Raw genomic sequence first — 113821 nt, 5'->3', positions numbered from 1 at the left:
CGGGCATGGTGGCTCTCCTTCGGGTGCTGGCCCCGTCCCGGTGCCTCGTCCCCCGACCGCCCCGTCCGCGTTGCCTCGCCGAGAAGGGGCCGCGGCGCCGAGACAGGTCGGTCCAACGCCCTGAGTCGGCGCGCGGGTCCTGTCTCGGCGGGGTGGGAGGGCGGCGTGGGAGGGGCGGGGCGGGAGGTCGGGGCGGGAGGGGGCGGGGCGGGGTGGGGCGCGGGTGGTCAGGGCTGGGCGGGGTCGGTGGGGTTGGTGGCGGGCAGGCCCGCGGCCTTCCAGGCCGGGAAGCCCCCGTCGACGTGGGTGACGGTGTAGCCGCGCGCGGCGAGCTGCTCGGCGACGGGTCCGGAACCGGCGGGCGAGCCGCACACGACGACCACCGGGGTGTCGATCGAGATGACCGGGGCGTGCGCGGGGCCGAACAGCGCGTCGAGGTCGGTCCGGTCGGCGAGGGTCGCGCCGGGGATGTCCCCGTGCGCGGCCCGGCCGCCGGCGGACCGGACGTCCACGAGCAGGGCGCCGTGCGCGACGTCGGCGGCCGCGTCCGCGGCGGGCTTCAGGGCGGGTGCGGCGGGGTCGGTGCTGGTCATGGTGGGTCTCCTTCAGCTGACGAGGACGGCGTCGGACGTGCGGGCGGGCGCCGGGGCGCCCCACGCCTCGGCGAGCAGGGCGAACGACCGGCGGGTGTCCGCCGGGTCGTGGGTGGCGGTGGTGAGCAGCAGCTCGTCGGCGCCCGTGACGCGCTGCAGGGTCTCCAGGCGGGCGACGACCGTCGCGGGGTCGCCCACCACCCGGGTGTCGACGCGGTCGGCGACGACGGCCCGCTCGGCGGCGTCGCGCGCCTCCCACGGCACCGCGTCGCCGGGCCGGGGGTAGGCGATCGCGCCGGCGGTCCCCCGCCGGATCGACAGCACCCAGTCGGCGAACGGGGTCGCGAGCTCCCGGGCGCAGTCGACGGTCTCGGCGACCAGGACGTCCGCGGAGACGACCACGTACGGCTCGGCGAGCACCCCCGGCCGGAACGCCGCGCGGTAGGCCGCGACCGTGTCGAGCGTGGTCGCCGGGCTGACGTGGAAGTTCGCCGCGATCGGCAGGCCGAGCTCCCCCGCCACGCGGGCGCTCTCCCCCGGCGACGACGCCAGCACCCACACGTCCAGGGCCGCGCCCTCGACCGGCGGGGCGACGTGCCGGGTGCCGTCCGGCTCCGCGTAGGTGCCGGCGCGCAGCCCGAGCACCAGCTCGAGCTCGTCCCGGAACGCCGCCGGGGTGCGGGAGGCGCCGACGACGCGCTTCTGCGCGAGCAGCCGCTCCCGCAGCACCGAGTCCGCCAGGTCCACCGGCGGCGGGCCGGGGACGTACAGCCCGTCGACGACCCGCGGCCCGACGACCGGGCGGGGCCCGTCGACCGGCCGGGGCGCGGCGTCGGGTCGCGCCGTCGCGGGTCCGGTCGGCGGGGTGAACGCCCGCCCGAGCCCGAGGTCCACCCGCCCGGGGTGCAGCGCGGCGATGGTGCCGAACTGCTCCGCGGCGATCAGCGGGCTCGTGGTGCTGAGCAGCACCGCACCCGACCCCACCCGGATCCGGTCGGTCCGGGCCGCGACGGCGGCGGCCAGCACGGCGGGCGACGCGGAGCCGACGCCGGGCGACAGGTGGTGCTCGGCGTACCAGACCCGGTGGTAGCCGAGCCGGTCCAGGTCGACCGCGAGGTCGACGGCGGACCGCACCGCCCGGGCGCCGGTGCCGCCCTCGGGCACGACCGCGAGGTCGAGCACGGACAGCGGGACCCGGGTGCGGGTGTCGGACATGGTGCCTCCTTCGAGGGGCGGGGACGGGTCGGGCGTGGTCAGGACGTCTTCGGCAGGCCCGGCGGGTTGGTCGCGGGTGCCTCGATGGCCTCGTCCTCCAGGCCCCAGCGCTCCAGGACCTCCTGGTAGCTGCCGTCGTCGAACGCGCCCTGGAGCGCCGCCGTCACGGCCTCGGCGTACCCGCTGCCCTTGAGCGTGGTGACGGCGATCTGCGCGGTGTCGGGCCATCCGCCGTTGAGCGTGCCGACCACGGTGAAGTCCTGCGGGGAGACCTTGGCCTTGTAGGCGGCGGTCGCGTTCGGGCCGAACGACGCGTCGATCCGGCCGGACTGCAGCGCGAGGATGGTGTCGCCGTCGTTCTCGAAGTACTCGACCTGCACCGGGTCCAGCCCGGCGGCCTGGTTCTCCTCGTCCCAGGCGAGCAGGATCTTCTCCTGGTTGGTGCCGGAGCCCACCGCGACCGTCAGGCCGGCGATGTCGGCGGCCTCGTCGATCTCGGTGATGTCGCTGCCGGCCTTGACCAGCCAGCCGAGCTCGTCGTTGCGGTACGACGAGAAGTCGAACGTCTCCTTGCGCTCCTCGGTGACCGTGACGTTCGAGATCACCGCGTCGACGTCCCCGGACTCGACGGCCAGCGGCCAGTCCGCCCACGCCTTGACCTGCAGGTCGAGGTCCTTGCCCAGCGCGTCCGCGACGAGCTGCGCGATGTCGGTCTCGTTCCCGATCGGCGTCTGGTCGTCGTCGGCGAGGAACGCCAGCGGCGCGACGTAGGCGCTGACCGCGACCGTGAACGTGTCCTTCTCGGCGAGCTCCGGCGGGAGCAGCGCGATCGCGGCCGGGTTCTCCGCGGTGTGGATCCGGTCCTGCTCCGGCGAGGTGTTCACCTCGAGCCCCGCGGCCTGCGCGGCGGACTGGAGCTCGCTGCCGGCCTCGGCGGCGTCGGACGTCCCGCCGCACGCGGCCAGCAGGGCCAGGACCGGGAGGGCCGCGACGGCGGCTCGGACGGGTCGGCGCCGCGGGTGCGGTCGCGTCGGGGTGGTGGTCATCGTGGTGCCTTCCGGTCGAGAGGGGGGTGGGAGTACGGGGGGTCAGCGGACCTTGTCGAGGAACGCGCGGGTCCGGGGGTGGCTGGGCGCGCCGAGCACCTGGGCGGCGGGGCCCTGCTCGACGACGACGCCGGCGTCCATGAACACGACGGTGTCGGCGACGTCGCGGGCGAACCCGACCTCGTGGGTGACGATCACGAGCGTCGTGCCGCCGTGCGCGAGCGCCCGGATCACACCGAGCACCTCGCCGACCAGCTCGGGGTCGAGGGCCGAGGTCGGCTCGTCGAACAGCAGCACCGACGGGCGCGTCGCCAGGGCGCGGGCGATCGCGACGCGCTGCTGCTGCCCGCCGGACAGCTGCCGGGGCCGGGCGTCGACCTTGTCGGCGAGGCCGACGCGGGCGAGCAGCTCCCGCGCCTCGGCCTCGACCTCGTCGCGGCGCCGGCCCTGCGCGTGCACGGGCGCCTCGACGACGTTCTCCAGCACGGTGAGGTGCGGGAACAGGTGGAAGTTCTGGAACACGAACCCGATCCGGGTGCGCTGGCGCAGCACGTCCCGCTCGGTCAGCTCCCGCAGCACGGGACCGCGGCGGGTCCGGCGGTGCGCGTAGCCGATCACCTCGCCGTCGAGCGCGACGAACCCGCGGTCGGGCCGCTCGAGGTGGTTCACCAGGCGCAGCAGGGTCGACTTGCCGGAGCCCGACGGGCCGAGGATCACGGTCACCTCGCCCGGACGGACCTCCAGGTCCACGTCGCGCAGCACCTCCAGGGCGCCGTAGGACTTGTGCAGCCCGTGGATCTGCAGGTGCCCGCCCGGGGCCGGGACGGTCAGCGGGACGTCGGCCGCGACCGGGGCGGGCGCGGTCCGGTTCAGCGTGGTGGTCATGCCGGGCCTCCGGTGTCGCGGGCGGGTGCGGTGTCGCGAGGAGTGGTGCGGGGTGTGCGCGCGGTGCGGGTCAGGTGGCCGCGCCGCGGCAGGGCGCGCAGCCGCTGCAGGGGCGTCGGCGGGAGCGTGCGCAGGGCGCCGCGGGCGTAGTACCGCTCGAGGTAGTACTGCGCGACGGTCAGCACCGTGGTGGTCGCGAGGTACCAGATCGCCGCGACCAGCAGCAGCGGGACGACCCGCTGGTTGCGGCCGTAGATCACCCCGACCGTGTAGAAGAGCTCGCCGTACGCCAGCACGTAGACGACGGACGTGCCCTTGAGCAGGCCGATGATCTCGTTGACCGACGTCGGGACGACGGTGCGCATCGCCTGCGGCAGCACGATCCGGCGCTGCTGGCGGCCACGCGGCAGGCCCAGCGCGGCGGCGGCCTCGTGCTGGCCCTGGTCGACGCCGAGGATGCCGGCCCGGACGATCTCCGCGGAGTACGCCGCCTGCGACAGCCCGAGCCCGAGCACCGCGGCGCCGAACTTGTCCACCACGTCGAGGGTGTCGAACGCGAGGAACGACGGCCCGAACGGGATGCCCAGCGACAGCTCCGGGTAGAGGTACGCGAGGTTGTACCAGAGCAGCAGCTGCAGGATCAGCGGCACCGAGCGGAACACCCAGGAGTACGCCCAGGACACCGACCGCAGCAGCGGCGACCGGGACAGCCGCATCAGCGCGAGTACCGTGCCCAGGCCGAACCCGATCACGCCCGCCACCGCGGTCAGGCGCACCGTGGCCCACACGCCCTCGAGCACCGACGGCCAGGTCAGGTACTGCGCGACGACGTCCCACTCCCACTGCGGGTTGGTCAGCAGCGAGCTGAGCACCATCGCGAGCAGCACCGCGACGCCGGCCGTGGCGACCCAGCGACCCGGGTGTCGCGCGGGGACCACGGGCAGGTCGGCGAGCTCGGCGACGGTCGCGGGCGGCACGGCCGCCACGGGCCGGTCGACGACGGCGCTCACGGGGTCACCAGCCACTTCTCGAAGGCGTGCGGGACGACGTCGGCCGGGTACGCCGCCGGGTCGAACAGCGCCGTGTAGCCGGCCGCGAGGTACAGGCCGACGGCCTCCGGCTGCCGCGGACCCGTGGTCAGGTACAGGCGCGGGTAGCCGCGGTCGGCGGCGCGCTGCTCCAGCTCGGTCAGGACGACGCGGGCCAGGCCGCGGCGCCGGTGCTCGGCGTGGGTCCAGATCCGCTTGAGCTCGGCCGTGGGCACCGCCGGGGCGCCCGCCGCGTCGCGGGTGCCGGGCCGGGCCAGCAGGGCCGGGTCCCCGTGCTCGGGCTCGGTCCGGCGCCGGAACGCGCCGCCCGCGACCGGCCGCCCGTCCTCCAGCACGAGCACGAGCTCGCCGTCCGGCGGCGCGAACTCCTGCGCGCCGTAGTGCTCGAGCTCGTCGCGCAGCTGCGCGGGCGTGAGCACGCCGGTGTAGCGGGTGCTGTACTCGTGCGCCAGGCCGTCCAGCAGCGGACCCACCAGCGGGTCGTGCAGACGCACCGCGCGCACCTGGAGTCGCGCGGTGTCGGCGGGACGGTGCAGGTCGGCGGGACGGTGCAGGTCGGTGGTGGTCATCGGGTCACCTCGGGTCGGGCGGAGTCGGCGAGGGCGGGCGTGCGGGACGCACCGGCGGGCGCGGGTGCACCGGCGGGCGCAGGTGCACGGGCGGGTGCGGGTCGGGGGCGCACGAGGCCGGACCCCTGGAGCGCGGGCACCACCCGCTCCACGAGGACGTCGAGGTCGGCCTCGGGCGAGGTCGGGCGCACCACGACCCCGTCGGCGGCACCCGCACGGACCCAGTCGACGACCAGGGCGGCGAGCTGCTCCCCCGTGCCGGCGAGCACCAGGCCCCGCGCGCCCCCGCCCAGGCCGGGGCGCTCCGTCGCGCGCACCAGGTCGAGCCGGGCGACGGCGCTGTCGTGGTCGTCCGCGAGGGCGACGTCGAGGTCGACCAGCACCCGCACGTCGTCGGCGGGTCGCCCGGCCGCGACGGCCGCCGACCGCACCAGCGCCCGGAGGCGGCCCGCCTCGTCGGGGTCCGCGGCGGTGACGCGGGCGACGTCGGCGTGCCGGCCCGCGACCTCCGCGGACGCACCGCCGGACACGGGGACGACCACGACCGGCCGGGTGGTGTCACCGGGGGCGGGCGCCGTCCGGCCGCGGACCGCGAACCGGACGCCCTCGTGGTCGACGTGGAACCGGCCCTCGGGGTCGAGCCGCACCGCGCCCACGTCCTCGGCGCCCTCCCACACGGCGTCGACCTGCCGCACCGCGGCCTCGGCGTGCGCGGCCCACACCTGCTCGTCGAGGTCGGCGCCCGGTGCCGGGGCGGACAGCTGCCACCCCGCCGACGCCCGACCGGCGCGCTGCACCCCCCGGACGGCGGCCGCGAGGTGCGCAGGCTCGACCTCACGGTGCGGCACCCCGGCGACCAGCACCGTCCGCAGCGCGACCGGCGCGACCCGGGCGGCCGCCACCGCGGCGTCCAGTCGGCCCGGGACCTGGCGGCGGCCCGGGTGCAGCAGCAGGGCGTCGCCGAGCACGACGAGGTCCAGCAGCCCGCGGTCGGCGCGGTGCACGAGGCGGGCCAGCCGCTCGCCGTCGAACGGGCGGGCCGCGACCGCACCCTGCGGCCCGTGGCCGCCGGGGCGGGCGCCGACGGCGGTCAGGTCGAGGCCGAGCAGGGCGGTCCGGCGCTCGCTGCCGGGCGGGTCGCGGTGGTCGCGACCGGCGGGTCGCGCGGTGGGGCTGGGCATGACGGCTCCGTTCGAGGGCGTCCGGGGTCGCCGGGGCGCGGCGACGCGCACCGGGGACCGGTGGGACGAGCGGGTGGGCCCGGCGGGCGGGCGGGAGGTCCCCCGAGGGCGGGGAGGGCGGACGCGCGGTGGCGCGGCGCGGGCTACCGGTCGGGGCCGGGCCGGGTCACGGCCGACCGGACGCCGACGGGTGGCGCGGGTCTCGGGTGGAGGTCAGCGACAGCGACAGCGGGCCGCGGGGGGCCCGGGCTGCGCGGCGGCACGCAGGGAGGAGGTGGTGTGCGCCACCGTGCTCCGGCTCATGCTGTCTCCTTCGTGCACCCGCCGCGGCGGGCTCGCGTGTTGCCGGCTGCCGGTCGGCAGCGGGCCTGGTCCTCACCCGGGGCACCCACCCGCGCGGGGGGTTGCCGTCCGACCAGCCGGGGCTACGCGTCGGAGCTCATGACCTGCCGGGCCCCGCAGCCGGCCACCGGGTGGTGGCGACGACGTGATCCGGTGCCGGGGAACATACGAACCCCCGGCGACCGCGTCAACGATCCGGCCGTCCGTCTCGCATTCCGGAGCGTTGTCACGGGACGAAGGTCCCGGGCAGGACGCACGGTCCCGGATCGTGAGAAGTCGGGGTCCGGTGCTCGGTCCCGGCGCCGCGCCCTGCTACAACACCGCCGAGGTCGAGAGTCCCAGCGCCAAGCCCCGGCTGGCTGGGCAGCAACCCCACGTCACGGCGGGGTGCTCCGGGAGATGACCTGGCCGTCGGCCGGGCGCCCGCGACGTGGTGCCCGCTCCGCCGCACGGCAACCGTGATCGACACCCTTGCGAGGCACTCCATGACGTCCCGTCCCCCTGCCGTCGTCGCCGTCTCCGGCAACCCGCGCCCCGGCTCGCGCACCCTGCTCGCCGCGCGCACCGCCGCCGACCGCCTGGCCGCGCTGCTCGGCGCCGACGCGCTCGACGCGATCGACCTCGCGGAGCTCGCGGGCGAGCTGCTGGCCCCCGTCCACCCCGCCGCCGACGCCGCGCTGGCCCGGCTGGCCGTCGCGGACGTCGCGGTGGTCGCCACCCCCGTCTACAAGGCCTCCTACACCGGCCTGCTCAAGGCGTTCCTCGACCTGTACGGCCCGGACGGCCTCGCCGGCGTCGTCGTCGTGCCGCTGGTCGTCTCGGGGAACCCCGCCCACGCGCTCGTCGGCGAGGTGCACCTGCGGCCCGTCCTCGTCGAGCTCGGCGCCGTCGTCCCCACCCGGTCGCTGACCGTCACCGAGGCGCAGCTCGCCGACCTGGACGGCGTCGTGGACGCCTGGCTGCTGCGGGCCGAGCCGGCGCTGCTGCGCGCGGTCGGCGCCGGTGCGGCCCGGGGCACCGTCGGGGCAGGGGCGGTGGCCCGGTGACCGCCGAGCGCGCGGACCTGTCCGCGTTCGAGCGGCTGCTGGCCGAGCAGGACGAGCCGCAGCTCGACGCCCAGCAGTTCAAGTCCGTGTTCCGCCGGCACCCCGCGGGCGTCGCGGTCGTGGCGCTGCGGCACGAGGGCCGGCCGGTCGGGTTCACCGCGACCTCCGTCATCTCCGTGTCCGCGGCGCCGCCGCTGCTCGCGTTCTCGCTCGCGTCGACCTCGTCCTCGTGGGCCGCCGTCTCCGCCGCGCCGACGCTCGCGGTCAGCTTCCTGGCGGACCACCAGGACGACGTGTCCGCGCGGTTCGCCACCAGCGGGATCGACCGGTTCGCCGACGGCGGCTGGACCCCGCTCACCACCGGCGAGCCCGTCATCGACGGCGCCGTGTCCTGGGTGCGCGCGCGGGTCGTGCAGCGCACCCCGGTCGGCGACAGCTACCTGGTCTCCCTGCGCGCGCTCGCCGCGAGCACCGCCGAGGCCGCGACCCCGCTGGTCTACCACGACCGCACCTACCACCGGATCGGCGGCCACTCGGCCCTCTGACGCCGACCGCCGCCCGTCCCACCCGACCTCCGGAGCACCCCCATGACCGTCCCCCCGCTGTTCCTCGGCCTCGACGTCGACGGCGCCGGCCACCACCCCGCGGCCGCCGCGCTGTCCGGCCTGTCCGCCGCCGGGCTCGTGTCCGGCACCCGCCTCGCCCGCACCGTGCGGCACGCGGAGCACGCCGGCCTGACGTTCGCGTCGTTCGCCGACGCCCTGCTGCCCACGATCCCGGGCGACACCACGTCGGCACGGCTCGAGGCCGTGACCCGTGCCGCGTTCGTCTCCCGCACGACGACGGCGATCGGCCTCGTCCCCCAGGTGCCGACCACCTACCCCGAGCCGTTCCACGTCGCCGCGCAGCTCGCGGCGCTCGACCTGGCCGCGTCCGGGCGCGGCGGCTGGCTCGCCGCCGTCACCCCGGGCGACGCCGCACCCGCCGCCTACGGCCGGGCCGCCGTCGCCGACCTGGACCGCGAGGCCCGCGACGTCGTCCAGGTGGTCCGCGACCTCTGGGACTCGTGGGAGGACGACGCCGTGATCCGCGACGTCGCCACGGGCCGCTACGTCGACCGGGACCGGATCCACCGCGTCGACTTCACCGGCGCGACCTTCTCCGTCGTCGGCCCGCTCATCACCCCGCGGCCGCCCCAGGGCCAGCTCGTGGTGCTCGCCCGCGCGGGCGACGTGGACCCGGCCGGGCGCGACGCCGAGGCCCTGGTGGACGTGCGGCTCGTCGGCGGGGCGGACGTCGCCGGCGCCCGCGCCGCCGCGGCCGACGCCCGCACCGGTCCCGGCGCCGCCCCGCTCGCGGCCGTCGAGGTCGAGGTCGTCCTCGACGCGGACGGCCGGACGGCCCGCGACCGCCTGGCCGAGCTCGACGGCGGCAGCCCGTGGGTCGCGGGCGCGCCGCTGCGGCACGTCGGCGACACCGCGGGCCTGGTCGCGCTGCTCACCGGCCTCGCCGCCGACCCCGCCGTCGCCGGCGTCCGCCTGCTGCCCGCGGTGCTCGACGTCGACCTGCCGGTCCTCGCCCACGAGGTGCTGCCCGCCCTGCGCGCCGCCCGGCTGACCGCGGCACCCCGGTCCGGCGCCACGCTGCGCGACCACCTGGGCCTGCGCCGCCCCGCCAACCGCTTCGCGGGCACCGCCCGCCGCACCGCCTGAGGAGCCCCGCGATGTCCGACCGCACCGAGCCTGCCCACAACGAGCACGACCACCCGATCACCCGTCCCGACGCCGAGGTGCACTTCGGCGTCTTCTTCCAGGGCGTCAACCACACCACCGTCTGGTCCGACCCGGAGTCCGGTTCCCAGACCGACTTCGCCTCCTTCGAGCGCGTCGCCCGGACCGCCGAGCGCGGGCGGTTCGACGCGTTCTTCCTCGGCGAGGGGCTGCGGCTGCGCGAGAGCCGGGGGCGGCTGCACGACCTCGACGTCGTCGGCCGCCCCGATGCGATCACCCAGCTCGCCGCCCTGGCCGCGATCACCGAGCACATCGGCCTCGTCGCCACGCAGAACACCACCTACAACGACCCGGCCGACCTCGCGCGGCGCCTCGCCAGCCTCGACGTGCTGTCCGGAGGTCGCGCGGCGTGGAACGTCGTCACGACCGACAACGCCTGGACCGGCGAGAACTTCCGCCGGGGCGGCTACCTCGACCACGCGCGCCGCTACGACCGCGCCGAGCAGGTGCTCGCCGCCGCGCGCGCCGTGTGGGACGCGTGGCCGGACTCCGGTGGCAGTGCGGGCAGCCCGGGCACCTCCGGCGGCCCGGGCACGGTCGGGCACGTCGCGGTCCACCACGAGCTCCTGGACGCCGAGATCGACCCGACGACGCCGCGCAGCCCGCAGGGCCACCCCGTGATCTTCCAGGCCGGCGACTCGCCGCAGGGCCGCGACTTCGCCGCGCGGTCGGCGGACGTGATCTTCTCCCGGCACGGCAGCGTCCTGGCCGACGCGCTCGCCTTCGCCGCCGACATCCGCACCCGGGTCGTCGCCGCGGGTCGGCCCGAGGACGACGTGCTGATCTTCCCCGGTACCGCGATCGTCGTCGGCGACACGCCCGCGGAGGCCGAGGAGCGCGCCCGCTGGGTCCGCCGCGCGCAGGTCACCCCCGCCACGGCGCTGCACGTCGTCGGCACGATCTGGGCCGAGGACCTCAGCGGGTACGACCCCGACGGCCCGCTGCCCGCGCACGACCCCGTCGTCGCCGAGCTCGGCGCCGAGGGCGGCTCGTCCACCACCGGCGCCCGCACCCACGAGGTCGCCGCCCGGTGGCGGGCGCTCGCCGAGGCCGAGCACCTGTCGATCCGGGACCTCGTGGTGAAGGTGTCGAGCGAGGGCGGGTTCGTCGGCACCCCGTCGGCCGTCGCGGACCGGCTCGTGCGGTTCGTGCGGACCGGGGCGGTCGACGGCTTCAACATCAGCCCGTGGCTCGTGCCGTCCGGCCTGGACGACATCGTGGACCGCGTCGTCCCGGAGCTGCAGGAGCGCGGCGCCTACCGCACCGCGTACACCGGCACGACGCTGCGCGAGCACCTCGGGCTGCGGGCGCCGCTGACCCGCCGGGGCGACCCGGCCGTCGACCCGCGCACCGTCGGCGCGCTGGTGGGCGCCTGAGGGCGGACCCGACGCGCGGCCGACGACCCGGCACGGGGCCACCCGGGTGACGCGGCGCGATCGGGTTGCCGGAACCCCGGACACGGCGGACGCCGCTCCCCTACCGTGATCGGCGTCCGTCCCGGGGTCCCGCGCCCCCTGACCTGCGAGGGGTCCGTCGTGATCCGCATGCTGCCCGTCGTCGTCGAGCTCGCGCTGCTCGTCTACTGCCTGGTCGACTGCATCCAGTCCGACGCGTACCGGATCCGGAACCTGTCGAAGGGCGTGTGGATCCTGCTCATCATCATCCTGCCCCTGGTCGGTGGGATCGCGTGGCTGGTCGCCGGCCGCCCGCTCGGGTCGAGCCGGGGCACCGGCGTCCCGTGGCCCAGCACCGCGACGGCCGGGTTCCCGGAGTACGAGCGCCCGCGCCGGACCGCGCCCGACGACGACCCCGAGTTCCTGGCCGGCCTGCGGGACTCGGACGCGAAGCACGAGCAGATGCTCCGCGACTGGGAGGCCGACCTGCGCGCCCGCGAACGCCGCGCGGCCGACCCCGCCGCCCGCCCGGACGACACCCCCACCGGCACCTGACCCGGGCGCGTCCCGGGCACGGAACCGCGGCCCCGACCTGGGCCCGAGGTCCCTCGAACGCCGGCCACGGGCGGCGCTACGGTCCTCGTGACAGCGTTCACAAGGTGGTGGGCGCGCGGCTCGGAGGAGATGCGACGTGCCCGAGATGATGACGGCCGCGGTGGTCCGCGACCTGGGTTCCCCCCTGGTGCTCGAGGAGCGGCCGATCCCCGTCCCCGGGCCGCACCAGGCCCTCGTGCAGGTGGAGTACACCGGGGTCTGCCACACCGACCTGCACGCGGCGCGCGGCGACTGGCCCGTGCGGCCGACGCCCCCGTTCGTCCCCGGGCACGAGGGCGTGGGCCGGGTCGTCGCCGTCGGGCCCGAGGTGCGCGACGTCCGCGTCGGCGACCGCCTCGGCAACGCCTGGCTGGCGACCGCCTGCGGCACCTGCGAGCACTGCCTGAGCGGCTGGGAGACGCTGTGCCCGCGGCAGCAGAACTCCGGGTACTCCGTCGACGGGTCGTTCGCCGAGTACATGCTCGTGGACACCCGGTACGCCCCGCGGGTCCCCCGCGAGCTCGACGGCGACCTCGCCGGCCTCACCGCCGTGCTCTGCGCCGGGGTGACGGTCTACAAGGGCCTCAAGGTCGCGGACGCGAAGCCCGGCGACTGGGTGGTGGTCTCGGGCATCGGCGGGCTCGGCCACATGGCGATCCAGTACGCGGCGGCGATGGGCTACCGGGTGATCGCGGTGACCGGCTCCGAGTCGAAGCGGGCCGCGGCGCACGAGTACGGCGCCGAGCTCGTGGTCAACTACCGCGACGGCGACCCGGGCGAGGCCGTGCACGACCTGGTCGGTGGGGCGCACGCCGCGCTGGTCACCGCGGTCAGCGAGTCCACGTTCCCGCAGGCGCTGTCGATGCTCCGGCGCGGCGGCACGGTGTCGCTGGTGGGCCTGCCGCCGGGTACGTTCCCGCTGTCCATCTTCGACACCGTGCTGCGGGGTCTCACCGTGCGCGGGTCGATCGTCGGCACCCGGATGGACATGATCGAGGCGATCGGCTTCTACGCGCGCGGCGCCGTCAGCACCAAGTACGAGTTCCGCCCGCTCGACGCGGTGAACGACGTGTTCACCCGCATGGAGACGGGCACCATCGACGGCCGCGTGGTCCTCGACCTCGCGCTCTGACGCCCCCGCGCCCCCCGCGCCGCCCGCCGCCCGCGCGGCGGTCGTGCGGCGAGATGGCAGAACGCGCCTGGATCCGGGACCCCGGACTCAGGCGCGTCCTGCCATCTCGACGGCTCAGCGGCGGCGGTCGACCAGGGCGGCCGTGCCGGCGGCGAGGACCGCGGCCGCCAGCAGCACCGCCGGCCAGGGGCCGAGCGCCGGCGCCGCGACGTGCGACGCCGCGAAGCACAGCGCCCCGAGCACCACCACCGCGGCGACCCGCGACCAGCCTGCCGCGGGCAGGGCGCGCCACGCGCACCAGACGACGCCGACCACGAGCACGGCGCCACCGACCCCGCGCACGTGCGTGACCTGGACCGCGGCGAACGCCACGACCAGCGTCACCGCGGCGAGCACGGCCGTCGGCACCCCGGCCAACGGCCCGCGGGCGCGCCGGGCCGGCACCGACCGGTCGGTCTGCGGGCCGGTGCCCAGGCCCGTCGCACCCGTCACTCGGCGTCCTCCCCGACCAGCGCGCCCGCGAACTGCGACTGGTAGAGCCGGTGGTACGCCCCGCCCGCCGTGATGAGCTCGTCGTGCGTGCCCTTCTCGACGATCGCCCCGTGCTCCATGACGAGGATCAGGTCCGCGTCGCGGATCGTCGACAGCCGGTGCGCGATGACGAAGGACGTGCGTCCCTGCCGGAGCGACGCCATCGCCTGCTGCAGCAGCCGCTCGGTGCGGGTGTCGACCGAGGACGTCGCCTCGTCGAGGATCAGCACCGACGGCTGCGCGACGAACGCCCGCGCGATGGTCAGCAGCTGCTTCTCCCCCGCGGACAGGTTGGCGGCGTCCTCCTCCAGCACGGTGTCATACCCGTGCGGGAGCGAGTGCACGAACCGGTCCACGTAGGTGGCCTGCGCCGCGGCGAGGATCTCGTCGTCGGTGGCGGTCTGCCGGCCGTAGCGGATGTTCTCCCGGATGGTGCCGGCGAACAGCCACGGGTCCTGCAGCACCATGCCGGTCCGCGACCGGGCGTCGTGCCGGCTGAGCGTCGCGATGTCCTGGCCGTTGACCAGGATGCGGCCGCCGTCCAGCTCGTAGAACCGCATCAGCAGGTTCACCAGCGTCGTCTTGCCGGCGCCGGTCGGGCCGACGATCGCGACCGTCTGCCCGGGCCGGACCGTGAACGACAGGTCGGTGATGAGCGGGGCGTCCGGGCTGTACGAGAACGCGACGTGCTCGAACTCGATCGTCCCGTCGCCCTCCGCCGGCTTCGGGGCGTGCGGGTCGTCGGCGCGCTGCTCGTCCTCGTCGAGCAGCTGGAACACCCGCTCGGCGGAGGCGGTGCCGGACTGCACGACCGCGGCCATGCCGCCGAGCTCGGAGAGCGGCTGCGTGAACATCTGCGCGTACTGGATGAACGCCTGCACGCTGCCGAGCCGCAGCGACCCGTTGGCGACCATGAGCCCGCCGAGCACCGCGATGCCGACGTACGTGAGGTTGCCGACGAACGACATGCCCGGCCAGATGATCCCGGACAGGAACTGCGCCTTGAACGACGCGCGGTAGAGCTCCTCGTTCTCCGCCTTGAACCGGTCGGCGAAGTCCTGGCGGCGGCCGAACACCTTGACCAGCGCGTGCCCGGAGAACGACTCCTCGACGCGGGCGTTGAGGCGCCCGACCTTGCGCCACTGGGTGCCGAACGCCTTCTGCGACTTCGGCCCGATGACGCCGAAGATCACGCCCATCAGCGGGATCGAGACCAGGGCGACGAGCGCCAGCTGCCAGGAGATCGAGAACATCATGACCATCACGCCGATGACCGTGAGGATCGACGTCAGCGCGGTGGACAGCGACTGCTGCATCGTCTGCGTGATGTTGTCGATGTCGTTGGTGACCCGGGAGATCAGCTCACCGCGCTGCACCTTGTCGAAGTAGGCCAGCGGCAGCCGGTTGATCTTCGCCTCGACCTGCTCGCGCAGCCGCCACATGGCGCGGACCATGATGACGTTGATGATGTAGCCCTGCAGCCAGGTGAGGAACGCCCCGGCGACGTAGAGCGCGAGCACGGTCAGCAGCAGCCGGCCGAGCAGGTCGAAGTCGATGCCGGCACCCGGCACCAGGCCGTCGACCGCCTCGATCATCGCCGCCATCCGGTCCTGGCCGTCGGCGCGCAGCGCGGCGACGGCCTGGTCCTGCGTGACGCCGTCCGGCAGCTGCCGGGACAGGAACCCGGTGAACACCGCGTCGGTGGCCCGCCCGAGGATCCGCGGCGCGAGCACCGTGAGCACCACGCCCGCGGACCCGAGCACCGTGACCAGGATCAGCGCCACCCGGTACGGGCGGAGCAGCCCGATCATCCGGCCGAACGACTCCTTGAAGTTGTCGGCCTTGCCCGGCGCGACCGAGTCCCAGGAGTCCGACGCGATCCGCGCCTGCTCCCCGAGCTCGATCTCGAGCTTCTCGTCCTCGGTGAGCTCCGGCTCCTCGACCTGCGCGCGCTGGCCGCGCCTCGTCGTCTTCTCGGTCATGCGCCGGCCTCCACCGCGAGCTGGGACTCCGCGATCTCGCGGTACGTCTGGTTGGTCTCGAGCAGCTGCTCGTGGGTGCCGAGCCCGGCGACGCGGCCGTCCTCCAGCACGAGGATCGCGTCCGCGGAGGTCACCGTGGACACGCGCTGGGCGACGACGACCTTGGTGACCTCGGGCAGCTCCCGCCAGAGCGCCGCGCGCAGGCGCGCGTCGGTCGCGAGGTCGAGGGCGGAGAACGAGTCGTCGAACACCAGCACGCTGGGCCGGCGCACGATCGCGCGGGCGATGGCGAGCCGCTGACGCTGGCCGCCGGACACGTTCGTGCCGCCCTGGGCGATCCGCGCGTCCAGGCCGCCGTCCATCTGCTGCACGAAGTCGCTCGCCTGGGCGATCTCGAGCGCGCGCCACAGGTCGGCCTCGCTCGCGTCCTCCTGACCGAGGCGCAGGTTCGACGCCACCGTCCCGGCGAACAGGAACGGACGCTGCGGCACGAGGCCGATCTGCGTCCAGAGGGTCTCGAGCTCCAGGTCCCGCACGTCCACGCCGCCGACGCGCACGACGCCGCCGGTCGCGTCGAACAACCGCGGGATGAGCGAGACCAGCGTCGTCTTGCCCGCGCCGGTCGACCCGATGACCGCGACGGTCTGCCCGGGCTCCGCCGTGAACGTGACGCCCGACAGCACCGCGTGCTCGGCCTCGGGGTAGGCGAACGTGACGTCCTCGAACGCGACCTCCCCCGGGCGGGGCGCGGTGCGCACCGGCTCCGTGGGCTCGGCGAGCGTGGACTCGCTGGCCAGCACCTCGGAGATGCGCTCGGCTGAGACGGCCGCGCGCGGGATCATCACCGTCATGAACGAGGCCATGAGGACGCCCATGAGGATCTGGCCGATGTACTGCATGAAGGCGAGCAGCGTGCCGATCTGCACCGAGCCGTTGTCGACCTCGATGCCGCCGAACCAGATCACGCCGACCACGGTCACGTTGAGCACCAGCATCGCGAGCGGGAACAGCACCACGAACAGCGAGCCGATCTTCCGGCCGACGACCATGATGTCGGTGTTCGCGCCGCGGAACCGCTCCTGCTCGATGTCCTCGCGGACGAACGCGCGCACGACGCGCACGCCCGTCAGCTGCTCGCGCATGATCCGGTTGACCGCGTCGAGCTTGGTCTGGAACGACCGGAACAGCGGGACCATCCGGCTGATGATCAGCCCGGCGATCAGGAGCAGGGCCGGCACGGCGACGGCGATCAGCCACGACAGCCCGACGTCCTGCCGCAGCGCCATGATGATGCCGCCGACGGCGAGCAGCGGGGCGGTGACCAGCATGGTCGCGCCCATCATCGCCAGCATCTGGACCTGCTGGACGTCGTTGGTGTTGCGCGTGATGAGCGAGCCGGCGCCGAACCGGGAGATCTCCCGCTCGGAGAACCCGCTGACCCGGCCGAACACGTCGTCGCGCAGGTCGCGACCGACCTGCATGGCCGCGCGGGCCGCGAAGTAGGTGGCGATGACCGCCGCGACGATCTGCCCCAGCGACACGGCGAGCATCAGCGCACCCGTGCGCCAGATGTAGCCGGTGTCGCCGAGCGCGACGCCCTGGTCGACGATCTTCGCGTTCAGGCTGGGCAGGTACAGCATGGCCAGGGCCGATCCCAGCTGGAACACCAGCACGCCGACGAGCAGCCGGCGGTAGGGGCGCAGGTAGCGCGTCAGCAGTCGGGCGAGCACACGGGTCTCCAGGTGGGTCGGGGGGCATGGCGGGTCGACGCGCGGCGAGGCGCGACGGTGACGGCCGCGCGGGGGCGCGGCGCGTGATCGGCAGGACCGAGAGTACGCACCGGGTCCGACACTCAGCGTCCCCTTTTCGACGGAGCCCGCCACCCACCTAGTGGCGCCTCGCGCCGGTCCCGACGGACCAGCACCGGGTGGTGCGGTGCGGCGCCGAACGGGTGAATCCCAGCCGCCCGTCGCCACCGCCCGGCAGAACTCCCGGTGCCGGGTGCGCGTGGGGTGCCAGAGTGCGCCTGCGGATGCTGTGCGTCCGCTGTCCCGGGCCTGTGACCAGCGGGGGCAGGAGACGACCGACGCCGGTACCCGGCAGGAAGGCACCACCGATGTCCGCACGTACCACCCGCCTCAGCTCCGCCGTGGTGAGCGCCGCGCTCGTCGCGGCGACGACCGGCGGCCTCGCCGCGCCGGCGACCGCCGCACCGGCCGGACCTGGCGACGGCTCCCCCGCCGACTCCGTGCCCGCCGACCCCGTGCCCGCCGACTCGGTGCCCGCCGACTCCGTGCCCGCCGACTCCGTCGCCGCCGACCCCGTCCCCGCGGCTGGCGGCCCCACGGCGAGCGCCGTGGACGAGGTGGACGACGTCACCGGTCCCGGCATCGTCGGTACCGGGTCGCTGGTCGGCACCGCCTGGACGCAGGAGCTCGCCGCCGACGAGGACGTCGTCGGCTGGTGGTACGCGGTCGACGGCGCCGGGCGGACGATGACCACCGGCGACGACGCCCGGCACGCCCGCGTCGTGCTCGACGGCCTGCCGGTCGGCCTGCACCTGCTCACCGTCTGGGCGCTCGACGCCGCGGGCAACGAGGGCTCCGCCACCTGGACGGTCGAGGTGCCCGCACCGGCACCCGCGTCGCCCCGGGTCGAGAGCAGCGGATCGCTGAGCAGCGAGACCCCGTCGTTCACGTTCCGCGCGGTCGACCGTGACGTCGTCGCGTGGACGTACGAGCTGGACGGCGGCCCCGTGACGCCGTTCGCCGCGGTCGACGACGGGCGTGCGGAGCTGCGCCTGCCCGGCCTGCCGGTGGGCCCGCACACGATCCAGGTCACGGCCAGCACCGCGGCGGGGGGCGTGACGCGGCTGCCGTTCTCGTTCGTCGTGCAGGCGCCGGCGCCCGCACAGGACGGCCCGCCCGTCGGGTGGGGCGGCGGCGTCGAGGACGGCGCCTGGGTGTGGGGCTTCGGTGCGGAGGACGAGGACGTCGTCCGCTGGACCTACGCCGTCGACGGCGGCGCCGTCACGCGGATCCCCGGCGCCGACGCGCGCCGGGCGTCCCTGCGCCTGGAGGGCCTCGCGCACGGCAGCCACGTCCTGACGGTCTGGGCGCAGAACGCCGCGGGCGAGGTGACCCGGATCGAGGACCTGTTCCAGGTGGACGTCCCGGGGCACGGCGGCCCGCGGATCGGCTCCGGCGGGGGGCTCGAGCCGGACGGCACGTGGGTGTGGGGCTACGGGGTCGAGGACGGCAGCGCGCCGGTCGCGACCTGGGAGTACTCGCTCGACGGGTCCCCGCGGTACGGCATCGCCGACGCGGACGCCGGGCGGGCCGAGCTCCGGCTCGCCGACCTGCCGCCCGGCCGGCACGTCCTGTCCGTGTGGGCCACCGACGGCGCCGGCGCGTCCACGGTCGTCGTCTGGGCGTTCGACGTCGACGGTGGGGGCCCGGACACGGCGGCGCCGCAGCTCGTCGACACCACCCGGACCCTCGAGGCCGGTGCCTGGACGTTCCGCTACGTGGTGGACGAGACGGTCGGGCGGTGGGCGTACCGGCTCGACAACGGAGCCGAGACCGAGTTCACCGGGACCGACGCCCGCTCGGCCGTCCTCCGCTTCGGCGGCCTGCAGCCGGGTCCGCACGACGTCGTCGTCTCGATGTCCGACCTCGCCGGGAACACCAGCACGTACCGCTGGGTGTTCGACGTGGCGGGCGCGCCGGACCCCGGCCCGACGCCCGGCCCCGTCGTCCCCGACCCGCTCACACCCCGCCCGACCGGGCCCGTGACCCCGACGACACCGGCGCCGGTCCCCGCGACGCCGGCGCTCCGCGCCGACGCGATCCCGGCGTCCCGGATCGCGCGCGGCGTCGCCCGCGGGCAGTCCGGCCCGTCCGTCGCCCTGATCCAGCGGCTGCTCGGGGTGACGGCGGACGGCCGGTTCGGGCGGCAGACCGCAGCCGCCGTCCGCGCGTTCCAGCGGACCCACGGGCTCGTCGCGGACGGCATCGTCGGGCCGCTCACCTGGGCCGCGCTCGTCGACGTCGCCAACGGTGGCTCGGGCGTGTCCGCGATCACGGCCGCGTCCGTGCCGCAGGCCCTCGTGCTGCGCGGTGTCCGCCAGGGCGCCCGCGGGCAGGCCGTGGCGACGATCCAGCGCCTCGTCGGCGCCCCGGCCGACGGGCGCTTCGGGCCACGGACGCGCGCCGCGGTGCTGGCGTGGCAGCGGGCGCACGGGCTGGTGGCGGACGGCGTCGTGGGCCGCCGGACCTGGGCCGCCCTGGCGTCGCAGCGCTGACCTCCTGCCGCACCTGCGCCGGGGGGACGCCTCAGTCCGCGCCCCCCGGCGCCGGCAGCGCCGCGTAGTGCTCGACGAGCACCGGGTGGTAGTCGGCGAAGTCGATCGCGTCCGGGTCGCCGCCGGTCTCGGCGGCGACCAGCCGGTCCAGGTAGTACTCCCACCCGGGCCCGATGTCACCGAGCGCCGCGGCGTCGTGCACCACCTGGGCGAAGCTCAGGGTCGACCCCGCACCGGCGGCCGACACGACGAGCTCGAGCTCCCACACGCCCCACGGGTTCACGCTGCGCACCGCGAGCCGACGCGGCGGTTCGCAGGCCAGCACCTCGTAGGTGGACTCGGAGACGTCGTCGCCCTCGGCGGTCATCCGGACGGCGACGCTCCCCGACGCGGGGTCGCCGGACCAGGTGGCGATCCACCGGGCGAGCCGGTCGGGCTCGGTGACCGCGGCCCAGAGCTCGCGCGGCGGGATCGGCAGCGTCCGGTCGAGCACGAGCACGTCGGTCCCGTCGCGGTCCTCGCGGCGTCCGGTGGGCTGGACGGTCATGGTGCCTCCTGGGTGGGTCGGGACCGCCACTGTGGCACCGACCGACCCACCGCCACCAGACCCGGGCTCCCGCCCGACCGTCCGCTGCGGTCACCCCTGCCGCGCCGGCCCGCGGGAGGCTACGGTCGGCCGCGACCGGCAGCGCGTCGGCTCGGTGAGGCGGAGAGAGGCGGTGCGAGGCGGTGCGAGGCGCGCTCACCAGGGCTGACGGGAGACGGCGATGACCGACATCGTGCTCGACGGCAAGATCCGCGCGCCCCGGCAGCGCCGCGACGCCGTCGACCGCCCCCGGCTCCTGCAGCGGCTGGCCGACGCCACCCGCACGCCGCTGACGGTCGTGTCCGCGCCCGCCGGGTTCGGCAAGACGACGCTGCTGACCCAGTGGCTCGCGACGCAGCCGACGGCGGGCGGGGCCGCCTGGGTGTCGCTGGACGCCTCGGACGACGACCCCGTCGTGTTCTGGCGGTACGTGGTCGCCGCCGTGCACGTCGTCCGGCCGCAGGTGGCCGCCCGCGCGCACGACCTGCTGACCGCGGGGCGGTCCTCGACGGACGCGGTGCTGGCGGTGCTGCTGAACGACCTCGCCACCCTCGACCAGGACCTCGTCGTGGTCCTGGACGACGCGCACACCGTCACCTCGCCGGAGGTGCGTGACCACCTGGCGGTGTTCCTCGAGCGCCTGCCCGACCGGGTGCACGTCGTCATCGCGGGCCGCAGCGACCCGGCGCTGCCGCTCGCCCGCCGGCGCGCCGGCGGCGACCTGCTCGAGATCCGTGCCGACGACCTGCGCTTCACCCTCGGGGAGGCGACGACCTACCTCGGGGACGTGAGCGGTCTCGGTCTGGACGCCGACGCCGTCGCGCTGCTCGAGGACCGGACGGAGGGGTGGATCGCCGCGCTGCAGCTCGCCGCGCTGTCGATGCGCGACCGCCCCGACCTGCCCGGTTTCATCGCGGGGTTCGCAGGCGACGACCGGTTCGTCGTCGACTACCTGGTCGAGGAGGTCCTGTCCCGACAGCCGGAACCGGTCCGCCGGTTCCTCCTGCGGACCAGCGTCCTCGCCCGGATGGAGGCGTCCCTGTGCGACGCCGTCGTCGACCAGGGAGGCTCGCGGGCGGTCCTGGCCGCACTCGAACGCGACAACCTCTTCGTCGTCCCGCTCGACGACCGTCGCCACGCCTACCGCTACCACCACCTGTTCGGCGACGTGCTGCGCGCGCGGCTCCTCGACGAGGAGCCCGGCTTGGTCGTGGACCTCCACGCCCGGGCCAGTCGCTGGTACGAGACGCACGGCGACCCGGACGAGGCCTTCCGTCACGCCCTGGAGGCCGGGGACGTCGAGCGCGCAGCGGACCTGCTGGAGGTCGCCGTCCGCGCGCTGACCCGGGACCGGCGGGAGGCGACGGTGCGGGCGCGGATGGCGGCGATCCCCGACGAGGTCCTGCGGCTGCGGCCCGTGCTCCACCTCGGGTACGTCGCCGCGCTCATGGCCCGCGGCGAGATCGCGGAGGTCGACCGCCGCCTCACGGAGATCGGGCACTGGCTCACCGCGGACGACCGCGACCCCGCGGACGTCGCGGAGCACCCGGTCGTGGTCGACCGCGAGGCGTTCGCGCAGCTGCCGGGCGGCGTGGCGGTCTACCGCGCGGCCCGCACCCTGCTCACCGGCGATGTCACCGGGACGATCGAGCACGCCCGGCGCGTGCTGGACCTCGTCCGGGAGGACGACCACGTGCTGAGGGGAAGCGCGTCCGGTCTGCTGGGACTCGCCCACTGGCACCGCGGCGAGCTCGCGGCGGCCGAGCGGCTGTACCACGACGCCATCGGCCACCTCCGCCGGGCCGGGAACCTCTCCGACGCCCTGGGGTGCTCCCTGGCGCTGGCGGACATCCAGCAGACCGCGGGGCGGCTGGACGACGCGCGCACGACCTTCGAGGAGGGTCTGCGCCTCGGAACGACCCCGGACCCGCCGCTGCGAGGTACCGGCGACCTGCACGTGGGCCTCGCCCGCGTCCTCACCGAGACGGGCGACCTCACCGGAGCGGTCGCGCACCTCGAGGCCGCTCAGGAGCTCGGCGAGCACGCGGGGCTGCCGCAGAACGCCTACCGGTGGCGGCTCGAGTCCGCCCGCGTCCGCGCGGCCCAGGGTGACGTCCCTGCGGCGCTGCAACTGATCGGCGAGGCGGAGGGGGTCTTCACCACCGACTTCTCCCCCGACGTGCGCCCGCTGCCGGCCGTCCGGGCGCGGCTGCACCTCGTCCAGGGCGACCTGGGGTCCGTCGCCGCCTGGGCACGCGGCGCGGGCGTGGGCACGCAGGACGCCCCGTCGTACCTGCGGGAGTACGAGCACCTCACCCTCGTGCGTCTCCACCTGGCACGAGCACGCGCGGGCCAGGTGGATCACCTCGACGACACCGTCGCCCTCCTCGGGCGACTGGAGGTGGCCGCGCTCGACGGCGGCCGCACCGGCAGCGTCGTCGAGATCCTCGCGCTCCGTGCCCTCGCCCTCCAGGCCGCCCGCGAGGACCGCGCAGCGCTCGCCGCCCTGGCCCGGGCCGTCGAGCTCGCGGCAGCGCACGGCTTCGTGCGGGTGTTCCTGGACGAGGGCACCCCGGTGCTCGTGCTGCTCCAGCACCTGGCGAGGCGCGCCGACGCGCCCGACCACACCCGTCACGTCCTCGCCGTCGCCCGGGGGACGGCTCCCGCCGGGGCGCGCGGGCGGGCCGCTCTCCCGGTCGCGCCGCCACGGACCCCCGTCGAGGCGCTCACCGCACGCGAGCTGGACGTCGTCCGGCTGCTCGCCTCGGACCTCGGCGGACCCGAGATCGCGCGGGAGCTGGTCGTGAGCATCAACACCGTGCGGACCCACACCAAGAGCATCTACGCCAAGCTGGGCGTCACGAGCCGCCGGGCCGCGGTCCGGCGCGCGCGGGAGCTCGGGTTCCTCGGCGTCGCCGGGGGCGACCCCCGCTAGCAGGTCGCTCCGACGCCGTCCCCGTCGTCCGGGATCACCACCGGTGATCACCACCCGACTCACCCAGCATGGTGATCCGCACCCACCCACGCCCTGCCTAGCGTGCGAGGACTCCGCATCTCGACAGGCAGGACGAGCAGCATGCGCACACCACCCGGCCGGCGACCTCGACCGAAGGACACGGTGGCCACGGGCTTCCGGCCCGTACCGATCCTGGCCGTGCCGGTCGCGACCCCGGCGCCGTCCCCGGCGGTGACCCGGTGAGGGCCGCGACGTACCGCCGCTTCGGCGGCCCGGACGTCGTCCGCGTCGAGGACGTCCCCGTCCCCACGATCGGGGACCGCGACGTCCTGGTCCGGGTGCACGCCTCGACGGTGAGCGCCGCCGACCGCCGTGCGCGCAGCCTCGACGTCCCCGCCGGCCTGCGGCTGCCCAGCGCCCTGGCCCTGGGCGTCCGGCGCCCGAGGCGTCCTGTCCTCGGCATGGACATCGCCGGCACCGTCGTGGCCGCCGGCGCGGGCGTCACCCGCTTCCGCGTGGGCGACGACGTCATCGCGATGCTCGGCGCCGCGTTCGGCGGCCATGCGGAGTACGCCGTCGTCGACCAGGACGCCGCTGTCACCGCCGCGCCGGCGACGCTGGGTCCCGTGGACGCCGTCACGCTCGTCTTCGGCGGCATCACAGCGCGCGCCTTCCTGCGCCAGGTCGCCCTCCCACCGGGTGGGCGGGTCCTCGTCAACGGCGCGTCCGGGGCCGTCGGGACCGCGATGGTGCAGCTCGCCGAGGCCGCCGGCGCGCACGTCACCGCGGTCTGCAGCGGAGCCAACGCCGACCTGGTGACCCGCCTCGGCGCCGACCGCGTCGTGGACTACCGCACCGACGACTTCACCACGCACGAGGCCACCTACGACGTCGTCGTCGACTGCGTGGGCAACGCCCCGTTCACCCGCGTGCGGCACCTCCTCGCCCCGGGCGGTGCGCTGCTGCTCGTCGTCGCCGACCTCGCCGGCCTGCTGTCCGCCCCGTGGCACAGCCGCCGCACCGGTCACCCGGTCGTCACCACCCCCGGCACCTACCGCGCCGAGGACCTGGCCCACCTCGTCCACCTCGTCGACGCTGGGCACTACCAGCCGGTCCGCGAGACCACCGTGGACCTCGACGACATCGCCGACGCCCACCGCCTGGCGGACACCGGCCACAAGCGCGGCAACGCCGTCGTCCGGATCGGGCCGGGCCGGCACGAGCCCGCTCCGGGGTGAGGAGAGGGCGCCTCCGGGGCTGGCGGAGGCGGTCGCGACCAGCCCCCGCCCGACGTCGGTGCTGCGTCCGCACGCGACCCCGCGCGAGGCCCCGCCGCCTCACAGCAGCGTCGTGAGCACCCCGCCGTCGGCCCGCAGCGCGGCACCGTTCGTCGCCGACGCGCGCGGGCTCGCGAGGTACACGACGAGGGCGGCGACCTCCTCCGGCTCGAGGAACCGCTGCAGCAGCGAGGTGGTGCGCGCGGCGGCGAGGTCGCCCTTGAGCTGCTCCTCCGGGACGCCCTGGGCGCGGGCGAACCCGGCGACGGTCCCCGCGACGCCGTCCGAGTACGTCGGCCCGCCGAGGACGGTGTTCACCGTGACGCCGGTCCCGCGGGTCATCTTGGCCAGGCCGTTGCCGAGCGCGATCATCCCGGCCTTGGTCACGCCGTAGTGCGTCATGTCCGCGGGGACGTCCACCCCCGACTCGCTGCTGATGAGCAGCACCCGACCCCAGCCGCGGGCCAGCATCGGGCCGAGCAGCCGACGGGTGAGCCGGACGCCGCTCATGAGGTTGACGTCCAGGTACCGCCGCCAGTCGGCGTCCGTGATCCGGTCGAACGGCGCCACGTCGAAGACGCCCACGTTGTTCACCAGGACGTCGACGTCGCCCAGCCGGTCGAGGAGGTCCTCGACCTGCGCGGCGTCCGCGAAGTCCGCGGGGATGCCGGAGACGACCGCCTCGGGCACCTCCCCGCGCAGCCGGTCGACCGCGCTGCGCACCCGGTCCTGGTCGCGCCCGTTGACGACGACCTCCGCGCCCTCGCGCAGCAGGGCCTGCGCGATGGCGAACCCGATGCCCTGCGTCGACCCGCTCACGAACGCCCGCTTGCCTGCTAGTCCCAGATCCACGCGTCCTCCTCCGGCGACCTCGCGAGGCCGCATTCACTTGCTCAGTCAAGTCATCGTAGGTGGCGATGACTTTCCCGATCAAGTGAACGGACTACGCTGGCCCCATGACGGATCCGCAGACCGCCGCCGAGCTGACCGGGGAGGACCTGGAGACGTGGTCCGCCCTCGCGACCGTCCTGGAGTGGCTGCCGCCGGCCCTCGACGCCCAGCTGCAGCGGGACGCCGGCCTCACGCACTTCGAGTACGGGATCCTCTACGCCCTGGACCGGGCCCCCGAGGGCACGTTGCGGATGAGCGTGCTCGCGGACTACGCGAACAGCTCGCTGTCCCGGCTGTCCCGCGCCGCGACCCGGCTCGAGTCGCGGGGGTGGCTCCGCCGGACGCCCGACCCCGCGGACGGACGGTTCACCCTCGCCGTGCTCACCGCCGCGGGCCGGCGCACCGCCGAGGAGGCGGGCCCGGGGCACGTCCGCCACGTGCGCCGGCTGGTGCTGGACCGCCTCACCCCGGCCCAGAACCGGCAGCTGCGGGACATCAGCCGGCTCATCGCCCAGGGCATCCGCGCCGAGGGGGCGTACCAGCCCGCACCGGCGCCCGTCGACAGGGCACGACCCGGGGGATGAACCGCGCAGGACCGTGACGGCGACGGTGCGCGAGCGGGCGTCACGCCCCCAGCGCCTCCGCGCGGGCGAGCAGCACCGGTCGCGGCGGGCGCGCGGTGCGCAGCACGTCGAGCACGGTCCGCCCCTTCGCGACGACGACCGAGGTGTCGAGGCCCGGCGCGGCCAGCAGCGCGTCGTACAGCGGCCCGAGCCGGTCCTCCGGGGCGTTCCCCTGTCCGGCGAGCAACGTCAGCGGCACGGCGCCGTCGGCCTGCTGCGCGTTGCCGTCGGCCCCCGCGGCCAGCAGCGCCGCGACCACGCCGGCGTCGCGCACCGGGTCCCGGTCGCCCGAGCGGTCGAGCGCGAGGTGCAGCGGGGTCTCCCCGGCCCGGTTGCGCACCGTGACGTCCGCCCCGTCCGCGAGCAGCCGCGGCACGAGCTCGGTGCGCGCGTCCAGGTCCGGGTTGCGGAGCACCGCGTGCAGCAGGGTGTCGCCGCTGCCCGGCTCGACCGAGGTCGCGTCCGGGGCGGAGTACACCGCCAGGACCTCGTCCAGCCGCTGCCAGGTCGCGGTCTGCGTCAGCGGCTCCCCGACCGGGACCGCGTCCATCCGCTCCAGGTACGCCATCACGTGCTCGAAGAGCTGCGGCCGCCGGAACCGGTGCAGCCGCGCCGCGTCCAGGACCGAGCGGCCGCGGCGGCCGGGGTCGAGGAGCTCCAGGCCGGGCTGGTCGAAGAAGGCCCGGTAGTACGGCTCGTGCTCGGCAGGCGAGAGCTTCGGGTGGTCGACCTCCTCGACGGGCCGGCGCAGGTGCCGACCCGCCTCCCGGTTCGGGTCGGCGCCGGCGGCGATCAGGTGCCGCACCAGCCCCGGGTCGACCTCCGGGTCCCGGGCGCGCTGCCCCAGCAGGACGTGCAGCACCGTGTAGCCCTCGTCCAGGACCACGGCGGCGTCCGCACCGTCGTCCACCAGCCGACGCACCATGAGCGCACGGGTCGCCGGGTCCCGGTTCGTCAGCGCGTCCGGGAGCAGGGTCCGCCCGCGGTCGTCGGCGTACGTCGGCCAGGTGGCCGCGTCGTACACGGCCTCGAACTCCGCTGAGGTCGCCCGCTTCAGCCAGAACCCCGACACCACCACGTGAGCCTCCGCACCCCGAGCGCGACGCCGACGGGCGGACCGCCCGCGGCCGCTCCACCGTACGCGGGCCGAGACGCGCGCGAGCACTGAGCCACCCCGGACAGGGAGAAGGCCGCCTCCGGTGTTCCGGAAACGGCCTCTGACCTGCGACACGATGTGTCGGGCTGACAGGATTTGAACCTGCGACCCCTTGACCCCCAGTCAAGTGCGCTACCAAGCTGCGCCACAGCCCGATGGTCCTCGGAAGGACCTCGGTGGCCCCCGCAGGAGCCTCGGAAACTCTACCGCATCCGCAGGGCTGCCTCGTCCCCCACCGGCAGGTGGGCGCGCCACGCGGCGGCGACCACCACCAGGCAGACCCCGGCGACCCCGACCCCGGCGACGAACATCTGCGGGTAGGCCCACCGCGTGGAGAGCCACGCGAGGACCGCCGGGACGAAGAACCCGAGGTACGCGGCCGAGTAGTAGACGGCGGTGAGCCCGGCGAGGTCGGAGGGCGTCGCGATGCGCTGCACCTCGGACAGCCCGGCGACCAGCGCGAGCCCGTACCCGGCGCCGAGGACCGCGGCGGCGAGCAGCACGACCGGCAGCGCCAGCGTGCGGGACGCCCACGCGGCGAGCCCCATGCCGACCACGAGGATGACCAGCGCCACGACCGACGCGCGGGCGCTGCGGTGCGTGTCGACCAGCCGGCCGAGGGTCTGCACGCCGAACCCGACGGCGAGGGTGACCACGGTGAGCAGCGCGGAGAACGCGATCGGCATGCCGCCGGCGTGCTCGCGCATCAGGCCGGGCAGCACCGCGTACGCGGACCCCACGGCCCCGAACACCCAGGGCGCGAGCGGCAGCACGACGCGCAGGAACCGCCGGTGCGCGACGGCCGGGACGCGCAGGTCGTCCCGCAGCCGACCCCGGTCGCCGGTCGGTCGGCGGGTCTCCGGGACCGCCAGCACCCCCAGGCCGGCGACGACGGTCACGACCGCGTGCACGAGGTAGGGGGTGCCGGTGCGCCACGGGCCCCACTGCGCGAGCACCCCGGCGAGCCCGGCGCCGACCAGGAACCCGGCGGTGAGCGCGAGCGACGCGCGGCGCGCCCCGGCACGTGGTTCGCCTGCCGCCGCGCACAGCTCCGCGACCCAGGTCGTGCCCACGGCCATCACGAGCCCGAGGGCGAGCCCCGAGAGCACCCGCCCCGCGGCCAGCGCGGGCACCGACGCGGGGCCGAGGGCGAGCACCAGCGACCCCACGATCCCGAGCGGCGCGGCGGGCAGCAGCAGCGGCCGGCGGCCGTACCGGTCGGACAGCGGACCGCCGACCAGCAGCGCGGGCACGATCCCGAGCACGTACGCGGCGAGCAGCACGTTCACGGTGAGTGCGGACAGGTGGCTGACCTCGCGGTACATCACCAGCAGCGGCGTGAACTCGTTGCCGCCCCACGCGACCGCGCACATCAGCGCCCCGACCCGCAGCCAGGTGCGGGCGCCGGGGGTCGTGGTGCCGGCGCCCGGCGTCGCAGCGGCCGCGTCGGCGGTCACGGCGGTCACCGGCCCGCGCCCGGGAGGTGCGCGTCGTGCAGGTGCGCGCGCAGCACGGTCCGGAAGCCCGCTGCGTCGCCGGCCTCGACGGCGGCGACCAGCGCCTCGTGCTCGGCGACGAACCCGGGCGCCCGCTCCCCCGCCGCCCCGACGGACAGCGCGATCATCCGCCGCTGGCGCTCGCGCAGCGTGGCGGCGAACTCCGTGAGCACCGCGTTGCCGCCCGCGGCGACGAGGGCGAGGTGGAACGCGCTGTCGTGCTCGGCGTAGGCGTCGAGGTCGCCGGCGCGGACCGCGGCCCGTTGCCGGTCGAGGAGGGCGCGCAGCCCGGCGACGAGCGCGTCGCGCGTGTCCGGGGTCGCGACGGCGACCTCGACCGCGTGCCCCTCGAGCAGCAGCCGGGCGTCGACGACCGCCTCGGCCTCGCCCGGGGCGACGGGCACCACCAGGGCGCCGCGCCGCGGGAACAGCCGCAGCCAGCCCTCGGCAGCCAGCCGGAGGAACGCCTCGCGGACCGGCGTGCGGCTGATCCCGAGCTCGGCGGCGACGTCGCCCTCGCTCAGCATCTCCCCCGCCGGCAGGCGCCCGGACAGCAGCGCGTCCTTCACGTGGGCGTAGGCGGACTCCGCGGCGGGCGGCGTGAGCGTGTTCATGGTGACTACATGTATCTCAGTCGCATCTCATCCCGGGCACGCGTCCAGCCACTGGGACGGGCGAGGGTCGCGGACCGGACGGCTCAGCGGTCGGTCGCGGCCGGCTCCGTGGCGCGCGCCGCCTCCTCGGCCGCGCTGCCGTCGCCGTCGTCGCGGCCCCGCAGCACGTCGAGCTCGGCCGCGACCAGGCCCAGCAGCAGCAGGTCGACCACGAGCCCGGACACGGCGCTCCACTGGTCGATCCGGAACAGGAAGATCTGGGTCAGCAGCAGGTTCACCAGGACCGCACGGCGGAACCACTCGTACCCGCGCCGCCGGTCCGTCCCGACCAGCCGCAGCCCGACGGCCGCGCAGACCAGCGCCAGCGCACCACTCGCGATCATCCCGACCTCGGCCCACCACGGCAGGTCCGCACCCTGCGCGATCAGCACCACGCCCCGGCCGACCGTGTAGAGCGTCGCGACGGCGAGCACCGCCACGGTCACCCGCGGCAGCCAGCGGACCCGCACGACACGGCGCGACACCGTCACCACGGCCTGCGAGACCGCGCTGATCGGGTCCGGCAGCTCGCGCGCGTCGTCCTCGACCACGTCGAGCAGCGCGCGCACCTCCGCGGCGCCCCGGACGTCGCCCGCCGCCTGCGCCAGCTCGCGCGCGTGCCGGCGGGCGCGGGTCGAGAACCCGCCCGCCAGCCCCGCGACCGCGAGGTCCGCCGCGGCGGCCAGCGTCTCGTGCGGGTCCCGCGCCCGGCGGCCGTGGATCGCCTCGCCGAGCAGGACCAGGAACACGACCACCACGTAGATCAGCGACGCCGTGGGCTCGAAGAAGTAGTCGTTGTCCGACGTGACGAACTTGCCGATCTCGTCGATGAACAGCCCGAACCCGATCCCGCCGACCAGCGCCGCCAACGGGCGCACCACCGGCCCGGCCCAGGACAGCGCGCCGACCACCGCCAGGGCCATCAGCAGGCCGCCCCAGAGGACGTGCGCGACGTGCAGGCCGCCGCCCCCGACCTGGGGGTAGCCGGACAGCGCGAGCAGACCGCGCGTCACCAGCACCGTCAGCACGGTGACGGCCAGGAACCCGGCGACGTGCCGGGGCCCCGCGGGGTCGCGCGGCAGCCCGAGCACGAGCACCGGCGACCGCCGGGCCGCGCGCGGCCCGACCGCACCCCCGCCGGGACGCCGCGCGGCCTCGCGGCTCACCGCTTGCGCTTCTCCCGGACGCGCACGGAGATGGAGATCGGCGTGCCCTCGAACCCGAACGTCTCGCGCAGGCGACGCTCGATGAACCGCCGGTACCCGGCCTCGAGGAACCCGGACGCGAAGATCACGAACCGCGGCGGCCGCGTCGAGGCCTGGGTCGCGAACAGGATGCGGGGCTGCTTGCCGCCGCGCAGCGGGTGCGGGTGCGCCGCGACGAGCTCGCCGAGGAACGCGTTGAGCTTGCCGGTCGGCACGCGGGTGTCCCACGACTCGAGCGACCGCGTGAGCGCCGGCACCAGGCGGTCGGTGTGCCACCCGGTGCGGGCGGAGATGTTGACGCGCGGCGCCCAGGTGATCTGGACGAGCTCCTTCTCGATCTCCCGCTCCAGGTAGGGGCGGCGGTCCTCGTCCATGAGGTCCCACTTGTTGTACGCGATCACCAGCGCGCGACCTGCGTCGATGACCTGCTGGATCACGCGCGTGTCCTGCTCGGTCAGCGGCTGCGAGGCGTCGAGGAGCACGACGGCCACCTCGGCCTTCTCGATCGCGGCCTGGGTGCGCAGCGAGGCGTAGAAGTCCGCGCCGGACGTCTGGTGCACGCGGCGACGGATGCCGGCGGTGTCGACGAACCACCACGGGATGCCCTTGAGCTCGACGAGCTCGTCGACCGGGTCGCGGGTGGTGCCGGCGACGTCGTCCACGACCACGCGGTCGGTGCCGAGCACCTTGTTGAGCAGCGAGGACTTGCCGACGTTCGGGCGACCGACCAGCGCGACGCGCCGCGGACCACCCGGACGGGCGGCGCCGTGCGCGGACACGCGCGGCAGCGCGGCCATCGCCGCGTCCAGCAGGTCGCCGGTGCCGCGGCCGTGCAGCGCGGAGACGGGGTGCGGCTCGCCGAGGCCGAGGCTCCACAGCTCGGACGCGTCGGCCTCGACCCGCGGGCCGTCGACCTTGTTGGCGCACAGCACGACCGGCTTGCCGGACCTGCGGAGCAGCTTCACGACGCGCTCGTCGGTCGCGGTCGGCCCGACGGTGGCGTCCACGACGAACAGCACGGCGTCGGCCAGCGAGATCGCGACCTCGGCCTGCTCGGCGACGCGCGCCTCGATGCCGGCGACGTCGACCTCCCAGCCGCCGGTGTCGACCAGCGTGAACCGGCGGCCGGCCCACTCCGCGGGGTACGACACGCGGTCGCGGGTGACGCCCGGCTTGTCCTCGACGACGGCCTCGCGGCGGCCGAGGATGCGGTTCACGAGCGTCGACTTGCCGACGTTCGGGCGTCCGACCACGGCGAGCACGGGCAGCACGACGTGCTGGCCGAGCTCGTCGAGGTCCTCGAGGTCGCCCGAGAGCAGCGCGACGTCCTCCTCGGCGAGGTCGTACTCCTCGAGGCCCGCGCGCAGGGCGCGCTCGCGGGTGGCGTCGTCCGCCGCCTCGGTGGTCACGTCGGTGCCGTCGAACGGCTCGGCCTCCGTGGTGCCGGCGCCCTCCGCGGCGAGGTCGACGACCTCGTCCTCGAGGGGTCCGGTGGTGGTCGGCTGGGCCGGCTCGCTGTCATGCATGGGCACCATTGTCCCCGACGGCGGGCCCTCGATCGACCGCGACCCGGCGTCAGTCCGTCGGCAGCGTGATCCGGGCCCGCCCGGAGGCCTCCGTGACGAGCGCGGACAGCGCCAGGCGGATGGTCTCGGTGGCCGCGACGACCGCGGCCCGGCGGGACTGGCCCTCGACCGGCTCGAGCCGGACGGGCTCCCCCAGCTCGACGTGCACGCGTCGGCGCAGCCCCGGGACGTGCCCGACGGACTCGCCGGTGCGCCGGGTCCCGAGGATCGCGACCGGGACCACCGGCGCGTGCCCGTTCACCGCCAGCCAGGCGATGCCCGCGCGCGCCGACGACGCGTCCCCGCGCCCCCGGTTGCCCTCGGGGAACACCCCGACCGCACCGCCCGCCTGCAGCACCCCGAGCGCCGTGGTCAGAGCGGAGCGGCCACCGGCGCGGTCCACGGGGATCTGCCGCGCCCCGCGCAGCACCATCCCGACCGGGCCGGTGAACATCTCCTCCTTGACCAGGATGTGCACCCGCCGCGGCGTGACCCCCTCGAGGATCGGCCCGTCGACCACGCTGGTGTGGTTCGCGGCGAACAGCACCGGGCCCGTGGCCGGGACGCGCTCCGCCCCGACGACACGCGTGTCCCAGACACCGTGCGCCAGGACCCGCCCGATCGCGCGCGCCCAGGCCGGGACCTCGCCGAGCGGCTCCGCCGTGGTCACGCGTGCAGGGACGTGGCCTGCGCCACGACGTCGAGCACCGCCTGGACGGTCTGGTCCAGGTCGAGCTCCGAGGAGTCCACCGTCACCACGCCGTCGGCGGCGACCAGGAATTGGGACACCGTCGAGTCCTCGGCGTCGCGGCGCACCACCTGGTCGCGGGTCGCCTCGACCGCGGCGGCGTCGGCCGTGCCGTGCACCTCGCGGGCGCGCCGGGCCAGCCGGGCCTCCTCGCTGGCGATCAGCAGCAGCCGGACGTCGGCGTCGGGCGCGATCACCGTCGTGATGTCCCGCCCCTCCGCGACGATCCCGCGGCCGCCCGAGAACGACGACGACGCCGCCTGCGCCGCGATCTCGGCCCGCTGCCGGCGACCGAGCTCCGCCCGCACCTCGAGGTTCGTCGCGACCGCGCTCACCGCGGCGGAGATCGCGGTCTCCCGGATCGCCGCGCCGACGTCGTGCCCGTCCACGTGCACCCCGGGGTCGCGGGGGTCGACGCCCATCACCAGCGGCATCTCGCGCACGAGCGTCGCGACCGCGTCGGTGTCCGTCAGCGGGACGCCGCGGTGCAGCGCCCACCAGGTCGCGGCGCGGTACATCGCGCCCGTGTCGAGGTACGCCAGGCCGAGGCGCTCGGCCACCAGCCGGGACACCGTCGACTTGCCGGAGCCCGAGGGCCCGTCGACCGCCACCACCACGGGGCGCACCCCGTGCTCGTCGCGCGTGCTCATCTCACCAGTCTCCATCCGCGGGCCGTCAGCTCCGCCTCCAGGTGCGCCGAGCGCGCAGGGTCCACCGACACCGCGGCCATGCCGGCGGGTCGGCCCGCCGCGTGCTCGAGCTGCAGGTCCTCCAGGTTCACGCCCGCCGCGCCGACGTCCGTCAGCAGCCGGCCGAGCTCGCCGGGCTGGTCCGGGACCAGCACCGTCGTCACCGCGTAGCGGCGCGGTGCGCCGCCGTGCTTGCCGGGCACCAGCGCCACGCCGGCGTTGCCGTCGGCCAGCAGCCGGGCCAGCCGAGCGAGGGCGCCGAGCTCCACGTCCTCCGGGCCCGTGGCGCGCGCCGCGCCGTCGAGGGCCGCCAGCACCTCGTCCAGGTCGGTGCGCAGCCCCACGAGGACGTCGCGCACCGCCGCCGCGTTCGCCGCGAGGATCGACGTCCACAGCGCCGGGTCCGACGCCGCGATCCGCGTCACGTCGCGCAGGCCCTGACCGGCGAGCCCCAGGGCGTCGGGCTCGGCGCCGCGCAGCCGCGCGGCCACCAGGCTCGCGGCGACCTGCGGCACGTGCGACACGGCCGCCACCGCCGCGTCGTGCGCGTCGGCGTCCATCGTCACCGGCACGCCGCCGAGGTCGGTCGCCAGCGCGCGCACCGCGAGCAGGGCGTCGGGCCGGGACTCCCCCGAGTCGACGACCACCCACGGGCGGCCCACGAACAGGTCCGGCACCGCCGCTGCCGGGCCCGAGCGCTCCCGCCCGGCCATCGGGTGCGACCCGACGTACCGGGTGAGGTCGGCACCCGCCGCGCGCAGCTCGCGCAGCACGTACCCCTTGACGCTGGCGACGTCCGTGACGACCGCACCGGGGTGCGCGGCCAGCTCGGCGCGCACCACGTCCGCCGTCACGTCCGGCGGCGCGGCCACCAGCACCAGGGCGGGCTCCGCGTCGCCGTCCGCCGCCGGGCGGCCCGCGCCGACGTCGCGCGCCAGCGCCAGGGCCGTCCGGGACGGGTCGTGCAGGGTCACCTCGACGCCGCGGGTGCTCAGCGCGAGCCCCACCGACGCGCCGAGGAGCCCGGTGCCGACGACGCGGACGGGGCCGCGCGTGGCGACCCCGCCCGCACCTGCGGCGGTCGTGGCGGACGTGCTCACATGCCCGCCGACGTCATCAGCGACCCGACCTCCGCCTTGCCGAGCACGCGGGTGCGGCCCTGGCGGAGGTCGCCCAGCTTGATCGGGCCGATCTGCGTGCGCAGCAGGCGGGTCACGGGGTGCCCGACCTCCTCGAGCAGCCGGCGCACGACGCGGTTGCGGCCCTCGTGCAGCACGATCTCGACCATGCTCGCCTGCGGCGTCTGGTCGACCAGCCGGAACGAGTCCACCGCGACGACGCCGTCCTCGAGCTCGACGCCCTTGCGCAGCCGGGTGCCGATCCCGCCGGAGACGCGGCCCTCGACCGTCGCGAGGTACGTCTTGGCGACACCGTGGGACGGGTGCGACAGCCGGTTGGCCAGCTCGCCGTCGTTGGTCAGCAGGATCAGGCCCTCGGAGTCCGCGTCCAGGCGCCCGACGTGGAACAGCCGCTCCTCGCGGTTCTCGACGAACTGCGCGAGCGACGGCCGGCCCTCGGGGTCGTGCATGGTCGACACGACGCCCAGCGGCTTGTTCAGCGCCAGGGTGATGACGTTCTGGTCGAGCTGCAGCCGCAGGCCGTCGACGTGGATCACCGACGCCTTCGGGTCGACGCGCACGCCGAGCTCCAGGACGATCTGCCCGTCGACCTCGACGCGACCCGCCGCGATCAGCTCCTCGCACGCGCGGCGCGAGCCGAGGCCCGCCTGGGCGAGCACCTTCTGCAGGCGGACGCCCTCGGGGTCGTGCACGTCGACCGTCGGCTCCGAGCCCGTGCGGCGCGGAGCAGGGCGCGTCGGACCGGACGGCCACCGCGACCCCGGACGGCCGATACCGCCGGCGGGGCCACGCTGACCGGCACCGCTGCGGGGACCGCCGGCACCGCGCGAGCCCGCACCCTGCGGACGACCGGAGCCGCCACCGGACGCGCCGGCACCGCGGGACGGGCCCGCGCCGCGCGAGGGACCGCCGGGACGGCCCTGACCGCCGCCGCGGGACTCGCCGCCCTGCCAGCCGCCGCGCGACTCCCCGCCGCGGGGCGCACCACCGCGCGACTCACCACCCGACCAGCCACCACGCGACTCGCCGCCACGGGGCGCACCACCGCGCGACTCACCACCCGACCAGCCACCACGCGACTCGCCGCCGCGTGGCGCACCACCGCGCGACTCACCACCCGACCAGCCACCACGCGACTCGCCGCCACGGGGCGCACCACCGCGCGACTCACCGCCCGACCAGCCGCCGCCCGACGGCCGCCCGGCGCCCGAGGGCCGCCCGGCGCCCGAGGGCCGCCCGGGGCCGGAGGGTCGCCCGGCGCCGCCGGACCGCCCGCCGCCGTCGGACCACCCGGACCCGCCGGGCCGGCCGGAGCCGCCCGGTCGTCCCGCACCGCCGCCGGGCCGGCCCTGGCCGCCCCGTCCGGCACCGCCGGACCGGCCCGCCGCACCGCCGCCGGCCCCGCGCGCGCCGTTCCCGCCGCCCGCTCCGCCGCGGCCTCGGCCGCCCTGTCCTGCTGTACTCATCACACGTCTCCTGTCGTACCGTCGGCGCCGTCCAGCCCGTCGAACGCATCGATCTCGGGCAGGTACGGCGCTAGCGGGGGCAGCTCATCGAGGTCCGTGAGGCCCATCCGCTCGAGGAAGTATCCCGTGGTCCGGTACAAGACCGCACCTGTGGTCGGATCGGTGCCGCTCTCGGCCACCAGTCCGCGGGTGGTCAGCGTCCGGACGACGCCGTCCACGTTGACGCCGCGCACGCCCGAGACCTGCCCGCGCGTGACCGGCTGGCGGTACGCGATCACGGCCAGGGTCTCGAGCGCCGCCTGCGTGAGGCGGGCCGTCTGCCCGTCCAGCACGAAGCCGCCCACCACCTGGTGGAAGGCGGGGGCGGAGTAGATCCGCCAGCCGGCGCCGGCGTGCCGGAGCTCGAACCCGCGGGGCCGCCCGCCGCGCTCCCCGCGGTACTCGGCGGCGAGCTCGGCGAGCAGCGCGCCGACCCGCTCCGTGGGCAGGCCGAGCACGCTCGCGAGCCGGACGGCGGGCACGGGCTCGTCGGCGACCATGAGCACCGCCTCGAGCGCCGCGAGTGCGCCGCCGGGCAGGTCGTCGACGTCCGGCGCCGGCTCCTCGGGCACGAGTCCGGGCGCGAGCACCGGCTCGGCGGCGTCCGTCACCTGCGCGGTCGGGTCCGTCATCCGTCCTGCCCCTCCGTCGGCACCGGGGCGTCGTCGCCCTCGTCGTAGTCCGTGTCCACCGTCACCTCGTCGTCGCCCGCACCCGTCCACCGCACGGTCAGCTCGCCCAGCGGCTCGACCTGGTCGAACCCCACGGCCCCCTGCCGGAACAGCTCGAGCAGCGCGAGGAACCGGGCGACCACGAGCAGCGTCGACCCGGCGTCGACCGTCAGCGTCCGGAACGACGCCGGACCGCCCGACCGCAGCCGGTCGGCCAGCAGCGCCGCCTGCTCGCGGACGCTGACCGCCGGGGCGTGCAGGTGGCTGATGTCGACGTCGGGCGGAGGCGGTGCGGGCGCCAGGGCCTTCGCCGCCAGGGCCGCGAGCTCCTCGGGGCCGATCTGCCACACGAGCTCCGGCAGCATCGCGGCGAGGTGCGGCTCGAGCTGCACGGTGCGCGGGAACCGGCGGCCCTGGTCGGTCAGCCGGGAGCCGATGTCGGTGGCGACGACCTTGTACGCGCGGTACTGCAGCAGCCGCGCGAACAGCAGGTCGCGCGCCTCGAGCAGCTCGAGGTCCTCGGCGTCCTCGACGTCGCCCGCGGGCAGCAGGCGCGCGGCCTTGAGGTCCAGCAGGGTCGCGGCGACGACCAGGAACTCGCTCACCTGCCCGAGGTCCCAGGTCGGCCCGCCGTCCGCCGCGGACCGCTCGGCGGCCCGGATGTAGCCGATGAACTCGTCGGTGACGGTCGCCAGCGCCACCTCGGTGATGTCGAGCTTGTGCTTCGAGATCAGCCCCAGCAGCAGGTCGAACGGTCCGGAGAAGTTGTCCAGGTGCACGCGGAACGCGCCGTCGTCGACGGCTCCCGGCGCCGCGGTGTCGGTCCCGGTCGGGGCCGCCGTGTCAGGCGGCGTCGCCACGGGCGACGAGCTCCCGCGCCAGCTGCCGGTACGCGTGCGCGCCGGGGTGGGTCGGCGCGTAGGTGGTGATCGGCTCGGCGGCCACCGACGCGTCGGGGAACTTCACGGTCCGCCCGATCATCGTGTGCAGCAGCGTGTCGCCGAACGCCTCGTAGACGCGGGCGACGACCTCGCGGGCGTGCAGCGTCCGCGGGTCGAACATGGTCGCGAGGATGCCGTCGACCTCGAGGCGCGGGTTCAGCCGGTCGCGGACCTTCTCGATCGTCTCCACCAGCAGCGCCACGCCGCGCAGCGCGAAGAACTCGCACTCCAACGGGATGAGCACGCCGTGCGACGCGGTCAGCGCGTTGACGGTGAGCAGGCCCAGCGACGGCTGGCAGTCGACGAGCACCACGTCGTAGTCGTCCAGCACCGGCCGCAGCACGCGCGCCAGGATCGACTCGCGGGCGACCTCGCTGACCAGCTGCACCTCGGCGGCGGACAGGTCGATGTTCGCGGGCAGCAGGTCGAGCCCGGGGATCTCGGTGGGGCGGATGATCTCGCCCACCACCGCGTGCCGGTCGATCAGCAGGTCGTAGACCGTCCGGTCGAGCTCGTGCGGGTTCGCACCCAGGCCCACCGACGCGGCGCCCTGCGGGTCGAAGTCGACGATGAGCACCCGGCGGCCGTACTCGGCGAGCGCGGCGGCCAGGTTGATGGTCGTGGTCGTCTTGCCGACCCCGCCCTTCTGGTTGCACATCGCGATGACGCGGGCCGGGCCGTGCGACGCCAGGGGCGCGGGGACGGCGAAGTCCGGCAGGGGCCTGCCCACCGGGTCGAGAACGGTCTCGGTCGTCTCCTCGCGTGCCACCAGGACAACTTACCGGAGCGGTCGGCCCGTCAGCCGCGTCCCGCGCCGGGCGCGGCGGTCCGGGACGGCGCCGGGCCCCGCGTCGACCGCCTGGCACGCGGGTGGCTGGTGGCGTAGACCTCCCGCAGGGTGTCCGGCGTCACCCTGGTGTAGATCTGCGTGGTGGTCACCGACGCGTGCCCCAGGAGCTCCTGGACGACGCGGACGTCGGCGCCGCCCGCGAGCAGGTGGGTCGCGAACGAGTGCCGCAGGGTGTGCGGGGACACGTGCTCGGCGCCCGGGAGCCCGGCCCGCTCCGCCGCCGTCCGCAGCACCGCCCACGCGCTCTGCCGCGACAGCCGCGCGCCGCGGGTGTTGAGGAACACCGCCGCGCCGCTCCCCTGCTGCCGGCCCGCGGCCGCCAGGGCCGGGCGCGCGCGCACGAGGTACGCCTCGACCGCCTCCACCGCGTACGCGCCGACCGGGACCACGCGCTCCTTGCTGCCCTTGCCGAACAGCCGCACGGCGGCCCGGCCCGGCGTCAGGTCGAGGTCGTCCACGTCGAGCCCGACGGCCTCCGAGATGCGCGCGCCCGTGGAGTACAGCAGCTCGAGCAGGGCACGGTCCCGCAGCGGCACCGGTCCGTCCCCGAGCGACGCGGCGTCGAGCAGGCGCTCCACCTCGTGGGTCGCGATCGCCTTCGGCAGCACCTGCGCCTGCTTCGGCGGCCGGACGCCGCGTGCGGGGTCGTCGCCGCTCAGGCCCTCGAGGACGCAGAACCGGTGCCAGCCCCGCACCGCGACCACCGCGCGCTTCGCGGACGACGCGGACAGCACCGCGCGGTCGTCGGACCCGGTCCGGACGGCGGTGAGGAAGTCCTCGACGTCCGCCTCGGCGACGTCGGCGACCCCGGTCCGCCCGGCCCGCTCGAGGTGCGCGACGTAGCGGGACAGGTCGCGGCGGTAGGCGGCCAGCGTGTTCTGGGACAGGCCGCGCTCGACCGTCAGGTGCGCGAGGTAGCCGTCGAGGGCGGAGCGCAGCGCGGGGGCCTCCGCCATCGGGTCGTCCTCCCTGCCTCGCCGGACCGGGCCGGCGCGCTCGGGGGCCGCCGGCTAGAGCGGGAGGAACACGTCGACCGCCACCGCGACCGACAGCAGCGACAGGTACGTGATCGACCCGTGGAACACCGACATCGCGCGCAGCTTGCCGCGGGACGGGTCCTGGGCGCGACGGTACAGCCCGATGCAGGACCACAGGAACCACACGCCCAGCGCGGTCGCCACGACCCCGTACACCCAGGTCATCGACGCGACGGGCCACAGCAGCAGCGAGCACGCGATCATCGCGAGCGTGTAGGCGATCATCTGGCGCGCGACCTTGGGGTCGGACTCGACCACCGGCAGCATCGGCACGCCCGCGGCGGCGTAGTCCTTGCGGAACTTCATCGACAGCGGCCAGTAGTGCGGCGGGGTCCAGAAGAAGATCACCCCGAACAGCAGCACCGCCGCCCAGGACACCCCGCCGGTCACCGCGGACCAGCCGATCAGCACCGGCATGCAGCCGGCCGCGCCGCCCCAGACGATGTTCTGCGGGGTGCGGCGCTTGAGGATCATCGTGTAGCCGATGACGTAGATGAGGATCGCCCCGCCGGTGAGCAGCGCCGACGGCACGTTCACCAGCAGCGCCAACCACAGCAGCGAGACGACGCCCAGCGCCAGCCCGAACACGAGCGCGGCGCGCGGGGTGATCTCCCCCGTGACCAGGGGCCGGCGCTTGGTCCGGTTCATCACCTGGTCGATGTCGCGGTCGATGTAGCAGTTGAGGACGTTCGCCGAGCCGGCCGCGGCGGCGCCGCCGACCAGCGTCGCGAGCACCAGGCCCACGGACGGGAACCCGCCGTGGGCGAGAATCATCGTCGGCAGCGTCGTCACGAGCAGCAGCTCGATCACGCGGGGCTTGGTCAGCGCCACGTAGGACAGCACGCGCTGCCGGACCGTGCGGCCCGCGGGGGCCGTAGACGGCGGCGTCGTGGGTCGGGAGGCGGCGCCGGCGGGAGCTGCAGGGCTCGTCGTGCGCACTCCGGTCCTCCGCCCCTCCTCGGACCGCGGGGCAGCAGGGCCCCGCGGATGATCCTGGCCATCGTACGGCCCCGCGGACGGTCGGTGCGGCCAGGAGCGCCCTGGGACCTCGGTCCCAGGGGTGTGACGTCCGTCGCCCCGGGGCCTGTCGGCCTGTGGACGACCGGCAGCACCCCCGGCTGCGGGTCTAGGCTCGAACAGCACGCTCGGCACCGCGGCACCACAGGTCCCGGGCGTGAGCGTCGCCCGGCCCCCCGACCGGGTACGCGTCCGTCGACGTCCCGGGCGATCGGGACGAGAAGTGAGGTGGCACGACGATGACTGAGGGCATCACGCCGCTCGACCAGGTGGCCGACGCGGGCGTCGCGGTCTGGTTGGACGACCTGTCGCGGGAGCGGCTCCGGACCGGCGGCCTGGCGGGCCTCGTGTCCGACCGGCGCGTGGTCGGCGTCACGACCAACCCGACCATCTTCGCGAGCGCGCTCGCGAAGGGCGACGCGTACGACGAGCAGCTGAAGCAGCTCGCCGCGCAGGGCACCGACGTGGACGGCGCGGTCTTCGCGATCACGACCGACGACGTCCGGGACGCCGCCGACGTGCTGCGGCCCGTCTACGACGCGACCGCGGGCCAGGACGGCCGGGTGTCGATCGAGGTCGACCCGCGCCTGGCGCACGACACCCAGGGCACCGTCGACTCGGCGCGCGCCCTGTGGTCGACCGTCGACCGCCCCAACGTCTTCATCAAGATCCCCGCGACCCTCGACGGGCTGCCGGCGATCACGCAGGTGCTCGCCGACGGCATCAGCGTGAACGTCACCCTGATCTTCTCCCTCGAGCGGTACCGCGCCGTGCTGGACGCGTTCGTCGAGGGCCTCGAGCAGGCCCGCGCGAACGGGCACGACCTGGCGGCCATCGCCTCGGTCGCGTCGTTCTTCGTGTCCCGGGTGGACGCGGCGATCGACCCGCGGCTCGACGACATCGGCACCCCCGAGGCCGCCGCGCTGCGCGGCAAGGCCGCCATCGCGAACGCCCGGCTCGCCTACGGCGTCTACGAGGAGGTCGTCGCGGGCGACCGCTGGCAGGCGCTCGCCGCCGCCGGCGCGCACCCGCAGCGCCCGCTGTGGGCGTCCACCGGCGTCAAGGACAAGGCCTACCCCGACACCCGCTACGTGGACGAGCTCGTCGTCGCCGGCGTCGTCAACACCATGCCCGAGGCCACGCTGCAGGCCGTCGCCGACCACGGCGACTTCCGCGGCGACACCGTCACCGGGACCCAGGCCGAGGCGCAGGCGGTCGTCGACGGCCTCGCCGCGCTCGGCATCCACATCGACGAGGTCACCGACGCGCTCGAGAGCGAGGGCGTCGACAAGTTCGAGAAGTCCTGGGCCGAGCTGCTCGACACCGTCCGCGACGGCCTGGCGCAGGTGACCGCGTGAGGCCCGCGAAGGTCACCGCCGAGCACAACCCGCTCCGGGACCCGCGCGACCGTCGCCTGCCCCGCATCGCGGGCCCCTCCGGCCTGGTGATCTTCGGCGTCACGGGCGACCTCGCCCGCAAGAAGCTCATGCCCGCGGTCTACGACCTCACCAACCGCGGCCTGCTGCCCCCCGGCTTCGCGCTCACCGGGTTCGCCCGGCGCGACTGGGAGGACCAGGACTTCGCGCAGATCGTGCACGACTCCGTCAAGGAGCACGCGCGCACCCCGTTCCGCGAGTCGACCTGGCGCCAGCTGTCCGAGGGCATCCGGTTCGTCCAGGGCTCGTTCGACGACGACGACGCGTTCGACCGCCTCCGCCAGACCGTCGAGGAGCTCGACGTCACCCGCGGCACCGGCGGCAACCACGCGTTCTACCTCTCGGTCCCGCCGAGCGCGTTCCCCGTCGTGTGCAAGCAGCTCGCTCGCTCCGGCCTCTCGGAGTCCGTCGAGGACGCCTGGCGGCGTGTGGTCATCGAGAAGCCGTTCGGCCACGACCTGAAGTCCGCGCAGGAGCTCAACGACGTCGTGTCGAGCGTGTTCCACCCGGACGACGTCTTCCGGATCGACCACTACCTCGGCAAGGAGACGGTGCAGAACCTGCTGGCGCTGCGGTTCGCCAACCAGCTGTTCGAGCCGATCTGGAACGCCAACTACGTCGACCACGTCCAGATCACGATGGCCGAGGACATCGGCGTCGGCGGTCGCGCCGGGTACTACGACGGCATCGGCGCGGCACGCGACGTCATCCAGAACCACCTCCTGCAGCTCCTCGCGCTCACGGCGATGGAGGAGCCCGTCACGTTCGACGCGCACGACCTGACGGCCGAGAAGATCAAGGTCCTCTCCGCCGTCCGCGTGCCGAAGGACATCGGCAAGCACACCGCGCGCGGGCAGTACGCCGCGGGCTGGCAGGGCGGGGAGAAGGTCGTCGGCTACCTCGACGAGGGCGGCTTCGACCCCAACTCCTCCACCGAGACGTTCGCCGCGATCCGCGTCGACGTCGACACCCGCCGCTGGGCCGGGGTGCCGTTCTACCTGCGCACCGGCAAGCGACTGGGGCGCCGCGTCACCGAGATCGCCGTCGTGTTCAAGAAGGCGCCGCACCTGCCCTTCGAGTCCACCGCCACCGAGGAGCTCGGCAAGAACGCGCTCGTCATCCGCGTGCAGCCCGACGAGGGCGTGACGCTGCGGTTCGGCGCCAAGGTCCCGGGCACCGCGATGGAGGTCCGCGACGTCACGATGGACTTCGGCTACGGCCACGCGTTCACCGAGTCGTCCCCCGAGGCCTACGAGCGCCTCATCCTCGACGTGCTGCTCGGCGACCCGCCGCTGTTCCCCCGGCACGAGGAGGTCGAGCTGTCCTGGAAGATCCTGGACCCGATCACCTCGTACTGGGCGAGCAAGGGCAAGCCCGAGCCGTACCGCGCCGGCACCTGGGGCCCCGAGTCGGCCGACCGCATGATGGAGCGCGACGGACGTAGCTGGAGGCGACCGTGATCATCGACCTGCCCAAGACCACCACCCGCGACATCAACAAGCGGCTGGTCGACGAGCGCGACGAGGGCGGTGCCGTCGCCCTCGGGCGCGTGCTGACGCTCATCATCGACGTCGGCGCGCACGACCCCGAGGCGGCGATCGACGCGGCCAACGACGCGAGCCGTGAGCACCCGTGCCGCGTCATCGTGCTGACCGAGAAGGGCCCGGGCAAGGAGTCCGAGCTCGACGCCCAGATCCGCCTCGGCGGCGACGCGGGCGCGAGCGAGGTCGTCATCCTGCACCCGTCCGAGGCGCAGGCCCGGCACCTGGACACGCTCGTGCTCCCGCTGCTGCTGCCCGACGCCCCGATCGTCGCCTGGTGGCCGTACGACGCGCCGGACGACCCGTCGCAGCACCCGATCGGCCAGCTCGCCCGCCGCCGGATCACCGACAGCACCGAGTGCTCGCGCCCGTCCGACACCCTGCGCCGGCTCGCCCAGGGGTACGCGGACGGCGACACCGACCTGGCGTGGACCCGCACGACCCTGTGGCGCGGCCTCATCGCCGCGACCCTGGACCAGCCGCCGTTCGAGCCCGTGCAGCGCGCGGTCGTCTCGGGCGAGAGCACCCACCCCTCGGTCGACCTCATGGCCGCGTGGCTCGCGTACGCGCTCAACTGCCCGGTGGAGATCGAGCGACAGGCCGACGCCCCCGCGATCACCCAGGTGCGCCTCGAGCGGAAGTCCGGCCCGATCGTGCTCGACCGGCCCGACGGCAAGACCGCCGCTCTGCGCCAGCCCGACCAGCCCGAGCACCGGATCGCGCTGCCGATCCGCCAGCTGCGCGAGTGCCTCGCCGAGGAGCTCCGCCGCCTGGACGCCGACGAGGTCTACGGCGAGGTCCTGCGCAAGGGCATGACGAAGGTCGGCGCATGACGGCCGCCCTCCGGACCGTGCTCGTCCACCCCGACGCGACCGTCCTCGCCGAGGCCACCGCCGCGCGGCTCCTCACCCGGCTGGTCGACGTGCAGTCGGCCGCCGCCCCGGTGCACGTCGTGCTCACCGGCGGCACGGTGGGCATCCGGACCCTCGCCGCCGTCGCGGCCAGCCCGGCGCGGGACGCCGTGGACTGGTCGGGCGTGCACCTGTGGTGGGGCGACGAGCGGTTCCTCGCCGACGGCGACCCCGACCGGAACGAGACGCAGGCGCGCGACGCGCTGATCTCCGCCCTCGGCGACGCGCTCCCCGGGGCCAACGTGCACCCGATGCGCGCCCTCGACGAGGCGGCCGGCATCGCCACGCCCGAGGACTCGGCCGCCGCCTACGCCGCCGAGCTCGCCGCGTTCGCCCCCGAGGGGTCCGACGTGCCGGCCTTCGACGTGCTCATGCTCGGCATGGGCCCGGACGGGCACGTCGCGTCCCTGTTCCCGGGGCACGAGGCCGTCGGCACGACCGGCGTCCCCACGGTCGGGGTGCACGGCTCCCCCAAGCCGCCGCCGCTGCGGGTCTCGCTCACGTTCGAGGCCATCCACGCCGCGCAGGAGGTCTGGGTCGTGGCCGCGGGCGCGGAGAAGGCCGGCGCGGTGGCGTCCGCGCTCTCCGACGCCCCGGTCGAGCAGACCCCCGCCGCGGGGGCACGCGGCACCCGCGCGACGCTGTGGCTCGTCGACGCGGCCGCGGTGGCCGAGGTCGGCGCGGCCTGACCTGCGCCGCGCACCGCATCACGCACGACCCCGGGGGCCCGGCAGCACCCGCTGCCGGGCCCCCGTCCCGCTCGACCGACGCGCAGGCACGCGCAAGGCCCCGCAGCGACGTGCTGCGGGGCCTTGCGACGACGTGGGTCGGAACGGGACGCCTCAGCGCACCCCGCCGCCGCGACGCGCACGGAGCGACGCCAGGGCCTCGTCGAGGATGGCCTGCCCGTCCTCGGTGGAGCGGCGCTCCTTCACGTAGGCCAGGTGCGTCTTGTAGGGCTCGTTGCGGACCGGGGACGGCGGGTTCGCCTCGTCCTGGCCCGCGGGGTACCCGCAGCGCGGGCAGTCCCAGGTCTCGGGGGCCTCGAGGGCCGCCTCCTCGGCGAAGCTCGGCCGGGTCTCGTGGCCGTTCGCGCACCAGTACGAGATCCAGATTCGCGGGGCGGCGTCGCCGCGCTCGGCCTCGCCCATGGGGCCCGCGCCGACGCGCGAACCCCGGATCGCACTTCCGCTCGCCATGCTGGTCGCTCCTCAGCTCACGCGCTCGACGAGGCCGAGCAGCACGATGACGATCGCCCAGACCAGGCTCACGCCGATGGTGATCCGGTTCAGGTTGCGCTCGGCGACACCCGAGCTGCCGGCGCTGCTGGTGATGCCACCGCCGAACATGTCCGAGAGACCGCCGCCCTTGCCCTTGTGCAGCAGGACGAGCGGGATGAGCAGCAGGCTCGCGCCGACCAGGACGACCTGGAGGGCGATGGTGAGGGCGGTCACGGCGTGTCTGACTCTCTCGGTTCGCGGACCCGGCCCTGACCGGGACGGGGTGTGACGGGGTGGAGCGGGCGGTGCGGGGTCCAGGGTAGGCGACGCGACGCGCCGGAATCCAGCACGACAGGCCGGTCGTCGGCCCCACCACCGGGTCGGACGGGGTGCGCACGGTCGCGAGGAACGCGCGCACCCCGTCCGAGGTGAGCCGGTGGCGTCAGGCGCCGGCGCGGAAGAGCGCGATCTTCGCGAACTCCTCGGCGTCGAGCGACGCGCCGCCGACGAGGGCGCCGTCGACATCGGCCTTCCCGATGATCTGCGCGGCGTTGCCGGACTTCACCGAACCGCCGTAGAGCACGCGGACGGCCTCGGCGACCTCGGTCGAGTACAGCTCGGCGAGCTTGCCGCGGATGGCCTCGCAGACCTCCTGGGCGTCCTCGGGGGTGGCGACCTCGCCGGTGCCGATGGCCCAGACGGGCTCGTAGGCCACGACGACGGACTTCGCCTGCTCGGCGGTGACGCCGGCGAGCGAGCCCTCGAGCTGGGTGAGCGTGTACGCGACGTGCTCGCCGGCCTTGCGGACCTCGAGGCCCTCGCCGACGCACACGATCGGGACGATGCCCGCACCGAAGGCCGCGACGGCCTTGGCGGCCACGACCGCGTCGGACTCGCCGTGGTACTCACGACGCTCCGAGTGGCCGACGGCGACGTAGGTGACGCCGAGCTTGGCGAGCTGCGCGGCCGAGACCTCGCCGGTGTAGGCGCCGGACGCGTGCCGCGACACGTCCTGGGCGCCGTAGCCGATCGCCAGCTTGTCCGCGTCGACCAGGGTCTGCACGGAGCGGATGTTGGTGAAGGACGGCAGGACGACGACCTCGACGTCCGAGAAGTCGTGCTTGGCGTCCTTCAGGGTCCACGCGAGCTTCTGGAGCAGGTGCACGGCCTCGTGGTGGTCGAGGTTGAGCTTCCAGTTGCCCGCGATCAGGGGGGTGCGTGCCATGTGGATCAGGCCTCCAGGACCGCGATGCCGGGGAGGGTCTTGCCCTCGAGGAGCTCCAGCGACGCGCCGCCGCCGGTCGAGATGTGGCCGAAGCCGGCCTCGTCGAAGCCGAGGCGACGCACGGCCGCGGCCGAGTCGCCGCCGCCGACGATGGAGAAGCCGTCGGTGTCGACGAGCGCCTGCGCGACGGCCTTGGTGCCGGCCGCGAACGCGTCGAACTCGAAGACGCCCATCGGGCCGTTCCAGGCGATGGTCTTCGCACCGAGGATGGCCTCGCGGAACAGCTCGCCCGACTTCGGGCCGATGTCGAGGCCCATCTTGCCGGCCGGGATCTTGTCCGCGTCGACGGTCTCGTGCGGGGCGTCGGCGGCGAAGCCGTCCGCCGCGACGACGTCGACGGGCAGGACGATCTCGACGCCCGACTCCTGCGCCTGCGCGAGGTAGCCCTTGACGGTCTCGACCTGGTCCTGCTCGAGGAGCGAGGCGCCCACCTCGTGGCCCTGGGCCTTGAGGAAGGTGAACATCATGCCGCCGCCGATGAGCAGCTTGTCGGCCTTGGTCAGCAGGTTCGCGATGACGCCGAGCTTGTCGGAGACCTTCGAGCCGCCGAGCACGACCACGTACGGGCGCTCCGGGTCCTCGACGGCCTTGCGCAGCGCCTCGACCTCGGCGAGCACGAGCGTGCCGGCCGCGTGCGGCAGGCGCAGCGCGACGTCGTAGACCGACGCCTGCTTGCGGTGCACGACGCCGAAGCCGTCGGACACGAACGCGTCGGCGAGCTGGGCCAGCTCGTCCGCGAGCTCGCCGCGCACGGCGTCGTCCTTGGACGTCTCGCGGGCGTCGAACCGGATGTTCTCGAGCAGGGCGATCTGGCCGTCCTCGAGGGCGGCGACGGTGGCCTTGGCGGAGTCGCCGACCACGTCCTGCGCGAGCGTGACGTCCTGGCCGAGCAGCTCGCCCAGGCGGGCGGCGACGGGGGCCAGGCTGTACTTCGCGTCCGGCTCGCCCTTGGGGCGGCCGAGGTGCGCGGTCACGACGACGCGGGCGCCGGCGCCGAGCAGGCGCTGCAGCGTCGGCAGGGCGGCGCGGATGCGGCCGTCGTCGGTGATGGTCGTGCCGTCGAGCGGCACGTTGAAGTCGGAACGGACCAGCACGCGCTTGCCGCGCAGGTCGCCGAGGTCCTCGATGGTCTTCATGCTCTCCTACTTCGCTTCCGTGCCGCCGACGTCGCCGACGACCCTGGCTCCTACATGGCAGCGTCCGCGGACGCCGGGGTCGTGAGCCGACCCCGGCGTGCGCGGACGCATGACCGTCGCTACGGACGGACGAGTGTCAGAGACGCTCGCCGACGTAGCTGGTGAGGGCGACGAGGGAGTTGGAGTAGCCCCACTCGTTGTCGTACCAGGACACGACCTTGACCAGGTCGCCCGACACCTTGGTGAGCTTGGCGTCGAAGATGCTCTGGTGCGGGTCGGTGACGATGTCGCTGGAGACGATCTCGTCCTCGACGTAGGACAGGATGCCCTTGAGGGGACCCTCCGCAGCGGCCTTGACCGCGGCGTTGACCTCGTCGACCGTGACCTCGCGCGAGGCGGTGAAGGTCAGGTCGGTGGCGGAGCCGGTGATGGTCGGCACGCGCATCGCGAAGCCGTCCAGCTTGCCCTTGAGCTCCGGCAGCACGAGCGCCACGGCCTTGGCCGCACCGGTCGAGGTCGGGACGATGTTCTGCGCGGCGGCGCGGGCGCGGCGGAGGTCCTTGTGGGGGCCGTCCTGCAGGTTCTGGTCGCCGGTGTAGGCGTGGATCGTGGTCATGAGACCACGCTCGATGCCGATCGCGTCGTTGAGCGCCTTGGCCATCGGGGCCAGGCAGTTCGTGGTGCAGGACGCGTTGGAGATGATGTGCTGCGTCGCGGCGTCGTAGTCGGTGTGGTTCACACCCATGACGAAGGTCGCGTCCTCGTTCTTCGCCGGGGCGGAGATGATGACCTTCTTGGCGCCGGCGGCGATGTGCGCCTTGGCCTTCTCGGCGTCGGTGAAGAAGCCGGTCGACTCGATGACGATGTCGGCGCCGAGCTCGGCCCAGGGGAGGTTCGCCGGGTCGCGCTCCGCGAGGGCGCGGATGTTCTTGCCGTCGACGATGATGTTGTCGTCGTCGAAGCCGACGCTCAGCGGGAAGCGGCCCAGCACGGTGTCGTACTTGAGCAGGTGCGCGAGCGTCTTGTTGTCCGTCAGGTCGTTGACGCCGACGATCTCGATGTCGGCGCCCGACGCCACGATGGCCCGGTAGAAGTTGCGCCCGATGCGGCCGAAGCCGTTGATGCCGACCTTGATGGTCACTTGCCCTCCTCGGCACGCGCCGGCAGGGCCGGCACACACTGTTGCGGTGATGGACTGCGCACGCCGCTGTGCGCTCCCGGAAACCCTGCGGTCACACGAACTTGACTCACCTGAGGTCTCCGGATGGCCTCCAGCCTATACCCGAGCGGGCACCGGTGCAGGGACCTAGGTCTGGCCGCGGACCGGGCGCCGCGTGGTGCGCGGACGCGACCGGCCCGGCGCGGCTAGAGGTCGAGCAGGTCGGGGCTGAGGCCCGACTCCGTGTCAGGGATGCCGAGGTCCTGGGCGTGCTTGTCCGCGGTGGCGAGCAGGCGGCGGATCCGACCGGCGACCGCGTCCTTGGTCAGCGGCGGGTCGGCCAGCTTGCCGAGCTCCTCCAGCGACGCCTCCTTGTGCGCGAGCCGCAGCTCGCCGGCCTCGCGCAGGTGCTCCGGGAGCTCCGCGCCGAGGATCTCGAACGCGCGCTCGACCCGCGCCCCCGCCGCGACCGCCGCGCGGGCGGACCGACGCAGGTTGGCGTCGTCGAAGTTGGCCAGCCGGTTCGCGGTGCCCCGGACCTCGCGCCGGACGCGGCGCTCCTCCCAGACCAGCAGCGTGTCGTGGGCGCCGAGCCGCGCGAGCATCGCGGCGATCGCGTCGCCGTCGCGGATCACGACGCGGTCGATGCCGCGCACCTCGCGGGCCTTCGCCGAGATCTGCAGGCGACGCGCGGCGCCGACCAGGGCCAACGCGGCCTCGGGCCCGGGGCAGGTGACCTCGAGCGCCGACGACCGGCCCGGCTCGGTGAGCGAGCCGTGCGCGAGGAACGCCCCGCGCCACGCCGCCTCGGCCTCCTGGGCGCCGGCGGCGACGATCTGCGGGGGCAGCCCGCGGACCGGCCGGCCGCGGTTGTCCAGCAGGCCCGTCTGGCGCGCGAGCGACTCGCCGTCCTTGACCACCCGCACGACGTAGCGGTTGCCGCGACGCAGCCCGCCGCCGGAGACGACGATCACCTCGGACTGGTGCCCGTACACCTCGGCGATGGCGGTGCGCAGCCGCCGGGCGGCGGCGCCGGTGTCCAGCTCGGCCTCGATGACGATGCGACCCGAGATGATGTGCAGCCCGCCCGCGAACCGGAGCGTGGCCGACACCTCGGCCTTCCGGCACGACGTCTTGTCGACCTGGAGCCGCGCAAGCTCGTCCTTCACCTGTGCCGTCAGAGCCATGCCGTCATCCTGCCATCCTCCGGGGGCGCCCGGACCCGCCTCCGCGCTCCGTCACCGCGCGCTCCCCCGGCCGGTCGGCGGCTCGACGTCACCCAGGTGCCCCTCGACGACGTCGCTGATCGCGGCGGCGAGCCGCAGGGCGTCGTGGCGCGGGGTGCCGTCGCCGCGGCGCACCTGGCGCAGCAGCAGGTGACCGCCGGCGGCGCGGGTCCGGGCCTCGAGCTCGTCGACGTCGTCCACGGAGCCCGGGTCGGCGATCACGGCGTCCACCCGCAGGTCGGGCGCGTGCTGCCGGAGCGCGTCCAGGTGCTCGCACGGGCCCATGCCCGCGGTCTCGGCGTCCGCGTCGAGGTTGAGCACGAGGATCCGCCGGGCGGCGGTCCGGTGCAGCGCCGCCGCGAGGTCGGGCACCAGCAGGTGCGGGATCACGGAGGTGTACCAGGAGCCGGGACCGAGGACGACCCAGTCCGCGGCCTCGACCGCGGCGACCGACTCGGGCAGCGCCGGCGGGCGCTCGGGCACCAGCCGGACGGCGACGATCCGGTCGCGCGCCACGGCCACCTGGCTCTGACCGCGCACGACGCCGGTGGACCCGTCGGCGCGCACGACGTCGGCCTCGATGGCCAGCGGGACCGCCGCCATCGGCAGCACCCGACCCCGGGCGCCGAGCAGCCGGCCCACCCAGTCTAGGCCGTCGACGGTGTCGCCCAGCAGCTCCCACAGCGCGACGATCAGCAGGTTGCCCACGGCGTGCTGGTCGAGGTCGCCGGCCGAGGTGAACCGGTGCTGCAGCACGTCCCGCCAGGTCCGGCCCCAGTCGGAGTCGTCGCAGAGCGCGGACAGGGCCATCCGCAGGTCGCCCGGCGGCAGCACGCCCAGCTCGTCGCGCAGCCGGCCCGAGGAGCCGCCGTCGTCCGCGACCGTCACCACGGCGGTCAGCCGGTCGGTGACGCGCCGGAGCGCGGCCAGGGTCCCGGACAGGCCGTGGCCCCCGCCGAGGGCGACGAACGCGGGCCGGTGGTCGCCCGTCCCGGTCATTCCTTGCCGAGGTCCCGGGCCGCGACGGTGACGCGCTGGCCACGGGCGCGCAGCCGCTCGGCGATCGCCTCGCTGATCGCGACGGACCGGTGCTTGCCGCCGGTGCAGCCCACCGCGACGGTCACGTAGCGCTTCTCCTCCGCGAGGTAGCCCGCGAGGACCGGCTCCAGGGCGTCCACGTACCGGTCGACGAACTCCAGCGCGCCGGGCAGCCCGAGCACGTAGTCGCGCACGGGCGCGTCCCGGCCGGACATGTGCCGCAGCTCGGTGATCCAGTACGGGTTCGCGAGGAACCGGACGTCGACGACGTGGTCCGCGTCGAGCGGGATGCCGTACTTGAAGCCGAACGAGATGACGTTGACCCGCAGCACGTCCTCCTGCTCGGAGGTGGACACCGCGGCCCGGACGATCCGCCCGAGCTCGTGCACGTTCGTCTCCGAGGAGTCGATCAGCACGTCGGCGCGCTCCCGGATGTCCGACAGCAGCGCGCGCTCGGCGGAGATGCCGTCGAGGATCCGCCCCTCGCCCTGCAGCGGGTGCGGGCGCCGGACCTGCTCGTAGCGGCGGACCAGGACCTCGTCGGAGGCGTCGAGGAACAGGATCCGGTAGTCGACGCCGGACTCGCGCAGCTGGGCCAGCACCGCCAGCAGGTCCGCGAAGAACTCCCGACCGCGCACGTCGACGACCGCGGCGATCCGCAGGTCCGCGCTGGGCGGGCCGCCGTGGGTGAGCATGCCGACGAGGTGCGTGAGCATCTGCGCGGGCAGGTTGTCGACGACGTACCAGCCCATGTCCTCGAGCACGGCACCCGCGCGGGTGCGGCCCGCCCCGGACATGCCGGTGATGATCAGGACGTGGGGCTGCTGGAGGTGGGGCGCCTCGGTGGCCGCCTCGATCGCCGGGATGCCCTGGGGGACCGTGATCGGCGAGATCTCGTCGCTCATGACCCCAGCATGCCAGCCGGACCGGCACCCGGCGTGACCGGCGCGGGCGCGGCCCCCGCCGGCGCGGCCGACTCCCCCGCCGGCGCGGCCGACTCCCCGGCCAGCGCGGCGACGACGGCCGCGGCGGTCCGCTCGCCCATCCCGGGCACCGACGCGATCTCCTCGACCGTGGCGGCCCGGAGCCGCTTCACCGAGCCGAAGTGCTTGAGCAGGGCAGCCGACCGCGCGGGTCCGAGCCCGGGCACCCCGTCGAGCACGGAGACCGTCATGCCCTTGCTGCGCTGCTTGCGGTGGGCGGTGATCGCGAACCGGTGCGCCTCGTCGCGGACGCGCTGGAGCAGGTACAGGCCCTCGGAGGAGCGCTGCAGGATCACCGGGTAGTCCTCCCCCGGCAGCCACACCTCCTCGAGGCGCTTGGCCAGGCCGCAGAGCGCGACGTCGTCGATCCCGAGCTCGGCGAGCGCGGCCGCGGCGGCGGCGACCTGCGGGGGTCCGCCGTCGACCACGACCAGGTTCGGCGGGTAGGCGAACCGCTGCGGCTTGCCGGTGGTCTCGTCGACCGGCCCGGACCGCACGGGACCGGCGTCGGTGTCGGCCAGCGCCGCGGCGACCTGGTCCTCGCCGAGGCCGATCTCGAGGTCCCCGGCCTGCTCGCGCTCCGCGAGGTAGCGGCGGAACCGGCGGGTGATGACCTCGTGCATCGCCGCGGTGTCGTCGCGCGCACCCGTGCCCTCGGGCCCGCGGATGCTGAACCGGCGGTACTCGCTCTTGCGGGCCAGCCCGTCCTCGAACACGACCATCGACGCGACCTGGAAGGTGCCCTGGTTGTGCGAGACGTCGTAGCACTCGATGCGCAGCGGCGCGGTCTCGAGGCCCAGGGCCTCCTGGATCTCCTGGAGCGCCAGGCTGCGGGTGGTGAGGTCGCCGGCCCGGCGGGTGCGGTGCAGGACCAGGGCGTGCTCGGCGTTCTTCAGCACCGTCGCGGCGAGCTCGTGCTTCTCGCCACGCTGCGGGACCCGGACCTGCACGCGGCTGCCGCGCAGCCCCGTCAGCCAGGTCTGCACCTGGTCGACGTCGGGCGGCAGCACCGGCACCAGCACCTCGCGGGGCACGGACCCGGCGGTCGCGCCGTCGCCCGCGGGCGCGTCGCCGTAGACCTGCTGGAGCAGGTGCTGGACGAGCTCGGCGTCGGTGACGTCCTCGACCTTCTCGACCACCCAGCCGCGCTGGCCGCGGATCCGGCCGTCGCGGACGTGGAACACCTGGACCGCGGCCTCCAGCTCGTCGCCGGCCAGCGCGAAGATGTCCGCGTCGGTGCCGTCGGACAGCACGACGGCGTTCTTCTCGGTGGCGCGCTGGAGCGCGGCGATGTCGTCGCGGAGCCGGGCGGCGCGCTCGAAGTCGAGGTCGGCCGCGGCCTCCTTCATCCGGGCGGTGAGCCGCTTGGTGAACCGCGCGGTGTCCCCCGCCATGAAGTCGCAGAACTCCTCGGCGAGGACGTGGTGGTCCTCCTCCGAGATCTTCCCGGTGCACGGCGCGGAGCACTTGTCGATGTACCCGAGCAGGCACGGGCGGCCCTGCTGCCGCGCGCGCTTGAACACGCCCGCCGAGCAGGTCCGGACCGGGAACACCCGCAGCAGCAGGTCGACGGTCTCGCGGATCGCCCACGCGTGCGCGTACGGGCCGAAGTACCGGGTGCCGGGCCGCTTGGCGCCGCGCATCACCTGGACGCGCGGCACCTTGTCCGCCAGCGTCACCGCGAGGTACGGGTACGACTTGTCGTCGCGGTACTTGACGTTGAACCGGGGGTCGAACTCCTTGATCCAGGAGTACTCGAGGGACAGCGCCTCGACCTCGGTGCCCACGACGGTCCACTGCACGGACGCGGCCGTGGTGACCATCTGGTGGGTGCGCGGGTGCAGCCCGCCGACGTCCTGGAAGTACGAGCTGAGGCGCTGGCGCAGGCTCTTGGCCTTGCCGACGTAGATGACCCGGCCGTGCTCGTCGCGGAACCGGTACACGCCGGGCTGGTCCGGGATCTCCCCCGGCGCCGGGCGGTAGGTCGCGGGGTCAGCCATGCGCACCACCGTAGTTCGGGCCCGCCGCCCCGACGCGCGCGGGACGTCGGTACCGTGGGCCGATGGGACTCCTGCACCAGTACGCCGCCGACGTCGTCTGGACCGGGGCCGGCGACTCCGGCACCACGGGGTACGCGACGTACGGGCGCGACCACGAGATCCGCGTGGCCGGGAAGCCGACGGTCCTCGGGTCCGCGGACCCGGCGTTCCGCGGCGACCCGACGCGGCACAACCCCGAGGAGCTGCTCGTCGCGTCGCTGTCCGAGTGCCACATGCTCTGGTTCCTCCACTTCGCCGCCACGTCGGGCGTCGTCGTCGTCGGCTACGCCGACCGGGCCACCGGGACCATGCGGGTCGAGGCGGCGGGGCACGGGCAGTTCACCGAGGTGATCCTGCGACCCGCGGTGACGGTGCGGGCCGGGGCGTCCGTCCCGGGGGCACCGGGCGGAGCCGGGCTGGACGCCCAGCTCGCGGACCTGCACCGCCGGGCGCACGAGCACTGCTTCATCGCGCGGTCGGTGACGTTCCCGGTGCTGACCGAGCCGGCGCCCGCGGTCCTGGAGACCGCGGGCGCCGACCCGGCCTGACGCCGGCCCGCCGACCGACGCGGGGTCAGGCGCTCACGCGCTCCTGGGCGGGGTCGTCGAGCACCTCGGCGAGGAACGTGCCGGTGTGGCTGGCCGCGACCCGCGCGATCTGCTCCGGCGTGCCCTGCGCGACGACCGTGCCGCCACCGGAGCCGCCCTCGGGCCCCATGTCGATGACCCAGTCGGCGTTCTTGATGACGTCGAGGTTGTGCTCGATGACGATGACGCTGTTGCCCTTGTCGACCAGGCCCTGGAGCACGCCGAGGAGCTTGCGGATGTCCTCGAAGTGCAGCCCGGTGGTCGGCTCGTCCAGCACGTAGACCGTGCGCCCGGTGGAGCGGCGCTGCAGCTCGGTCGCGAGCTTGACGCGCTGCGCCTCGCCGCCGGACAGGGTCGGCGCCGGCTGGCCGAGCCGCACGTACCCGAGGCCGACGTCGACGAGCGTGGTCAGGTGCCGGGCGATGGCGGGCACCGCGGCGAAGAACTCCGCGGCCTCCTCGATCGGCATGTCCAGCACCTCGGCGACGGTCTTGCCCTTGAAGTGCACCTCGAGCGTCTCGCGGTTGTAGCGCGCGCCGTGGCAGACCTCGCAGGGGACGTAGACGTCCGGCAGGAAGTTCATCTCGATCTTCAGGGTGCCGTCGCCCGAGCACGCCTCGCAGCGTCCGCCCTTGACGTTGAACGAGAACCGCCCGGCGGTGTAGCCGCGGACCTTGGCCTCGGTGGTCTCCGCGAACAGCTTGCGGATCCGGTCCCACACGCCCGTGTACGTCGCGGGGTTGGACCGCGGGGTGCGGCCGATCGGGCCCTGGTCGACGTGCACGACCTTGTCGAGCTGGTCGAGGCCGGTGATCCGCTTGTGCCGGCCGGCCACGCGGCGGGCGCCGTTCAGCTCGTTGGCCATCACGGTGTAGAGGATTGAGTTCACCAGCGTGGACTTGCCGGAGCCGGAGACGCCGGTGACCGCGGTGAACGTGCCGAGCGGGAACGAGACGTCCACGTTCTGCAGGTTGTGCTCGCGGGCGCCGTGCACGGTGACCTGGCGCTTCTTGTCGACCTTGCGGCGCTTCGCGGGCATCGGGATCTGCCGACGCCCCGACAGGTACGCGCCCGTCACGGACTCGCGGGAGTCGAGCAGGCCCTGCAGGTCGCCGGAGTGCACGACCCGCCCGCCGTGCTCGCCGGCGCCCGGGCCCACGTCGACGATCCAGTCCGCGGTGCGGATGGTGTCCTCGTCGTGCTCGACGACGATCAGCGTGTTGCCGAGGTCCCGCAGCCGGGTGAGCGTGTCGATGAGGCGGCGGTTGTCGCGCTGGTGCAGGCCGATGCTCGGCTCGTCCAGCACGTAGAGCACGCCGACCAGGCCGGAGCCGATCTGCGTGGCGAGCCGGATGCGCTGGGCCTCGCCGCCGGACAGCGTGCCGGCGGCCCGCATCAGCGACAGGTAGTCGAGGCCGACGTCGAGCAGGAAGCCGAGGCGGGCCTGGATCTCCTTGAGCACCTGCTCCGCGATCTGCCGCTCGCGCACGCCGAGCTCGAGCGTGTCGAGGAAGTCGCGGGCCTCGCGGATCGGCAGCGCGCAGACGTCGGCGATGGACTTGCCGCCGACCAGCACGGCCAGCACCTCGGGCTTGAGGCGGGTGCCCTCGCACACGGGGCACGGCACCTCGCGCATGAAGGCCTCGTACTTCTCCTTGCTCCACTCGGAGTCGGTCTCCGCGTGGCGGCGCTCGAGGAACGTGATGACGCCCTCGAACCCGGTGGAGTACTGCCGCTCACGGCCCCAGCGGTTCTTGTACTTGACGTGCACCTTGTGGTTCTCGCCGTGCAGCACGGCGAGCTTCGCCCGCTCCGGCAGGGCGCGCCACGGCACGTCCATCGAGAAGCCGAGGTCGTCGGCCAGCGCGGTGAGCACCCGCTCGAAGTACTCCGAGGAGATCTGGGCCCACGGCGCCACGGCCCCGTCGCGCAGCGACAGGTCCTCGTCGGGGACGATCAGCTCGGGGTCGACCTCGAGGCGCGAGCCGAGCCCCGTGCACTCGGGGCAGGCGCCGTACGGGGCGTTGAACGAGAACGTCCGGGGCTCGATCTCCTCCAGCGTGAGCTGGTGGTCGTTCGGGCACGCGCGGTTCTCGGAGAACCGGCGCTCGCGCTCCGGGTCGTCCGCGTCGGCGTCGACCATCTCGACCACGAGCAGGCCGCCGGCGAGCCCGAGCGCGGTCTCCACGGAGTCGGTCAGCCGGCGCTGCACGCCCTCGCGGGCGACCAGGCGGTCGACGACGACCTCGATGTCGTGCTTGAGCTTCTTCTCGAGCGTCGGCGGCTCGGCCAGCTGGACGACCTCGCCGTCCACGCGGGCACGGGCGAAGCCCTTGGCCTGGAGCTCCTTGAACAGGTCGGCGTACTCGCCCTTGCGGCCGCGGACCACCGGCGCGAGCACCTGGTACCGGGTGCCCTCGGGCAGCTCGAGCAGCCGGTCGACGATCTGCTGCGGCGTCTGCGCGGTCACGCGCTCACCGCACACCGGGCAGTGCTGCGTCCCCGCGCGGGCGAACAGCAGGCGCAGGTAGTCGTAGACCTCGGTGATGGTGCCGACCGTCGACCGCGGGTTGCGGTTGGTCGACTTCTGGTCGATCGACACCGCGGGCGACAGGCCCTCGATGAAGTCGACGTCGGGCTTGTCCATCTGGCCGAGGAACTGCCGCGCGTACGCGGACAGCGACTCGACGTACCGCCGCTGCCCCTCCGCGAAGATCGTGTCGAAGGCCAGCGACGACTTGCCGGACCCGGACAACCCCGTGAAGACGATGAGCCTGTCCCGGGGCAGATCCAGGTCGACGTTGCGCAGGTTGTGCTCGCGGGCCCCCTGGACCACCAGTCGATCGTTCACGCGCGCCATGCTACGGCCGACCACCGACAGGCGCACATGTGTTCGAACGGTGCGCACCGCCCGGCGGACGCGCACGAGAGGTCGCCCATGCGGCGGCACGGCTGGTCACCGCATGATGAGGCGGTGACCGCACCGTCCGCGTCCCCGCCGTCCGTGACGCAGCCCACGCCCCCGCCCACGACGGGAGCCGGCCCGGCGCCCACCCCCATCGGCGACTACGCCGTCCTGGGTGACGGCCGCACCGCCGCGCTCGTGTCCCGCGCCGGGTCGGTGGACTGGCTCTGCCCGTCGCGGTTCGACTCCCCCGCGTGCTTCGCCGCGCTGCTCGGGCGCCCGGAGCACGGCCGCTGGCTGCTGGCGGTCGAGGACGCGACCCGCGTGACGCGCCGGTACCTCGGCGACTCGTTCGTGCTCGAGACGACGGTGGAGACGCCCACGGGCACGGCGGTGCTGCTCGACGCGATGCCGCTGGGCGACGACCGCTGCGACCTGGTCCGCCGGGTGACCGCGACCCGCGGCACCGTGCGCGTCCGGCACGAGTGGGTGGTCCGGTTCGGGTACGGCCGGGTCGAGCCGTGGGTGCACCGGGTGCGGGACCCCGACGGCGTCGAGGTCATCCGCGCCGTGGCGGGCCCGGACAGCGTCGTGCTGCGCGGCGACCGGCTGCCCCGCCCGCACGGTCGCGCGCACACCGACGCCTTCACGCTGGACGAGGGCGGGTCCGTCGAGCTGGCCCAGACCTGGGTGCCGTCCTGGCAGCCGGTGCCGCGGGCGCCGCGGGGCGCGCACCGGATCGAGGCCACCGAGGAGCGCTGGGGCCGGTGGGCACGCGCGTCCCGGTACACGGGCACGTACCGCGACGCGGTGGTGCGGTCGCTGCTGGTGCTGCGGCTGCTCACCGACGAGCAGACCGGCGGGATCGTCGCGGCGGCCACCACCTCCCTGCCCGAGGACCCGGGCGGCGAGCGGAACTGGGACTACCGGTACTGCTGGCTGCGCGACGCGGCCATGACGCTCGAGGCGCTGCTCGAGCACGGCTACCGCGACGAGGCGCAGGCGTGGCGGCAGTGGCTGCTGCGCGCGGTCGCGGGCGACCCCGCGGACATCCAGATCATGTACGGCGTCGACGGCAGCCGGGACCTGCCCGAGCGCACCCTCGACCACCTGCCCGGGTACGCGGGCTCGCGGCCGGTGCGGGTCGGCAACGCGGCGGTCGGCCAGGTGCAGAACGACGTGCTCGGGGAGGTGATGGCCGCCCTGCACCTCGCCCGGGCCGCGGGCGTCGCCGAGGGCGCCGACTCGTGGTCGTTGCAGCGGCACCTCGTCGACCACCTCTGCCGGACCTGGCGCAGCCCCGACAGCGGCATCTGGGAGGTCCGCGGCGAGCCCCGGCACTTCACGCACTCGAAGGTGATGGCCTGGGTCGCGTTCGACCGCGCGGTGCGCGCCGTCGAGGAGCACGGGCTGCCCGGCCCCGTCGAGCGCTGGCGCGCGGAGCGGGACGCCGTGCACGCCGACGTCCTGGCGCACGGCTGGGACGCCGACCGGGGCACGTTCGTGCAGCACTACGGCGCCACGCACACGGACGCGTCGCTGCTGCAGCTGGTGCTGGTCGGGTTCCTGCCGGCCGACGACCCGCGGCTCGTCAGCACCGTGGCGGCGGTGCGCGCGGAGCTCGAGGTCGCCCCCGGTCTGCTGCTGCGCTACCGGACGGACCGCACCGACGACGGGCTGCGCGGCACGGAGCACCCGTTCCTCGCCTGCACCGGGTGGCTGGCCGACGCGCTCGCGCGGCAGGGGGACGTCGCGGGGTCCACGCAGGTGCTGGACGTGCTCACCGGACTGGCCACCGACGTCGGCCTGCTCGCGGAGGAGTACGACCCGACGACCCGGCAGATGGTCGGCAACCTGCCGCAGGCGCTGTCCCACCTCGCGCTGGTGCGGGCGGTGCAGAGCCACGACGCCGCCACGGACGGGTGACGCGGCGCCCCGGACGGCCCTGACCGGTATGGACGCATCCGTCCGGCGTTGACCGCTTCTGCCATAGTGACGCACAGGATCTGCACATCACGCGAAGGGACATCCATGTCGAACGACGGCACCGCCACGCCGGAGCCCGGCCAGGAGCCGGACGGCGCCGCGCGGCCCGCCCCGGACCAGGGCACCGAGCCGCCCGCCGCCCCGGCGCCCTCCGGGTACGAGGCCACCGGCGCCGGCGGCCCCGCGCCCTCCGGCTACGAGGTGCCCTCGAGCACCACGCCGACCGAGGCGTACCCGACGCAGGACGCCCCCACGCAGGCGTTCCCGCGCACGGGCGACACCCCGACGCAGGCGTACCCCACCGCGGGGTACCCGAGCCCCGGCCAGCCCACGGGCTCCGCCGGTTGGCCGAGCCCCGGCGAGCCCGCGCCGTCCTCCTCGGGTCAGCCCGGTCCGGGCCAGCCGTGGGCGCCGCAGCCCGCGCCGGGCCAGCCCGCCGCCGGCCAGCCGTGGGCGCCGCAGCCCGCCCCGGGCGCCACGCCCGCCGCCTCCGACGCCGACCAGCCCGCGAGCAGCCCGTACGGCGCCCCCGCGGCGGACGCGTCCGCCGGCACCGGCCCGCAGGGCTACCCGCAGCCCGGCACGTCCCAGCCCGGCAGCCCCCAGCCCGGCGGCTACGGCCAGGGCGGCGGCTACCCGCCTCCCGGCACGCCCTACGGCGCCGCCCCGTACTCCCCCGGCCAGTACCCCGGCCCGCCGCCCGCGTCGACCACGGACGGGGTGTCGATCGCGGCGCTCGTCACCGGCATCCTCGGCATGGGTCTGATCCCGATCGTCCTGGGCGTCCTCGGCCTGCGCCGCACCAAGCAGAACGGCACCCAGGGCAGGGGCTTCGCGATCGCGGGCATCGTGCTCGGCGGCCTGGCGATCCTCGCCACCATCGGGCTCACGGTCGCGATCATCCTCGGCATCTCGGCGGCGAACGACCGCATCGACGACCTGCGCGACAGCTGCGCGTCGGGCGACATGGCGGCGTGCGACGACCTGTACCGCACCTCGGACGTCGGTTCCGACGAGGAGGAGTTCGGCCTGACCTGCGGTGGCCGCACCGACGGGACCGTGTCCTGCACCGGCCTCGAGGACGGCTTCACGTACGGCGACAACGCCGAGCTGGACACGCTGTGGGACGCCTGCGAGGGCGGCGACGGCGCGGCGTGCGACGAGCTGTACTCCTCCGCCCCCGGCGGCTCCGAGTACGAGGAGTTCGGCCGCACCTGCGCCGGCACCTCGGACGGCACGACGTACTGCGACTCGGGCCTCACCGAGGACCCGGCGACCGAGGACCCGGGCACCGAGGACTCCGGCACCGCGACGGGCGACGGCTACGGCACCGACCCCGAGCTGGACGTGATGTGGGACGCCTGCGCCGCCGGCGACGGCCTCGCCTGCGACAACCTGTACTGGGAGTCCCCGGCCGGCTCGGCCTACGAGGACTTCGGCAGCACCTGCGGCAACCGGGTCGAGTTCACGGCCAGCTGCGAGGAGGAGCTCGCCGCGGCGGGCTGATCCCCGAGCACGGCACCGCAGCACGCCACGACGCAGGCCCCGGGACGCACCGTCCCGGGGCCTGCGTCATGCCGGACGCGCCGGTCAGTCGGCGAGCGGTCCCAGCCACGCGGTCGCGACGGTCCCGTGCGCGGACTCGTCGTCGGACGGGTGGAACATCCCGGCGAGCACGTCGCGGTACAGCCGGCCGAGCTCGTTCCCCGCGAAGTAGGTCCCGCCGCCGGACGCCCGCACGGCCTTGTCGACGACGTCCCGCGCCGTCTCGGTGGCGCGCACCTTGAGCCCGACGAGCAGGCTGAACCAGCGCGCGCCGTGGTCGGCCTGCTCGTCCACGTCCCGGGCCAACGACCACACCTGCGGCTCGATGCCGTCCTGCGCGATCGCCGCGGACGCCACCCGCCAGCGGATGTCCGGGTCCTGCGCGTAGGGCCGGCCGTCGTGCTTCAGGGACGTCCGCCGGTGCACCGCCGCGACCGCGAGCTCCAGCGCGCGCCGGCCGATGCCCGTGTAGACCGCGGCGAGCAGCACCTCGAACACCGCGAACAGCGCGAACACGTACGGGTCCGCGCTCGGGCCGGGCGGCAGCGCGCGGACCACCCGGTCGGCGGGGGCGTACGCGCCGTCGAGCACGGTGGTGCAGCTCTGCGTGGCGCGCATGCCGAGGGTGTCCCAGTCGTCCTTCGACGTCGCGCCGCCGTCCGACCGCGCCACCACGGCGTGCACCAGCCGCGGTCCGTCGGGGTGGTCCGCGTCGAGCCCGAACGTCGCCAGGCGCGTCCACACCGGCGACAGCGAGGTGAAGATCTTCGTCCCGTAGAACCGGTAGCCGCCGTCGTCCTGCCGCTCGGCGCGGGTCCGCGAACCGAACATCACCAGGTCGTTGCCGGCCTCCGAGTTGCCGAACGCGTACACCTCGCCCGCGGTCGCGTCCCGGAGCACCGTCTCCAGCGAGTCGTCGCCGCGGGCGGCGAGCACCGCGGCCATGCCGGTCACGACGAGGTGCATGTTCACCGCCAGCGCGGTGGCCGGGGCCGCGCCTGCGAGCCGGACCTGCTCGCGGGCGACCTCCTCCAGCGACAGGCCCGCACCGCCGAGACGCTCCGGGACGAACGCCGTCAGGTAGCCGAGCGCCCGCAGGTCCGCGAGGTCCTCGTGCGGGAACGTGTTCTCGCGGTCGTGGACGGGGGCGCGCTCGGCGATCCGGGCGAGCACCTCGTCGGTCAGCAGCGTGCGGCGGGAGGACGTGACGGTCATGCGGCCACTCTCCCACCGCACCCGGCCAGCGCGCGTCGTCCGGCATGATGGCGCGCATGCCCACCTACGCCGTCCGGTACACCTACGACCAGCGCGCCGACCTCCAGGCCGAGGTCCGCCCCGAGCACCGCGACTACCTCACCGGGGTCGCCGCGCGCGGCCTCCTGCTGGGGTCGGGCCCGTTCGCCGACGGGGCACCCGGCGCCCTGCTGGTGTTCGACGTCCCGGACCGGGGCACCCTCGACGCGCTGCTCGCGGACGACCCGTTCGCGCGCGCCGGCGTGATCGCCGACGTCGAGGTGCGGCCGTGGACGCTCGTCATCGGCCCCTGGGCCGGTACCGCGGGCTGACGGGCCCGAGCCCTCAGGGGCGGCGGGCGTCGACCTCGTCGGCGCGCCCGGCCTCGGCCGGCGCCCGTCGCTCGTCCCGGCGGGACGCCGCGATGCTGGTCACCGCCGTGACGCCCAGCGTCACCACGATCACCGCGAGCGAGACCCACGACGGCAGCTCCGGCGCCCACTCGACGGACTCGCCGCCGTTGAGGAACGGCAGCGTGTTCTCGTGCAGGGCCTGGAGCACGAGCTTCACGCCGATGAACCCGAGCAGCACGCCGAGCCCGATGTTGAGGTAGCGCAGCCGGGTCAGCAGGCCGCCGAGCAGGAAGTACAGCTGCCGCAGGCCCATCAGCGCGAACACGTTCGCCATCAGGACCAGGTACGGCTCCTGCGTGAGGCCGAACACCGCGGGGATCGAGTCGAACGCGAACAGCAGGTCCGTCGCCCCGATGGCCACGAGCACGAGCAGCATCGGCGTGACGTGCCGGCGGCCGTCGACCTGCGCGGTGAGGCGGACGCCGTGGTAGCCGTCCGTCGTCGGCAGGAACCGCTGGACGACGCGCACGAGGGCCGGCGGGCGGTAGTCCTCGCCGGACTCCTCGTCCTCGCCGACGCCCTCGCGCGCGACCTTCACGGCCGTCCACACCAGGAACGCGCCGAACAGGTAGAACACCCAGCTGAAGCTCGCGATCACCGCGGCGCCCGCGGCGATGAACGCCCCGCGGAACACCAGCGCCAGGATGATCCCGATCAGCAGGGCCGTCTGCTGGTACTGCCGCGGCACCGCGAACCGGCTCATGATGAGCAGGAACACGAACAGGTTGTCGACCGACAGCGAGTACTCGGTGAGCCACCCCGCGACGAACTCCCCCGCGGGGTCGGCCCCCCACACCGCCCAGACGACGACGGCGAACGCCACCGCCAGCCCGATGTAGACCCCGAGGTACCGCAGGCACTCCGAGGTCGAGGGGATGTGCGGTCGCCGGCCCACCACCGCGACGTCCACGATCAGGACGGCGGCGGCGAGGCCGAGCGACACGCACCAGACGAGGGGTGAGACGTCCACGTGCGGGTCAGTGCTCCTTGGTGCCTGCCGGCTCCTCGGTCGCGGTCACGGCGGGAGCGGCATCGCTGTCGCGGCGCGTCTTCGCGAGGCTCGCGACAGTCGCCACGGTCAGGGTACCCAGGATCACGAGGAGCGAGAGCCAGGTGGGAATCTCGGGCGCCCACTCGATGTGCTCGCCGCCGTTGATGAACGGGAGCTCGTTCTCGTGCATCGCGTGCAGCACGAGCTTGATGCCGATGAACGCGAGGATGAAGGCCAGGCCCTTGTTGAGGTACACCAGGCGCTCCAGCAGGCCGCCGATCAGGAAGTAGAGCTGCCGCAGGCCGAGCAGGGCGAACGCGTTCGCGGTGAAGACGATGTACGGCTCCTGCGTGAGGCCGTAGATCGCGGGGATCGAGTCGAGCGCGAACAGGATGTCCGTGGCGCCGATCGCGACCATGACGACGAGCATCGGGGTGATGAACCGCTTGCCGTCGATCTTCGTGGTGAGGCGGTCGCCGTGGTACTCCTCGACCGTCGGGACGGCCTTCTTCAGCAGCCGGACGGCCAGGCCGTCCTTCTTCTCGTCGGCGTGCTGGACCTCGTCGGCCTGGTGCTTCTCCCGGGCGAGCTTGATGCCGGTGTAGACCAGGAACGCGCCGAAGATGTAGAAGACCCAGGACCAGCGCTCGATCGCCGCGGCGCCCGCGAGGATGAAGACGGTGCGCAGCACCAGCGCGATGACGACGCCGACCAGCAGCACCTTCTGCTGGAACTCCCGGGGGACCGCGAACTTCGTCATGATGATGAGGAAGACGAAGAGGTTGTCGACGGACAGGCTCTTCTCCGTCACGTACCCCGCGAAGTACTCGGTGCCGTGGTCCCAGCCCCAGACCATGCCGAGCCCGATGCCGAAGACGATCGCGAGCACGATGTAGACCGCCGACCAGGTCGCGGCCTCCCGGAACGACGGGGCGTGCGGGGTGCGGACGTGCGCGAAGAAGTCGAAGACGATCATCCCGATGATCGCGACGGCTGTCGCGATCCAGACCCACAGGTCGACGGACATAGGTGTTCCTCCGGTACAGGCGAAAATGAAGACGACTGAGAACCGGAGGTCTCTCCCACCCGGACGACCGGGCCGACGCTCCCGGGTCGACTGCGTCGGCGACCGTGTTGACGGGGGGCGTCGTGTCGGGATACTCCCCTCCACTGCGAGCGCAACTATAGGACATGAGTCCCAGAGGTGCTGACCGGCGCTCGCCCACCGGTGCCGGGCCGGTCAGGCGGTCGCGGCCTGCATCTGCCGCAGCTCCTTCTTCAGGCCCGAGATCTCGTCGCGGAGCCGGGCGGCGAGTTCGAACTGGAGCTCCCCCGCGGCGGCGTGCATCTGGTCGCTGAGCTCCTGGATCAGCTCCGCGAGCTCGCCCGCGGCCGCGCCGACCAGCTTGGTCCGGGCGGTCGCCGGGCCCTTCGAGCCCAGGCCCGGGACGGGTGCCTTGCCGCGGCTCGACTGCCGGCCGTTGCCGCCGAGCAGCTCGGCGGTGTCGGCGTCCTCGCGGGCCAGCAGGTCGGTGATGTCGCCGATCTTCTTGCGCAGCGGCTGCGGGTCGATACCGCGCTCGGTGTTGTACGCGACCTGCTTCTCCCGGCGGCGCGAGGTCTCCTCGATCGCCATCTGCATCGCGGGCGTGATCTTGTCCGCGTACATGTGCACCTGGCCGGAGACGTTGCGGGCCGCGCGCCCGATCGTCTGGATCAGCGACTTGCCGGACCGCAGGAAGCCCTCCTTGTCCGCGTCGAGGATCGCCACGAGCGACACCTCCGGGAGGTCGAGGCCCTCGCGCAGCAGGTTGATGCCGACCAGCACGTCGTACTCGCCCATCCGCAGCTCGCGCAGCAGCTCGACGCGGCGCAGCGTGTCCACCTCGGAGTGCAGGTAGCGGACGCGGACGCCCTTCTCGAGGAAGTAGTCGGTGAGGTCCTCCGCCATCTTCTTGGTCAGGGTCGTCACCAGGACGCGCTCGTCACGCTCCACGCGGGTGCGGATCTCGTCCAGGAGGTCGTCGATCTGCCCCTTGGTCGGCTTGACGACGATCTCGGGGTCGACCAGGCCGGTCGGGCGGATGATCTGCTCGACCACGCCGTCCGACACCGCGAGCTCGTAGTCGCCGGGCGTCGCCGACAGGTAGACGGTCTGGCCGATCCGCTCGACGAACTCCTCCCAGCGCAGGGGCCGGTTGTCCATCGCGCTCGGCAGCCGGAACCCGAAGTCGACGAGGTTCCGCTTGCGGGACATGTCGCCCTCGAACATCGCGCCGATCTGCGGGACCGTCACGTGCGACTCGTCGATGACGAGCAGGAAGTCCTCGGGGAAGTAGTCGAGCAGCGTGTTGGGCGCGGTGCCCGGCTCGCGGCCGTCGATGTGCCGCGAGTAGTTCTCGATCCCGGAGCAGGAGCCGATCTGCCGCATCATCTCGATGTCGTAGGTCGTGCGCATCCGCAGCCGCTGCGCCTCGAGCAGCTTGTTCTGCCGCTCCAGGTCCTTCAGCCGCTCCTCGAGCTCGTGCTCGATGCCGGCGATCGCGCGCTCCATGCGCTCGGGCCCCGCGACGTAGTGCGTCGCCGGGAACACGTGCACCTGCTTCTCGTTGCGCACGACGTCACCGGTCAGCGGGTGCAGCGTCTGGATGGCCTCGATCTCGTCGCCGAAGAACTCGACCCGGATCGCGAGCTCCTCGTAGACCGGGATGATCTCGACGGTGTCGCCGCGGACCCGGAACGTGCCGCGGGTGAACGCCATGTCGTTGCGGCTGTACTGCATCGACACGAACTGGCGCAGCAGCTGGTCGCGGTCCACCTGGTCGCCCACGTCGAGCGTCACCATCCGGTCGACGTACTCCTGCGGCGTGCCCAGGCCGTAGATGCAGGACACCGACGCCACCACGACCACGTCGCGCCGGGTCAGCAGCGAGGACGTCGCCGAGTGCCGAAGCCGCTCGACCTCGTCGTTGATCGAGGAGTCCTTCTCGATGAAGGTGTCCGTCTGCGCGATGTACGCCTCGGGCTGGTAGTAGTCGTAGTACGACACGAAGTACTCGACCGCGTTGTTGGGCAGCAGCTCGCGGAACTCGTTCGCGAGCTGCGCCGCGAGGGTCTTGTTCGGGGCCATCACCAGCGTCGGGCGCTGCAGCTGCTCGATCAGCCAGGCCGTCGTCGCCGACTTGCCGGTGCCCGTCGCGCCCAGCAGCGTGACGTCCTTCTCCCCCGCCTGGATCCGCTTCTTGAGGTCGGCGATCGCCGTCGGCTGGTCGCCCGAGGGGGTGTACTCGGACACCACCTCGAACGGGGCGACGGTGCGCTGCAGGTCGGTCACGGGACGCATGCGTCCACCGTACGTCCCGGGTCTGACACGCGCGGCGGGAGGGGTAGCGGGTTCGCGCAGGGCGTGGCCCGACGGGCCGGGTCACCCGAACTCGACCCGAGCGGGAACATGCAGCTCGACGAGTCGCCCCGACGCGTCGATCGACGACGGCTGAACCTGGTAGGCCCTGCTGACCCAGTGGAGCTCACGCGCGTCGCACGCCTCCGCACGGGTGTCCTCGTCCGCGTCGGGCTCGTGGTGCACGAGGTAGCCGGGCACCACCAGCCGAGCCACCCCGGGTCCGGGGGAACCGAGAGAGAAGTCCGTACCGGGCGGCTCGCGCCTCGTGTCCGCACGCGGTCCGGCAGGGCGGCGTCAGGCCAGCGTGCCCGCCGCCACCCGGACGTCGACCGTGGTCCGCAGGGCGGCCCGCAGCACCGCGGCCACGCCGGCGGCGGACGCCGTCACGTCGAGCGACGGTGTGCCGGCGGGTACCTGCTCCGGGAGGCGCGGGACGTGCACGAACCCGCCCCGCGCACCCGCCGGACCGCCCGCACCGCCGGGCCCGCTGGCGCCGAGCTGCTCGGCCAGCGCGTACGCGACGGTGTTGCACACGTACGTCCCGGCGGTGTTCGACACCTCGCCGGGGACGCCCGCGGCCTGCACCGCGGCGAGGCATGCCTTGACCGGCAGGCCCGACAGGTGCGCGACCGGGCCGCCGGGGACGACCGGCTCGTCGACCGGCTGCGCCCCGTCCTCGTCGGGGATCCGCGCGTCCTGGACGTTCACCGCGACACGCTCGACGCCGACCGCCGACCGGCCGCCGGCCTCGCCGACGCAGACGACCAGGTCGGGCCGGACCTGCGCGAGCAGGTCGGCGAGCCGGCGCGGGGCCCGGGCGAAGGACACCGGCAGCAGCGCCGTGACCAGGGCCGCACCCTCCACCTCCGCGGACCAGCCGGCGGCGACCGCGCGGACGGCGGCCCAGGACGCGTTGACCTCCTGCTGCTCGAACGGCTCGAACCCGGTGAGGAGCACCGTCGTCACGGGGTGTCGACCTCCTGCTCGTCGTGGCGCTCGGCGGCGAGCCGGTCCCAGAGCGCGTCGACCTCGGCCCGCAGGCCCTCCGGGTCGCCGGAGCCGTCCAGGACGACGTCGGCGGCGGCGAGCCGGTCGGCGTCGGACGCCTGCGCGGCGATCCGGCGCTCGGCCTCGGCGCGGTCGAGGCCGCGGGTACGCACCAGCCGCTCGACGCGCAGCAGCGCGGGGGCGTCGACGACCACGACCACGTGGAACGCGTCCGCGCGTCCGGTCTCGACGAGCAGCGGGATGTCGTGCACCACGACGGCGCCCGGGTCGGCCGCCGCGGCCGCCGCCTCGCGCTCGGCCGCCAGGCGCCGGACGACGGGGTGCACGATCGAGTTGAGGCGCTCGCGCGCGGACGGGTCGGCGAACACCACGGCGCCGAGGCGCGGCCGGTCGAGGACGCCGTCGGCCGTCAGCACCTCGGGCCCGAACGCCTCCACGACCTCCGCGAGCCCCGCGGAGCCCGGGGCGACCGCCTCCCGCGACAGGACGTCGTAGTCGATCAGGACGGCACCGCGCTCCGCCAGCCGCTGCGCGGCCACCGACTTGCCCGCCGCGATCCCGCCGGTCAGTCCGATGCGCTGCATCACCCCATCGTGCCGTGCGGGAGCGCCGACGTCACGCGCCGGACCGCGCGACCCGGGTCAGCGGACGACGTGCCCCCGGGCGCGCAGGTGGTCCTTGACCTGACCGATGGTCAGGGTGCCGAAGTGGAAGACGCTCGCGGCGAGCACCGCGTCGGCGCCCGCGTCGGCGGCCTCGGCGAAGTGCTCGGGCGTGCCCGCGCCGCCGCTGGCGATCAGCGGGATGCGGACCTCGCGGCGCACGTCGCGCAGCATGGCGAGGTCGAAGCCGGCCGTGGTGCCGTCGGCGTCCATCGAGTTGAGCAGGATCTCCCCGGCGCCGAGCTCGGCGGCGCGGACCGCCCACGCGACGGCGTCGATGCCCGTGCCGCGACGGCCGCCGTGGGTCGTGACCTCGTAGCCCGAGTCGGTGCGGGTGTCGCCGGTGACGCGGCGCGCGTCGACGGACAGCGTGAGGACCTGGCTGCCGAACCGGTGCGCGATCTCGGAGATCAGCTCCGGCCGGGCGATGGCCGCCGTGTTGACTCCGACCTTGTCCGCGCCGGCCCGCAGCAGGCGGTCGACGTCGTCGGCGGACCGGACGCCGCCGCCGACGGTCAACGGGACGAACACCTGCTCGGCGGTCCGGCGGACGACGTCGTAGGTGGTCTCCCGGTCGCCGGAGGACGCCGACACGTCGAGGAACGTCACCTCGTCGGCGCCCTCGCGGTCGTACCGGCGGGCGAGCTCGACGGGGTCGCCCGCGTCCCGCAGGTTCTCGAAGTTCACGCCCTTGACGACGCGCCCGGCGTCGACGTCCAGGCACGGGACCACGCGCAGCGCGACGGACACCGCTACTCCCCCTCGGGTGCGTCGGTGGCCGCGGGCTCGGCCGCGGTCGCGGCACCCCGGGTGGCCAGCAGGTCGATGACGAACACGATGGTCTGGCCCGCGAGCTCCTCGCTCTGCGTGGCGCCCAGGGCGTACGACGGCGGGACGACGACCATCACCTGGCTGCCCACGGACTGCTCGACGAGCGCCTCCGACCACGCGGGCACGTCGTCCAGCGCGAAGGTCGTCGGGCTGCCCCCGGTCCAGGTGGAGTCGAACGCCTCCCCCGAGGACCAGACGAAGCCGGTGTACTGCACGGTGATGACGTCGCCCTCGGCGACCTGGGTCCCGGTGCCGCGCACGAGCGGCTGCACCACGAGGTCGGACGGCGGCTCGGTGCCGGTGGGCGCGATCGACGGCGCGCCGGAGTCGTCCAGCGTCACCGCCGGCATCCCCTCGCGCGGTGCGACGGGCTCGCCGGACGCGCGCACCGGCAGCACGTCGAGCACCGTCACGGTCGGGTAGGACGAGGCGTTCGCGTCGGACGCGGGGCTGATCTGCAGCAGACGCGCGCCCACCTTCTGGCCGGACAGCGTGGCGTACAGGTCCTTGCCGAGGTCCTCCTCGGTGAGCATCCGCGGCGTCGGGCTGGACGTGAACGACTCCTTGACGAGCGACGCGTCGGACGCGTCCTCCAGCCAGAAGTCGAGCAGCACGGGCCGGCCGTCGACGAGCTCGGGGCCGGTGCCCTCCCACACCGTCTCGTGCACGGCCTCGGACACCCGCAGGGGTGTCGGGTAGGTCACGGTCGGCGGCTGCCCCGCCTCGCCGGAGACCACGACCTCCGGTGGCGCGGGGTCGGGGGTGGAGCACCCCACGAGCAGCAGCGCGGCTGCGGCGCACGCGGCCACGAGACGTCGCACATCGATCCTTCCGAGGGGCCTGCAGATTCCGCCGCCCACTGTACGGGCCCCGCCCGTGCGGTCCGGACGCCCGCGGCGCCCGACCGTCACATGGACTCGATCAGGCGCTCCACCCGCTCGTCGACGTTCCGGAACGGGTCCTTGCACAGCACCGTGCGCTGCGCCTGGTCGTTGAGCTTGAGGTGCACCCAGTCGACCGTGTAGTCACGGCGCGCCTCCTGGGCGGCCTGGACGAACTCGCCGCGCAGCTTGGCGCGCGTGGTCTGCGGCGGCACGGACGTCGCCTCGAACACCTCGACGTCGGTGGTCACCCGGTCGACCAGGCCACGCTGCGCCAGCAGGTTGTACAGGCCCTCGGTGCGCGAGATGTCGTGGTACGCCAGGTCCATCCGCGCCACGCGCACGTCGGACAGGTCGAGGTCGTGCTTCGCGCGGTACCGCTCGATCAGCCGGTGCTTGATGACCCAGTCGAGCTCGCGCTCCACGAGCGACAGGTTCCCGGTGCGCAGCGCCCGCAGCCCGCGCTCCCACAGGTCGAGCACCCGCGCGAGCTGCGGCTCGGGGTCGGTCTCCGCCCGCACGAAGTCCTGGACCCGGCCCAGGTACTCCTCCTGGAGGTCGACCGCCGTCACCGTGCGCCCGGTCGCGAGCGTCACCGGGTGGGTCCCCGTGATGTCGTGGCTGATCTCCCGGATCGCGCGGATCGGGTTCTCGAGCGTGAGGTCGCGCATCGGCAGGCCCGCCTCGACCAGCCGCAGCACCAGGTCGGTGCTGCCGACCTTGAGCATGGTGGTGGTCTCGGACATCGAGGAGTCGCCGACGATCACGTGCAGCCGGCGGTAGTGCTCGGCGTCGGCGTGCGGCTCGTCGCGGGTGTTGATGATCGGCCGGGACCGCGTGGTCGCGGACGACACCGACTCCCAGATGTGGTCGGCGCGCTGCGACAGGCAGTAGACCGCCCCGCGCGGCGTCGTGAGCACCTTGCCCGCGCCGGTGAGCACCTGCCGGGTGATGAGGAACGGCACCAGCACGTCCGACAGCCGCGCGAAGTCGCCCTGCCGGCGCACGAGGTAGTTCTCGTGGCAGCCGTAGGAGTTGCCCGCGGAGTCGGTGTTGTTCTTGAACAGGTGGATCCGCCCCGACAGGCCCTCGTGCTCCAGCCGCTGCTGGGCGTCGGCGACCAGGCCCTCGAGGATCCGCTCCCCCGCGCGGTCGTGCGTCACCAGCTGGCGCCAGTCGTCGCACTCCGCGGTCGCGTACTCCGGGTGCGAGCCCACGTCGAGGTAGAGCCGCGAGCCGTTCCGCAGGAACACGTTGGACGAGCGCCCCCACGCGACGACCTTGCGGAACAGGTACCGCGCGACCTCGTCGGCGGACAGGCCGCGCCCGTCCTCGGCGGCGCAGGTCACCCCGTACTCGGTCTCGAGCCCGAAGATCCGACGGTCCATCTGGTCCTCCTCAGGACGGGTCGGGCGCGACGGCCTGGCCCAGCAGGTCCTCCAGGACGACGCCGGACAGGCGCCGGAACGCCCGGCGCGGCCGCGTGCGGTCCAGGACCGCGACCTCGAGCTGGGCGGCGGGGATCACGCGGCGGTCGTCCTCGTCGGAGCCCGCGCCCGGTGTCCCGAGGGCCCGCACCGCGAGGGCCAGCACCTCGGCGAGCGGCATCCCCGGCGCCCACGCACCCGCGATCTCCTCGCGCAGCCGGTCCGACTGCCCGCCCAGCACGACGAACCCGCGCTCGTCGGCCACGGAGCCGTCGTACTGCAGCCGGTAGATCTGATCGGTCGCCGGGTCGGGCCCGACCTCCGCGACCACGAGCTCGACCTCGAGCGGCTTGGACTCCGTGGTGAACACCGTGCCGAGCGTCTGCGCGTACGCGTTCGCCAGGCCGCGGGCGTTCACGTCCCGCCTGTCGTAGGAGTACCCGCGCAGGTCCGCGTACCGGACGCCGGCGACCCGCAGGTTCTCGAACTCGTTGTACTTGCCGACCGCGGCGAAGGCGATCCGGTCGTAGATCTCCGAGACCTTGTGCAGCGCGCGCGACGGGTTCTCGGTCGCGAACGCGATGCCGTCGTCGTACGCGATGACGACGACCGACCGGCCGCGGGCGATGCCCTTGCGCGCGTAGTCGGCCCGGTCCTTCATCAGCTGCTCGGGCGAGACGTAGAACGGCATGCTCATGCGCGGTCCTCCTCCCGCCGGGCGCGGGCGTGCTGGGCGTCGCGGTCCGCGGCGACGCGGTCGACGACCTCACCGAGCGCGTCCTGGCCGACCCGCAGGTAGCCCGCGGCGGTCACGGTCGCGACGACAGGCCAGATGTGGCGGGACCGGTCCGGCCCGCCGGTCGCGGAGTCGTCGTCCGCGGCGTCGACGAGGGCCTCGACGGCCACCCGCACCGCGGCGTCGGCGTCCAGACCCGGCTGCCACAGCTTCTTCAGCGAGCCGCGGGCGAACACCGAGCCCGAGCCGACCGAGTGGTGCTGGTGCTCCTCGTACCGGCCGCCGGTGACGTCGTAGGAGAAGATCCGGCCCGCGCCGCGGTCGAGGTCGTAGCCCGCGAACAGCGGCACGACCGCCAGGCCCTGCATCGCGAGTCCGAGGTTGCCGCGGATCATCGTCGACAGGCGGTTGGCCTTGCCGTCGAGCGACAGCAGGGCGCCCTCGATCTTCTCGTAGTGCTCGAGCTCGAGCTGGAACAGCCGGACGAGCTCGACGGCGAGCCCCGCGGTGCCGGCGATGCCGACGGCGGAGTGGTCGTCGGCCGGGAACACCTTCTCGATGTCCCGGGACGCGATCTGCGAGCCCATCGTGGCGCGCCGGTCGCCCGCCATGACCACGCCGCCGTCGAACGTCAGCGCGACGATCGTCGTGGCGTGCGGTGCGGCGCCGGCCAGGGCGTCACCCGCGGGCAGCGGTGCGCGCCGCCCGGGCAGCAGGTCGGGGGCGTGCTGGGCGAGGAAGTCGACGAAGGACGACGACCCGGGCGTGGTGAACGCCCCGGGCAGCCGCCCCGCCGAGGTCAGCGGGTCCGTCGGCACGCGTCACTGCCCGCCCTTCTGCACGAAGCCGCGCACGAACTGCTCGGCGTTCGTCTCGAGCACGTCGTCGATCTCCTCGAGCAGCGCGTCGACGTCGGCGTCGCGCTGCTGGGCGGCCGCGGCCACCTGCTCGACGTCCGGGCCGTCGACCGGCTCGTCGTCCTCGCGACGGTCCTGCGCGCGTTCCTGACCAGCCATGTCCACCTCCGCCGGACGTACGGGCGCGGGTCCGCCGCTCGCGCGGGGCCCGCCGGTGCACCCACCCTAGGCCCTGCTCGGCGGGGGTTCCCGGGAGGCGCGGCGCGCGGCGTCCGGCGAGGTCAGGCCCCGAGCGCGTCGAGCAGCGCCCGGACGTCCGGCGCGTCGTCCAGCAGGCGGGCGACGTGCGCCTTCGTGCCGCGCAGCGGGTCGCGCATCGGCACGCGCTGCAGGGTCGGCGCGCCGGGCACGTCGAAGACCACCGAGTCCCAGCTCGCCGCCGACACGTGCGCGCCGAACCGGGCGATCGTCCGACCGCGGAAGTACGCGCGGGTGTCCTCCGGCGGCGTCGTGACGGCCTCCTGCACCGCCTCGTCGGACACCAGCCGCTCCACCGCGCCCGCCGCGACCAGGCGGTGGTACAGGCCGCGCTCCGGGCGGACGTCCGACCACTGCAGGTCGACCGCGGCCAGGCGCGGGTGGTCCCAGTCGAGGCCGTCGCGGCGGCGCATCCCCTCCAGCAGGCGCAGCTTGGCCAGCCACTCGACCTCCCGCGCGCACGACGCCGGGTCGGTCGCGAGCCGGTCCAGCAGCGACGCCCACCGGGTCAGCACGTCCGTGGTCTGCGGGTCCGGGTCGTGGTCGCCGGCGCCGTCGTGCCCGGTGAGGGCCAGCGCGTCGCGGACCGCCGCCAGGTACTCCTGCTGGACCTCCAGCGCGGTCAGGCGCCGGCCGTCGGCGAGCGGCAGCCGCTCGGTCATCGTCAGGTCGTGGCTGACGACGTGCACCGCCCGCACCGGGTCGGCGAGCTCCAGCCGGTCCAGCGCGGCACCCAGGCCCGGGGCCTCCCCCGCGGCGATCCGCTCGATCAGCCAGAGCACCAGCGACGTGGTGCCGAGCTTGAGGTAGGTCGCGACCTCGAGCAGGTTCGCGTCGCCGATGATGACGTGCAGCCGGCGCCAGCGGTCCGGGTCCGCGTGCGGCTCGTCGCGGGTGTTGACGATCGGGCGGCGCAGGGTCGTCTCCAGCCCGACCTCCGCCTCCATGTAGTCGGCGCGCTGGGAGAGCTGGAACCCCGCGCCCTCGCCGCGCTGGCCCAGACCGACGCGGCCCGCCCCCGTGAACACCTGCCGGGTCACCAGGAACGGGGTGAGCCGTGACGCGAGGTCCGCGAACGGGACCGCCCGGTCGACGAGGTAGTTCTCGTGCGTGCCGTACGTCGCGCCCTTGCCGTCGACGTTGTTCTTGTACAGCGCCACGTCCGGCAGCGCGGGGGTCGACGCCAGCGCCCGCACCGACGCGAGCATCACCAGCTCCCCCGCCCGGTCCCAGCGCACGGCGTCCAGCGGGTTCGTGACCTCCGGCGCCGCGTACTCCGGGTGTGCGTGGTCGACGTACAGGCGGGCGCCGTTGGTCAGGATCACGTTCGCGGCGCCCGGGTCCTCGTACTCCTCGGCGAGCGAGCGGGCGACGGGCTGCGGGCCGTCACCGGACGGGGCGGGCCGAGCGGGGTCGTCGGTCAGCAGCGACGGGTGCGCGGCCGCCCGCTGCAGGTGGAACCCGCGGGCGTCCTGCAGCGGGTCCTCGTCGTCGTAGTCCCAGCGCGCCTTCGCCCGCCCCCCGGCCCGCGCCGCCGCGTGCACGGCGACGACGTGGCTGGACAGGAGCATCGGGTTCGCCGTCGGGCGCCCCGGCTGCAGCACGCCGTACTCGGTCTCGATCCCCATCACCCGGCGCACGCTCACGCCAGCCACCCTAAGTCCGCCCCGCCCCGCCCCGCGCCGCCCCGCGCCGCCCGCGCCACCCCGCGCCACCCGGACCGCCGCCCCTTCAGCCCGGCCCCTTCAGCCCCGCCCCTTCAGCCCGGCCCCTTCAGCCCCGAGTGGATCCACCCGGTGCGACGCGCCGGGGTGTGTCGACGCGAATCGTCCACACGGTCGCCGAGTGGATCCACCCGGCGACCGTGGTGCGGACCGGGGAGGTCGGTCGGGGTCGGTCGGGTCGGGTCAGGCCTCGGCGTCGGGGGCGGTGCCCGGGTCCCCGCCCCTCCAGCCCCGAGTGGATCCACCCGGGGCGACGCGCCGGGGTGTGTCGACGCGAATCGTCCACACGGTCGCCGAGTGGATCCACCCGGCGACCGGGGGCGACCGGGGGGCGGCCGGGGCGGCCGGGGAGGCGGGGCGGGCCGGGTCAGGCCTCGGGGTCGGGGGCGGTGCCCGGGCCGCCCGGCATGCCGCCGCCCTGGCCCGCGCCGGGGCGACCGCCGCCCACGCCGCCGCCCGTGCCGCCGGTGTGCTCGCCCGCGGTGACGGTCGCGACCGTCGTGCCGCCGGTGGCGTCGCCGCCCGCGGTGTACCCGGCGAACGCCTCGCCCGACGGCGCGGCCCCGGACACCACGGTGTACGTGTCCCCGGCGGTGATCCCTGCCGCGGACACCACCAGCGAGGTGATCGGCTTCGTCGGGGTGAGGGTCGCGACGACCGTGCCGTCCGCGTCGACGACGGCGAGGGTCGTGCCGGCCGCCTGGGCCGTGTCGAACGTCGCCGACACCCAGCCCTGGCCGTCGGTGCCGGGGGCCACGGCCATGCCGGAGGACCCGGCCGCGACCAGGGTGCCGCCGGTGACCGTGAGCGTGCCATCCACGTCGAGCGCGCCGTTGCCGTCGTCGGTCGGGCCGTTCACGACGACCGTGCCGCCGGACATCGTGAGCGTGCCGTTGGCGTCCAGGCCGTCGCCGCCCGCGTCCACGGCGAGCGTGCCGCCGGTGATGGTGAGCGTCGCGGTGCCGGCGGTCCCGCCCTGCGGGCCGGCCCAGTCGCCCTGCGCGTCCTCGGTCGATCCCGTCGCGCTGCTCGCGGCGTTCACGCCGTCGTCGGACGCGACCACCGTGACGTCGCCGCCCGCGAGGGTGATCGCCTCGGCCTCCAGGCCCTCGTACGACGTGGTGACGTCGAGGCTGCCGCCCACGACGTCCAGGGCCACGTCGCCGTGCACCCCGTCGTCGCCGGACGCGAGGATCAGGTCGCCGTCGGTGACGGAGACGATCCCGTTGGAGTGCAGGGCGTCGTCGGCCGCGTCCACCGTGACCGTGCCGCCGCCGACCACGACCGCGACGCCGCCCTTGACGCCCTTGGACGACACGTCCGCGACCGGCTCGGTGCCGCTGCCGCCGCCCGCGGTGACGTCGAGGGTGCCGCCCGTGACGACGACGTCGGTCTCGGCGTCGATCCCGTCCCCGGTCGCGGTGAGGGTGACGTCGCCGCCGGAGACGACCACGAAGCCCTTCGCCGCGTCGTCGGCCTCGTCGGACTTCAGCGCGTCGCCGCCGGCGGTGACGTCCAGCGTCCCGCCGGAGACCACGAGGTAGTCCTTGCCACGCACGCCGTCGTCCACGGCGTCGACCGTGATCGTGCCGGACTCGATCACCAGTCCGTCCTTGGACGTGATGCCGTCGTTCGCGTTCCCGGTGACGGTGAGCGCGCCGTCGCCGGTGATCGTCAGGTCCGCGGCGCTGAACAGGGCGGCGTTCGGCTCGTCCTCGCCGTCGGAGGCGTACGTCACGGCGTCGGTCAGGGAGTTCCGGGAGCCGTCGGCCAGCTCGACGACCGCCGAGCCCGCCGACGCGATCACCAGCGGTGCGCCGGTGGACGAGGTGACGTCGACCCCGTCCAGGACGAGGTGGACGACCTCGTCGCCGGCGTCGACCACCACCTGGCCGTCGTCGAGGGTGCCGGTGAGCGTGTAGGTGCCGCCGGCGGTGATCGTCACGGTCGACCCGTCGACGGTGACGCCCGCGGCGTCCGTCGTGGCGGTGCCGCCGTCGAGCGTGATCGTGCCGGTCGCCGCGCCGGCGTCCGCCACGGTGTGCACCTCGGCGTCGGCCGCGAGCACCTCCTCGGCCGTCGCGCCGGCGGCGACGTCGGTGGCGGTGGTGCTGGTGGTCGTGGCCGACGTGCCGGTGGATGTGCCGGCGACGGCGTCCACCCCGCAGCCGGTGAGCAGCAGGCCGATCAGGACGGCGGGGACGGCGAGGACGGGACGGGGACGACGCATGGGGTGCCTCCAGGGGGTGGGACGGGTCAGGGGGTGAGGGTGCGGCGGACCGTGCGGCGCCAGGGGCGGCCGCCGAGCGTCGGGTCGAGGACCACGAGGCCGGTCGCGTACTTGGAGATGCGGCTCGGCCGGTGGCCGAGGGCCCAGAGCGCGCGGTCGGCGACCGACGCCCCGGTGACGGACTTCGTCTCGACGACGGCGTGCAGCGGGACGGCTGCGCTCGACGTCGCGCCGAGCCACTCGAGCCCGGTGTCGATCGTCAGTCGGGCGCCGTCCGGCAGGTGCAGGGTCCGACGGCGGTACTGCGTGGTCAGCGTCGGTCGGAGCTCCGCGTCCGGCCCGCCCGGCAGCTCGACGCCCTGCCGGTGCAGGGTGTCGACGACGAAGCCGAGCGCGTCGCCGACGCGGGCCCGGTCGGCCACGGCGTGCTCGCGGCGGTCCTTGACGGTGGTGCCGCGCGACCCGCGGGTCTTGACCTCCAGCCAGCAGCCGCCGGTGTCCCGGTAGGTGCGGGTGCGGACCTTGTACCGGCGCCGCCGCCGGCCGGCCGCGAGGTGGAACGCCGCCAGGTCGGGGGTGTCGAAGTACACCGACTCGTACCCGAACGCGTCGCGCCCGTCGATGACGAGGCGGCGGGTGCCGTCCGGCAGCGCGGCGAGCAGGTCCAGGACGGCGGCGCGCGGCAGCACGTACTTGCGGTCGACGCGGGTCTGCAGCGCCGCGGTGGCGAGCAGCTCGTCGAGGCCGACCGCGGGCAGGGGGGCCAGCGCGGGCGCGAGGTCGACGGCGGTCAACGGGCGACCCGGACCAGCTCGGCGTGCTCGACCGCCACCCCCGCCAGCGGGTCGGCGGCGGCGGGACGCGCCCGCTCGGCGTACCGGACGTCGACGACCGTGGTGTCGTCCACCAGGTCGAGGCGCTGGACCGTCGCGCTGTGCACCCGGCCGCCGAGCAGCTGCTCGAGGTGCGCGACCAGGGCGGCGTGGTCGCCGAACGCCCGGTCCACCACGACGACCTGCTGCCGGTACCGGCTGAGCAGCCGCGGGTGGTCGCCCACCAGCAGCGCCACCAGGATCAGGGCCATCAGCGCGAGCGCGGTCACGCCCAGGCTGCTGCCGAGCCCGCCGATCAGCCCGAGCGCCAGCGCCGCGAAGTAGTACGCGACCTCGCGCTGGTCGATCTCGGAGGACCGCAGCCGGATGATCGACAGCACGCCGAACAGACCGAGGCCGAGGCCCGCGCCCACGGTGCTCGCGGACAGGGCCCCCGCGACGGCGAGGACGCCGACGTTCACGCCGAGGAACGCGACCACGAGGTCGCGTCGGCGGTGCCGGGGGAAGTACAGGGCGAAGGTCAGGACGCCGATGGCGACGAGGTCGGCGGCGAACAGGGCAGCGGCAGGCATGGGCACCTCGCGGGTCGGGGATGAACGCCCGGTGAACCGGGTACGACCATCAAGCCGCCCGCCGCTGTGCGGTCCCTGTGCGGGGCGCCAGCGCGAGGTGTGGGTCTTCAGGTACTGCCCCGGGCTAGAGGTACTGCCCGGGCTAGAGGTACTGCCCCGTGCTCTGCACGTTCTCGATCCGGCGCGAGGCCTCCTCGCCCTTCTTGTCCTGGACGATCGTGCGGATGAACACGATGCGCTCCCCCTTCTTGCCGGAGATGCGCGCCCAGTCGTCGGGGTTGGTGGTGTTCGGCAGGTCCTCGTTCTCCTTGAACTCGTCCACGCACGCGGTGAGCAGGTGCTCCACCCGCAGACCGCGCCGTCCGGTGGCGAGCAGGTCCTTGATCGCGGACTTCTTGGCGCGGTCGACGACGTTCTGGATCATCGCGCCCGAGTTGAAGTCCTTGAAGAACAGGATCTCCTTGTCGCCGCTCGCGTAGGTGACCTCGAGGAACCGGTTCTCGTCGTCCTCGGAGTACATCCGCTCCACCGAGCGCGCGATCATCGCGTCGACCGCCGCCTGCGCGGAGCCGTGGTGCTCCGCGAGGTCGTCGTCGTGGATCGGCAGGTCCGGGGTCAGGTACTTCGCGAAGATCTCGCGGGCGCCCTCGGCGTCGGGCCGCTCGATCTTGATCTTCACGTCCAGCCGGCCCGGGCGCAGGATCGCGGGGTCGATCATGTCCTCGCGGTTCGACGCGCCGATGACGATGACGTTCTCCAGGCGCTCCACGCCGTCGATCTCCGCCAGCAGCTGCGGCACGATCGTGGTCTCCACGTCGCTGGACACACCCGTCCCGCGGGTGCGGAACAGCGACTCCATCTCGTCGAAGAACACGACGACCGGGTGGCCCTGCGAGGCCTTCTCCCGGGCGCGGGCGAAGATCAGCCGGATGTGCCGCTCGGTCTCCCCGACGTACTTGTTCAGCAGCTCGGGGCCCTTGACGTTGAGGAAGTAGGACTTCGCGTCGGCGACGTCCTCGCCGCGGGCGCGCGCCGACGTCTCGGCCAGGGAGTGCGCGACCGCCTTGGCGATCAGCGTCTTGCCGCAGCCGGGCGGGCCGTACAGCAGGACGCCCTTCGGCGGCTTGAGCCCGTGCTCCCGGAACAGGTCCGGGTGCAGGAACGGCAGCTCGACGGCGTCCCGGATCGCCTCGATCTGCGGGCCGAGCCCGCCGATGTCGGCGTAGTCGATGTCCGGCACCTCCTCGAGCACGAGGTCCTCGACCTCGGCCCGCGGCACCCGCTCGAACACGAACCCGCTGCGCGCCTCGACGGTCAGCGCGTCGCCGACCCGGACCGTGCCGTCGAGCAGCTGCCCGGCGAGCCGCACCACGCGCTCCTCGTCGCCGCGGCCGACCACCAGCGCGCGGTCCCGGCCGAGCAGCTCCTTGACCGTGACGAGCTCGCCGACCTGCTCGTACCCGCCGGCCTCGACGACTGTCAGCGCCTCGTTGAGCATGACCTCCTGGCCGGGGCGCAGCCGCGCGACGTCGACCGCGGGGCTCGTGCCCACGTGCATCTTGCGCCCGGCGGACACGACGTCCACCGTGCCGTCGTCGCGCCCGCGCAGGAACGTCGCGAACGTGCCCGGGGGCTTCGCGAGCTCGTCGATCTGGCGCTTGAGCTCGATGATCTGGTCCCGCGCGGCCACCAGGGCGTCGGACATGCGCTCGTTCTTGGCGGCCAGCAGCGCGAGCTCACGCTGCAGGTCACGGGCTGTCGGTTCCGTCATCGCGGCACCTCCGATCGCGGGTGGACCCCACAGCGCTGTGCGGCTCTTCGTGGTGCGACCCTAACCACACGTGTCAATCGGACGCGCGCCCCCACGCCGGGAGCGCGCGTCCGGCGCGACGGCTCAGTCCTGCTCGGGCGCCTGGCCCACGTCGCGGCGCACGCGGCGGACCTTCTTGTCCGACACCGCGCGCTCGCCGAGGCCCTCGGGCGTCCACTCCGCGTCCGGGACGTCCTGGAAGGACCGGCTGGTCACGACGTCGCCCGTCTCGTCCACGAGCGCCGCCTCGCCCGGCTGCGAGCCCTTCGCGGGGCGGCGGCGGCGCAGCGGCGGCTCCACGCCGTCCGCGAGCCGGCGCGTGGTCAGCAGGAACCCGGTGTGGCCGATCATCCGGTGCTGCGGGCGCACCGCCAGGCCCTCGAGGTGCCAGCCGCGGACCATGGACTCCCACGCCTGCGGCTCCGTGTACCGGCCGTCGGCGCGCACGTCCTCGGCCAGCCGGGACAGCTGCGTCGCCGTCGCGACGTACGCGATCAGCACGCCGCCGGGGGCCAGCGCCGTGGCGACGGCGTCGAGGTTCTCCCACGGGGCCAGCATGTCGAGCACGACGCGGTCGACCTCGCCCGGGGCCGAGGTCAGGGGCAGGACGTCGGACAGGTCGCCCACCGACAGCCGCCACGCGGGGTGCGGGCCGCCGAAGAACGTCTCGACGTTGCCGCGGGCGATCGCCGCGAAGTCGTCGCGCCGCTCGATGGAGTGCAGCGAGCCGCCGTCGCCGACCGCGCGCAGCAGCGACATCGTGAGCGCGCCGGAACCGACGCCCGCCTCGACGACGCGCGCACCCGGGTAGATGTCGGCCATCGCGACGATCTGGCCGGCGTCCTTGGGGTAGACCACGGCGGCGCCGCGCGGCATCGAGAGGGTGTAGTCGCTGAGCAGCGGGCGCAGGGCGAGGTACTCGACGCCGCCGTTGCTCGTCACGACCGTGCCCTCGGGCGCGTCGATCAGCTCCTCGTGGCGGAAGAAGCCCTTGTGGGTGTGGAACGTCGCGCCCGGCTGCAGGGTGATCGTGTGCAGGCGTCCGCGGGGGTCCGTCAGCTGCACGCGCTCCCCCACCCGGAGCAGGCCCCGGCGCTGGTCGGCGCCCGTCGGGGTCGCGCCGGTCGTGCCCGGCGCGGGCTCGGGCGCGGCGTCCGCGGGCTGGGGTGCGGGCGCGGGGGCGGCGGTGTCGTCGGTCACGGGGGTCGAGTCTAGGAGAGCGGTCAGCCGCGCAGGGCCGCCGCGACGTCCGCGGTGCGGATCAGGGCCACGACGACGCCCCGGTCCAGGGCCACGAGGACGGGCGACACGGACTGCCGCTCGGCGATCTCGTGCACGAGATCGCCGCCCGTCAGGGTCGCGTCCACGACCGCCCCCGCAGGCAAGGCGATCGCGACGGCGGTCAGGGGCACGTGCGCGCGCTCGACCGCCGGGACCGACCGGGCGGCCTGCGCGTCCTCGTAGGCCACCGGCTGCCCGTCGGGTGCGAGCAGGACGACGACCTCCGCACCCGTCCGGCCGCGCAGGACGTCCGCCTCGGCCATCACGCTCGTCGCGGGCGCTCCCACGGCTCGCAGCCCGACCGCGCTCACGTGCAGGGCGTCAGCGGCGCGCATCGCACGCCCGCGGACGATCGCCTGCGTCGCGCCGCTCCACAGCAGCGCGCCGATCGCCGCACCCCAGACCACCTCGACCAGCGAGGTCCGGCCGCCCTCCGCCAGCGGCCGCACGACGGAGGCCAGCAGGAACCCCACCGCGACGACCCGACCGGCCCAGCCGGCGAGGACCGTGCCGCGACGGCGGTCCCCGGTGACCGCCCAGACGACCGCCTCCAGCAGGAACCCGCCGTCCATCGGCAGGCCCGGGAGGAGGTTGAACGCGCCGAGGAACGCGCTGCTGATCGCGGCGACCTCCAGCACGGCCCGTGCGATCCCGCCGGGGTCCGTCTGGACCGCTCCGAGCCAGAGCAGCCCGCCGACGAGGATGCTCGAGACCGGTCCGGCCACCGTGACGAGCGCCGTGGTCACGGGGGTCTCGCGACCGTCGAACGACATGTGCCCGCCGAACAGGGTCAGCGCGTACTCGCGCACCTCCAGGCCGCGGGCGCGCGCGACCAGGCCGTGCGCGATCTCGTGGACGAGCACCGACGCCATCAGCAGCACCGCGATCGCCAGCGCCGCGACGCCCGTGAGCACGGGGCCGGAACCGGGCAGACGGGCACCCACGCCGGGCGCGAACGCCGCCGCGATGACGGCGACGGTCAACAGGCTGGTCGGCGCCAGCACCACGGGCGCACCGGCGACGCGCGCCACCACCCAGCCTCGTGCTCTCTCGGTCACGCGCTCAGGCTACGTGGCCGGTCCGTGTGGGTGGTGGCGCCTAGGCTCGTCGACGTGACGACCACCGACCCGCAGCTCCTCGTGCCCGCCTCCGCCTCGGTCGACGGGGTGGGCGCCGACGCCGGGGACGTGGAGGCGCCCGCCGAGCCGCGGGTGCCGGGCCTGTCGCCGTCGCGGGCGAACGACTTCCAGCAGTGCCCCCTGCTGTTCCGGTTCCGGGTGGTCGACAAGCGCCCGGAGCCGCCGAGCTCCGCGGCGGCCCGCGGCACGCTCGTGCACACGGTGCTGGAGCGGCTGTACGACCTGCCGCTCGGCGAGCGGACACCCGCCGCCGCGCACGCGCTCGTCCCGGCCGCGTGGGACGCGCTGCTCGAGCGGTCGCCCGAGGTGACGTCGCTGTTCGCCGACGAGCAGGAACGCGAGGCGTGGCTCGGCAGCGCCCGGCTGCTGCTCGACACCTACTTCACGCTCGAGGACCCGAACCGGCTCCAGCCGGGCGAGCGCGAGCTCGCCGTGCGGACGCTGCTCGACGACGGCCCGCAGCTGCGCGGGATCGTCGACCGCCTCGACGTGGCGCCCGACGGCGCGCTGCGGGTCGTCGACTACAAGACCGGCAAGTCCCCGCGCCCCGGGTACGAGGGCACCGCGCTGTTCCAGATGCGGTTCTACGCGTACGTCCTGTGGCGCGAGCGCGGGGTGCTGCCGAAGATGCTCCAGCTCGTCTACCTCGGCGACGGGCAGGTGCTCCGGCACACCCCGTCCGAGTCGGAGATGCACACCCTCGAGCTGCGGCTGCGGTCGCTGTGGGAGCAGATCGAGCAGGCCGCGCGCACCGGCGAGTGGCGCCCCCGGACCTCCCGGCTGTGCGACTGGTGCGCGCACCGGGACGTGTGCCCCGCGTTCGGCGGGACGCTCCCCGAGATCCCCGAGGGTGCCGTCGAGCGGGCGTTCGGGATCACGCCCCTGCCGACGGCCTCCTGAGGGGGACGACCTCCCGAGGGTGTCCGGCCGGGCTCAGGCTCGGCCGAGCTTGTCCAGCACCGCGCCCGCGCCGATCCGCCCGAGGTCCTCGACGCTGATGTCGGCCAGCGACGCGGTCGTGGACAGCCCCGGCAGGTCGGGCAGTTCGCGGAACACCTCGACCGCCAGCACCCGCGCACCCGCCGCGACGCCCGACGTGATGCCGGTGGGCGAGTCCTCGACCACGACGCACCGCGCGATGTCGACCCCCAGGCGCTCCGCGGCGAGCAGGTAGGGCTGCGGGTCCGGCTTCGGCCGGTCGACCTCGTCGCCCGCGACGACCGTGGCGAACACCCCGGCGACCTCGGCGAACGGGTCGGCGAGCTCGCGGTACGACGACGTGACCAGCGCCTGCGGCACGCCCGCGGCGGCGAGCGCCGCCAGCAGCTCGCGCGCACCCGGCTGCCACGGGGTGTGCTCCGCGACGCCCCGCGCGACCTCCGCGTTGAGGTGGTCGACGATCTCGTCCACCGAGAGCCCGACGCCCCGGCCCTGCAGCACCTCGCCCGAGACCTTCATCGGGTTGCCGACCAGCGACAACCCGTCCTCGTGGGTCCACGTGCCACCCCAGGACTCGACCAGCCCGGTCTCGGCGGCCATCCACAGCGGCTCGGTGTTGACCAGGGTGCCGTCCATGTCCCACAAGATCGCCGCAGGGAGCGGAAGCGTGTCGTCTGAACGGTCACGGCTCTGACCAGCGAAAACGTCCTCGGAACGGAGGGACAAGGGTGATCTCCAAGCGTCGTCGTGCAACGAGTCGTGCAACACCCGACCCTAACCGCATTGACATGCATCGAGCGGAACGGCAGGTGTCCGCGGAGGGCGCCGCACATCTACAGGACGTGAACACGCCGACCGACACCCGCCTCATGAGCAGCAGCCTGGACAGGGCATGAGCCGCCGACAGCCCGGGGAGGGCTCGGTCACCTCGTACTCGAACGCCTCAGGTGATCTGCGGTGGCGATGCCAGTGGCGCGACCTGAAGGATGCGTCGAACCCCCGGTCGGGCAAGCGCACCGTGGGCAGGGCCGGCTTCCGTACGCAGAAGCAGGCGCGCGCCGTCCTTCGCGAACAGCTCGTGCTGGCCGCGCGCGGCAAGACGACCACGAGGAGCCGGACGACTTTCGACTCCTACGCCCGACGGTGGTTGGCCGTGTACTCCTGCCAACCGTCAACGCGGCTGTACATCCAGCGCGTTCTCGACGCGGTGCAGCCGCACATAGGTGGCGTCGACTACGCGGCGCGCCTCGAGCTCGCTGAGCTCCGGTGGCGGTTCGTGCGCTCGAACCTGCTGGACCTCGCCGCGCTCGCACTGCCCCTACTGCGCCCGCTGCGGCTCCTGCGCCTGGTCGCGCTGCTGTCGGTGCTGAACCGCCCCGGCGCGCACACGCTGCGCGGCCGCGTGGCCACCTACGTCGCCGCCGGCTCCGCGCTGCTGATCTTCGCCGGCGCCCTGGCCATCACCGACGCGGAGTGGCGCTCCCCCGACGCCACCATCACCGGATTCGCCGACGGCCTGTGGTGGGCGACCACCACGGTCACCACCGTCGGCTACGGCGACCGGTACCCCGTCACGACGACGGGCCGGTTCGTCGCGCTCGCGCTGATGATCGGCGGCGTCGCGCTGCTCGGTGTCGTGACCGCCACCCTGGCGTCGTGGCTCGTCAAGCGCGTGCGCGCCGACAACGAGGAGGAGGCAACTGCCACTCGGGCGCAGGTGACCGCGCTCACCGAGCAGGTCCGCGCGCTCACGGCGCAGATCGAGAAGCAGATCGCTGGGACGGACCCACGAACGAGGGCGAACCCGTAGCCAGCGGGGTGGCACTCTGCGCCTGCTGCGTCCTTTACCTACTGTTCACCTGGTTCCTGCATGCGCCAAGCAGTGCAGTGGGAGGCTCCACTCACCGGAAGACGTGAGGCCTTTGTTGCAGGTCCACGTGCGGTTCTCCAGAAGCAAGGGGCACCACATGATCGCTCGGCGTCATCCACGGCTCGCCACGCTCCGCGCAGCGCTGGTCAGCCTGGTCGTCTCGGTGCTGGCGATCGGGGTCATCGCGACCCCGGCGCAGGCCTACTCGTGGACCGGCTGCAGATGGCCGAACACGCAGATCTACGTCCGCAACACCAACCTCTCCGGCACCGACGCCACTACTGCAGGCGCCGCCCAGACCGCCTGGTCGAACCAGACGGACGTCCAGATCAACGCCTCGGTCAGCGCGACGTTTACACGCTTCGTCGCCGCCGACGGCGCGACGGGCGTCGACGGATCCACGACGTGGACGTGCAGCGGGGGCACCACCACCGCCGCAGCCGCACACCTCAACACCACCTACACGAACGGCTTCGTCGCCAACAAGCGCCAAGCCATCTGGGTCCACGAGCTGGGCCACGGACTGGGGCTGGGGCACTCGGCGTCATTGGCGGCGCTGATGTACACCTCGGCGGCGCAGGTCTACAACACGACCGGCGCCTTCACGCCGCAGTCCGACGACGTCCTCGGCATCAACGCCAGATACTGAGAGGAGCGCAACGATGAAGCGCATGAACACGTTCCGTAGCGCGTTCGCTGTCGTCGCGATCGGTGCGGCGGTGTCGCTCGCCGGGTGCGCCTCACCCGAAGAGCCCGCCGTTGTACGCGGGGTGGACGGCTCCAGGCATGAGATCTACGACTCGGTCGACGGCCTCGTCCAGGACAGCTCTGCCGTGGTCACGGTCGAGGTCCTGTCTCAGGAGCGCGGAGAGCTCGACGCACCGGAGGGTGTCCTGGCGACACCCCTCACGATATCGACCGTACGAGTCCTCGAGCTCGCCGAGCCCGACGAGCTCGCCGAGACGCTGCCGGGCGGAGAGAGCACCGTCGCTGTGGGTGACGAGCTCGTGGTCCGCCAGCTCGGCGACGCCGAGATGGAGTCGACGCCGGCGCCGATCATGGAGATCGGAGGTTCGTACCTGCTGTTCCTGACGCCCACCGGCCTGCCGGGCGAGGCGGCCGATGAGTTCTACGTGACCGGGGCCGTGGCGGGGCTCTTCGAGCCGTCCAGCTCGGGGCGGGGTGGCGAGACTGGCTACACGAGCTTGAGCCACGACGGCGACGACCTGCCGTCGGACATCACGCTCGGCGACATCGGTAGCTGAGGTCCCGACCGCGCGTAGCCCCTCGCCCTCGTGCGGGGGCTACGCGCGTCTTCGGCGAGGCACGAGCCCGCGGTCTGCGACAGCCGGAGCGCGCCGAGCCTTGCTGCCGAAGCGCCAGCCAGCCCGGCCCGCGGCTGGCGGACTGCCGCCGTGACCCCTCCGCCGCTTCCCGAGCCGCCCGACGCTGCGGACGCCGAGGAGCTGTTCGCCACGGCGAGAATCGTCCTCGACTCCAGCGTCGTGCTGAACCTGTACCGGATGAGCCGCGGCACCCGTGATGCCTGGCTCGACGTGCTCGGCCGGGTGCGAGCAGCTGGTGATGCCGTACCAGGTCGCGCTCGAGGTCACCCGAAACGTGGCGAGCGTGCGGTCGAGCCTGCCCGACTCGTACGACGCGCTGCGCAAGCAGGTCGACGGGCTCAGGAAGGCGCCCGCCGACCGCTTCACTGGGAGCCGGCACCTGTACGCCGAGCGGATCGCGAAGCTGAAGGCGGTGCTCGACGAGAACCTCGACCGAGCACTCACCGAGCTGGCGCAGATCCGCGACGCTGACGAGGCGGTCGTGGACGCCGAGCGGGACAGCGTGATGCGCGCACTCGACGACCTGTACGCGGGCCGGGTCCTGCCGGAGCCCGCACCGGCGACCGTCCGCCGCCGTGTAGAGCGGTTCGGCGATCACCGCGCCCCGAACGAGGTGCCGCCCGGGTGGAGGGACGCGGTCACTTCGTCCGTGCGGGGTGCGCGGCGACATAGCGGTTCGTGGCAGCCGACCGCGTCGTGGCCGCCACGACCCGGCCCTCGAGCTTCGCCGACGCCTTCGTCGAGATCGCAGCTGCCCGGGCGGCACCCTTCGTGCTGATCTTCTTGGCCACCTGGCCCCACCTCCCACGGTCACGGCCAGGATAGCCGGACCGCACCCACACTCGTCCGGCGGCGGTGCTCGCGCTCGCCGGACGAGTGCGGGGCTACGCCGGGATCGCGTTCGCTCGACCTCACGCCCCGACGTCGGCCCGCCCGCTGAGCGGCGCCGCGTGCTCCAGCGCCCACGACAGCGCCCGGTCGGCGACCGCCTCCCAGCCGGGGGCCGCGCAGGTCCAGTGGTCGCGGCCGGGGAGCTCCTCGTACTCGGTGAGCGCGGGCGACTTCGACCAGTGCTTCGCGTTCGACCGGTTGACGCTCGGCGGCATGATGTGGTCCTTCTCACCCGCCAGGAACAGCAGCGGCGCGCGGTCGCCGGCGTAGTCGACCCAGGTCTCCTGGTGGCCCGGCTTGAAGTTGGCGATCAGCCCGTACGCCCAGATCCAGCTCCCGGGCGCACCGATCGCGTACCGCTCCCACGCGGCCCGCGAGTCCTCCGCGCTGAGCGTGTTGGCGAACGCGTAGTGGAACTCCTCGGGGGTGAACTCCACGGCGCGGTGCCGGCTCGCGGGGTTCTTCAGGGCCGGGAACAGCGACCTCGCCTGGGACAGCGGCGTCATCCGCACGCCCTCCGTCGGGGCCGAGTCGATGACGACCCCCGCGGCGCCGAGCCCACGGGCCAGGAGCAGCTGCGTCAGGGTGCCGCCGAACGAGTGCCCGATGATGACCGGCGGGCTGTCGAGCGCCTCGATGATCCCGGCGAGGTGGTCGACGGTCTCCGGGACGGTCAGCCGGGCGATCACGTCCGGGTCCTCCCGCAGGGCCTCGACCTCGATCTCGAACCCCGGGTACGCCGGCGCGAGCACGCGCAGGCCCTGCTGCTCGTAGCGGGCGACCCAGTGCTCCCAGCTTCGGGGGGTCATCCAGAGGCCGTGCACCAGCACGACGGTGTCGGGACGGGTGGTGGGAGTGCTCATGGTGGTCTCCTCCGTGCTCAGGCGTCGATGAAGGCGAGCAGGTCGGCGTGCAGCCGGTCGCGGTCGGTGTCGGGCAGGGCGTGCGGGCTGCCCTCGTAGACGAGCAGCCGCGCCCCGGGCACCAGCTCGGCGGACCGCTTGCCGCCGACCTCGAACGGGACGATCTGGTCGTCGTCGCCGTGGATGACCAGGGTCGGGACGTCCAGCGCGGCGAGATCGGGGCGGAAGTCGGTCGCCGAGAACGCCGCGATGCACGCGTGGGCGCCGCGGTGGCCGCTGGCCATGCTCTGCAACCAGAACGCGTCACGGAAGCCCTGGTCGACGTCGCCGCGCCGGTTGTGACCGAAGAACGGGCCGTCGGCCAGGTCGCGGTAGAGCTGCGCCCGGTCGGCCTTCTCCCCCGCCCGGAGGCCGTCGAACACCTCGAGCGGCACGCCGCCGGGATTGTCGTCGGTCTGGAGCATGAGCGGCGGGACGGCGGACACCAGCACGACCCGCGCGACCCGCTCGCTGCCGTGCCGGCCCACGTAGTGCACGATCTCGCCGCCGCCGGTCGAGTGGCCGACCAGGGTCACCTCCCGCAGGTCCAGCCCGTCGATCAGGGCCGCGAGGTCGTCGGCGTAGGTGTCCATCTCGTTGCCGTCCCACGTCTGCGAGGACCGCCCGTGGCCGCGCCGGTCGTGCGCCACGACCCGGTGCCCGTGCTCGGCCAGGAACAGCGCGGCCGCGTCCCAGGCGTCGGCGTTCAGCGGCCACCCGTGGCTGAGGACGACGGGCGTGCCGCCGGACCCCCAGTCCTTGTAGAAGATCTGCGCCCCGTCCTCGACGGTGATGTACGGCATGGTCGGCTCCCCCGGTCGGCGATGGTGCTCCCGACTGTCCCGCCGGGGGCAGCGGCCGCGGACCACGCGTCGTCCGTAGTGCGTCGCCGTGCTCAGTCGTCGTCGAGGTGCTCGCGCAGCTGCCGGCGCGACGTGATCGCGAGCTTCGCGAACACCTTGCGCAGGTGGTAGTCGACCGTGTTGGCCGAGATGAACAGGGTCGCGCCGATCTCGGCGTTCGTGTCGCCGCGGGCCGCCATCCGGGCCACCGCCTGCTCCCGGGGCGTGAGCGCGGCGAGCGGCGACGCGGGACCGCCCGGGTCCGCGGTGCCGGTGTCGCCGACGGCCCGCAGCTCGGCGGTGACCCGGTCGGCGAACACCGTCGCGTCGGTCGCCGCGAACCCGGCCAGCGCGCCGCGCAGCACGGCGCGCGCCTCCGCCCGGCGTCGGCCGCGCCGCAGCCACTCGCCGTGCAGCATCCGCGACCGGGCCGCCTCCACCGCGACGCCGGCGGTGTCCAGGACGTCCACCGACGCCGCGTACGACTCGTCGGCCTCGGGCCCCTGGCTCACCAGGGCCCGGCAGCGCAGCGCCACCCCCCGCGCCCAGGGCGAGCCGCTGGCGTCGGCGCGGGCGAGCATCTCCGCCGCGGCCCGGTGCGCGTCGTCGTGGTGGCCGGTGCGGACCGACGCCTCGACGTAGTCCGGGAGCAGCAGGGGCGTGACCTGCAGGAACGGTGCCGCGAGCTGGGCGTGCAGCTCGGCGTACGCGTCGCGGTACCGGCTGCGGGCGAGGTCGCGCACCGCCAGGGCCGACCGGGCGCCCGACTCCACCGCGCCGAAACCCGCCGCGCCCGCCGCGCGCCCGACCGCCTCGACCTGCGCGCGCGGGGCGCCGACCCACGCCAGGTGCGCGGCGTTCGTGACGAGCTCCGCCTCGTAGCCGATCGCGCGCCGCAGCTCGCGGACGCCCTCGACGAGCCGGCCGGCGCGCCGCGGGCTGCCGCCGGTGAGCTCGGCGACCGACGCGGTCCACAGCGCGGTGTCCAGGGTGCGCAGCGCGCCGGAGTCGCGTGCCGTGCGCGCCGACCTGTCCAGGCCGCGGCGGCGGGCGTCGGCGTCCCACAGCGCCGTGGTCAGCGCGACCTCCGCGAGCATGTACGGCATCGCCGCCGCACCGTCGAGCTGCTGGATCAGCGCGAGCCCGCGACGCAGCGCGGGCACCGCCCGGCCGAACGGGTCGAGCAGCAGCGCGGCGAGCGCCGCCAGCACCCCGGCGGCGTGGCCGTCGCGCTCCGCTGCCGCCGCGCGCAGCCGCCCGCCGAGCTCCACGAGCGTCACGTCCCGGCGCAGGTGGCCCGCCGACAGGGCGTAGTCGAACGCCCGCAGCAGCGCGTCCTCCTCGCGCACCGGGTCGTGGCCGTGGAACAGCGCGGCCGCCCGGAGCATCTCGGCGGTCGCCCGGACGACGACGTCGGGCTCGGCCACGAAGACCCCCGCCGTCACCCGCGTCGCGACGGCCCGGGCCCGGTCCACGGGCGCGAGCCCGGCGTCCTCCACCTCGTCCAGCAGCGCCGTCCCCAGCCGGACGGCGCCGGCCTGCACCGCCGCGTGCGCCGCCGCCACCCGGCGCCGGGCGCGCGCCGGCCCGGGAGGGGACAGCTCGGCCGCCCGCGCGAGCACCCGGGCGCGCGACAGGTGCCCGCCCCGGCCGGCCGCGAGGTCCGCGACCCGCTCGAGCCGGGCGGCGACCTCCTCCGAGGTGCCCGGCACCGCCTCCCCCGCGTGCCACGCCTCGAGCTCCGGGGACCCGGCGGCGCCCGCCGCGGCCGACAGCGCCGCGTGCGCGTCCCGGCGGTCACGGCCCGACGCCGTCGCGTACGCGGTGGCGCGCACCAGGGGGTGCCGGAACCGCACGACCGGGCGGAGGTCGACCAGGCCCGCGTCCTCGGCACCGACCGCCGCGCCGTCGCCCACGCCCAGCGACCGGCACGCCCGGTCGACCAGCGCGAGGTCACCCGTCGAGTCCGCCGCCGCCACCAGCAGCCACGTCCGGGTCGCGGCGGCGGTGCCCTCGATCCGGCGCGCGTAGTGCGCCTCCAGGTGCCGACCGAGCGGCACCGGCTCGTCGCGCAGCCCGGTGTCCGTGAGCTCGCGCACCGTCAGCTCCTCGGCGAGGTCGATCAGCGCGAGCGGGTTGCCGCCGGTCGCCGCCGCCACCCGGGTCGCGATCAGCGGGTCGACGGGCGCGCGCAGCGCGGACCGCAGGAGCGCCGCGGCCGACGCGGCGGGGAGCCCGCCGACCCGCAGCACCGGCACCCCGGCGGTCGCGGCGACGAGCGCCTCCTCGTCGCGCGCGGCCAGCAGCAGGGCGACCGGCTCGGCGTGCAGCCGCCGGGCCACGAACGCGAGGACCGCGAGCGACTCGGCGTCGACCAGGTGCGCGTCGTCGACCAGGCACAGCACCGGCTGCTCCTGACCCGCGGCGGCCAGCAGCTCCAGCACCGCCAGGCCGACCAGGAACGGGTCCGGCGCCGGTCCGTCCGCCACGCCGACCGCGCGGCGCAGCGCCGCCGCGTGGTGGGGCGGCAGCGCGTCGACGTGCTGCCGGAGCGGTCGCAGCAGCCGGTCGAGCGCGGCGTGCGGGATCGCGCGCTCGGCCTCGTGGCCGACGACCTCCACGACCCGGCAGCCTGCGGCACCGGCACCGGCCGCGGCGGCGTGCAGCAGCGCGGACTTGCCGATCCCCGGATCGCCCAGCAGCACGAGCGCGCCGCTCGTCCCGTCCCGCGCCCCGCGCACGACGGCGGCGAGCCGCTCGACCTCGGCGGCCCGTCCCAGCAGCGGTCGCGCGCGACCCGTCATGGACGATCACCCTGGTGGACACCGCGACGCGCTGTCCAGGCCCCGCGGGCTCGGCCCAGCCGGCTCAGCCCAGGTCGAGCGGCTCCCGGCCGTCGTCGTGCGGCACGTCGTCCGGCACCTCCAGGTAGGGCCCCGACACGGTGATCCAGGTCTCGGCACCGCCCGGGGCCGCCCCGATCTCGAGGTCGTCCCGTGCGCCCCGCACGCCCTGCTCGAGCCGCTGCTCGACGGTGTACCCCGCGGCCTCGAACGCCGCCGCGAGGTCGTCGATCCCGGTCGCGGGGCCGGTGACGACCGCGGTGACGGCGTACCGGCGGTGGTCGAAGATGCCGTCGCCGCCGTACTCGAACTCGCCCCACGCGTCGTCGACCGTCGCGCCGAGCGTGTCGACGACGGTCGGCAGGTCGGCCTCGGCCGCGGTGCGGACCCGGTCGCGGAGCGCGTCCAGGTCCTCGGCGGAGCCGCCCGGGACCGACGAGCACCCGCCCAGCGCCAGGGCCGCGACGAGACCCGCCGCGCCGAGCAGCCTCCCGGTCGTCCGTCGCCGCGTCACCACTCCGGCCTCCGGTCCACGCTCGTCGGGGTGCGGCTCGCCTCGGGGTCCTGCACCCCGTCGTACCAGGGGTCGTAGGAGTGCTCGGCCCGCAGCACCTCGTCGTAGTCGCCGACGACGATCTGGCCGATGTTGTACAGCGACTCGGTGCCGGGGTTGAAGTACTTGGTGTGGTCGTCGAAGTTGCGCACCACGTCCGCGCGCGTCGTCGACTCCGCCTGGAACCGGTTCGCGCCGAAGTCGTCCTCGACGATGTCGTTGCCGAGGCCGGCGCCGCCGAGCATCCAGCCACCGACCCAGCCGTCGTCCGCGAGGGCCGCCACCAGGTCGCGGCTGTTGTTCCCCGCCCACACGTGGTCGGCGCCGACGCCCAGCTCGGACGCGTGCTCCGTGCCGCCGCCCGCACCCGGGCTGCCGACCAGGACGATGTCGTCCGCCGCGAGCCCGTGGTCGGTCGCCGCGTGCGCGGTCGTCGTCGAGCCGTAGCTGTGCCCGATCACCGTGAGGTGCGCCGGGCTACCGTCGCGGGACGCCCGCAGGCCGTCGACGTACCGGGACAGCAGCTCGCCGCCCGCCTCCGCACGGCCCTCGCCGGCGACCGTCGCCGAGTCCCAGTCGCTCGGCGCGTCGTAGCCGATCCACATGATCGACGCGGCGCTGGAGTACGGGTCCGAGAACCGTGCGGACTCGTAGATGCTGAACGCGTGCTCGGCGTTGCTCTCCGCCTCGGTCCCGCGGCTGGTGAGCCCCGGCACCATCACCGACACGTGGTCGGCCGTGTCCGGGTCGCCGAACGCGATCGCGACCTTGCCGTCGCCCCCGAACGCCGACGAGTCGTACAGGTGCAGCAGCGGGACCAGCTTCTCGCCCGTGATCGGGTCGACGCGCTCCGCGCCGGCCTCCAGCGCCGCCTGCGCCGACCGGGCGTTCTCGAGCGCCTGGTAGTCGCCGAACAGCTGCTCGCCGCGCTCCTCGCGCAGCTCCATCGCCTCGAGGTCGGTCTCCAGCAGCAGGCGGTTCGCGTGGTCGCGCACCACGGCGGGGATGCCGTCGGCGCCGCCGATCAGCTCCGGCCGCGCGGCGAGCACGGCGTACTGCTCCTCCTCGGACAGCGACGCCCACCAGGCGGCGACCTGCTCCGGCGTCCCGCCCTGCGACGGCGAGCCGGACCGCCCCAGCGCGTCGTCGGCCAGGTCGATCTGCCCGGACACCGCCGCCCGCGCCTGGGCGAGGGTCGTGTAGGCGGCGAACGCGTCGAGCATCGCCTGCTCGGCGGTCGCGAGGTCCGCGACCAGCGTGTCGACGTCCGCCACGAGCCCCGTCCGTCGGGTGGCGAGCGCCGTCGCCCGGGACTGCAGCTCGGCGACCGCGGCCTCGTCGACCTCGCCGGCGTTCCGCACGTCCGCCTCGAGGTCCTCGCGGCTCGCGTGGTACGACGACCGCGCCTCCACGAGGTCGTCGCGGCGGCGGCGCAGGTCGGTGAGGTCCTCGGCGTGGTCGTCGGCGGCCCGCGCTACCTGGCGCAGCGCCACCCCCATCGCCTGGGCGTCGGCGCCCGCGGCCCGCACGTGCGCGCCGTACGCCGTCGCGGCGTCGCCGGTCCAGCCCTCCAGCGTCGCGGAGTCCTGCGCGACCGTGTCCAGGTCGTCCAGGTTGACCGCGCTCGCCAGGAGGTCCTGGGCGAACGCCGCCACGGCCGCCGGGTCGCCCTGCACGGCGGGGATCGCGTCCACGGCCGCGGGGATCTCGATGGTCACGGTGCTCACGGCGTCCCCCCGAGCCAGGTCTGGAACCGCTCCTGCGCCTCGATGTCGGTGACCGCGTACGCCGTCGCCGCGCTGCGCAGCTGCTCGCCGATCTCCTCGGCGCGGTCGGCGACGCCACCGAGCGTCGTGCCCCACCCCGAGGTCCAGCGCGCCGCCGCGCCCGAGACAGCCGGCGTGAAGCCGGCCGTCGACGCGTCCGCGACCCGGTCCCGGGCGGTGCGCATCCGCGAGCCCTGGTCGGACCAGTCGTCGGCGGACAGGCCCAGGGTGTACGAGTCGACCAGGTACTCGTCGCTCATCGCGCGTCCTCCCCGCTGATCAGGTCCCGCGCCGTCGCGGTGGCGACCGGCAGCACCCGGCCCGTCACCGCCACCAGCACCGCGTCGTCCAGCCACGCGACCCGGGCCGACCGGTCCTCGCGCGTCGCGTGCAGCAGCACGGTGACGCCCGTGCGGTCCACGGAGCCGGCCCAGCCGTCCGCCCGCAGCCGCGCCGACAGCGCCCGCCCCAGCTCGATGCCGTCCTGCGCGCCGTCGAACGGCAACCGGGCCTCCGCGACCGGGACGACCCGCGTCGAGCTGCCCGCCGTGCGCCACGTGGTCACCGGCTCCTCGGCCCGACCCGCCGCGGCGACGAGAGCCGCGAGCACCGCCGTCACCGCGTCCCGCTCCGCCGCCAGCGCCGCGTCGGTCACCGGCACGGGGGCGAGCGCCGGATCGGGTGCCGGCCCCTCGGGCGGCAGCACCACCAGGTCGACGTCGGGATGGCGCTCGTGCACCCGGCGCAGCAGCGGTGCCTGCGCCAGGGCCTCCTCGGGATCGGTCACGCGCGACACCCTAGGTGAGAGCACGCGAGCGCGGCACGCCGAGGACGCGCCGGATCACCCTGTGACGACACCCACGGGCCGATCCGGTCATCCGGCCGCAGGACCGACCGACCGGTAGGGAGTGCGACCAGGCCCCCGCCGGTCGCCCTCGCTCGACCACCAGGAGATCCCGTGCCCGACCCCGCCGCGCCCGTCCCGGCCTCGCCCGCGCCCGCCCGCTCGTCCTGGTTCGCCGGGCGGCCGCTCGCCGTGAAGATCGGCGCCGTCGTCGCGGTGCTCACCGTGGTCGCCGCCGGCATGGGGGTGCTGGCGATCGCGAGCGTGCAGCGGCTCGGTGCCGGGCAGCAGGCGCTCTACGAGCAGGACGTCCAGCCGCTCGACCTGCTCGACGACCTTCAGCGCCAGCTGCAGGGCACCCGGGTGCGGGTCAACCTCTACCCGTTCACCCCGGCCGCCGACCGCCCCGCCCTCGCCGCGGAGATCGCCGAGCGGCACACCGCCTACCTCGACCTGGTGGACGACTACGCCGTGCACGCCTCCGACCCGGCGCACGTCACCGACGCCCGGACCCACGCGACCGCGTTCGTCGAGGCGTTCGCCGACGAGCTCGCCCCCGCCGTCGACGCGGGGGCCGACGACACCGCGCTGCGCGCGATCTACGACGACGCCGTCTACCCGGAGGGCGACGCGGCGCTCGAGGCGATCTCCGCCGAGTCCGAGGACAAGGCCGACGACGCGCGCGTCGAGCTCGAGGCCGGCGCCGCCCTGGTCTCCCGCACCCGGACGCTGCTCGTCGCCGCGCTGCTGGGCGGCGTCGCCGTGGCGTTCGTGCTCGCGGCGCTCATCACCCGGCAGATCGTCCGCACCGTCGCCGCGGTCGGCGCGTCCCTCGACGCGCTCGCCGCAGGCGACCTGACCCGGGTCCCCGACGTGCGGTCCGACGACGAGCTCGGCCGGATGGCCCGCGCCCTCGCGACCGCGCAGGAGTCGCTGCGCGGCACCCTGTCCTCGGTCGCGGAGGTCTCCACCCGGCTCGTCGGCGCGGTCGAGCACATGTCCGGCGCCAGCGGCGCCGTGCTCGCCCGGTCGCAGGACACCTCCGCGCAGGCCGGTGTCGTCGCGGCGGCCGCCGAGCAGGTGTCCCGCAACGTGCAGACCGTCGCCGCCGGCGCCGAGCAGATGGGCGCGTCCATCCGCGAGATCTCGCAGAACGCCGCCCAGGCCGCGAAGGTCGCCGGGCAGGCCACCGACGTCGCCGCGAGCACCAACGAGCAGGTCGCGCGCCTCGGGGTGTCCAGCCAGGAGATCGGCAACGTCGTCAAGGTCATCACGACGATCGCGGCGCAGACCAACCTGCTGGCGCTCAACGCCACCATCGAGGCCGCGCGCGCCGGCGAAGCGGGCAAGGGCTTCGCGGTCGTCGCCGGCGAGGTCAAGGAGCTCGCGCAGGAGACCGCGCGGGCCACGGAGGACATCGCCCGCCGGGTCGAGGCCATCCAGGGCGACACCGGGGACGCCGTCGGGGCCATCGGCGAGATCGCGCGCATCATCGCGTCGATCAACGACTACCAGCTCACCATCGCCTCGGCCGTCGAGGAGCAGACCGCGACGACCGCGGAGATGTCCCGGTCCGTCGCCGAGGCCGCCACCGGCTCCGGGGAGATCGCGACGAACATCACCGGCGTCGCGTCCTCCGCCGAGACGTCCACGGGCGTGCTCATCCAGGTCGAGGGCGCGATGCGCGAGCTCGCGGCGATGGCGGCCGACCTCCAGCGGGGCGTCGGGGCCTTCCGGTACTGACCGAGGGGCGCGCGGGCGGGCGGCGACGCGGTCGCGCAGGATGGGTCCGTGACCTCCCCCGCGCCGCGCCGACCGCCCGTCCTGCTGACCGTGCACGCCGTCGTCGTGCTCGCGCTGGGCGTGCTGCTGGTCGTCGTCGCGAGCCAGGAGACCCCCGACGCGAACATCGGTGCCGGCCTCGCCCTGCTCGCGGTGCTGCCCCTCGGCGCGCCCTGGTCGGCGCTCGCGCTGCTCGGCCCGGACACGTGGTCCGGTGCGACCCAGGTGGCGATCGCCCTGGGCGCCGCCGTGCTCAACGTCGTGCTGCACGCGCTGCTGCGCGCCCACCTCCGCCGCCGGCGCGCGGGCTCGCGCGTCGCGCCCGCCACCGTCGACCGGACCGCGCCCTGAACCGCCCGCTGCCGCCCCTGCCGCCGCCCCGCGTCGCCGCACGCCGCACGCGGCAGTTCGTCGCGCGCGCCCCGTGGCTCGCGCGGGCCGTGCGCACCACCACCGCCGCGGTGCTCGCCTGGGGGCTCGTCGGGCTCGTGCCCGGGCCCTGGAGCGGATACCCCTACTACGCCCCGCTCGGGGCGGTCATCGCGACGTCGGTCTCCGTGCGCGGCTCCACCCGGCGCACCTGGCAGGCCGTCCTCGCCATCGCGCTCGGCGCCGTCGTCGCCCGGCTCACCGACGCGCTGCCGCTGCCGTCCCCCGCGGGCCTCGCGACGGTCGTCCTGGTCGGCATGCTGATCAGCGGCTGGCGGGCGCTCGGCGAGATGGGCTCCTGGGTGCCGACCTCCGCCCTGTTCGTCCTCGTGATCGGCGACAGCGACCCCGTCGGGTACGTGTCCGCCTACATCGGCCTGACCCTCGTCGGCGCGCTCGTCGGCGTCGGCGTGAACGTCGTGCTCCCCCAGCTCCCGCTCACCCCCGCCGACCGCGCGCTCGGCCGGGTCCGCGAGGCGACCGTCGAGCACCTGACCGCGCTCGCCGCCGCCCTGCGGGACCAGGACGCCGAGGTCCCCGGGGCCGAGCCACTGCGCACCGCGCGCTCGCTCGCCGCCGCGGCCGTCTCCGACGCCCAGGAGGCCGCGCTCGCCAACTGGTCCGCGCGCCGCTACCAGGGCTGGCGCCGGCAGCAGGACGGCTACGCGCACGCCCTCGACACCGCCGCCGACGTCGCTCTCGAGGCCGACCGCGTCGTCGCCGCCCTGCGCGACCTCGACCCCGACGTCGACGGCGCGTGCGGCACCCCCGGCGCGCTCGCCGGCGCCGACGCCCTCGACGCCGCCGCCGCGACGGCACGCGACATGCGGGACGACGGCACCGCGGACGAGGCCGCCGACCGGCTGCGGGCCGCCCTGGACGCGGTGCAGGAGGCCGTCGCGCAGGACCGCGCCGATGCTGGCGGGACCACCCGGCCCGTCGACGGGCTCGTCGTCACCCTGACCCGGCTGCTCGGCGGGCCCGGGGCGCTCGACCACGGGAAGGGCACCGGACCGTCCTGAGGTGAACGCGGGGCGACGACTCGCCCACGCGACGGTGCCCCGGCTGCGGACCACGCCGACCGCGAGGACGGTGGTCGCCGTGGACGCTGCAACCCTCCTCCTGGTCCTGGTGGTCGTCGTCGCCCTGTCGTTCGACTTCACGAACGGGTTCCACGACACGGCCAACGCGATGGCCACCTCCATCGCCACCCACGCGCTGCCCCCGCGGGCCGCCGTCACGCTCTCCGCCGTGCTCAACCTCGTCGGCGCGTTCCTGTCCGTCGAGGTCGCGCTGACCGTCTCGAACGCCGTCGTCCGCATCCAGGACGACGACGGGGCGCCCCGCCCCGAACTCGTGCAGGACGGCGGGACGGCCCTGCTGCTGATCGTGCTCACGGGTCTGGTCGGGGCGATCGTGTGGAATCTGCTCACCTGGCTGCTGGGCCTGCCGTCCAGCTCCTCGCACGCCCTGTTCGGCGGCCTGATCGGCGCGACGGTCGCGGGCCTCGGCTGGGGCGCCGTGCACTGGACCGGCGAGGGCGGCGAGCCCGACGGCCTGCTCGGGAAGGTCGTCGTCCCGGCGGTCGCGTCGCCGGTCGTGGCGGGCGTGGTCGCCGCGACCGGGACGTGGCTGATCTACCGGATCACCGTCGGTGTCGCCGCGCGCTACACCGACCGCGGGTTCCGGTGGGGGCAGATCGGCTCTGCCTCCCTGGTGTCGCTCGCGCACGGCACCAACGACGCGCAGAAGACGATGGGCGTCATCACGCTGGCCCTGATCGCCTCCGGTCACTGGACCAGCACCACGGCGATCCCGTTCTGGGTCAAGGTGGCGTGCGCGCTGGCGATCGCGCTGGGCACGTACCTCGGCGGCTGGCGCATCATCCGGACCCTCGGCAAGGGGCTGATCGACATCGCGCCGCCGCAGGGCATGGCCGCGGAGACCGCCTCCGCCGCGACCATCCTCGTGTCCAGCCACCTCGGCCTGGCGCTGTCGACGACGCAGGTCACCACGGGCTCCGTGCTCGGTGCGGGCGTCGGCCGGCCCGGTGCGACCGTGCGCTGGCGGGTGGCCGGACGGATGGGCGTCGCGTGGCTCATCACGATGCCCGCCGCGGGCCTGGTCGGCGCGGCCACCTGGGGGCTCGCGCACGTGCTGGGCGGCGGCGTGCTCGGCGCCGTCGCGGTGGTGCTGGTGCTGCTCGCGCTCAGCGGCGCGATGTACGTCCGGTCGCGGCGCGATGCCGTGCACGCGGGCAACGTCAACGACGAGTGGTACGAGCCGGCCCGCGAGCGGCGGCCGGCCGCGACGGGAGGGGTGCGCTGATGCTGGCGACGGAGACGGGGATGCTCGGCCAGGTGCTGCTGGTCTCGCTGGTGCTGGGCGCGGGGCTGCCGACCCTGTTCGCCCTGGGCCTGCGCTCGATGGCGTGGGGCACGGGCGGCGACGCCGAGGAGCACGCCGCGGGGGTGCAGCCACGACCGCACCCGCTCGGCCGCGTCCTGGGGGTGCTGTGCTTCGCGCTGGCCGCCGCCGGCGTGGTGCTCGGCATCACCGTGGTCGTGGCGTCGGGGCTCGGCCACGAGCTCTCCCTCGGCGGCGGGCCGCTGCTCGTCGAGAAGGCGTGAGGGCCGGACGATGACGGAGGCGGGGACGGGCACCTGGCCCGCGCGCGTGCTGCGCTGGCTCCGGGCGGGCTACCCGACGGGCGTGCCGCAGCAGGACTACGTCGTGCTGCTGGGGCTGCTGCGGCGGAGCCTCACGGACGCCGAGGTGCACCAGATCGCCGGTGACCTGGCGGTGCTCGCCAGCCGCGGGGCGCAGATCACCACGAGCGACGTGGAGCGCCTGGTCGGAGAGGCGACGCTCGACGCGGCGTCCGAGGAGGACGTGGCGCGCGTGTCCGCGCACCTGGCGCGCGGCGGGTGGCCGCTGGCCGGGCCGGGAGCCTGACCGACCCGCGTCACGCCGGCGCGAGCTCGCGGACCAGCACCACGCTGTCGTACGTCTTGCCCGGCCAGCGGATGAGATCGCGCTCCGCGAACCCCCAGCGTCGGTAGAGGTCGAGCAGGTCGGCCGCGGGCGCCGCCGTGTCGACGCCGACCGCCGTCACGCCCTCCTCGACCGCGTGCGCCAGGGCAGCCTCGAGGAGCCGGCGGGCGTGCCCCTGCCCGCGGTGCTCCGGGGCCACCGCCATCTGGTTCAGCCAGGCCCGCCCGGGCGCCGCGGCCTCGGCGGTGAGGCCCTGCAGGAACGTCGCCGGCGGCAGGGACAGCGTCAGCGTGGCGACCGGGGCGTCGCCGTCGGCGAGCAGCCAGGTCGGCCCCGCCGCCGCGCGCCACCGGGTCAGCTCGACGTCCTGGGTCGCCGCCGTGAAGTTCAGGCCGCGCTCGGCGAGCCCGGCGTACGACCGGTGCAGCAGGTCCGTCAGCGCCTCGGCGTCGGACGGGGCGTAGGCGCGCAGGTCGAGGGGCACGGGCGCCACGGTACCGACGCGGAGCAGCACGCCGTCCCGAGCGCCGTCCCGAATGCGGTCAGGCCCCCGGGGCTCCGCCGTCGAGCACGAACCGCACCGTGCGCTCCGGCACCGACGCCGCGTCGAGCCGCACCCGCACGTCCGTGCCGAGGGGCAGCGCCGCGCCGGCGAGGCGCCCGCGCACCGGGGGCTCGCGCAGCTGCACGACGCCGCTGTCGCCGTCGTCGCGCACGTCGACGACCACGCCGTCGAACTCCTCGCCGACCCGGTCGCCGAGCAGCGCCGCCTCGACCAGGTCGACGCACCCGCGGTCGTACGCCGAGGCCCGCCGGTCCCCCGCCGCCATCAGCCCGGGCAGGTCGGGCAGGGCCTCGCGCGCCCAGGTCGGGATCTCGGTGCCGGCGGACGCGGCGACGCACACCTCGCCCACGAACCGGTCGACCAGCCGGCGCAGCGGCGCCGTCGTGTGCGCGTAGGGCGCGGCGATCGCGGCGTGCAGCGGCTGCTCCGGGGGCACGCCGTCGAACGCCACGTACGCGGCGCCGCGCAGCAGCGTGGTGGCCTCGGTGAGCAGCGCGGCGTGCGCGGGGACCGCGGCATCGAGCCCCCGGACGACCGCGGCGTGGTCGGCGCCCTCCGGCCAGGGCACACCCAGCGCCCGCGCGGTGGACCGCAGGCGCTCGACGTCGCGCGGGTCGGCGGGCGGGAGCGTGCGCAGGACGCCGACCCCCGCGTCGAGCATGATCCGCGCGGCGCAGGTGCCCGTCAGCAGCGAGATCTGGGCGTTCCACTCCTCGACCGGCAGGGTGGCGCGGCTGGTGAGCGTCCACCGTCCACGGGCGTCGACCTCGACGACCTGCTCGGGCGTGGGGAGCGTGAGCCCGCCCCGGGCGACCTCGGCGGCCTGCCGGAGCCGCCCGACCGCCCGCAGCAGCACGAGCACGTCGTCGGCGGTGCCGTCGTCGAGCGCCCGCTGCGCGCCCTCGTAGGTGAGCTGCGCGCGGCTGCGGACGGTGGCACGCACGACGCGGACGTCGGTGGGCGCGCCGTCGGCGTCGAGGTCGACCTCCCAGACCAGGGCGGGCGCGTCCTGGCCCGGCAGCAGGCTGGCGGCGCCCTCGGACAGCCGCGGCGGGTGCAGGGGCGTCCGGCCGTCGGGCGCGTACAGCGTGACGACCCGGCGGCGCGCCTCGGCGTCGACCGCCCCGCCCGGGCGCACCCAGGCGGCGACGTCCGCGATGGCGTACCGCACGCGGTAGCCGGCACCGCGGCGCTCCAGGTGCACGGCCTGGTCGAGGTCGCGGGAGCCCTCGGGGTCGATCGTCACGAACGGGACGTCGGTGGCGTCCACGCGCTCGGCCGCACCCGCGGGCCCAGGTGCCGGACCGGCGGCGAGCACGGCGTCGACCTCCGCCAGCACCTCGGCCGGGAACGCCGCCGGGACGTCGAGCTCGGCACGCAGGGCGTCGAGTCCCGCGCGGACCGCGGCATCGACCCGGCGGGCGTCGTCGGCGGCGGTGGGTGCGGGGCGGAGGCGGACGTGACGTCGGGGCACGCGGCGAGCCTAGGGCGGGACGCGGGCGGGCGCCGGGTGGATGCACCGGAGCCGGTGCGCTCACCCCGGCTCGTGCAGCCCGCCCTCGAACGCGACCACGAGGTCGAGGTCGGTCACCGCCCCGGGGCCGCGACCGCGCCGAGTCCCTGGAGCTCCAGCACCGCGGACCGGATCGCCGCCGCCGGCACCGCGCCGCCGTCCGCGAGCGCCGCCGCCACGACGGGCGGGACGTCGGGGTCGGAGCACAGCACGACCGGGGCGTCGGCGGCCGAGGTGGGCAGCCGCCCGTGGGTGCCCGCGACTCGCGCCGGGTCGAGCGGCGTCGTCGACATCGCGTACCGCAGCCCGAGCTTCTTCTTCACCAGGTTGAGCCCGGCGCGGGCCTTGGCGGCACCGTCGGCGAAGAACAGCTCGGCGGGGTCGTAGCCGGGCTTGCGGTGGATGTCGACGCCGCGCGCGTAGTCCGGGGCCCGGTCGTCGTCGAGCCAGAAGGAGTAGGTGAACCAGGCGCCGGGCTCGGCGACCACGACGAGCTCGCCGGAGCGGTCGTGGTCGAGCCCGTACCGGGCCTGCGCGGCGCGGTCGAGCACCTCGTCGACGCCCGGGACGCCGCGGAGCAGGGCGGCGACCCGCGGGATGTCGTCGGGGTCGGCGACGTAGACGTGCGCGACCTGGTGGTCGGCGACGGCGAACGCGCGGGAGGTCCAGGGGTCGAGCTGCTCGCCGTTCGCCTGGGTGTAGACGTGCAGCAGCCCCTCCTCGCGGAGCAGCCGGTTGAGGTGCACCGGGCGGGAGGCGGCCTCGATGCCGTACTCCGACACGGCGAGCACGGTGACGCCACGGGCCTCGGCGTCGTCGAGCAGCGGCGTGAGCGCCCGGTCGAGGGCGGCGGCCGCGGCGTCGGCGCGCGGGTCGAGCGGGCCGAACCGCTGCAGGTCGTAGTCGAGGTGCGGGACGTAGGCCATCGTCAGGTCGGTGGGCCGGGTCGCCATGAGGTGCCGGGTGGCGGCCACGATCCACTCCGTCGACGCGATCGACGCCGTGGGCCCCCAGTACTGGAACAGGGGGAACGCCCCGAGCCGGTCGACGAGCTCGTCGTGCAGGGCCGGCGGGCGCACGTAGGCGTCCGGCGACTTGCGTCCGTCCGCGTGGTAGACGGGCCGCGGGGTCACGGTGACGTCCGTGGACATGCCCATCGCGTACCACCAGCAGACGTTGGCGGCGGTGTACGTCGGATCGGCCCGGCGGGCGGTCTCCCAGACCTTCTCCCCCGCGACCAGGCGGTTGTGCTGCCGCCACAGGTGCACCTCGCCGAGCTCGCGGAAGTACCAGCCGTTGCCGACGACGCCGTGCCCAGACGGCGCGAGCCCGGTGAGCATCGTCGACTGCACGGAGCAGGTCACGGCGGGCAGGACGGTGCGCAGGCCCGCGCGCCAGCCGCCGTCGGCCAGGCGGGCCAGCCGCGGCATGTGCGCGAGGGCGCGCGGGGTGAGCCCGACGACGTCGAGCAGGAGCAGGGGCCTCATGCGGTCCTCCGGACGGTCGGGGGGTGGAGGTCGTCGTCGCTGTCGTCCTCGGCTCCCCACCACGAGGCGAGGTCGAGGTGGTCGGCCGCCCACCGGACCTCGGCGGCGATGCCGGCCACGAGGTCGTCGGCGGCGCGGGCCGCGAGGTCGTCGGGCAGCACGGCCCAGGTGTAGGTCTCGACGTCCAGGTGCGCGGCGTCGCCGTGCGGCCCGCGCAGGACGGCGGTGACGGCGTCGCGCAGCACGTCGGTGGTGGCGGACAGCGGCGCCGCCGGGCGGGCGTGCAGCGGGACGTGCACGTGCACCCGCCACGGACCGGCGCCCGGCAGCCCGGTGCGGGCGTCGAGGGCGTCGGGCAGGTCGTCCGCCGGGTGGACGGTCCCCCCGCTGCGCTCGCGCACCTGGTGCAGGTACCGCGGCTCGGCGAACCGGGCCACGGCGGCGCGCGCGACCGGGTCGGCGGGGTCGTCGACGTGCAGCGCCGCGGACGCCTGCACCTTCACCACCCGCAGGCCCGCCTGCCGGATGCGGCGGACGGCAGCCACGGGGTCGGCGAACGACACCGCCAGGTGGCAGGTGTCCAGGCAGACGCCGACGTGCTCGGGGTCGATCTGGCCCGCGCCCGTGCCGAGCCGGGGCTCGAGCCAGCCGACCACGTCGGCGACGGTGTCGAGGACGCAGCCGGGCTCGGGCTCGACGGCCAGCCGCACGGTGCGGCCCGTGCGCGCGGCCAGGTCGCGCAGGCCCGCCGACACCGACGCCAGCGCCGCCGTCGCGGCCGCGTCGTCCGTGGCGGTCCACGGCTCGCGCCAGGCGAGCGGCAGGGTCGAGATGGACCCGTCGACGCCGTCGGGCAGCAGGTCGGCGAGCACCTCGGCGCACGCGAGCGTGTAGGCGGCGCGCGCGGGGTCCGCCCAGGTCGGCGAGTACACCGCGTGCTTCACGACCTCCGCGTGGAAGCCGCCGTACGGGAACGCGTTGAGCGTGTGGACGGTCAGCCGGTGCGCCGCCAGCGCGGTGCGCAGCCGGTCCCGGTCGGCGGGGCTCGCGGCGAGCCGGTGCGCGAGGTCCGCGGGCAGCCACAGGCCGACGCCCAGCGTGTCCAGCCCGGCGGCCTGCCGCACCGGTCCGGCGTACCGGTCGAGCTGGTCGAGCACGCCGTCGAGGTCCTCGGCGGGGTGGACGTTGGTGCAGTAGGACAGCGGCATGGTCATGCGCGCACCCCGCGCAGCACGGACGAGCCCTCGAACGTGGCCGGGGCGGGCGGGGCCTGCGCCACGAAGCCGGGGACGGGGTCGAGCACCAGGTTGCCGGACTGGCCGTAGAACTCCACCGGGTTCCGCCACAGCACCCGGTCGACGTCGTCCTCGGTGAAGCCCTGCTCGAGCATCGTCACGCCGGTCCGCCAGGTCTTCAGCGGGTCGGACCGGCCCCAGTCGGCCGCGGAGTTCACCAGCACCCGCTCGGTGCCGTACTCGCGCAGGATCGCCACCATGCGGTGCTCGTCCATCTTCGTGTCCGGGTAGATCGAGAACCCGGCCCACGCACCCGCGTCCCGGACGGCGGCGACCGTCGTCTCGTTGAGGTGGTCGACGAGCACGTGCTCCGGGGGCAGGCCCGACTCCCGGACGACGTCGAGGGTCCGGCGGGTGCCGGCCTGCTTGTCCCGGTGCGGGGTGTGCACGAGCACCGGGAGCCCGGCGTCCCGCGCCATCGCGAGCTGCCGCGTGAACGCCTCGTCCTCGGCCGGGGTCATGGCGTCGTAGCCGACCTCCCCGACCGCCACGACGCCATCCTTCGCCAGGTACCGCGGGACCACGTCGAGCACCTCGGCGCACCGCGGGTCGTTCGCCTCCTTCGGGTTCAGGGCGATCGTCGCGTGGTGCCGGATCCCGAACTGCGCCGCCCGGAACCGCTCCCAGCCGAGCAGGGCGTCGAAGTAGTCGACGAACGAGCCGACGCCGGTGCGCGGCTGCCCGAGCCAGAACGCCGGCTCGACGACGGCGCGCACGCCCGCGGCGTACATGGCCTCGTAGTCGTCGGTGGTGCGGCTGGTCATGTGGATGTGCGGGTCGAGGATGCGCATCAGGACTCCTGGGGGTGGGCGGTGGTCGAGGGGGCGGCGCCGATCCGCGCGAGGTCGGCGGGGACGGCCCGGCCGGCGGCGCGGCGTTCGGCGGCGAGGTCGGTGGCCATGCGCGCGAGCTCGTCGTCGGCGCGGTCGTCCAGGCCGGCGACGGCGTCGAGGCTGGTCTGCTGGAACACGAGCTTGATGACGGCGTGCCGCCAGGCGTGCTGGTCGAGGTGGGCGGCGGCGAACGGTCCGACGGCCGCGGCGACGAGCGCGGTGTCGTTGGCGCGCAGGGCGTCGGCGGCGAGCGCGCGCCCGGCGGCGACGACGGGTGCGGGCACGGCGGCGCCGGTGCAGGTGAGGGCGTCGAGGCCGCGCAGGACCCCGCGTCGTTCGGTCGCGTCGCCGTCCTGGTAGAGCGTCACGAGCGCGTCGGCGAGGGCCTGCGGGTCGTCGGCGAGGGCGTGGGCGACGGCGAGCACCAGGGCGGCGCGGGCGGCGTCGTCCTGGGTGCCGTGCACGGTTCCGGCCGGGTCCTCGTCGGGCCGCAGCGCCGCGCGTCCGACGCGGCGTCCGGCGAGCGGGAGGAGCCGCCCGGCGGCGCCCGGGTCGTGGCGCACCTCGAGCAGGGCATCGGCGAGCCAGCCGGTCGGTGGTGCGGTCGCGGCGGCCACCACGGCGGGCGGGCCGGACGGGCCGGCGCCGGGTCGGGGGGTGCGGGGTGCGGACGACGTCGTCGGCGTCACGGTGACCTCCGGGTTCAGGGGGTGGGGACGGGGTCCGGGGTGGGGACGGAGCCGGGCCGGTCGGACCGGTCGGACCGGTCGGTCCAGGCGCGGTGGATCGCGGTCCGGGCGGCGCGGACCTGGCGGGGTGCGTCCCAGGAGTGCCGGGGCAGCTCGACGCCGACGATCCCGGTGTAGCCGGGGAGCGCCGCGAGCGCGCCGAGCGCCTCCGGCAGGTCGAGGTCGCCCTCGCCGAAGGGCAGGTGCTCGTGGTGCGTGCGCGGCATGTCGTCGATCTGGACGTGCGCGAGGTGGGGTCCGGCGGCGGCGAGGGCGCCGGTGACGCCGCCGGGCTCGACGACGAGGCAGTGCCCGATGTCGACGGTGAGCCCGAGCGCGGTGGGCGCGCCGAGGTCGGCGTGCAGGCGCAGGGCGTCGTCGACGGTCTCGACGAGCATCCCGGGCTCGGGCTCCAGCGCGAGGCGCACGCCGTGGTCGGCGGCGTGGGTGACGAGCGCGGGCAGCCGGTCGCGCAGACGGCCTGCTCCGGTGGCGTGCGTGGTGCCGGGTTCGAGGACGCCGGAGAACAGCTGGACGGTGTCGGCGCCGAGGGCGGCGGCGACCTCGACGGCGCGGCGCAGGTAGCGGATCCGGGGGCCGGCGTCGGCGTCGACGAGGGCCGGTGCGTGCTTGCGGCGGGGGTCGAGCAGGTACCGGGTACCGGTCTCGACGGCGACGCGCATCCCGCGGCCGTCGTGGGCGCGGGCCAGCCGGTGGCGCAGGGCGGCGAGCTCGGCCGGGGTGGCCCCGGGGCCGAGGTGCGGGAACCCGAGGGTGAGGGCGACGGCGTCGTAGCCCTCGTCCTCGAGCAGGTCGAGGGCGGCGGGCAGGGGGTGGTCGCCGAGCCCGTTGGTCCCGTACCCGAGCGCGAACGGGAGCGCGGGGTGCCTCATGTCTCGCTCACCGCCCGGTGCCCGGCGGCGCGACGGAGCAGGGTCCCGGTGAGGGCGACCGCGCCGAGGGCGACGGCGGCGCGCGGGTGACCCGCGCGGGCGGCGACGGCGGCCTGGAGCGGCACCATCGCCCGGATCCCGGCGCCGGTGGCGGCGCGGGCGCGGGCGGCGACGGGCTCGCGCGCGGCGACCACCTGGGCGGGGAGGGTCGCGGCGAGGTACGCCGTGAGCGCGAGCCCGGTGGCGACCGCCGCGCCGGCGGGCGCCGTCCTGCGGGACGCCCCGACCAGCCCGCTCACCGCGACCGTCCCGGCGGCGACGGCGGTGGCGACAGCCCGGCTGGTCCCGTGCACCTCGCCGCGGGACAGCGCGGTGACCCCGGCGGTGTGCGCGGCCAGGGCCGCGGCGGCGGGCGCGGCGGCGCGCAGGTGCCCGACGCCGGCGCCGAGCAGGACGTCGAGCCCGCGGCACGCCGCCATCGCCGCGGGCCCGGCGGGGGTGTCCTTGAGGCGCGCGTCGTAGAGCCAGATGCTCGCGGCGAGCGGCACCGCGACGGCCAGCGCCCGGTGCCCGCCCCCGGCGGCGGCGAGCGCGAGGCCGGTGGCGCCGAGGGTCCCGGCGACCGCGAGGGCGCGCCCGGCGCTGATCCGCCCGGACGGGACGGGGCGCTCGGGTCGCTCGACGGCGTCCAGGTCTCGGTCGGCCCAGTCGTTGAGCGCCATCCCCCCGGCGTAGAGGCACGCGGACGCGGCGGGCAGGAGCGCACGCCGGGCGGTGGCGGGGTGCCCGGCCCGGGCGGCACCGGCGACGGTGTCCCCGAGCACGGTCAGGACGGCGGGGGCGCGGACGAGCTCGAGGTGGTCGCGCAGCCGGGCTCGCGCCCCGTCGGCCGTCGTCACGCCGCCCCGAGCCGGACGGCCCACCGCACGAGCTGGTCGGCCTGGTCGGCGGCCGCGTGCCGGTCGGAGCCCCAGGGGTCCTTGAAGAAGTACCCGAGCTCGGGCACGACCCCGGCGACCCCGGCGGCGTGCGCGAGGGCGAGCAGCCGCGCGAGGTCGAGGACCATCGGCGCGGCGAGCATCGAGTCGTGCGCGCTCCACGTCGTCTGGAGGGTGATCCGCGAGCCGAGGAACCCGCGGGCGTGCACGTGGTCCCAGGCGACCTTGACGTCCCCGAGGTCGGGCACGTGGTCGATGTGCAGGGGCGTGACCTCGGACCCGGTGAGGTCGCGCAGCCCGCGGGTCTTGGACGCGAGCTTGGACCGCACGGCCTCGGGGTCGGCGAGGGTCGCGCCGTCCCCGCCGCCGAGCAGGTTGGTGCCGGCCCACGACAGGACCCGCAGCCCGCGGTCGGTGAACGCCGGCGCGAGGACCGTCCGCAGCCACGTCTGCCCGGTCTTGCCGTCCTGCCCGGCGACGGGCACGCCCCGGTCGCGGGCGAGCGCCTGGAGCGCGGGCAGCCCCATCCCGGCCGACGGCGTGAAGCCCGCGTAGGGGGCCCCGGCGAGCAGGGCGGCCCAGGCGGTGACCGCGGACGGCGGGAGCACGACCCGGTCGGATTCCTCCAGGGCGGCGAGCAGGGCGTCGGGGTCGTCGTGCTCGGGCACGTGCTCGGCGATCGGCTCCGTCGACGACACGTCGACGACGACGACCCGCGCGAGGTCGTGCCGGTCGGCGAACCCGGTGATGTCGGCGGCGAGCCGGCGGGCGACGTCGGCCTGGGACTCGCCGGGGGCGAGCAGCCCGCGGTGCCCGGGGCGGATCTCGGCGTCCGCGGCGTCGAGCGTGTGCGCGGTGGCGGCGAGCAGCGGGGCGGGGACCATCCCGGCGTCGACGAGCGCCTCGGCGTGCTTGGTTAGGGACACGTCGGACACGTCGTGGCCGCCGACCACCAGGTCGTCCCAGGCGGGCAGCCCGAGCCCGGCGAACGGTGGCGCGGCGGTGACGCAGCCCTCGGCGGTCGCGTGCCCCTGGGCGAGCGCGGCCAGCCCGAGCGCGGCGGTCGTGCCGACGGACCCCCGGGCGCCGACGAGCCACAGGCCGGTGCGGTGGCCGGTCACGCGTCCCCCTTCGTGCTGAACGCCGCGTCGAACGCGGCGTCGGGGGCGTCGAACGCGAGCCGCCGGACGAACGCGAGCGCCTCGGGCGCGCCGACGAGGCGGTCCATCCCGGCGTCCTCCCACTCGACGGAGATCGGCCCGGTGTACCCGATGGTGTTGAGCGTGCGGAACGCGTCCTCCCAGGGCACGTCGCCGTGGCCGGTGGAGATGAAGTCCCAGCCGCGGCGCGGGTCGGCCCACGCGAGGTGCGAGCCGAGCCGGCCGTTGCGGCCGTTGGCCATCCGCTTCTTCGTGTCCTTGCAGTCGACGTGGTAGATCCGGTCGCGGAAGTCCCAGAGGAAGCCGACGGGGTCGAGGTCCTGCCAGACCATGTGGCTGGGGTCCCAGTTGAGCCCGAACGCCTCGCGGTGGCCGATCGCCTCGAGGGTGCGCACGGTCGTCCAGTAGTCGTAGGCGATCTCGCTGGGGTGCACCTCGTGGGCGAACCGCACCCCGACCTCGTCGAACACGTCGAGGATCGGGTTCCACCGGTCGGCGAAGTCCTGGTAGCCGGCGTCGATCGCCGCCGCGGACACGGGCGGGAACATCGCGACGTACTTCCAGATCGACGACCCGGTGAAGCCGACGACGGTGTCGACGCCGAGCCTCGCGGCGAGCCGGGCGGTGTGCTGCATCTCCTGGGCGGCGCGCTGCCGGACGCCCTCGGGGTCGCCGTCGCCCCACACGACGTCGGACAGGATGTCGCGGTGCCGCTGGTCGATCGGGTCGTCGCAGACGGCCTGGCCCTTGAGGTGGTTGGAGATCGCCCAGACCTTCAGGCCGTGCTTCTCCAGGATGTCGAGGCGGCTCTGCACGTAGGCGTCGTCGTCCCAGCGCCAGGGGTCGAGGTGGTCGCCCCAGCAGGCGATCTCGAGGCCGTCGTAGCCCCAGCCGGCGGCGAGCCGGGCGACCTCCTCGAACGGCAGGTCGGCCCACTGGCCGGTGAACAGGGTGATCGGGCGTGCCATGTCGGTCTCCTCGTCGAGAACGGTGGGGGTCTGCTCCCCGCAGGTCGATGATGCGGGGTCGGTCGGGGCGCGGGCGGTCAGGTCACGGCGTCGCCCCCCGGGCGGCCAGCGCGGCGGCGACCGCGTCGTCGAGCTCGCGCTGCCGGCGGACCGTGCGCCGCCGGCGCGCACGGACCCGCAGCACCACGAGGGCGACGAGCAGGGCCAGGACGGCGAGCGCGACCCACGGCACCGCCCAGTCGGCGCCGCTGGCGACGACGCCGGGCACCCCCGGGGCGGCGGCCGCGTCGGTGGCGCCGGGCAGGGCCACGACGGTGCCGCCGAGGGCGACGCTGGCGGTCGCCCGGACGAGGGGCCAGACGCCGTCGACGACGACGCTGCGCTCGACGGACGCACCGGGGATCAGCTCGGGGACGTCGACGGCCGCGGCACGCACCCCGCCGAGGCCGAGCAGGCCGGCGACCTCGACCTCCTCGGCGGGGGCGATGCGCGCGTTGCCCGTGTTGGTGACGGTGAACGTGACGGTCGCGCTGCCGGGCACGACGGGGTTCGCGCCGGCGCGGTAGTCGACGTCGACGCCCGACACGAGCAGCGCGGGGGCGAGGTCGCCGCCGACGCGCACGTGCATGCGTGAGCCGAGCCGGCGGTCGACGCTGACGCCCGCGGCGTTCTCGACGAGCAGGGTGGACACGACGCCCGCGGCGTAGTCGCCGGGCTGGGCGTCGGCGGGCACGGTGAGGGTGAACGGCACCTCGACGCTCGCGCCGGGCTCGACGACCACCTGCGGGCTGGCGACCTCGACCCACGCGCCGAGGGCGGTGGACTGCTCCCCCGCCTCGAGCAGGTCGAGGGTGCCGTCCGGGGTGAGGAAGCCGTCCGCGGCGTACACGTCGAGCGCGAGGGGGGCGTCGCCCTTGTTGGTCAGGACGATCGCGTCGGTGAGGGTGCCGCCGGGCGGCAGGGAGTAGGCGAAGTTCGGGCGCTCGGCGCCGTGCACGGTGTCGGCCGGGCGCACGCCCCAGGAGACCTGGGTGGCGGCCGCGGCGGGCGGCGGCTCGACGGCGGCGGGCGCGGCGGCAGCAGCGGCGGGCACAGCGGCGGCGGCCGGCGCGGCGCCCAGCGCGAGGGCGGCCAGCACGGCGAGGACGGCGGGGACGCGGGACGTCGGGGTCACGACGGGACACCTCTCGTGCGGGGCTGAGCGGGGTGGAGCCTGGGTGGAACGGGCGGAGCGGGTGGTGCCCCACCCCCGCGCGCCGGGACGAGGACCGGCGCGCGGGGGCGGGACGGGGGTGCTAGCTGAGCGCGGTGAGCGTCAGCGTCGCGGTGTAGGTGCCCGACGGGGCGTCGAGCGGGAGCTGCAGGTCGAGGTCCGCGCCGACGAGGGACGAGCCGCGGGCGTGCCCGGTCTCGGCCTCGGCGAGGGTGCGGGCGACGGACAGACCGTCCCCGGACTCGAACCCGGACGGCACGGCGGGCCCGGCGACGGCGTCGCCG

General features: G+C 75.1%; 106 protein-coding genes, 1 tRNA gene and 2 riboswitches (2 of these 109 cut by a window edge). Of the genes, 29 read left to right on the top strand and 78 right to left on the bottom strand.

Translation table 11 applies throughout. The features are described from left to right. From ACFVXN_RS05630 to ACFVXN_RS05595, 8 genes are all read right to left on the bottom strand, one after another. Positions 1–7, bottom strand: partial view of an LLM class flavin-dependent oxidoreductase gene (locus ACFVXN_RS05630; RefSeq protein ID WP_389228618.1) — the beginning only. The gene continues 1106 nt to the left of window position 1, outside the view; 7 of the gene's 1113 nt are visible here — the first part of the coding sequence; it begins with the start codon at positions 5–7; the stop codon falls past the left edge of the window. Between the two features lie 220 nt (positions 8–227). After that, positions 228–593 (bottom strand): rhodanese-like domain-containing protein, encoded by a 366-nt coding sequence (locus ACFVXN_RS05625; RefSeq protein ID WP_389228615.1) that lies wholly within the window; start codon positions 591–593, stop codon positions 228–230. A 12-nt stretch (positions 594–605) separates the two neighbouring features. Next, entirely contained in the window at positions 606–1808 is a 1203-nt protein-coding gene (locus ACFVXN_RS05620) for an LLM class flavin-dependent oxidoreductase (RefSeq protein WP_389228612.1), read from the bottom strand. Positions 1809–1846: 38 nt separating this feature from the next. After that, a complete protein-coding gene (locus ACFVXN_RS05615) occupies positions 1847–2854 on the bottom strand; it encodes an ABC transporter substrate-binding protein (protein ID WP_389228609.1) in 1008 nt (335 codons plus the stop codon). Between the two features lie 42 nt (positions 2855–2896). Further along, positions 2897–3739: an amino acid ABC transporter ATP-binding protein gene (locus ACFVXN_RS05610; protein ID WP_389228607.1), complete on the bottom strand. Its 843-nt coding sequence runs from the start codon at positions 3737–3739 to the stop codon at positions 2897–2899. Next, the gene (locus ACFVXN_RS05605; protein ID WP_389228605.1) at positions 3736–4749 is read right to left on the bottom strand and encodes an amino acid ABC transporter permease; all 1014 of its coding nucleotides are present in this window, start codon (positions 4747–4749) and stop codon (positions 3736–3738) included. Before ACFVXN_RS05605 ends, ACFVXN_RS05610 begins: the two co-directional genes overlap by 4 nt. Further along, complete coding sequence (locus tag ACFVXN_RS05600) at positions 4746–5357, bottom strand: GNAT family N-acetyltransferase (RefSeq protein WP_389228602.1); 612 nt, start codon at positions 5355–5357, stop codon at positions 4746–4748. The genes ACFVXN_RS05605 and ACFVXN_RS05600 overlap by 4 nt, the downstream gene beginning before the upstream one ends. After that, positions 5354–6538 (bottom strand): LLM class flavin-dependent oxidoreductase, encoded by a 1185-nt coding sequence (locus tag ACFVXN_RS05595; protein ID WP_389228599.1) that lies wholly within the window; start codon positions 6536–6538, stop codon positions 5354–5356. The genes ACFVXN_RS05600 and ACFVXN_RS05595 overlap by 4 nt, the downstream gene beginning before the upstream one ends. 332 nt (positions 6539–6870) lie before the next feature. Next, positions 6871–6985, bottom strand: a riboswitch (SAM riboswitch). 222 nt (positions 6986–7207) lie between these two features. Next, positions 7208–7304, top strand: a riboswitch (SAM riboswitch). Positions 7305–7365: 61 nt separating this feature from the next. Here ACFVXN_RS05595 and ACFVXN_RS05590 point away from each other — a divergent pair. From ACFVXN_RS05590 to adhP, 6 genes are all read left to right on the top strand, one after another. After that, positions 7366–7926, top strand: coding sequence for an NADPH-dependent FMN reductase (locus tag ACFVXN_RS05590; protein ID WP_389228596.1), 561 nt, complete (start codon positions 7366–7368; stop codon positions 7924–7926). Next, a complete protein-coding gene (locus ACFVXN_RS05585; RefSeq protein ID WP_389228593.1) occupies positions 7923–8471 on the top strand; it encodes a flavin reductase family protein in 549 nt (182 codons plus the stop codon). The genes ACFVXN_RS05590 and ACFVXN_RS05585 overlap by 4 nt, the downstream gene beginning before the upstream one ends. Before the next feature lie 42 nt (positions 8472–8513). Beyond that, a complete protein-coding gene (locus ACFVXN_RS05580) occupies positions 8514–9638 on the top strand; it encodes a nitrilotriacetate monooxygenase (RefSeq protein ID WP_389228590.1) in 1125 nt (374 codons plus the stop codon). A gap of 11 nt (positions 9639–9649) precedes the next feature. Then, on the top strand, positions 9650–11092 hold the full coding sequence (locus ACFVXN_RS05575) for an NtaA/DmoA family FMN-dependent monooxygenase (protein WP_389228587.1): 1443 nt from the start codon (positions 9650–9652) through the stop codon (positions 11090–11092). A gap of 168 nt (positions 11093–11260) precedes the next feature. Further along, a complete protein-coding gene (locus ACFVXN_RS05570) occupies positions 11261–11665 on the top strand; it encodes a PLDc N-terminal domain-containing protein (protein ID WP_389230479.1) in 405 nt (134 codons plus the stop codon). Positions 11666–11810: 145 nt separating this feature from the next. After that, a complete protein-coding gene (gene adhP / locus ACFVXN_RS05565) occupies positions 11811–12836 on the top strand; it encodes an alcohol dehydrogenase AdhP (RefSeq protein ID WP_389230476.1) in 1026 nt (341 codons plus the stop codon). Positions 12837–12950: 114 nt separating this feature from the next. Here the strand turns inward: adhP and ACFVXN_RS05560 are convergent, their stop codons facing one another. Genes ACFVXN_RS05560 through ACFVXN_RS05550 form a run of 3 tightly spaced genes read right to left on the bottom strand, consistent with a single transcriptional unit; the run spans position 12951 to position 17079 of the window. Beyond that, the gene (locus tag ACFVXN_RS05560; protein ID WP_389228584.1) at positions 12951–13328 is read right to left on the bottom strand and encodes a hypothetical protein; all 378 of its coding nucleotides are present in this window, start codon (positions 13326–13328) and stop codon (positions 12951–12953) included. Continuing rightward, complete coding sequence (locus ACFVXN_RS05555) at positions 13325–15349, bottom strand: ABC transporter ATP-binding protein (RefSeq protein ID WP_389228581.1); 2025 nt, start codon at positions 15347–15349, stop codon at positions 13325–13327. The genes ACFVXN_RS05560 and ACFVXN_RS05555 overlap by 4 nt, the downstream gene beginning before the upstream one ends. After that, entirely contained in the window at positions 15346–17079 is a 1734-nt protein-coding gene (locus ACFVXN_RS05550; protein WP_389228578.1) for an ABC transporter ATP-binding protein, read from the bottom strand. The genes ACFVXN_RS05555 and ACFVXN_RS05550 overlap by 4 nt, the downstream gene beginning before the upstream one ends. Before the next feature lie 386 nt (positions 17080–17465). Between ACFVXN_RS05550 and ACFVXN_RS05545 the strand changes: the two genes are divergently transcribed. Beyond that, positions 17466–19652 carry a peptidoglycan-binding protein gene (locus ACFVXN_RS05545; RefSeq protein WP_389228574.1) on the top strand — a complete coding sequence of 729 codons (2187 nt, stop codon included), beginning with the start codon at positions 17466–17468 and terminating at the stop codon, positions 19650–19652. Between the two features lie 31 nt (positions 19653–19683). On the opposite strand, the gene ACFVXN_RS05540 is transcribed toward ACFVXN_RS05545, so the two are convergent. Continuing rightward, positions 19684–20199 carry an SRPBCC family protein gene (locus ACFVXN_RS05540; protein ID WP_389228571.1) on the bottom strand — a complete coding sequence of 172 codons (516 nt, stop codon included), beginning with the start codon at positions 20197–20199 and terminating at the stop codon, positions 19684–19686. Between the two features lie 220 nt (positions 20200–20419). On the opposite strand from ACFVXN_RS05540, the gene ACFVXN_RS05535 reads away from it, so the two are divergent. Further along, positions 20420–23173 (top strand): LuxR C-terminal-related transcriptional regulator, encoded by a 2754-nt coding sequence (locus ACFVXN_RS05535; protein ID WP_389228568.1) that lies wholly within the window; start codon positions 20420–20422, stop codon positions 23171–23173. A 260-nt stretch (positions 23174–23433) separates the two neighbouring features. Further along, positions 23434–24432: an NAD(P)-dependent alcohol dehydrogenase gene (locus tag ACFVXN_RS05530; RefSeq protein WP_389228565.1), complete on the top strand. Its 999-nt coding sequence runs from the start codon at positions 23434–23436 to the stop codon at positions 24430–24432. Between the two features lie 99 nt (positions 24433–24531). Here the strand turns inward: ACFVXN_RS05530 and ACFVXN_RS05525 are convergent, their stop codons facing one another. Continuing rightward, positions 24532–25323, bottom strand: coding sequence for an SDR family NAD(P)-dependent oxidoreductase (locus ACFVXN_RS05525; protein WP_389228561.1), 792 nt, complete (start codon positions 25321–25323; stop codon positions 24532–24534). Between the two features lie 104 nt (positions 25324–25427). On the opposite strand from ACFVXN_RS05525, the gene ACFVXN_RS05520 reads away from it, so the two are divergent. Beyond that, on the top strand, positions 25428–25946 hold the full coding sequence (locus ACFVXN_RS05520) for a MarR family winged helix-turn-helix transcriptional regulator (RefSeq protein ID WP_389228558.1): 519 nt from the start codon (positions 25428–25430) through the stop codon (positions 25944–25946). A gap of 40 nt (positions 25947–25986) precedes the next feature. Here the strand turns inward: ACFVXN_RS05520 and ACFVXN_RS05515 are convergent, their stop codons facing one another. The 15 genes from ACFVXN_RS05515 to ACFVXN_RS05445 form a co-directional block, all read right to left on the bottom strand. Then, positions 25987–27060, bottom strand: a complete 1074-nt coding sequence (locus ACFVXN_RS05515; protein ID WP_389228555.1) for a hypothetical protein — start codon at positions 27058–27060, stop codon at positions 25987–25989. Positions 27061–27222: 162 nt separating this feature from the next. Beyond that, positions 27223–27296, bottom strand: a tRNA-Pro gene (locus ACFVXN_RS05510). A 48-nt stretch (positions 27297–27344) separates the two neighbouring features. Beyond that, positions 27345–28607 carry an MFS transporter gene (locus ACFVXN_RS05505; RefSeq protein WP_389228552.1) on the bottom strand — a complete coding sequence of 421 codons (1263 nt, stop codon included), beginning with the start codon at positions 28605–28607 and terminating at the stop codon, positions 27345–27347. Then, a complete protein-coding gene (locus ACFVXN_RS05500; protein ID WP_389228547.1) occupies positions 28604–29251 on the bottom strand; it encodes a GntR family transcriptional regulator in 648 nt (215 codons plus the stop codon). The genes ACFVXN_RS05505 and ACFVXN_RS05500 overlap by 4 nt, the downstream gene beginning before the upstream one ends. 83 nt (positions 29252–29334) lie before the next feature. After that, positions 29335–30456: a hypothetical protein gene (locus tag ACFVXN_RS05495; RefSeq protein ID WP_389228544.1), complete on the bottom strand. Its 1122-nt coding sequence runs from the start codon at positions 30454–30456 to the stop codon at positions 29335–29337. Then, positions 30453–32021: a ribosome biogenesis GTPase Der gene (gene der, locus ACFVXN_RS05490; RefSeq protein WP_389228541.1), complete on the bottom strand. Its 1569-nt coding sequence runs from the start codon at positions 32019–32021 to the stop codon at positions 30453–30455. The genes ACFVXN_RS05495 and der overlap by 4 nt, the downstream gene beginning before the upstream one ends. Before the next feature lie 49 nt (positions 32022–32070). Further along, entirely contained in the window at positions 32071–32730 is a 660-nt protein-coding gene (locus tag ACFVXN_RS05485) for a lysophospholipid acyltransferase family protein (protein WP_389228538.1), read from the bottom strand. Continuing rightward, positions 32727–33458, bottom strand: coding sequence for a (d)CMP kinase (cmk, locus tag ACFVXN_RS05480; RefSeq protein WP_389228535.1), 732 nt, complete (start codon positions 33456–33458; stop codon positions 32727–32729). Before cmk ends, ACFVXN_RS05485 begins: the two co-directional genes overlap by 4 nt. Next, the gene (locus tag ACFVXN_RS05475) at positions 33455–34597 is read right to left on the bottom strand and encodes a prephenate dehydrogenase (protein ID WP_389228532.1); all 1143 of its coding nucleotides are present in this window, start codon (positions 34595–34597) and stop codon (positions 33455–33457) included. The genes cmk and ACFVXN_RS05475 overlap by 4 nt, the downstream gene beginning before the upstream one ends. Further along, entirely contained in the window at positions 34594–35328 is a 735-nt protein-coding gene (locus tag ACFVXN_RS05470) for a pseudouridine synthase (RefSeq protein ID WP_389228529.1), read from the bottom strand. Before ACFVXN_RS05470 ends, ACFVXN_RS05475 begins: the two co-directional genes overlap by 4 nt. A gap of 773 nt (positions 35329–36101) precedes the next feature. After that, on the bottom strand, positions 36102–36773 hold the full coding sequence (locus ACFVXN_RS05465) for an SMC-Scp complex subunit ScpB (protein ID WP_389228525.1): 672 nt from the start codon (positions 36771–36773) through the stop codon (positions 36102–36104). Beyond that, positions 36770–37672, bottom strand: a complete 903-nt coding sequence (locus ACFVXN_RS05460; RefSeq protein ID WP_389228522.1) for a segregation and condensation protein A — start codon at positions 37670–37672, stop codon at positions 36770–36772. Before ACFVXN_RS05460 ends, ACFVXN_RS05465 begins: the two co-directional genes overlap by 4 nt. Next, positions 37656–38522, bottom strand: coding sequence for a ParA family protein (locus ACFVXN_RS05455; RefSeq protein ID WP_389228519.1), 867 nt, complete (start codon positions 38520–38522; stop codon positions 37656–37658). Before ACFVXN_RS05455 ends, ACFVXN_RS05460 begins: the two co-directional genes overlap by 17 nt. Before the next feature lie 29 nt (positions 38523–38551). Then, entirely contained in the window at positions 38552–39559 is a 1008-nt protein-coding gene (xerD, locus tag ACFVXN_RS05450) for a site-specific tyrosine recombinase XerD (protein ID WP_389228516.1), read from the bottom strand. A 54-nt stretch (positions 39560–39613) separates the two neighbouring features. Continuing rightward, a complete protein-coding gene (locus ACFVXN_RS05445; RefSeq protein ID WP_389228513.1) occupies positions 39614–40483 on the bottom strand; it encodes a heme o synthase in 870 nt (289 codons plus the stop codon). A gap of 413 nt (positions 40484–40896) precedes the next feature. Between ACFVXN_RS05445 and tal the strand changes: the two genes are divergently transcribed. Genes tal through pgl form a run of 4 tightly spaced genes read left to right on the top strand, consistent with a single transcriptional unit; the run spans position 40897 to position 45234 of the window. After that, the gene (gene tal / locus ACFVXN_RS05440) at positions 40897–42015 is read left to right on the top strand and encodes a transaldolase (protein WP_389228510.1); all 1119 of its coding nucleotides are present in this window, start codon (positions 40897–40899) and stop codon (positions 42013–42015) included. Continuing rightward, positions 42012–43553, top strand: coding sequence for a glucose-6-phosphate dehydrogenase (gene zwf, locus ACFVXN_RS05435; RefSeq protein WP_389228507.1), 1542 nt, complete (start codon positions 42012–42014; stop codon positions 43551–43553). The genes tal and zwf overlap by 4 nt, the downstream gene beginning before the upstream one ends. Further along, positions 43550–44467 (top strand): glucose-6-phosphate dehydrogenase assembly protein OpcA, encoded by a 918-nt coding sequence (locus ACFVXN_RS05430; protein ID WP_389228504.1) that lies wholly within the window; start codon positions 43550–43552, stop codon positions 44465–44467. Before zwf ends, ACFVXN_RS05430 begins: the two co-directional genes overlap by 4 nt. Further along, positions 44464–45234, top strand: coding sequence for a 6-phosphogluconolactonase (pgl, locus tag ACFVXN_RS05425; RefSeq protein ID WP_389228501.1), 771 nt, complete (start codon positions 44464–44466; stop codon positions 45232–45234). Before ACFVXN_RS05430 ends, pgl begins: the two co-directional genes overlap by 4 nt. Before the next feature lie 153 nt (positions 45235–45387). Here the strand turns inward: pgl and ACFVXN_RS05420 are convergent, their stop codons facing one another. The 9 genes from ACFVXN_RS05420 to uvrC all read right to left on the bottom strand — a co-directional run bounded on the left by ACFVXN_RS05420 (position 45388) and on the right by uvrC (position 54592). Further along, positions 45388–45744 (bottom strand): RNA polymerase-binding protein RbpA, encoded by a 357-nt coding sequence (locus tag ACFVXN_RS05420; RefSeq protein WP_389228498.1) that lies wholly within the window; start codon positions 45742–45744, stop codon positions 45388–45390. 12 nt (positions 45745–45756) lie between these two features. After that, positions 45757–45999 carry a preprotein translocase subunit SecG gene (gene secG / locus ACFVXN_RS05415; RefSeq protein WP_389228495.1) on the bottom strand — a complete coding sequence of 81 codons (243 nt, stop codon included), beginning with the start codon at positions 45997–45999 and terminating at the stop codon, positions 45757–45759. Positions 46000–46207: 208 nt separating this feature from the next. Continuing rightward, complete coding sequence (tpiA, locus tag ACFVXN_RS05410) at positions 46208–46990, bottom strand: triose-phosphate isomerase (protein WP_389228492.1); 783 nt, start codon at positions 46988–46990, stop codon at positions 46208–46210. Positions 46991–46995: 5 nt separating this feature from the next. Then, complete coding sequence (locus tag ACFVXN_RS05405) at positions 46996–48186, bottom strand: phosphoglycerate kinase (protein WP_389228489.1); 1191 nt, start codon at positions 48184–48186, stop codon at positions 46996–46998. 136 nt (positions 48187–48322) lie between these two features. Continuing rightward, positions 48323–49327: a type I glyceraldehyde-3-phosphate dehydrogenase gene (gene gap, locus ACFVXN_RS05400; protein WP_389228486.1), complete on the bottom strand. Its 1005-nt coding sequence runs from the start codon at positions 49325–49327 to the stop codon at positions 48323–48325. Between the two features lie 224 nt (positions 49328–49551). Further along, positions 49552–50532 carry a DNA-binding protein WhiA gene (whiA, locus tag ACFVXN_RS05395; protein WP_389228483.1) on the bottom strand — a complete coding sequence of 327 codons (981 nt, stop codon included), beginning with the start codon at positions 50530–50532 and terminating at the stop codon, positions 49552–49554. Between the two features lie 51 nt (positions 50533–50583). Next, positions 50584–51570 carry a uridine diphosphate-N-acetylglucosamine-binding protein YvcK gene (gene yvcK / locus ACFVXN_RS05390; RefSeq protein WP_389228480.1) on the bottom strand — a complete coding sequence of 329 codons (987 nt, stop codon included), beginning with the start codon at positions 51568–51570 and terminating at the stop codon, positions 50584–50586. Continuing rightward, entirely contained in the window at positions 51567–52514 is a 948-nt protein-coding gene (gene rapZ, locus ACFVXN_RS05385; protein WP_389228477.1) for an RNase adapter RapZ, read from the bottom strand. The genes yvcK and rapZ overlap by 4 nt, the downstream gene beginning before the upstream one ends. After that, complete coding sequence (uvrC, locus tag ACFVXN_RS05380) at positions 52511–54592, bottom strand: excinuclease ABC subunit UvrC (RefSeq protein WP_389228474.1); 2082 nt, start codon at positions 54590–54592, stop codon at positions 52511–52513. Before uvrC ends, rapZ begins: the two co-directional genes overlap by 4 nt. Positions 54593–54654: 62 nt before the next feature. Between uvrC and ACFVXN_RS05375 the strand changes: the two genes are divergently transcribed. Further along, positions 54655–55179 carry an OsmC family protein gene (locus ACFVXN_RS05375; protein WP_389228471.1) on the top strand — a complete coding sequence of 175 codons (525 nt, stop codon included), beginning with the start codon at positions 54655–54657 and terminating at the stop codon, positions 55177–55179. Between the two features lie 25 nt (positions 55180–55204). On the opposite strand, the gene uvrA is transcribed toward ACFVXN_RS05375, so the two are convergent. After that, positions 55205–58069 carry an excinuclease ABC subunit UvrA gene (gene uvrA / locus ACFVXN_RS05370; RefSeq protein ID WP_389228468.1) on the bottom strand — a complete coding sequence of 955 codons (2865 nt, stop codon included), beginning with the start codon at positions 58067–58069 and terminating at the stop codon, positions 55205–55207. Between the two features lie 153 nt (positions 58070–58222). Between uvrA and ACFVXN_RS05365 the strand changes: the two genes are divergently transcribed. Then, positions 58223–60049, top strand: a complete 1827-nt coding sequence (locus tag ACFVXN_RS05365) for a glycoside hydrolase family 15 protein (protein WP_389230473.1) — start codon at positions 58223–58225, stop codon at positions 60047–60049. 105 nt (positions 60050–60154) lie between these two features. Further along, complete coding sequence (locus tag ACFVXN_RS05360; RefSeq protein ID WP_389228465.1) at positions 60155–61615, top strand: DUF4190 domain-containing protein; 1461 nt, start codon at positions 60155–60157, stop codon at positions 61613–61615. 84 nt (positions 61616–61699) lie between these two features. Here the strand turns inward: ACFVXN_RS05360 and ACFVXN_RS05355 are convergent, their stop codons facing one another. Further along, positions 61700–62869 (bottom strand): acyl-CoA dehydrogenase family protein, encoded by a 1170-nt coding sequence (locus ACFVXN_RS05355; RefSeq protein WP_389228462.1) that lies wholly within the window; start codon positions 62867–62869, stop codon positions 61700–61702. Positions 62870–62925: 56 nt separating this feature from the next. Here ACFVXN_RS05355 and ACFVXN_RS05350 point away from each other — a divergent pair, with 56 nt between their 5' ends. Beyond that, the gene (locus ACFVXN_RS05350; RefSeq protein WP_389228459.1) at positions 62926–63219 is read left to right on the top strand and encodes a YciI family protein; all 294 of its coding nucleotides are present in this window, start codon (positions 62926–62928) and stop codon (positions 63217–63219) included. 13 nt (positions 63220–63232) lie between these two features. On the opposite strand, the gene ACFVXN_RS05345 is transcribed toward ACFVXN_RS05350, so the two are convergent. The 19 genes from ACFVXN_RS05345 to ACFVXN_RS05255 form a co-directional block, all read right to left on the bottom strand. Next, the gene (locus ACFVXN_RS05345; protein ID WP_389228456.1) at positions 63233–64270 is read right to left on the bottom strand and encodes a TerC/Alx family metal homeostasis membrane protein; all 1038 of its coding nucleotides are present in this window, start codon (positions 64268–64270) and stop codon (positions 63233–63235) included. A gap of 7 nt (positions 64271–64277) precedes the next feature. Continuing rightward, entirely contained in the window at positions 64278–65318 is a 1041-nt protein-coding gene (locus ACFVXN_RS05340; protein WP_389228453.1) for a TerC family protein, read from the bottom strand. A gap of 213 nt (positions 65319–65531) precedes the next feature. Next, complete coding sequence (uvrB, locus tag ACFVXN_RS05335; protein WP_389228450.1) at positions 65532–67634, bottom strand: excinuclease ABC subunit UvrB; 2103 nt, start codon at positions 67632–67634, stop codon at positions 65532–65534. Positions 67635–67715: 81 nt separating this feature from the next. Continuing rightward, a complete protein-coding gene (locus ACFVXN_RS05330; RefSeq protein WP_389228448.1) occupies positions 67716–67907 on the bottom strand; it encodes a hypothetical protein in 192 nt (63 codons plus the stop codon). A gap of 81 nt (positions 67908–67988) precedes the next feature. Beyond that, a complete protein-coding gene (pcp, locus tag ACFVXN_RS05325; protein WP_389228445.1) occupies positions 67989–68660 on the bottom strand; it encodes a pyroglutamyl-peptidase I in 672 nt (223 codons plus the stop codon). Then, positions 68657–69286 carry a dephospho-CoA kinase gene (coaE, locus tag ACFVXN_RS05320; protein ID WP_389228442.1) on the bottom strand — a complete coding sequence of 210 codons (630 nt, stop codon included), beginning with the start codon at positions 69284–69286 and terminating at the stop codon, positions 68657–68659. The genes pcp and coaE overlap by 4 nt, the downstream gene beginning before the upstream one ends. Positions 69287–69343: 57 nt before the next feature. Then, positions 69344–70114 carry an imidazole glycerol phosphate synthase subunit HisF gene (hisF, locus tag ACFVXN_RS05315; protein WP_389228439.1) on the bottom strand — a complete coding sequence of 257 codons (771 nt, stop codon included), beginning with the start codon at positions 70112–70114 and terminating at the stop codon, positions 69344–69346. 2 nt (positions 70115–70116) lie between these two features. Next, the gene (locus ACFVXN_RS05310) at positions 70117–71016 is read right to left on the bottom strand and encodes an FKBP-type peptidyl-prolyl cis-trans isomerase (RefSeq protein ID WP_389228436.1); all 900 of its coding nucleotides are present in this window, start codon (positions 71014–71016) and stop codon (positions 70117–70119) included. A gap of 86 nt (positions 71017–71102) precedes the next feature. Continuing rightward, positions 71103–72464, bottom strand: coding sequence for a Pup--protein ligase (gene pafA, locus ACFVXN_RS05305; protein ID WP_389228433.1), 1362 nt, complete (start codon positions 72462–72464; stop codon positions 71103–71105). 10 nt (positions 72465–72474) lie between these two features. Continuing rightward, positions 72475–73200 (bottom strand): proteasome subunit alpha, encoded by a 726-nt coding sequence (gene prcA / locus ACFVXN_RS05300; RefSeq protein WP_389228430.1) that lies wholly within the window; start codon positions 73198–73200, stop codon positions 72475–72477. Next, positions 73197–74057 carry a proteasome subunit beta gene (gene prcB, locus ACFVXN_RS05295; protein ID WP_389228427.1) on the bottom strand — a complete coding sequence of 287 codons (861 nt, stop codon included), beginning with the start codon at positions 74055–74057 and terminating at the stop codon, positions 73197–73199. The genes prcA and prcB overlap by 4 nt, the downstream gene beginning before the upstream one ends. Before the next feature lie 3 nt (positions 74058–74060). Continuing rightward, positions 74061–74255: a ubiquitin-like protein Pup gene (locus ACFVXN_RS05290; protein ID WP_389228424.1), complete on the bottom strand. Its 195-nt coding sequence runs from the start codon at positions 74253–74255 to the stop codon at positions 74061–74063. A gap of 122 nt (positions 74256–74377) precedes the next feature. After that, positions 74378–76000: a depupylase/deamidase Dop gene (dop, locus tag ACFVXN_RS05285; protein WP_389228421.1), complete on the bottom strand. Its 1623-nt coding sequence runs from the start codon at positions 75998–76000 to the stop codon at positions 74378–74380. A 445-nt stretch (positions 76001–76445) separates the two neighbouring features. Continuing rightward, on the bottom strand, positions 76446–78308 hold the full coding sequence (locus ACFVXN_RS05280; protein ID WP_389228418.1) for a carbohydrate-binding domain-containing protein: 1863 nt from the start codon (positions 78306–78308) through the stop codon (positions 76446–76448). A 26-nt stretch (positions 78309–78334) separates the two neighbouring features. After that, complete coding sequence (locus ACFVXN_RS05275; protein WP_389228415.1) at positions 78335–79102, bottom strand: VTC domain-containing protein; 768 nt, start codon at positions 79100–79102, stop codon at positions 78335–78337. Next, positions 79099–79713 (bottom strand): DUF4956 domain-containing protein, encoded by a 615-nt coding sequence (locus ACFVXN_RS05270; protein ID WP_389228413.1) that lies wholly within the window; start codon positions 79711–79713, stop codon positions 79099–79101. Before ACFVXN_RS05270 ends, ACFVXN_RS05275 begins: the two co-directional genes overlap by 4 nt. Before the next feature lie 142 nt (positions 79714–79855). Then, a complete protein-coding gene (arc, locus tag ACFVXN_RS05265; protein WP_389228410.1) occupies positions 79856–81484 on the bottom strand; it encodes a proteasome ATPase in 1629 nt (542 codons plus the stop codon). Positions 81485–81607: 123 nt separating this feature from the next. Continuing rightward, positions 81608–82723: a tRNA (adenine-N1)-methyltransferase gene (locus ACFVXN_RS05260; protein ID WP_389228407.1), complete on the bottom strand. Its 1116-nt coding sequence runs from the start codon at positions 82721–82723 to the stop codon at positions 81608–81610. A 23-nt stretch (positions 82724–82746) separates the two neighbouring features. Further along, positions 82747–83862 carry a site-2 protease family protein gene (locus ACFVXN_RS05255; RefSeq protein WP_389228404.1) on the bottom strand — a complete coding sequence of 372 codons (1116 nt, stop codon included), beginning with the start codon at positions 83860–83862 and terminating at the stop codon, positions 82747–82749. Positions 83863–83916: 54 nt separating this feature from the next. Between ACFVXN_RS05255 and ACFVXN_RS05250 the strand changes: the two genes are divergently transcribed. Further along, positions 83917–84843: a RecB family exonuclease gene (locus ACFVXN_RS05250; RefSeq protein ID WP_389228401.1), complete on the top strand. Its 927-nt coding sequence runs from the start codon at positions 83917–83919 to the stop codon at positions 84841–84843. A 33-nt stretch (positions 84844–84876) separates the two neighbouring features. Here the strand turns inward: ACFVXN_RS05250 and ACFVXN_RS05245 are convergent, their stop codons facing one another. After that, the gene (locus ACFVXN_RS05245; RefSeq protein ID WP_389228398.1) at positions 84877–85650 is read right to left on the bottom strand and encodes an HAD family hydrolase; all 774 of its coding nucleotides are present in this window, start codon (positions 85648–85650) and stop codon (positions 84877–84879) included. A 124-nt stretch (positions 85651–85774) separates the two neighbouring features. Between ACFVXN_RS05245 and ACFVXN_RS05240 the strand changes: the two genes are divergently transcribed. The 4 genes from ACFVXN_RS05240 to ACFVXN_RS05225 all read left to right on the top strand — a co-directional run bounded on the left by ACFVXN_RS05240 (position 85775) and on the right by ACFVXN_RS05225 (position 88876). Then, on the top strand, positions 85775–86692 hold the full coding sequence (locus tag ACFVXN_RS05240; protein WP_389228395.1) for a potassium channel family protein: 918 nt from the start codon (positions 85775–85777) through the stop codon (positions 86690–86692). A gap of 157 nt (positions 86693–86849) precedes the next feature. Then, the gene (locus tag ACFVXN_RS05235) at positions 86850–87401 is read left to right on the top strand and encodes a matrixin family metalloprotease (RefSeq protein WP_389228392.1); all 552 of its coding nucleotides are present in this window, start codon (positions 86850–86852) and stop codon (positions 87399–87401) included. A 13-nt stretch (positions 87402–87414) separates the two neighbouring features. After that, complete coding sequence (locus ACFVXN_RS05230) at positions 87415–88017, top strand: hypothetical protein (RefSeq protein ID WP_389228389.1); 603 nt, start codon at positions 87415–87417, stop codon at positions 88015–88017. A gap of 319 nt (positions 88018–88336) precedes the next feature. After that, positions 88337–88876: a PIN-like domain-containing protein gene (locus tag ACFVXN_RS05225; protein WP_389228386.1), complete on the top strand. Its 540-nt coding sequence runs from the start codon at positions 88337–88339 to the stop codon at positions 88874–88876. Between the two features lie 133 nt (positions 88877–89009). Here ACFVXN_RS05225 and ACFVXN_RS05220 read toward each other — a convergent pair whose 3' ends face one another. The 7 genes from ACFVXN_RS05220 to ACFVXN_RS05190 all read right to left on the bottom strand — a co-directional run bounded on the left by ACFVXN_RS05220 (position 89010) and on the right by ACFVXN_RS05190 (position 96682). Beyond that, positions 89010–89852 (bottom strand): alpha/beta hydrolase, encoded by an 843-nt coding sequence (locus tag ACFVXN_RS05220; RefSeq protein WP_389228383.1) that lies wholly within the window; start codon positions 89850–89852, stop codon positions 89010–89012. A gap of 17 nt (positions 89853–89869) precedes the next feature. Beyond that, positions 89870–90694: an alpha/beta fold hydrolase gene (locus ACFVXN_RS05215; RefSeq protein WP_389228380.1), complete on the bottom strand. Its 825-nt coding sequence runs from the start codon at positions 90692–90694 to the stop codon at positions 89870–89872. A 92-nt stretch (positions 90695–90786) separates the two neighbouring features. Next, positions 90787–93537, bottom strand: coding sequence for an AAA family ATPase (locus tag ACFVXN_RS05210; RefSeq protein ID WP_389228377.1), 2751 nt, complete (start codon positions 93535–93537; stop codon positions 90787–90789). A 64-nt stretch (positions 93538–93601) separates the two neighbouring features. Continuing rightward, positions 93602–94090, bottom strand: coding sequence for a hypothetical protein (locus ACFVXN_RS05205; RefSeq protein ID WP_389228374.1), 489 nt, complete (start codon positions 94088–94090; stop codon positions 93602–93604). Next, the gene (locus ACFVXN_RS05200) at positions 94087–95856 is read right to left on the bottom strand and encodes an alpha/beta hydrolase (protein ID WP_389228371.1); all 1770 of its coding nucleotides are present in this window, start codon (positions 95854–95856) and stop codon (positions 94087–94089) included. Before ACFVXN_RS05200 ends, ACFVXN_RS05205 begins: the two co-directional genes overlap by 4 nt. Further along, positions 95853–96155 (bottom strand): hypothetical protein, encoded by a 303-nt coding sequence (locus ACFVXN_RS05195; protein ID WP_389228368.1) that lies wholly within the window; start codon positions 96153–96155, stop codon positions 95853–95855. The genes ACFVXN_RS05200 and ACFVXN_RS05195 overlap by 4 nt, the downstream gene beginning before the upstream one ends. Further along, positions 96152–96682, bottom strand: coding sequence for a hypothetical protein (locus ACFVXN_RS05190; RefSeq protein ID WP_389228366.1), 531 nt, complete (start codon positions 96680–96682; stop codon positions 96152–96154). Before ACFVXN_RS05190 ends, ACFVXN_RS05195 begins: the two co-directional genes overlap by 4 nt. A gap of 171 nt (positions 96683–96853) precedes the next feature. Here ACFVXN_RS05190 and ACFVXN_RS05185 point away from each other — a divergent pair, with 171 nt between their 5' ends. The 6 genes from ACFVXN_RS05185 to ACFVXN_RS05160 all read left to right on the top strand — a co-directional run bounded on the left by ACFVXN_RS05185 (position 96854) and on the right by ACFVXN_RS05160 (position 101905). Continuing rightward, positions 96854–98482 carry a methyl-accepting chemotaxis protein gene (locus ACFVXN_RS05185; RefSeq protein ID WP_389228364.1) on the top strand — a complete coding sequence of 543 codons (1629 nt, stop codon included), beginning with the start codon at positions 96854–96856 and terminating at the stop codon, positions 98480–98482. Between the two features lie 48 nt (positions 98483–98530). Next, positions 98531–98872 carry a hypothetical protein gene (locus ACFVXN_RS05180; RefSeq protein WP_389228362.1) on the top strand — a complete coding sequence of 114 codons (342 nt, stop codon included), beginning with the start codon at positions 98531–98533 and terminating at the stop codon, positions 98870–98872. An 89-nt stretch (positions 98873–98961) separates the two neighbouring features. After that, the gene (locus ACFVXN_RS05175; RefSeq protein ID WP_389228360.1) at positions 98962–99972 is read left to right on the top strand and encodes an aromatic acid exporter family protein; all 1011 of its coding nucleotides are present in this window, start codon (positions 98962–98964) and stop codon (positions 99970–99972) included. 79 nt (positions 99973–100051) lie between these two features. After that, positions 100052–101278: an anion permease gene (locus ACFVXN_RS05170; protein ID WP_389228358.1), complete on the top strand. Its 1227-nt coding sequence runs from the start codon at positions 100052–100054 to the stop codon at positions 101276–101278. After that, positions 101278–101580, top strand: coding sequence for a hypothetical protein (locus tag ACFVXN_RS05165; protein WP_389228355.1), 303 nt, complete (start codon positions 101278–101280; stop codon positions 101578–101580). Before ACFVXN_RS05170 ends, ACFVXN_RS05165 begins: the two co-directional genes overlap by 1 nt. A gap of 10 nt (positions 101581–101590) precedes the next feature. Beyond that, positions 101591–101905 carry a DUF3349 domain-containing protein gene (locus ACFVXN_RS05160; RefSeq protein ID WP_389228352.1) on the top strand — a complete coding sequence of 105 codons (315 nt, stop codon included), beginning with the start codon at positions 101591–101593 and terminating at the stop codon, positions 101903–101905. Between the two features lie 10 nt (positions 101906–101915). On the opposite strand, the gene ACFVXN_RS05155 is transcribed toward ACFVXN_RS05160, so the two are convergent. The 12 genes from ACFVXN_RS05155 to ACFVXN_RS05100 all read right to left on the bottom strand — a co-directional run. Next, complete coding sequence (locus ACFVXN_RS05155; RefSeq protein ID WP_389228349.1) at positions 101916–102428, bottom strand: GNAT family N-acetyltransferase; 513 nt, start codon at positions 102426–102428, stop codon at positions 101916–101918. 58 nt (positions 102429–102486) lie between these two features. After that, positions 102487–103983 carry an RNB domain-containing ribonuclease gene (locus ACFVXN_RS05150; RefSeq protein WP_389228346.1) on the bottom strand — a complete coding sequence of 499 codons (1497 nt, stop codon included), beginning with the start codon at positions 103981–103983 and terminating at the stop codon, positions 102487–102489. A 113-nt stretch (positions 103984–104096) separates the two neighbouring features. Next, complete coding sequence (locus ACFVXN_RS05145) at positions 104097–105509, bottom strand: alkaline phosphatase family protein (RefSeq protein ID WP_389228343.1); 1413 nt, start codon at positions 105507–105509, stop codon at positions 104097–104099. Beyond that, positions 105506–106723 carry a metabolite traffic protein EboE gene (gene eboE / locus ACFVXN_RS05140; RefSeq protein WP_389228340.1) on the bottom strand — a complete coding sequence of 406 codons (1218 nt, stop codon included), beginning with the start codon at positions 106721–106723 and terminating at the stop codon, positions 105506–105508. Before eboE ends, ACFVXN_RS05145 begins: the two co-directional genes overlap by 4 nt. Next, positions 106720–107595 carry a TatD family hydrolase gene (locus tag ACFVXN_RS05135; RefSeq protein ID WP_389228337.1) on the bottom strand — a complete coding sequence of 292 codons (876 nt, stop codon included), beginning with the start codon at positions 107593–107595 and terminating at the stop codon, positions 106720–106722. Before ACFVXN_RS05135 ends, eboE begins: the two co-directional genes overlap by 4 nt. Continuing rightward, positions 107595–108326 (bottom strand): EboA domain-containing protein, encoded by a 732-nt coding sequence (locus tag ACFVXN_RS05130; RefSeq protein ID WP_389228334.1) that lies wholly within the window; start codon positions 108324–108326, stop codon positions 107595–107597. The genes ACFVXN_RS05135 and ACFVXN_RS05130 overlap by 1 nt, the downstream gene beginning before the upstream one ends. A gap of 14 nt (positions 108327–108340) precedes the next feature. Then, positions 108341–109258 carry a sugar phosphate isomerase/epimerase family protein gene (locus ACFVXN_RS05125; protein WP_389228331.1) on the bottom strand — a complete coding sequence of 306 codons (918 nt, stop codon included), beginning with the start codon at positions 109256–109258 and terminating at the stop codon, positions 108341–108343. Continuing rightward, positions 109255–110157, bottom strand: coding sequence for an SCO3242 family prenyltransferase (locus ACFVXN_RS05120; RefSeq protein WP_389228328.1), 903 nt, complete (start codon positions 110155–110157; stop codon positions 109255–109257). Before ACFVXN_RS05120 ends, ACFVXN_RS05125 begins: the two co-directional genes overlap by 4 nt. Continuing rightward, on the bottom strand, positions 110154–111317 hold the full coding sequence (locus ACFVXN_RS05115; RefSeq protein WP_389228325.1) for an inositol-3-phosphate synthase: 1164 nt from the start codon (positions 111315–111317) through the stop codon (positions 110154–110156). Before ACFVXN_RS05115 ends, ACFVXN_RS05120 begins: the two co-directional genes overlap by 4 nt. Continuing rightward, positions 111314–112324 carry a sugar phosphate isomerase/epimerase family protein gene (locus tag ACFVXN_RS05110; RefSeq protein ID WP_389228322.1) on the bottom strand — a complete coding sequence of 337 codons (1011 nt, stop codon included), beginning with the start codon at positions 112322–112324 and terminating at the stop codon, positions 111314–111316. The genes ACFVXN_RS05115 and ACFVXN_RS05110 overlap by 4 nt, the downstream gene beginning before the upstream one ends. Positions 112325–112406: 82 nt before the next feature. Then, complete coding sequence (locus tag ACFVXN_RS05105) at positions 112407–113498, bottom strand: DUF916 domain-containing protein (protein ID WP_389228319.1); 1092 nt, start codon at positions 113496–113498, stop codon at positions 112407–112409. A 121-nt stretch (positions 113499–113619) separates the two neighbouring features. After that, positions 113620–113821 carry the end of a hypothetical protein gene (locus tag ACFVXN_RS05100; RefSeq protein ID WP_389228316.1) on the bottom strand. It continues 1073 nt past the right edge of the window, so the window shows 202 of its 1275 coding nt (coding positions 1074–1275); the start codon falls outside the window, past its right edge; it ends in the stop codon at positions 113620–113622.

This window comes from Cellulomonas sp. NPDC058312, assembly GCF_042880135.1.
Taxonomy (GTDB): Bacteria; Actinomycetota; Actinomycetes; order Actinomycetales; family Cellulomonadaceae; genus Cellulomonas.
Note: the sequence above shows the minus strand (reverse complement) of the source record. Positions and strands in the feature narration are given on the sequence as shown.

Bases quoted from the DNA above. Each gene is read 5' to 3' on its own strand.
- ACFVXN_RS05590 (WP_389228596.1), top strand. From the start codon at position 7,366: ATGACGTCCCGTCCCCCTGCCGTCGTCGCCGTCTCCGGCAACCCGCGC.
- uvrB (WP_389228450.1), bottom strand. From the start codon at position 67,634: ATGCGTCCCGTGACCGACCTGCAGCGCACCGTCGCCCCGTTCGAGGTG.
- ACFVXN_RS05600 (WP_389228602.1), bottom strand. From the start codon at position 5,357: ATGACCACCACCGACCTGCACCGTCCCGCCGACCTGCACCGTCCCGCC.
- adhP (WP_389230476.1), top strand. From the start codon at position 11,811: ATGATGACGGCCGCGGTGGTCCGCGACCTGGGTTCCCCCCTGGTGCTC.
- ACFVXN_RS05220 (WP_389228383.1), bottom strand. From the start codon at position 89,852: ATGAGCACTCCCACCACCCGTCCCGACACCGTCGTGCTGGTGCACGGC.
- ACFVXN_RS05280 (WP_389228418.1), bottom strand. From the start codon at position 78,308: ATGCGTCGTCCCCGTCCCGTCCTCGCCGTCCCCGCCGTCCTGATCGGC.
- ACFVXN_RS05610 (WP_389228607.1), bottom strand. From the start codon at position 3,739: ATGACCACCACGCTGAACCGGACCGCGCCCGCCCCGGTCGCGGCCGAC.
- ACFVXN_RS05595 (WP_389228599.1), bottom strand. From the start codon at position 6,538: ATGCCCAGCCCCACCGCGCGACCCGCCGGTCGCGACCACCGCGACCCG.
- ACFVXN_RS05340 (WP_389228453.1), bottom strand. From the start codon at position 65,318: ATGTCCGTCGACCTGTGGGTCTGGATCGCGACAGCCGTCGCGATCATC.
- ACFVXN_RS05615 (WP_389228609.1), bottom strand. From the start codon at position 2,854: ATGACCACCACCCCGACGCGACCGCACCCGCGGCGCCGACCCGTCCGA.
- ACFVXN_RS05570 (WP_389230479.1), top strand. From the start codon at position 11,261: ATGCTGCCCGTCGTCGTCGAGCTCGCGCTGCTCGTCTACTGCCTGGTC.
- ACFVXN_RS05575 (WP_389228587.1), top strand. From the start codon at position 9,650: ATGTCCGACCGCACCGAGCCTGCCCACAACGAGCACGACCACCCGATC.
- xerD (WP_389228516.1), bottom strand. From the start codon at position 39,559: ATGGCGGAGGCCCCCGCGCTGCGCTCCGCCCTCGACGGCTACCTCGCG.
- pafA (WP_389228433.1), bottom strand. From the start codon at position 72,464: ATGGACCGTCGGATCTTCGGGCTCGAGACCGAGTACGGGGTGACCTGC.
- ACFVXN_RS05270 (WP_389228413.1), bottom strand. From the start codon at position 79,713: ATGCCTGCCGCTGCCCTGTTCGCCGCCGACCTCGTCGCCATCGGCGTC.
- ACFVXN_RS05355 (WP_389228462.1), bottom strand. From the start codon at position 62,869: ATGACCGTCACGTCCTCCCGCCGCACGCTGCTGACCGACGAGGTGCTC.
- yvcK (WP_389228480.1), bottom strand. From the start codon at position 51,570: ATGACCGGGACGGGCGACCACCGGCCCGCGTTCGTCGCCCTCGGCGGG.
- arc (WP_389228410.1), bottom strand. From the start codon at position 81,484: ATGACGGAACCGACAGCCCGTGACCTGCAGCGTGAGCTCGCGCTGCTG.
- ACFVXN_RS05360 (WP_389228465.1), top strand. From the start codon at position 60,155: ATGTCGAACGACGGCACCGCCACGCCGGAGCCCGGCCAGGAGCCGGAC.
- ACFVXN_RS05145 (WP_389228343.1), bottom strand. From the start codon at position 105,509: ATGAGGCCCCTGCTCCTGCTCGACGTCGTCGGGCTCACCCCGCGCGCC.
- ACFVXN_RS05405 (WP_389228489.1), bottom strand. From the start codon at position 48,186: ATGAAGACCATCGAGGACCTCGGCGACCTGCGCGGCAAGCGCGTGCTG.
- coaE (WP_389228442.1), bottom strand. From the start codon at position 69,286: ATGCAGCGCATCGGACTGACCGGCGGGATCGCGGCGGGCAAGTCGGTG.
- der (WP_389228541.1), bottom strand. From the start codon at position 32,021: ATGCATGACAGCGAGCCGGCCCAGCCGACCACCACCGGACCCCTCGAG.
- ACFVXN_RS05540 (WP_389228571.1), bottom strand. From the start codon at position 20,199: ATGACCGTCCAGCCCACCGGACGCCGCGAGGACCGCGACGGGACCGAC.
- pgl (WP_389228501.1), top strand. From the start codon at position 44,464: ATGACGGCCGCCCTCCGGACCGTGCTCGTCCACCCCGACGCGACCGTC.
- ACFVXN_RS05195 (WP_389228368.1), bottom strand. From the start codon at position 96,155: ATGAGCGACGAGTACCTGGTCGACTCGTACACCCTGGGCCTGTCCGCC.
- ACFVXN_RS05535 (WP_389228568.1), top strand. From the start codon at position 20,420: ATGACCGACATCGTGCTCGACGGCAAGATCCGCGCGCCCCGGCAGCGC.
- ACFVXN_RS05580 (WP_389228590.1), top strand. From the start codon at position 8,514: ATGACCGTCCCCCCGCTGTTCCTCGGCCTCGACGTCGACGGCGCCGGC.
- whiA (WP_389228483.1), bottom strand. From the start codon at position 50,532: ATGGCTCTGACGGCACAGGTGAAGGACGAGCTTGCGCGGCTCCAGGTC.
- ACFVXN_RS05125 (WP_389228331.1), bottom strand. From the start codon at position 109,258: ATGAGGCACCCCGCGCTCCCGTTCGCGCTCGGGTACGGGACCAACGGG.
- ACFVXN_RS05500 (WP_389228547.1), bottom strand. From the start codon at position 29,251: ATGAACACGCTCACGCCGCCCGCCGCGGAGTCCGCCTACGCCCACGTG.
- ACFVXN_RS05420 (WP_389228498.1), bottom strand. From the start codon at position 45,744: ATGGCGAGCGGAAGTGCGATCCGGGGTTCGCGCGTCGGCGCGGGCCCC.
- ACFVXN_RS05520 (WP_389228558.1), top strand. From the start codon at position 25,428: ATGACGGATCCGCAGACCGCCGCCGAGCTGACCGGGGAGGACCTGGAG.
- ACFVXN_RS05240 (WP_389228395.1), top strand. From the start codon at position 85,775: ATGAGCCGCCGACAGCCCGGGGAGGGCTCGGTCACCTCGTACTCGAAC.
- uvrC (WP_389228474.1), bottom strand. From the start codon at position 54,592: ATGGCTGACCCCGCGACCTACCGCCCGGCGCCGGGGGAGATCCCGGAC.
- ACFVXN_RS05375 (WP_389228471.1), top strand. From the start codon at position 54,655: ATGGGACTCCTGCACCAGTACGCCGCCGACGTCGTCTGGACCGGGGCC.
- ACFVXN_RS05545 (WP_389228574.1), top strand. From the start codon at position 17,466: ATGTCCGCACGTACCACCCGCCTCAGCTCCGCCGTGGTGAGCGCCGCG.
- tpiA (WP_389228492.1), bottom strand. From the start codon at position 46,990: ATGGCACGCACCCCCCTGATCGCGGGCAACTGGAAGCTCAACCTCGAC.
- ACFVXN_RS05555 (WP_389228581.1), bottom strand. From the start codon at position 15,349: ATGACCGAGAAGACGACGAGGCGCGGCCAGCGCGCGCAGGTCGAGGAG.
- rapZ (WP_389228477.1), bottom strand. From the start codon at position 52,514: ATGAGCGACGAGATCTCGCCGATCACGGTCCCCCAGGGCATCCCGGCG.
- tal (WP_389228510.1), top strand. From the start codon at position 40,897: ATGACTGAGGGCATCACGCCGCTCGACCAGGTGGCCGACGCGGGCGTC.
- ACFVXN_RS05210 (WP_389228377.1), bottom strand. From the start codon at position 93,537: ATGACGGGTCGCGCGCGACCGCTGCTGGGACGGGCCGCCGAGGTCGAG.
- ACFVXN_RS05235 (WP_389228392.1), top strand. From the start codon at position 86,850: ATGATCGCTCGGCGTCATCCACGGCTCGCCACGCTCCGCGCAGCGCTG.
- ACFVXN_RS05625 (WP_389228615.1), bottom strand. From the start codon at position 593: ATGACCAGCACCGACCCCGCCGCACCCGCCCTGAAGCCCGCCGCGGAC.
- ACFVXN_RS05350 (WP_389228459.1), top strand. From the start codon at position 62,926: ATGCCCACCTACGCCGTCCGGTACACCTACGACCAGCGCGCCGACCTC.
- ACFVXN_RS05165 (WP_389228355.1), top strand. From the start codon at position 101,278: ATGCTGGCGACGGAGACGGGGATGCTCGGCCAGGTGCTGCTGGTCTCG.
- ACFVXN_RS05160 (WP_389228352.1), top strand. From the start codon at position 101,591: ATGACGGAGGCGGGGACGGGCACCTGGCCCGCGCGCGTGCTGCGCTGG.
- ACFVXN_RS05290 (WP_389228424.1), bottom strand. From the start codon at position 74,255: ATGGCTGGTCAGGAACGCGCGCAGGACCGTCGCGAGGACGACGAGCCG.
- ACFVXN_RS05620 (WP_389228612.1), bottom strand. From the start codon at position 1,808: ATGTCCGACACCCGCACCCGGGTCCCGCTGTCCGTGCTCGACCTCGCG.
- ACFVXN_RS05230 (WP_389228389.1), top strand. From the start codon at position 87,415: ATGAAGCGCATGAACACGTTCCGTAGCGCGTTCGCTGTCGTCGCGATC.
- ACFVXN_RS05225 (WP_389228386.1), top strand. From the start codon at position 88,337: ATGCCGTACCAGGTCGCGCTCGAGGTCACCCGAAACGTGGCGAGCGTG.
- ACFVXN_RS05135 (WP_389228337.1), bottom strand. From the start codon at position 107,595: ATGCGCATCCTCGACCCGCACATCCACATGACCAGCCGCACCACCGAC.
- eboE (WP_389228340.1), bottom strand. From the start codon at position 106,723: ATGACCATGCCGCTGTCCTACTGCACCAACGTCCACCCCGCCGAGGAC.
- cmk (WP_389228535.1), bottom strand. From the start codon at position 33,458: ATGAGCACGCGCGACGAGCACGGGGTGCGCCCCGTGGTGGTGGCGGTC.
- ACFVXN_RS05110 (WP_389228322.1), bottom strand. From the start codon at position 112,324: ATGGCACGCCCGATCACCCTGTTCACCGGCCAGTGGGCCGACCTGCCG.
- prcA (WP_389228430.1), bottom strand. From the start codon at position 73,200: ATGAGCATGCCGTTCTACGTCTCGCCCGAGCAGCTGATGAAGGACCGG.
- ACFVXN_RS05465 (WP_389228525.1), bottom strand. From the start codon at position 36,773: ATGACGGACCCGACCGCGCAGGTGACGGACGCCGCCGAGCCGGTGCTC.
- ACFVXN_RS05215 (WP_389228380.1), bottom strand. From the start codon at position 90,694: ATGCCGTACATCACCGTCGAGGACGGGGCGCAGATCTTCTACAAGGAC.